Annotated in this window: 76 protein-coding genes and 9 pseudogenes (1 of these 85 only partly in view); 42 read left to right on the top strand and 43 right to left on the bottom strand. The window is 52.3% G+C overall.

Features of this window, described 5'->3' with window-relative positions; genetic code table 11:
• Positions 1-147: pseudogene (locus L9059_RS16550) on the top strand (group II intron reverse transcriptase/maturase); the annotation flags it as partial.
• A 450-nt stretch (positions 148-597) separates the two neighbouring features.
• On the opposite strand, the gene L9059_RS30670 reads toward L9059_RS16550, so the two are convergent.
• Together L9059_RS30670 and csrA are read right to left on the bottom strand one after the other, a co-directional pair.
• Positions 598-720, bottom strand: a complete 123-nt coding sequence (locus L9059_RS30670; protein ID WP_282615499.1) for a hypothetical protein — start codon at positions 718-720, stop codon at positions 598-600.
• A 396-nt stretch (positions 721-1116) separates the two neighbouring features.
• Positions 1117-1308: a carbon storage regulator CsrA gene (gene csrA, locus L9059_RS16545; protein ID WP_008028241.1), complete on the bottom strand. Its 192-nt coding sequence runs from the start codon at positions 1306-1308 to the stop codon at positions 1117-1119.
• A gap of 248 nt (positions 1309-1556) precedes the next feature.
• Between csrA and L9059_RS16540 the strand changes: the two genes are divergently transcribed.
• Positions 1557-1922, top strand: coding sequence for an SPOR domain-containing protein (locus L9059_RS16540; RefSeq protein ID WP_247292054.1), 366 nt, complete (start codon positions 1557-1559; stop codon positions 1920-1922).
• Positions 1923-1983: 61 nt separating this feature from the next.
• Here L9059_RS16540 and L9059_RS16535 read toward each other — a convergent pair.
• A pseudogene (locus L9059_RS16535) lies at positions 1984-2307 on the bottom strand (endonuclease); the annotation flags it as partial.
• A gap of 146 nt (positions 2308-2453) precedes the next feature.
• Positions 2454-2921 carry a transcriptional regulator gene (locus tag L9059_RS16530; RefSeq protein ID WP_247292053.1) on the bottom strand — a complete coding sequence of 156 codons (468 nt, stop codon included), beginning with the start codon at positions 2919-2921 and terminating at the stop codon, positions 2454-2456.
• Positions 2922-3123: 202 nt separating this feature from the next.
• On the opposite strand from L9059_RS16530, the gene L9059_RS16525 reads away from it, so the two are divergent.
• The 4 genes from L9059_RS16525 (at position 3124) to L9059_RS16510 (ending at position 5930) form a co-directional block, all read left to right on the top strand.
• Positions 3124-3531: a DUF6957 family protein gene (locus L9059_RS16525; protein ID WP_247292052.1), complete on the top strand. Its 408-nt coding sequence runs from the start codon at positions 3124-3126 to the stop codon at positions 3529-3531.
• A gap of 34 nt (positions 3532-3565) precedes the next feature.
• Positions 3566-4012: a hypothetical protein gene (locus tag L9059_RS16520; protein WP_247292051.1), complete on the top strand. Its 447-nt coding sequence runs from the start codon at positions 3566-3568 to the stop codon at positions 4010-4012.
• 29 nt (positions 4013-4041) lie between these two features.
• Complete coding sequence (locus L9059_RS16515; protein WP_247292050.1) at positions 4042-4422, top strand: hypothetical protein; 381 nt, start codon at positions 4042-4044, stop codon at positions 4420-4422.
• A gap of 965 nt (positions 4423-5387) precedes the next feature.
• Entirely contained in the window at positions 5388-5930 is a 543-nt protein-coding gene (locus tag L9059_RS16510; protein ID WP_247292049.1) for a hypothetical protein, read from the top strand.
• A 300-nt stretch (positions 5931-6230) separates the two neighbouring features.
• Here L9059_RS16510 and L9059_RS16505 read toward each other — a convergent pair whose 3' ends face one another.
• Positions 6231-6392, bottom strand: a complete 162-nt coding sequence (locus L9059_RS16505; RefSeq protein WP_247292048.1) for a type II toxin-antitoxin system CcdA family antitoxin — start codon at positions 6390-6392, stop codon at positions 6231-6233.
• 138 nt (positions 6393-6530) lie between these two features.
• On the opposite strand from L9059_RS16505, the gene L9059_RS16500 reads away from it, so the two are divergent.
• The 3 genes from L9059_RS16500 to umuC all read left to right on the top strand — a co-directional run bounded on the left by L9059_RS16500 (position 6531) and on the right by umuC (position 9070).
• Positions 6531-7091, top strand: coding sequence for a hypothetical protein (locus L9059_RS16500; protein ID WP_247292047.1), 561 nt, complete (start codon positions 6531-6533; stop codon positions 7089-7091).
• Positions 7092-7368: 277 nt separating this feature from the next.
• Positions 7369-7803 (top strand): LexA family protein, encoded by a 435-nt coding sequence (locus L9059_RS16495; protein ID WP_247292046.1) that lies wholly within the window; start codon positions 7369-7371, stop codon positions 7801-7803.
• Positions 7790-9070, top strand: coding sequence for a translesion error-prone DNA polymerase V subunit UmuC (umuC, locus tag L9059_RS16490; RefSeq protein ID WP_247292062.1), 1281 nt, complete (start codon positions 7790-7792; stop codon positions 9068-9070). Before L9059_RS16495 ends, umuC begins: the two co-directional genes overlap by 14 nt.
• Here the strand turns inward: umuC and L9059_RS16485 are convergent.
• A pseudogene (locus tag L9059_RS16485) lies at positions 9043-9192 on the bottom strand (transposase); the annotation flags it as partial. The gene umuC and the pseudogene L9059_RS16485 overlap by 28 nt on opposite strands.
• Before the next feature lie 286 nt (positions 9193-9478).
• Here L9059_RS16485 and L9059_RS16480 point away from each other — a divergent pair.
• Genes L9059_RS16480 through L9059_RS16470 form a run of 3 tightly spaced genes read left to right on the top strand, consistent with a single transcriptional unit; the run spans position 9479 to position 11470 of the window.
• A complete protein-coding gene (locus L9059_RS16480) occupies positions 9479-10060 on the top strand; it encodes a TetR/AcrR family transcriptional regulator (protein WP_247292045.1) in 582 nt (193 codons plus the stop codon).
• 21 nt (positions 10061-10081) lie between these two features.
• Positions 10082-10759 carry a glutathione S-transferase family protein gene (locus L9059_RS16475; protein ID WP_247292044.1) on the top strand — a complete coding sequence of 226 codons (678 nt, stop codon included), beginning with the start codon at positions 10082-10084 and terminating at the stop codon, positions 10757-10759.
• Between the two features lie 12 nt (positions 10760-10771).
• Positions 10772-11470, top strand: coding sequence for a glutathione S-transferase N-terminal domain-containing protein (locus tag L9059_RS16470; protein ID WP_247292043.1), 699 nt, complete (start codon positions 10772-10774; stop codon positions 11468-11470).
• Between the two features lie 57 nt (positions 11471-11527).
• On the opposite strand, the gene L9059_RS16465 is transcribed toward L9059_RS16470, so the two are convergent.
• The 5 genes from L9059_RS16465 to L9059_RS16445 form a co-directional block, all read right to left on the bottom strand.
• The gene (locus L9059_RS16465) at positions 11528-12274 is read right to left on the bottom strand and encodes a YkgJ family cysteine cluster protein (RefSeq protein WP_247292042.1); all 747 of its coding nucleotides are present in this window, start codon (positions 12272-12274) and stop codon (positions 11528-11530) included.
• Positions 12275-12425: 151 nt separating this feature from the next.
• Positions 12426-12899 (bottom strand): DoxX family protein, encoded by a 474-nt coding sequence (locus tag L9059_RS16460; protein WP_247292041.1) that lies wholly within the window; start codon positions 12897-12899, stop codon positions 12426-12428.
• 35 nt (positions 12900-12934) lie between these two features.
• The gene (locus L9059_RS16455) at positions 12935-13699 is read right to left on the bottom strand and encodes an HvfC/BufC N-terminal domain-containing protein (RefSeq protein WP_247292040.1); all 765 of its coding nucleotides are present in this window, start codon (positions 13697-13699) and stop codon (positions 12935-12937) included.
• Positions 13696-14550 carry an MNIO family bufferin maturase gene (bufB, locus tag L9059_RS16450; protein WP_247292039.1) on the bottom strand — a complete coding sequence of 285 codons (855 nt, stop codon included), beginning with the start codon at positions 14548-14550 and terminating at the stop codon, positions 13696-13698. Before bufB ends, L9059_RS16455 begins: the two co-directional genes overlap by 4 nt.
• A gap of 28 nt (positions 14551-14578) precedes the next feature.
• The gene (locus L9059_RS16445) at positions 14579-14869 is read right to left on the bottom strand and encodes a BufA1 family periplasmic bufferin-type metallophore (protein WP_208668277.1); all 291 of its coding nucleotides are present in this window, start codon (positions 14867-14869) and stop codon (positions 14579-14581) included.
• Between the two features lie 262 nt (positions 14870-15131).
• Here L9059_RS16445 and L9059_RS16440 point away from each other — a divergent pair, with 262 nt between their 5' ends.
• From L9059_RS16440 to L9059_RS16430, 3 genes are all read left to right on the top strand, one after another.
• Complete coding sequence (locus L9059_RS16440) at positions 15132-15704, top strand: sigma-70 family RNA polymerase sigma factor (RefSeq protein ID WP_247292038.1); 573 nt, start codon at positions 15132-15134, stop codon at positions 15702-15704.
• Positions 15701-16342 carry a DUF1109 domain-containing protein gene (locus tag L9059_RS16435; RefSeq protein ID WP_166589630.1) on the top strand — a complete coding sequence of 214 codons (642 nt, stop codon included), beginning with the start codon at positions 15701-15703 and terminating at the stop codon, positions 16340-16342. Before L9059_RS16440 ends, L9059_RS16435 begins: the two co-directional genes overlap by 4 nt.
• Positions 16343-16454: 112 nt before the next feature.
• Complete coding sequence (locus L9059_RS16430; protein WP_247292037.1) at positions 16455-16820, top strand: histone-like nucleoid-structuring protein, MvaT/MvaU family; 366 nt, start codon at positions 16455-16457, stop codon at positions 16818-16820.
• A gap of 375 nt (positions 16821-17195) precedes the next feature.
• On the opposite strand, the gene alr is transcribed toward L9059_RS16430, so the two are convergent.
• Complete coding sequence (gene alr, locus L9059_RS16425) at positions 17196-18425, bottom strand: alanine racemase (protein WP_247292036.1); 1230 nt, start codon at positions 18423-18425, stop codon at positions 17196-17198.
• Positions 18426-18642: 217 nt separating this feature from the next.
• Here alr and L9059_RS30665 point away from each other — a divergent pair.
• Positions 18643-18856, top strand: a pseudogene (locus L9059_RS30665) (histone-like nucleoid-structuring protein, MvaT/MvaU family); the annotation flags it as partial.
• A gap of 133 nt (positions 18857-18989) precedes the next feature.
• Here L9059_RS30665 and L9059_RS16415 read toward each other — a convergent pair.
• The 3 genes and pseudogenes from L9059_RS16415 to L9059_RS16410 all read right to left on the bottom strand — a co-directional run bounded on the left by L9059_RS16415 (position 18990) and on the right by L9059_RS16410 (position 21273).
• Positions 18990-20072 (bottom strand): methyl-accepting chemotaxis protein, encoded by a 1083-nt coding sequence (locus L9059_RS16415; RefSeq protein ID WP_428480278.1) that lies wholly within the window; start codon positions 20070-20072, stop codon positions 18990-18992.
• Between the two features lie 207 nt (positions 20073-20279).
• Positions 20280-20555, bottom strand: a pseudogene (locus tag L9059_RS31000) (PAS domain-containing protein); the annotation flags it as partial.
• A gap of 259 nt (positions 20556-20814) precedes the next feature.
• The gene (locus L9059_RS16410) at positions 20815-21273 is read right to left on the bottom strand and encodes a type II toxin-antitoxin system HicB family antitoxin (RefSeq protein WP_247292034.1); all 459 of its coding nucleotides are present in this window, start codon (positions 21271-21273) and stop codon (positions 20815-20817) included.
• Positions 21274-22370: 1097 nt separating this feature from the next.
• On the opposite strand from L9059_RS16410, the gene L9059_RS30740 reads away from it, so the two are divergent.
• From L9059_RS30740 to L9059_RS16395, 4 genes and pseudogenes are all read left to right on the top strand, one after another.
• Entirely contained in the window at positions 22371-23141 is a 771-nt protein-coding gene (locus L9059_RS30740; protein ID WP_345894377.1) for a PAS domain-containing protein, read from the top strand.
• Positions 23142-23690, top strand: a complete 549-nt coding sequence (locus L9059_RS30735; RefSeq protein ID WP_345894376.1) for a methyl-accepting chemotaxis protein — start codon at positions 23142-23144, stop codon at positions 23688-23690.
• A 50-nt stretch (positions 23691-23740) separates the two neighbouring features.
• Positions 23741-24175, top strand: a pseudogene (locus tag L9059_RS16400) (KUP/HAK/KT family potassium transporter); the annotation flags it as partial.
• Positions 24176-24354: 179 nt separating this feature from the next.
• On the top strand, positions 24355-25242 hold the full coding sequence (locus L9059_RS16395) for a CHAD domain-containing protein (protein WP_247292033.1): 888 nt from the start codon (positions 24355-24357) through the stop codon (positions 25240-25242).
• Positions 25243-25783: 541 nt separating this feature from the next.
• Here L9059_RS16395 and L9059_RS16390 read toward each other — a convergent pair.
• The 5 genes and pseudogenes from L9059_RS16390 to L9059_RS16370 all read right to left on the bottom strand — a co-directional run.
• The gene (locus L9059_RS16390) at positions 25784-28024 is read right to left on the bottom strand and encodes an ATP-binding protein (RefSeq protein WP_247292032.1); all 2241 of its coding nucleotides are present in this window, start codon (positions 28022-28024) and stop codon (positions 25784-25786) included.
• Positions 28021-28635 (bottom strand): biliverdin-producing heme oxygenase, encoded by a 615-nt coding sequence (locus tag L9059_RS16385; protein WP_247292031.1) that lies wholly within the window; start codon positions 28633-28635, stop codon positions 28021-28023. Before L9059_RS16385 ends, L9059_RS16390 begins: the two co-directional genes overlap by 4 nt.
• Before the next feature lie 564 nt (positions 28636-29199).
• On the bottom strand, positions 29200-30210 hold the full coding sequence (locus tag L9059_RS16380) for a zinc-dependent alcohol dehydrogenase family protein (RefSeq protein WP_247292030.1): 1011 nt from the start codon (positions 30208-30210) through the stop codon (positions 29200-29202).
• 55 nt (positions 30211-30265) lie between these two features.
• Positions 30266-30562, bottom strand: coding sequence for an ArsR/SmtB family transcription factor (locus L9059_RS16375; protein ID WP_247292029.1), 297 nt, complete (start codon positions 30560-30562; stop codon positions 30266-30268).
• 139 nt (positions 30563-30701) lie between these two features.
• A pseudogene (locus L9059_RS16370) lies at positions 30702-30886 on the bottom strand (transposase); the annotation flags it as partial.
• A gap of 229 nt (positions 30887-31115) precedes the next feature.
• Here L9059_RS16370 and L9059_RS16365 point away from each other — a divergent pair.
• Positions 31116-32108 (top strand): TerC family protein, encoded by a 993-nt coding sequence (locus L9059_RS16365; protein WP_247292028.1) that lies wholly within the window; start codon positions 31116-31118, stop codon positions 32106-32108.
• Positions 32109-32275: 167 nt separating this feature from the next.
• Here L9059_RS16365 and L9059_RS16360 read toward each other — a convergent pair whose 3' ends face one another.
• Positions 32276-32740 carry a cupin domain-containing protein gene (locus L9059_RS16360; protein ID WP_247292027.1) on the bottom strand — a complete coding sequence of 155 codons (465 nt, stop codon included), beginning with the start codon at positions 32738-32740 and terminating at the stop codon, positions 32276-32278.
• A 125-nt stretch (positions 32741-32865) separates the two neighbouring features.
• On the opposite strand from L9059_RS16360, the gene L9059_RS16355 reads away from it, so the two are divergent.
• Positions 32866-33657: an AraC family transcriptional regulator gene (locus tag L9059_RS16355; protein ID WP_247292026.1), complete on the top strand. Its 792-nt coding sequence runs from the start codon at positions 32866-32868 to the stop codon at positions 33655-33657.
• Between the two features lie 127 nt (positions 33658-33784).
• On the opposite strand, the gene L9059_RS16350 is transcribed toward L9059_RS16355, so the two are convergent.
• Positions 33785-34003, bottom strand: coding sequence for a P-loop NTPase family protein (locus tag L9059_RS16350; RefSeq protein WP_247292025.1), 219 nt, complete (start codon positions 34001-34003; stop codon positions 33785-33787).
• A 461-nt stretch (positions 34004-34464) separates the two neighbouring features.
• Between L9059_RS16350 and L9059_RS16345 the strand changes: the two genes are divergently transcribed.
• From L9059_RS16345 to L9059_RS16320, 6 genes are all read left to right on the top strand, one after another.
• Entirely contained in the window at positions 34465-35037 is a 573-nt protein-coding gene (locus L9059_RS16345) for a TetR/AcrR family transcriptional regulator (RefSeq protein ID WP_247292024.1), read from the top strand.
• Positions 35034-36014, top strand: coding sequence for an EamA family transporter (locus tag L9059_RS16340; protein ID WP_247292023.1), 981 nt, complete (start codon positions 35034-35036; stop codon positions 36012-36014). The genes L9059_RS16345 and L9059_RS16340 overlap by 4 nt, the downstream gene beginning before the upstream one ends.
• A gap of 301 nt (positions 36015-36315) precedes the next feature.
• On the top strand, positions 36316-37440 hold the full coding sequence (locus tag L9059_RS16335) for a response regulator (protein WP_247292022.1): 1125 nt from the start codon (positions 36316-36318) through the stop codon (positions 37438-37440).
• Positions 37441-37514: 74 nt separating this feature from the next.
• Positions 37515-39233: a two-component system response regulator gene (locus L9059_RS16330; RefSeq protein WP_247292021.1), complete on the top strand. Its 1719-nt coding sequence runs from the start codon at positions 37515-37517 to the stop codon at positions 39231-39233.
• Positions 39234-39294: 61 nt separating this feature from the next.
• On the top strand, positions 39295-43842 hold the full coding sequence (locus tag L9059_RS16325; RefSeq protein ID WP_428480277.1) for a PAS domain-containing hybrid sensor histidine kinase/response regulator: 4548 nt from the start codon (positions 39295-39297) through the stop codon (positions 43840-43842).
• Positions 43842-44771: a diguanylate cyclase domain-containing protein gene (locus L9059_RS16320; RefSeq protein WP_247292020.1), complete on the top strand. Its 930-nt coding sequence runs from the start codon at positions 43842-43844 to the stop codon at positions 44769-44771. The genes L9059_RS16325 and L9059_RS16320 overlap by 1 nt, the downstream gene beginning before the upstream one ends.
• 437 nt (positions 44772-45208) lie before the next feature.
• On the opposite strand, the gene L9059_RS16315 is transcribed toward L9059_RS16320, so the two are convergent.
• A complete protein-coding gene (locus tag L9059_RS16315; RefSeq protein ID WP_247292019.1) occupies positions 45209-46180 on the bottom strand; it encodes a sensor domain-containing diguanylate cyclase in 972 nt (323 codons plus the stop codon).
• Between the two features lie 1128 nt (positions 46181-47308).
• Here L9059_RS16315 and L9059_RS16305 point away from each other — a divergent pair.
• Positions 47309-48868 carry a GGDEF domain-containing protein gene (locus L9059_RS16305; RefSeq protein ID WP_247292060.1) on the top strand — a complete coding sequence of 520 codons (1560 nt, stop codon included), beginning with the start codon at positions 47309-47311 and terminating at the stop codon, positions 48866-48868.
• A gap of 29 nt (positions 48869-48897) precedes the next feature.
• Here the strand turns inward: L9059_RS16305 and L9059_RS16300 are convergent.
• Positions 48898-49265, bottom strand: a pseudogene (locus L9059_RS16300) (hypothetical protein).
• Positions 49266-49723: 458 nt separating this feature from the next.
• On the opposite strand from L9059_RS16300, the gene L9059_RS16295 reads away from it, so the two are divergent.
• From L9059_RS16295 to L9059_RS16285, 3 genes are all read left to right on the top strand, one after another.
• Entirely contained in the window at positions 49724-50059 is a 336-nt protein-coding gene (locus tag L9059_RS16295; protein ID WP_247292017.1) for a hypothetical protein, read from the top strand.
• A gap of 972 nt (positions 50060-51031) precedes the next feature.
• On the top strand, positions 51032-51844 hold the full coding sequence (locus L9059_RS16290) for an alpha/beta fold hydrolase (RefSeq protein WP_247292016.1): 813 nt from the start codon (positions 51032-51034) through the stop codon (positions 51842-51844).
• A complete protein-coding gene (locus L9059_RS16285) occupies positions 51844-53355 on the top strand; it encodes a sensor histidine kinase (RefSeq protein ID WP_247292015.1) in 1512 nt (503 codons plus the stop codon). The genes L9059_RS16290 and L9059_RS16285 overlap by 1 nt, the downstream gene beginning before the upstream one ends.
• A gap of 77 nt (positions 53356-53432) precedes the next feature.
• On the opposite strand, the gene L9059_RS16280 is transcribed toward L9059_RS16285, so the two are convergent.
• Entirely contained in the window at positions 53433-53681 is a 249-nt protein-coding gene (locus L9059_RS16280) for a DUF6555 family protein (RefSeq protein WP_247292014.1), read from the bottom strand.
• 301 nt (positions 53682-53982) lie between these two features.
• On the opposite strand from L9059_RS16280, the gene L9059_RS16275 reads away from it, so the two are divergent.
• On the top strand, positions 53983-54276 hold the full coding sequence (locus tag L9059_RS16275) for a DUF1652 domain-containing protein (RefSeq protein ID WP_428480276.1): 294 nt from the start codon (positions 53983-53985) through the stop codon (positions 54274-54276).
• A 348-nt stretch (positions 54277-54624) separates the two neighbouring features.
• Here the strand turns inward: L9059_RS16275 and L9059_RS16270 are convergent, their stop codons facing one another.
• Entirely contained in the window at positions 54625-55035 is a 411-nt protein-coding gene (locus L9059_RS16270) for a response regulator (protein ID WP_247292013.1), read from the bottom strand.
• A 1159-nt stretch (positions 55036-56194) separates the two neighbouring features.
• Here L9059_RS16270 and L9059_RS16265 point away from each other — a divergent pair.
• The gene (locus tag L9059_RS16265) at positions 56195-56767 is read left to right on the top strand and encodes a DUF6436 domain-containing protein (RefSeq protein ID WP_247292012.1); all 573 of its coding nucleotides are present in this window, start codon (positions 56195-56197) and stop codon (positions 56765-56767) included.
• A 154-nt stretch (positions 56768-56921) separates the two neighbouring features.
• Positions 56922-58421: a methyl-accepting chemotaxis protein gene (locus L9059_RS16260; protein ID WP_247292011.1), complete on the top strand. Its 1500-nt coding sequence runs from the start codon at positions 56922-56924 to the stop codon at positions 58419-58421.
• 656 nt (positions 58422-59077) lie between these two features.
• Here the strand turns inward: L9059_RS16260 and L9059_RS16255 are convergent.
• On the bottom strand, positions 59078-59950 hold the full coding sequence (locus L9059_RS16255) for a LysR family transcriptional regulator (protein ID WP_247292010.1): 873 nt from the start codon (positions 59948-59950) through the stop codon (positions 59078-59080).
• 104 nt (positions 59951-60054) lie between these two features.
• On the opposite strand from L9059_RS16255, the gene L9059_RS16250 reads away from it, so the two are divergent.
• Together L9059_RS16250 and L9059_RS16245 are read left to right on the top strand one after the other, a co-directional pair.
• Entirely contained in the window at positions 60055-61599 is a 1545-nt protein-coding gene (locus L9059_RS16250) for an NADH-quinone oxidoreductase subunit L (protein ID WP_247292009.1), read from the top strand.
• The gene (locus tag L9059_RS16245) at positions 61586-64042 is read left to right on the top strand and encodes a YbcC family protein (protein ID WP_247292008.1); all 2457 of its coding nucleotides are present in this window, start codon (positions 61586-61588) and stop codon (positions 64040-64042) included. The genes L9059_RS16250 and L9059_RS16245 overlap by 14 nt, the downstream gene beginning before the upstream one ends.
• Before the next feature lie 578 nt (positions 64043-64620).
• Here L9059_RS16245 and L9059_RS16240 read toward each other — a convergent pair.
• The 8 genes from L9059_RS16240 to L9059_RS16205 all read right to left on the bottom strand — a co-directional run bounded on the left by L9059_RS16240 (position 64621) and on the right by L9059_RS16205 (position 72762).
• Positions 64621-64863 (bottom strand): AbrB/MazE/SpoVT family DNA-binding domain-containing protein, encoded by a 243-nt coding sequence (locus tag L9059_RS16240; protein ID WP_247292007.1) that lies wholly within the window; start codon positions 64861-64863, stop codon positions 64621-64623.
• Between the two features lie 537 nt (positions 64864-65400).
• Positions 65401-66366, bottom strand: coding sequence for an endonuclease (locus tag L9059_RS16235; protein WP_247292006.1), 966 nt, complete (start codon positions 66364-66366; stop codon positions 65401-65403).
• A 208-nt stretch (positions 66367-66574) separates the two neighbouring features.
• Positions 66575-67396 (bottom strand): DUF6602 domain-containing protein, encoded by an 822-nt coding sequence (locus tag L9059_RS16230; protein WP_247292005.1) that lies wholly within the window; start codon positions 67394-67396, stop codon positions 66575-66577.
• 65 nt (positions 67397-67461) lie between these two features.
• Positions 67462-68826, bottom strand: coding sequence for a reverse transcriptase domain-containing protein (locus L9059_RS16225; RefSeq protein WP_247292004.1), 1365 nt, complete (start codon positions 68824-68826; stop codon positions 67462-67464).
• The gene (locus L9059_RS16220; RefSeq protein WP_345894375.1) at positions 68823-69389 is read right to left on the bottom strand and encodes an SLATT domain-containing protein; all 567 of its coding nucleotides are present in this window, start codon (positions 69387-69389) and stop codon (positions 68823-68825) included. Before L9059_RS16220 ends, L9059_RS16225 begins: the two co-directional genes overlap by 4 nt.
• Before the next feature lie 360 nt (positions 69390-69749).
• Positions 69750-70706, bottom strand: a complete 957-nt coding sequence (locus tag L9059_RS16215; protein WP_247292002.1) for a hypothetical protein — start codon at positions 70704-70706, stop codon at positions 69750-69752.
• Between the two features lie 218 nt (positions 70707-70924).
• On the bottom strand, positions 70925-72127 hold the full coding sequence (locus L9059_RS16210; RefSeq protein WP_247292001.1) for an XRE family transcriptional regulator: 1203 nt from the start codon (positions 72125-72127) through the stop codon (positions 70925-70927).
• On the bottom strand, positions 72124-72762 hold the full coding sequence (locus L9059_RS16205; RefSeq protein ID WP_247292000.1) for a hypothetical protein: 639 nt from the start codon (positions 72760-72762) through the stop codon (positions 72124-72126). Before L9059_RS16205 ends, L9059_RS16210 begins: the two co-directional genes overlap by 4 nt.
• A gap of 470 nt (positions 72763-73232) precedes the next feature.
• Here L9059_RS16205 and L9059_RS16200 point away from each other — a divergent pair, with 470 nt between their 5' ends.
• From L9059_RS16200 to L9059_RS16190, 3 genes are all read left to right on the top strand, one after another.
• Positions 73233-74774 carry an ATP-dependent nuclease gene (locus L9059_RS16200; protein ID WP_247291999.1) on the top strand — a complete coding sequence of 514 codons (1542 nt, stop codon included), beginning with the start codon at positions 73233-73235 and terminating at the stop codon, positions 74772-74774.
• A gap of 688 nt (positions 74775-75462) precedes the next feature.
• A complete protein-coding gene (locus tag L9059_RS16195; RefSeq protein ID WP_247291998.1) occupies positions 75463-75684 on the top strand; it encodes an antitoxin Xre/MbcA/ParS toxin-binding domain-containing protein in 222 nt (73 codons plus the stop codon).
• Between the two features lie 1036 nt (positions 75685-76720).
• Positions 76721-76966, top strand: coding sequence for an AbrB/MazE/SpoVT family DNA-binding domain-containing protein (locus L9059_RS16190; protein WP_247292058.1), 246 nt, complete (start codon positions 76721-76723; stop codon positions 76964-76966).
• Between the two features lie 36 nt (positions 76967-77002).
• On the opposite strand, the gene L9059_RS16185 is transcribed toward L9059_RS16190, so the two are convergent.
• On the bottom strand, positions 77003-77413 hold the full coding sequence (locus L9059_RS16185) for a hypothetical protein (RefSeq protein ID WP_247291997.1): 411 nt from the start codon (positions 77411-77413) through the stop codon (positions 77003-77005).
• A 392-nt stretch (positions 77414-77805) separates the two neighbouring features.
• Between L9059_RS16185 and L9059_RS16180 the strand changes: the two genes are divergently transcribed.
• Positions 77806-78351, top strand: a complete 546-nt coding sequence (locus L9059_RS16180; RefSeq protein WP_247291996.1) for a hypothetical protein — start codon at positions 77806-77808, stop codon at positions 78349-78351.
• A 98-nt stretch (positions 78352-78449) separates the two neighbouring features.
• Here L9059_RS16180 and L9059_RS16175 read toward each other — a convergent pair whose 3' ends face one another.
• The 6 genes from L9059_RS16175 to L9059_RS16150 form a co-directional block, all read right to left on the bottom strand.
• Positions 78450-78746: a DUF7693 family protein gene (locus L9059_RS16175; RefSeq protein WP_247291995.1), complete on the bottom strand. Its 297-nt coding sequence runs from the start codon at positions 78744-78746 to the stop codon at positions 78450-78452.
• A 17-nt stretch (positions 78747-78763) separates the two neighbouring features.
• Positions 78764-78976, bottom strand: coding sequence for a hypothetical protein (locus L9059_RS16170; protein WP_247291994.1), 213 nt, complete (start codon positions 78974-78976; stop codon positions 78764-78766).
• Between the two features lie 55 nt (positions 78977-79031).
• A complete protein-coding gene (locus tag L9059_RS16165) occupies positions 79032-79397 on the bottom strand; it encodes an MbcA/ParS/Xre antitoxin family protein (RefSeq protein WP_247291993.1) in 366 nt (121 codons plus the stop codon).
• 219 nt (positions 79398-79616) lie between these two features.
• Positions 79617-80306 (bottom strand): hypothetical protein, encoded by a 690-nt coding sequence (locus L9059_RS16160; protein WP_247291992.1) that lies wholly within the window; start codon positions 80304-80306, stop codon positions 79617-79619.
• A 45-nt stretch (positions 80307-80351) separates the two neighbouring features.
• On the bottom strand, positions 80352-80729 hold the full coding sequence (locus L9059_RS16155; RefSeq protein WP_247291991.1) for a DUF7693 family protein: 378 nt from the start codon (positions 80727-80729) through the stop codon (positions 80352-80354).
• 1 nt (position 80730) lies between these two features.
• On the bottom strand, positions 80731-81762 hold the full coding sequence (locus L9059_RS16150) for a tyrosine-type recombinase/integrase (protein ID WP_247291990.1): 1032 nt from the start codon (positions 81760-81762) through the stop codon (positions 80731-80733).
• Between the two features lie 758 nt (positions 81763-82520).
• Between L9059_RS16150 and L9059_RS16145 the strand changes: the two genes are divergently transcribed.
• Positions 82521-83768 (top strand): DUF4427 domain-containing protein, encoded by a 1248-nt coding sequence (locus tag L9059_RS16145; RefSeq protein WP_247291989.1) that lies wholly within the window; start codon positions 82521-82523, stop codon positions 83766-83768.
• 536 nt (positions 83769-84304) lie between these two features.
• Here L9059_RS16145 and L9059_RS16140 read toward each other — a convergent pair.
• Positions 84305-84696 (bottom strand): annotated as a pseudogene (locus L9059_RS16140) (endonuclease) (it continues 582 nt past the right edge of the window).

Raw genomic sequence — 84696 nt, 5'->3', positions numbered from 1 at the left:
GCCTGCAAATCAGCCTTCAATGGACGAGGTCCATGGTGGAATTCGGGAGCGTCACATATGAATCAGGCCCTACCGAAGAAGTTGTGGGATAGCCTCGGATTGGTCTCGATACTGGATACGATAAACCGGCTTAGCCGCATAACTTGAACCGCCGTATACGGAGCCGTACGTACGGTGGTGTGAGAGGACGGCGGATGTAAATCCGCCTCCTACTCGATCGTAAAGGAAACTGCTGCCTCAAGTACCTCTCGTTATTCCTCATTCCGCTCATGGCAGTCTGTGTCGCGACCCATACTGCAGGTATACCCGACATCGAGTCGCATGCGCACTCAGCGCCGACCGGCAACTACGCAGCTGGGTGTCCTATGGGTGGCAGGACGCTGACGCTCAATCGCCACGGCTTCGCACGGAACAACAATGCCTGCGCCAAATTCGCCAACTGGGTGGAGTGTTTGACTGGCAAACTCTGAATGATCTGTCGAAGATAACTCCGCAGAATTCCGATGTGGGCCAGGGGGGCGGAATCCCTTTAATGAAAAGAATTATTAATTTCTTGGGGGGGCAGTCATGCCGCCAGAAACGGACGGGCAACTGAAGCTAATTAAGGATCAGCGCTAGCCACTGATCCCACCAGAACACCATGGAGATCAATGCCAAGCCGCAGGCGCCTGCGAAAACAAGGCAAACCCAGTCTGAAACCACCATGCGCAGGATCATCATTTCCACTCCTCTTGGCGGGACGTAGGCTCAGACTAGTTGAACTTATGCACAATGGGGCTGTCTGAGCAGACCATTTCGCTATCCTAAAAGGTGGTGGCGACGAAAGGGGTGTCCCTCCACGACAGGGGTATCTCGATGCTCGCTCACTGATTGCTGGCGGCGGTCCATTGTTGGTGTATGCGCTGGGGCGGGCGGGCAAGAGGCGCTGGGCGCGCAAAGCTATTCCCACGAAACAGTCTGTGGAGGCAATGCAGGTATTGTTGAAGGTCGTGGCAGCCACAGGCATGGCGCGGGGTTGACCTTTGGTTAGCCAGGATTGGTTCAGGTGCGTTGCACTAGAATTCTAGCCAGCCGAGGCTCGTGGGGCGAACGGGCTGGCTACTGGATGCCGCAAGATCAGCTCTGTGGCTTGTCCGGTGCGGTCAAGCCAGCCTGAATGCGCTGGTAGATCTCTTCGCGATGAACAGCGACGTCCTTCGGGGCATTGATGCCAATCCTGACTTGCTGGCCGCTGACGCCGAGGATGGTGATCGTAATGTCATCACCAATATTTATGCTTTCACCGACTTTGCGGGTGAGTATCAGCATGGTCTTCTCCTTGATTGCTTTGTAGGGCACCTGATTCGAACAGTGCAGAGGTCGGTGGTACGTATAGATTAGTGTGAAGTCTCAGTTTGGGTGCCTCTTTCTGACGCGCAGAGGCTGCATTAATTCCCAAGGCGTAACTATACAGAGGCCGCACCTATCATTCTCGTTGTTTTATCTCGATTTTTCGGCCCTAAAGAACTATTCATGAATGCTAAAATGCCCGCTTTAAGCATTCAGAGGGACAACTTGTGCGCAAATGGGTCTGGGTAGTCGCGATACTGGCGTTGGCAGGGTGCGATCAGGGTAAGCGCGGCGACGTGCCACCGCCGCAGCCGACAGTCGCTACGACGCCCGTAACAGCTGCTTCGCCGCAGTGGGATCTGGAAGTGCGTGGCGAGATAACCCAGGCAGTCAGCGACCTGAGCGGCTGGCTGATCGAGCACAGTTTCGTTTCTAGCGTGGTCAAGGAAAACGGCAAGACCCGCATTCTGATGGGCCCTTATAATTCCGAGGCCGAGGCCAAGGCCAAGCAGGCCGAGGTGCAGGCAGCACTGGTGCGGGCGAAAAAACAGAATATCGAATTGTTGGTGATCGAGCGTCCGCTGAGCCAGTAAGGCACCACGTGAGAAAAAGGCCCTGGGTTTATAGCCCGGGGCCTTCTTTTTTCACTGGCACTTAGCTGCAGGCTTTGAGGTTCACGGGGCCGACGAACTCATTGCCGCGTCCCATCACGCACGCGACCGTTTGGTTGCGCTGACTTTCCCAGGCCTGGACCGGGTAGGTCTTGTTCCAGGCTTCGTAAAGCTGCCGATCCTGCTTTGACAGGCGCAACCCGTACTGTTTGCTCATATAGAAGTAAGTGCGCGCGATCATTCCGCGAATCGAGGGGCGCGGCATGACCTTCTTCGCCTTAAAGTCGACTTGGGTCAGGCACGAGCCATATTGCCCCGACTGCGCCGGCAGCCAGCCGAAACTGAAGTTGCTGCGGTCGCCATTCACTGCATTATTTACCCTGTATTTTTGTTGACAAAGAAAATAATTTAATAATTTCAATAATCTACCTTGATAAGCGACACATATCAACCTGTCAACGTTGACAAAAATTATGAAAAATCTTGTCGATAGTTCGACCAACGGTAATAGGGTTACGAATGCCAGTACCTATGGATGGTCGATTTTGCCAACCCAAGCCTCTCAGCAACTTCGGCCTGACTGAGTCCGGCATCCTTGAGGGCCTTAACAGAATCCGCACCCTGAGTGTTCCCAGGCTTTCCTCTAGGACGCTTCACCAATTCGTTGCCAACAAGCTGTCTACGTAAAAGCTCTACCCCGCCTTCTGCCTCGAATGCGTCCAGCTGATCCCGTGCCCGGGTAAGCGTGAGCGCATAGGGTTCCTCTTTATGTATGGCCAGGCAGATGGCAAGCAGGGCGACAGGATCAAACTGAAGCGCTTCGGATAGCTCAATCAGCTTCTCTAGCGTAATGCTGCTGTTGCCTTGTTCGAGTTTACCAATATTGGCTTTAACACTGACCTCAGCTAGGTCTCCGTAATCCAATCCTCTCGTAGTGCGGATTGCCCTTATCGCGCCTGCAACCTCTTTCTTAAGCGACATGATCCGTCCTAAAAAACGAGGATAGAGCCATACGCGGCCAGTTCCGATAAACCTCGTTTAGTGGTATTATCGGAACTGTCGAGGTTTTGGGTCGCTGGGACGAAGCGTTTCCGCATAGACAGCGTGCGGTTGGTTAGATGTTGGTCATCCCTGGCAGGGGTACGCGCGAACATATCAGATGTATTGACGGAGATTCAGTGGGATGAGCACAGACGAATACAAAGAAACAGCTGAACTACTTTACGGCTCAGGTGAGCCACGGACTGGGTCTGGGGAAAGCGATGAAGCTCTCATCGAACTGGTGAGGGCCCGTTTCCCACACAAGTCCTATTGCCTTGTCGAAGACTGGATAATCGCTCGAGTGGATGTGACTGAAGACGAATTGAAAAAAATCCATGCAGAAGGGCAACTGCCTATGGTGATTTTTGCGAACAACGTTATTTTTGACAGTCAGCGACGATTCGACGTCGGAGATTGGGTGCGCAGCACTTTCGCTACTTCCTTTCAGGACGGTTTTCTCTTTGAAACCCGAAATACCATTTACGTCCTGTGCGGCAATGGGCATGAAAAATCAGTCTGCCTTAAAACAATTCTTTCTTTTAAACTCTAGGTCGCTCCTGCGATAGCTCGAAGCGGGAGTAAAAATGTTTAGAACCTACGAAAGCGATATGGCAGGCGTACCTGGCATGTTTGGCAAAGGCCTCGCGCACTGGCACACCGTGTCGCGAGTGCTCCGAATGCACTGGTACTACGTCACTGTTCAACATGAGTTGGAAGGCCGACAGGTCGAGTACGAGTTGATGATCAACGATGAACATCAGCTGGAAGCGGTATTGAACTCCAAAGACCCTACAATGGTGGTGATCGGTGCTCAAGTAGTAATCCCGGCCTACATGAATGGGGGAGGGATACCGAGTATGGAACCACTTACCAGGGTGTCTGTGGGGGAAGATGAACTTGAGTGCGTCGTTTGCATTATCGAAGTGGAAGGCGGTGCCGTGTACCACGACTCGCATCGTAAAGATTTCAACCGAGCATTGGTTTCCAATTTGAGAGAGATTTTCCACTCAAGTCGCATTCGTCCAGTCTGAAGCTGACCACGGCCAAACGGAGCTTTCGTATGAGCGGTACCGAAATGACGTTTCACAGCAAGCGACTATCAAATTTCGATCTACTTCGAATTCATAAGGCGCAAGCGCAAGGTTTTGATCTTCCAGTGACGGCTTATCTGAATCATGTGGCCATCGTTGGTAAAAGTGCAGCGGGAGTCGTCTTCGGCCACGTAAGGAAAGGCCCATTGGGCCGCTTCGATGATGGTCACTACATGCGTACTTCTGACATCGTTTGCGCCCTGCGTGAAGGTCGATTTTGGGTTCTCAACACACTCAACTCGCGGTACGTCATCGCGACGTTTCAGCGTGACATCGGACGTCAAACTTTGCGCGACTTTCTGACGGTATCGAGCCAGGCAATCCATGAGCCACCCCATTCGATTCAGTGAGTTGCTCACTCGTGCCTCTCAGACCTGATTTCGCGTCGAGGAGGTTCCGTGGCAATCAAACTTATCAAAAAGCGCGAAGTCTTTGCATTGCATCGGTAGTTTTTGAGACCTACCACAGATTCGGGCCATTCTTGGTTGAGATGGACTTTGATCTCAATGAATTCATAACCACCCTCAAAAAGAAAATTGGGAAATCGCGGAGTTAATGCACGAAATTCCCCGGATGCTTCTTGCTCAGGGCATTATTTCAACGGTCAATTGTCGTAAAGTCCACTTAGGTGCTTTGGAGGAATGGCATATCAAACAGGAGGAACGACCACATCTAAAGCCTCTTCCGCGTTAGTCGAACAGGTAAGCCACTGGCAACATCGGACTTAATAAGGTACTGGCTCGATCCGAAGCACTTTGATTTTGCCTTGAGGACAAAGCAGACTTTCACCATCCTCTGCATAATTCTTCTTGGATTCGAAGGCTGCTTCGATTTCGCTGGAGCTGCTGCAATCTTGATAATCATGCGTGTCGGTGCTCACGTATTCATGACACACGCAACTCAATGCAGAGCCATTGGCCCATAAGCCGTCGGATATAGTCGTATCGATGCGAATGAAGCTTATAAGGAATTTCATGCGACGCCCTTAAAAATTTGTTCCTAAATATAGAAAAGTTGGCGTCGTGCACAAGGTCAATATTATCGATTGTTGGCCATTGGTCAAGATTGAATTGTGTTGTTCGTACTGCTTTCCACGACGGGCGGTATGCTCAGAAAATATTATTGATTGGAGCTAAAGTATTCTCAGTTTTGAGCCGTTTAACAAATAAACAAAAAAATAAACGTACTGAAAGGCTCAAAATATATGGCTGCCGTCATCACGCAAGAATCAACTCATGCACATGATTTTCTCCGAGCCCGAATAGCCTACGAGATCTCTAGTCTTGTAGGCGCCTTCAGGGACGGAGACCAGGTCATGCTCAAAATTGATGAGTACGCCTTCCACTTGAGCTCAACACAAGCCGATCTACTGGCTCAAGGCTTTCTAATGGCAGCTTTATGCACTGGTCTTGGACGTTTCGATATGCCTTGGCGTAATGGAAAGCTTCATGACGTGAGTGCGATACCAAAAAAGACTTCGCGTACGGGGATGAGGTTTACTGACGCCACACTTTACATCCCGGAAGCAGACCACAAATTTTTCGCGACGGGTTGGCTTTACGAGGGAACAGGTGAGGATGTGGATTATCCCGCCAACGTCGTTTTCTTAAAAACTAGGCTGGATGATGTTATCGGATTTGGAAAGGGAAATGACGAGTTTCTTTTGAATCCAAAGCACGTTGCTCAGCTCTGCTTGGAACTGGCAGATTCCGCGAATTTACTCGGCACGCGTGTCTGGAATATTTGGGACAAGCGCATCGAGTGGAGTGCCGGGAACGCAACATCGGATAAAGCCGCTTTTGAACTGGCGAATGAGGCACTATTTGATTACCTGAAATCTTACAAACCCATCGTTTAAAAGTTTGGTCGGCATAAGTATCGATTTCAATTCTGGAGTAACCTTGGCTGGGCATCAGCAAGGCTCTCCTCAAGATACTAATCGTGTCATGAGCGCATATTCAGCACGTAACGAGACCTCTACAGAAAGGCTTTATGGGTGTGAATGGGTGTGTAATTGGGTATGAAGGCGCTTACGCTCGTTTTAGATTAACTTTCCCCCGGCTTGGGTGAGGGCGTCTTAGCTTACAGACTCGCTGCTCTGGCCCTACTAAGTCTCGGCCACGGTCGTTTCTGGGGAGTTTCAAAACTCGCTTAGGCATCAGAAGCTCCGTACGTGATCGCTGAACACGCCGTGGGCTTCCACTTCTTCGTTGTAGGCATTTACGGCTTCGCTGTTCTCAGCCAGCCATTGCTCGCACTGTTGCTTCTTTAGGGCATCGGCCAGAGCCTGCTCCAATAGAGCTTTCTCTTGAGTGTGCATGGTATTGTCTCCCGGTCAATCGCGATTATAAGGGTAACCCTTCGCCCCCGCATCTGATGACTCATTAGTAGGCGTGAGTGGCTAAATGCTACTATCCGAGCTCTCTTTGGACTTACTACCATCACAAGGATTTCTCGAATGACATACCTTCGTCTGCTTTTGGCATCAGCCCTGATTGCTCTTTGCGCTGGCTGTGCATCACCCGCTCAAATTTCCGGAATGTCAGTATCTGTCGAACAAGCAAAGACAAGCACATATGACTCTCAGTTAAGAAATAACATCCGTCTATCCGAGGTGAATGGTGGAGATAAAACCAACCCTCTATGGACTTCTGAAATCGACAGCCCTGACTTCGGCGCTGCGCTCAAACAATCGCTCGCAAATGCTAATTTGCTTGGCGACGAATCGGCCACCTATGCCTTAAGTGCCAATTTGCTGCGCGTTGACCAGCCTATTTTCGGGCTGGATTTTGAGGTGACCAGCGAAGTGGAATACACGTTGATCGAGACGGCCACCAACAAGGTTGTTTTGCGTGAAATGATCCGAACCCCGTTTACTGCTGGCTTAGGCGACTCAGTTATAGGAATCAAGCGTCTGCGTTTGGCCAATGAGGGATCCGCTCGAGTAAACATCATCTCTATGCTTAAGCGTCTAAGTGACCTGAAAATCGAAGCCAAACAAATTTCGCTAAAAAACTGAGTATTTTCCGTAGCTGCGATCCTGTTCCGGCCACCACATTCAGTGCACGGTTTCCGTTCGGTCTGCCATTGATCGCCCCCTAGCAGTCAATCGTTCTGAGCGCGTGATTCGATTGAGACAGTGTAGAAGTCATGATTCAGCCTTCATGGCTTCTAGATCAACCTTAAGATTTCCCTTCAGAGAATCCATCGGTCGCAATTTTCCTCCCCCAAGATTGACCGCAGGCACGCTTCAACGTTAACTGTATGCATATACAGTTTCGATTAAGGCATGCATCATGAGTGTCACCATCCTCGGCCCTTTGACAGCAGGGGGAGTCCAGCTACCGTTTTACTCGTTCAAAGTCCCGGCAGGCTTCCCATCGCCGGCTGCCGATCACCTCGAGCAACACATCTCCATCGACGAGCTTCTGGACATTCGAGCACCGCATATCTACCTGGTGCGCATCGAAGGACGCAGCATGGAAGGTGCTGGGATATTCGATGGTGATATGGCTGTGGTTGATCGCTCGATCACCGCTGAGCACGGACACATCGTGATTGCGGCGGTGAACTGCGAGCCCGTATGCAAACGACTGTGCAAGCGTGGCCCCAGCATCATCTTGATGTCAGAGAACGTAGGTTACCCGCCGCGATACATCCTCGAAGGCGATGAGCTAATCATCTGGGGCGTGGTGACGTTCAGTGTGCGCGCTCATGATCCGAAAGCCTGATCCTGTCTTCGCGTTGATCGACTGCAACAGCTTTTACGCAAGCTGCGAGCGAGTGTTCCGACCTGACCTTGCGAAGACTCCCATCGTGGTTTTGTCGAACAACGATGGCTGTGTGATCGCCCGCAGCGCGGAGAGTAAGCCGTACGTAAAAATGGGTGAGCCGTACTTCCAGATCAAGCACAAGCTCAAGCAACACGGCATCGTCGCGTTCTCATCGAACTACGCGCTCTACGGCGATCTGAGCCAGCGCGTGATGAGTGTGATCGAGTCGCTGGTACCCGCCGTCGAGGTCTACAGCATCGATGAAGCCTTCGCAGATTTGGCGGGTGTACCGGGAGATCTCGAAGCGCTCGGGCGACGGATACGTGCGCAGGTTTATCGCAGCACAGGCATCCCTGTCGGCGTAGGCATCGCCGGCACGAAAACCCTCAGCAAGCTCGCCAATCACGCGGCGAAAAAGTGGCAAGCGCAGAGTGGTGGTGTCGTCGACCTTCGTGACCAAACCAAGCGCGATTGGGTACTTAAGAAATGCTCGGTCTCGGACGTATGGGGCGTTGGACGAAAGATGACCCTTCACTTGGAAGGTATGGGTATTAAGTCAGCTTGGGATCTCTCCAAAACCGACCCTTGGACACTACGAAAAAAATTCAGTGTGGTCATCGAAAAGACCGCACGGGAGTTAGCCGGCACACCGTGCCTTGAGCTCGATGAACCTGATCCACCCAAGCAAGAGATCTGTTGCAGTCGGATGTTCGGCAAGCGTCTGTCCGAGGTAGCGCCGATCAAAGAGGCGGTCGCCACCTACATGATGCGGGCTACGGAGAAACTCCGGGCTCAGCAGTCTCTGTGCAAAAAAATCAGGGTTAGCATTCGCACGGGTATGTTCAATCCCGAGGAAGCGAAGTACGCCAATGGTGTGTTGGTGGAATTGCCGTACCCAATGGACGACATTCGCTTGATGACGAAGGCGGCGGTGGAGGCTGTTGATCGAGTGTTCCGGCCAGGGTTCAAGTACAGCAAAGCAGAGGTGCTCTTGCTCAGCCTTTGCCAGAAAGGCGAGTACACCGATGACCTTTTCTCGATCTCTCAGCCAATCGCTACTGAGAAGGTCATGAGCGTGCTGGATTCCATCAATGAGCGATGGGGTAGGGGAACACTTCGCTTGGCGAGTGTGCCAACCAATCCAGATTGGGGCATGCGCAGGGAGATGATGAGTCAGAGCTTCACGACGCGAGTTGACCAGCTATGGACGGTGTACTGCAGGTAATTACGGGACACGCCAAGACGGGCCGCTACATCAGCGACAGGCAACTTCTTTTCGGTCACATGATTGACCGCTTGGATTTTGAATTCTTCGGGGTGACGAGGGTACTCATGGCACCTCCTAATTGGCCACAGCTTAAGGCAAAGAGGTGTCTGCGAAACCCGGGGCGATTCAGAGTGAGTTTTCCTTGAGTTACTGAATTGAGACCCTCATCCGTCAACCAGTAGCCTCGCAACGGAAGCTCTGAAGCTTGCGGGGTAGGGCTCAACCCATTGGTTACAGCACAAACCCGAAAAATACGGAATCGAAAATTCGTTTTGTGTCGATCGATACAAAACATGTGTTATGGTCGGTAACAAACCCGCAGAGCGTATTCAGTCAATGGCCCGCCCTCGTACATTCGATGAGTCAATGGTTCTAACCGCCGCAGTCGAGGCATTCTGGACGCATGGATATGAGGGGACTTCTACCCGCGATCTCGTCAAGGCCACAGGCCTAAACCAGCCAAGCCTGTACAACGCCTTTGGCGATAAACGCAGTCTTTATCGTCGTTCCCTTGATCACTATCTGGAATGCAGCGTGCGTGAGCGAATTCAGCGTCTTGAAGGCTTGCCTCATTCTGGAATGGCCATTACCAGGTTTTTTTCAGAACTGGTAGATCGCACGCTGAACGATCCCCTTCATCGCGGATGCCTGCTGGTGAATTCGGCCATCGAGGCGAGAGCAGATGACGCAGACTTGCGTCAGGCAGTGGTAGATGAGCTCCAGACAATTCGAAGTTTTTTTGAAGGCCGGCTGGTTGCCTTCACCACGCAACGCGACGTTGCTGGAGAAGTCAATGCAACGGCGGGCGCCAATCACCTCCTTAGCGTATTGCTAGGCGTTCGAGTGTTGGCGCGAATTAATCCTGATCCTGCGTGTGTCACAGACGCTATTGGTATTGCACTCAAAAGTCTTGGGCTTCCGCCCCTGGCACTTTGCGACATTCACTGACCGCCACTACACGGAGTCAACATGATCAAGTTCTACTATCACCCGTCACCCAACCCCGCGAAAGTCGCTCTTTTCCTGGAGGAAGCTGGTCTTGAGTACGAGCTCATCCCTGTCGATACCCGCAAGGGAGAGCAGCACGATCCGGCGTTTCTCAAGATCAACCCAAACGCCAAGACACCGGCTTTGGTTGACGGCGACACCGTAGTGTTCGACAGCAACGCCATACTGCTTTACCTGGCGGAAAAGAGCGGAAAATTCCTACCCGCTGACAATCTGAAAGTCCGTGGCGAAATGTATTCCTGGCTCATGTTCGTCGCGACTGGCATCGGCCCGTACTCTGGTCAGGCAGTGCATTTCAAACACTTCGCCCCCGACCCCAAAGATTACGCCGTTACCCGTTACACCTTTGAAGCCTGGCGTCACTGGACGATCATCAACGACCGCCTGGCAAACATGCCTTACATGTTAGGAAATGAGTACACGCTGGTGGATATGGCGGTGTGGGGCTGGGCGCGAGCAGTACCTTTCATCCTGGGTGACGAAGCTTGGGGGAAACTTCCAAACGTCAAACGGCTCCTTGATGAAATCAATGCGCGACCGGCAGCCCAGCGAGCTGAAGCACTGAAGGCCCAACACAGTTACAAGACCGAAATGGATGCTGACGCCCGTAAAGCGATGTTCCCTCAGATTATTCAGTAGAGGTGCAAGATCATGATCGACCTGCATTACTGGACTACCCCTAACGGGCACAAAATTTCCATATTCCTTGAAGAGTCGGGCCTGCCTTATCGGATCGTGCCGGTGAACATTGGGAAAGGGGAGCAATTCACGCCTTCATTTTTAAAAATTTCTCCCAATAATCGTATTCCAGCCATTGTCGATCATGAGCCACTGGACGGTGGTCAGCCGTTGTCAGTCTTCGAGTCGGGCGCCATTTTGTTGTACCTGGCAGATAAAACTCATCAGTTCATTCCTGGCGATCTACGAGGGCGCAACGAAACCTTGCAGTGGTTGTTCTGGCAAATGGGTGGGTTGGGGCCGATGGCGGGGCAGAATCATCACTTCGTACAATACGCTCCGGTGCCAATTCCCTATGCGCAGGAGCGCTACGTCAAGGAAACCGCCCGATTGTATGGCGTGTTGAATAAACACTTGGCGGATGGCCGTGACTACATCGCTGGCGACTACAGCATTGCCGACATGGCCAGTTATCCATGGATTGTGCCCCACGTCCGGCAGCAGCAAGAGCTTGCCGACTTCCCTCATTTGGCTCGCTGGTTTGAGCGAGTAGGTGATCGACCTGCGACAAAGCGTGCATATGCGATGGCGGAACGAATCAACACCGCTCCGGTCGTCGACGAGGAAACACGCAAGCTGCTATTCAATCAGGACGCGAGCACGGTTCGATAAGCGATCGTTGGTGAAGAGCAATCCATCATACATTTATGGTCGGTCTGTGAAGGCAGTTCATAAAGTATGGAAGATGTAATCGGTGGAATCGTTGGCAGCCATTGCTAGATTCGCCATGGCCAATCGTTCATTGAGTGATGGATCATCGACCCGTACTAGCCACTCATAATCTGGATGATCCTCTGAGTTACCTATGGCGCTGTCTATCGCCTCTAGCAAATTTGTCCGAGGCGGAAAATACACGGCCAGCGCATTGTCTTTCCAGCTCGCCACATTTAATCCCAGATGCGCACAAATGGCGACTTTGCTTGTGGCGTCGGAGTTGTCTGCCAGTCGAGACTGATGGATGAGCGCTTCTAGCGCTGGATTGGCTCGTCCATCGGTACATAGAATATCGTTGCTCTCCCACGCTTCTGGCGGGCACACCTTGTTGTCTTGGCGTAACGGGATAAATGGGTTGATTTCCATTGGATAAATTCGACAAACCAACGGGCGCTCGTCGTAGATACCGCACAGATTATCCGCTCTGAGGTTGGGAGATTGCTCGAGGGCTTTGCCAGCAAATACGGCGATGACGTTTATCCGTGCATCGCCACAACGAACGCTTACCGACCGACCTTTGGCGTGGGCGAATTCCTCTGATGAACGAGGCCAGTTCGATTCATCGAAGGCTTCGACAATCACTGCGACTTCATCCCCCCGAGTCAGCCACTGTTGTGCCTCAGCTAACGTCAACGGTATCAGTCTGCCTTTGCAGCAAATACCGCAGCCTACACAGGAAAATCGGACGGCATTACTTTGCATGTGAATTACCTGGAAGTTGCAGCCCTACGGAAGGCGGGCGTTGTACTGGCGTGATTTGTGGCGCACGGAGAACGAAGCGTTTAGCGGTACACGGGTTGCCGAAAACCATGAACAAGGTTGCTTTCTGAAACCATGCTCAATGGTGAAGGTTTCATCGGATGCCCAGCCGCCGATCAAGTGAAAGTGATCCAGCCCCGCGCGCGACTATGAGCAGCAGTAGGCCTGCCCAAGAGAGGTGAGTTGGCCAGGCATCGGGGTACACAAACACTTCGATTACAAAGGTCATGCCCAGCAATGCCAATGCTGATAGACGGGTAAACAGACCCAGCACCAGAAGCACAGGAAACAGATGCTCGCTGTACGTCGAGAGGTGCGCCGCCAGTTCTGGAGAGATCAACGGCAATGCGTACTCCGTACGGAAAAGCTCGTATGTGCTCGGAGTGATTGTCATAAAGTCCGAGACTTTGGTGCGTCCGGACATGAAGAAAATGGCGGCAATAGCAATGCGCGCCACCAGAAACAAAAACGAATCGCCGATGAGTGTGCTCAGCCGGTTCGCGACGAGATTCCAGAGTCCGCGCAGGGAGTGGTCAGCGGCGGGTGAGCGGGTTTGGAGAGTGTCCATGTCGTGCTCCTTTAATGATGTCAGTAACCGGTTTTTCAGGAGGAAAGACCCAAGTCCATAGAAACGAATGCATCTGCACTCACCAGGCGGATAATGAGATTCTCCAGATTCAGGTCTGGTTCGGCTTCAATGGCTTTATCTGCCGCGAGATCGAGGGGCAGGTGCGCCGTACAGGCGTCGAGAAAGGCACAATCAGCAGCACTGGCGGGTTGCCAATGCACGCGACCGGCTTTACGTGTCAGCAGCGCGCCTTCGCTTTGCCATTCGAGTTCCTCTGGCATTTCCAGTTGTTCGCGATTGACACGCCATATCGTGTAGGCCGGGCAGTCAGGTAACCAGAGCCAACCGGCTGCGGCCCTTGGTGCCAGCCACAGATTGCCAAGTTCTGTCTCGGTAAACTGCGACAAGTCGCTCAGCTCCAGACCCGGTTCATCAATGGCGCAATGAACGTTTGTCCAGAGCAAATCCAGCCGGGCGACACCGCCTAAGTAAGGCATTTCTCGCGCAGGCTCAAATTCGTCGAGAAAGCGGGGGAAGTCGGTGCCGTAGTGCAGCAACCGGGCATCAGTTGGCGGCGAAAGGCGTGCGTATATCGCCACCGCACTTCTGAGCCAGTCAGTGCCCACCAGGCGCTCAACAGTTGGAAAGTTGGCGAGCAGCGCATCAGTCGAACCCTTGAGTACTGTATTGCGATACACCGTAAAACCAGGCTGAGTGGTAAGTGAGTCCATGAGGGATGATTCGATGCCATACAACGCATCCACGAATGCATCCTGAAAACTCGCAAGGGATGGTTTCATATCGCCACCTGCAATCGCTGGTTTTGCCCAAGGTTCAACACGGTCTGTGCCCGGTTGCGTTCGGCCAGTAAAACGTCGAAGTCAGGGATATGATCATCACGTTCAATCAGTGTAGGGCGCAGGCCGATCCTCTCGATCAGACGCCGATACAAAGACCAGACGTCCTCGGCGATAGGGGCATCGTGGGTATCAATCAGTAACGTGGAGTTGCCAGGATCTTCGGCGAATCCTGCTAGATGAATCTCCATGATCGCTTTCGCCGGAAACGCATCCAGATAGGTAGCCGCATCGAACCCCAGGTTATGGGCGCTGATGTGCACGTTATTCACATCCAGCAGCAAACCGCAGCCCGTTCGCCGACTCAGCTCGGTGAGAAAGTCGAGCTCGCTGTAGTCATGTCCATCGAAGTGCAAATAGTGGGTCGGATTTTCGATCGCAATGCGACGTCCGAGGATATCTTGTGTGCGTTGAATATTGCCTGCGATGCGCTGCAAGGCTTCTCCGGTACGGGGAAAGGGCAGTAGGTCAGGATGGTACTTTCCGCGCCAGGTTGACCACGCCAGATGCTCGGAGATTAAGGCCGGTTGAACGCGATCCGCGAGCATTTTCAGACGTTTCAAATGCTCTTCGTCCGGCGGGCAATCGGCGGCCAGTGATAGCGATACACCATGCAACGACAGTGGGTGTCGCTCACCAATGGCTTCCAGCCATGCCAAACGGGGGCCACCGCCAACCATGTAGTTTTCCGGATGAACTTCGAACCAGAGACCCTCGACGGTACACTCGAGGGCGTCCTCATAATGGTTCGGTTTGAGACCGAGTCCGGCCCCCATCTGGAATGGCTTATTCATGATTGGCGTGTGCCCCATCGTGACGGAATTACATAGGTGTGAGGGTGCCGGTGCCTTTTGGCGTCTTGATGCTGGTGCAAGTACCCGCTGGAACGTTTTTCCAGGCGTTAGGCTGGTAGTCCATTTTGGCAGTGCCTGCACAGGTGGTGCCGGCGCCGGCTTTGCAATCGTTGTGACCAGCCATGGCAACGCCGTAACATTTTTCCATGGCACCTGCTTTATCCATGGAACCGGCTGCGGTTGGGGTCTCTGCGGCAATGGCGCCAGCGGCGAAGGAAGAAAAGGCAACGGCGAGGGCGGCAAGTTTCAGATTGTTCATGGCTGTTACTCCGGGATCATGGGGATGGGTCGTCGTATCAGTGCAGGATGCTCTGTACTTGCGATCCGATAAGTAGTTCGCTGGCTTCTCCTTTCCGGTTACAGCCACCACAAAATATTTTTCAAAAACTTTTCATAAGCCGCAAACAAGGTTGATTGTTGCCTTATGTCCTTGAGCGCAAGCATCATCCGTTGCCTGTCGTCAGGGCTGGCGTTGTATAGGTACAAAAAAATTTTTACTCTTCGTGTAACCAGGGCGGACGATGGAACGAACTACATGTAACGACGCGTTGCGCAGCCGAGAGATGCAGCTTCAGGCTCTGTTCCTCGCAGGCCTTGAGGGCGACGAGCGGGCTTATCGCTCGTTCCTGTCGGTGTTAAGTGGTCATGTACGCGGCTTTTTGCGCGCCCGGCTGCAACGCCAGCCCAGTGAAATCGAGGACTTGCTGCAAGAGGTGCTGCTGGCCGTGCATAACGGTCGCCATACGTATCAGACGGATCAACCCCTGACGGCGTGGGTTTTTGCCATCACCCGCTACAAACTCACAGATTTTTTCCGAGGACAGTCGCGCCATGAGGTCTTCAACGACACCCTCGACGATGCGGCGGAACTGTTTGCCGAGCCTCACCTTGAACCGGCGCAGGCCAGTCGCGACCTGGGCAAGTTACTTGAGCAATTACCTGAGCGTCAGCGTCTGCCGATCATGCACGTGAAGCTTGAGGGATTGTCCGTCACAGAAACTGCGCAAATGACAGGATTGTCGGAGTCAGCCGTTAAGATCGGCGTCCATCGCGGGCTTAAAGCGCTGGCACTGAAGATTAGAGGTGCACTATGAAAACTGATGATTTTATTGGCATGCTCGCCTCCGGGATCACCCCGGTAGACCGGCATGCGCTTGCCAAACGCTTCAGTGTTGCGGTGCTGGCAGGGCTTGTAGTTGCCACCTTGCTGGTGACGATCATATTGGGTGTCCGTCCAGACCTGGCCACAGTTGCAACTACCCCTATCTTCTGGGCGAAGATCGCCTTCCCGCTGAGTCTGATGATCGGCGCTCTGAGCGTGGTGACGCGACTGGCAAGACCTGGAGTAACTCCGGGCACCGGAAGCCTCCTGATCGGTGCAGCGGTGGCAGCGGTGTGGGCCGGTACCCTCTATGTCCTCATGACTGCAGTTCCCGATACGCGCGTCGCGATCATTCTGGGCAAGACTTGGCGGGTATGCGCGATGAACATCACCTTGCTCTCGATTCCTGGGTTTATTGCTGTTTTCTGGGCCCTACGCGGGATGGCCCCGACGCGACTGTCACTGACGGGTGCCTGTGGTGGATTATTGGCGAGTGCGATGGCTACGATTGCCTATTGCCTGCATTGCCCTGAAATGGAGGCTCCATTTTGGGGGGCCTGGTATTTGCTGGGTATGTTAGTTCCGACTGCCTTAGGCGCATTACTAGGGCCGCGATGGCTTCGCTGGTAGCAATAATGGTTGATAATGCCTCGGTGGCTCTTCATGTATTTTCGCTCCAAGCGCAAAAGATGTGTTAGCCGAGCGTTTTTTCCGTACATACAAATCACATATGAGATTCACCATGTCCAAGCTCGCAGAATTTCGCCAACTGGAAAAGCACCTTGCCGAACAGCTCCAGGCTCTCGAAGCGCTGAAAGGCGACGCTGGCCTGAAGAAAGAAATCGAATTTGAAACCAAGTTGCGCGCTCTGCTTGCCGAGTACGGCTACAGCCTGCCGAACGTGATCAACCTGCTTGATCCGAAGTCTGGTCGTCGCGCACCAGCAGCCGAGTCCAAGACCAGCACTCGTAAACCACGCCAAGTGAAAATCTACAAAAATCCTCACACCGGCGAAGTCGTTGAAACCAAAGGCGGCAACCACAAGACGCTGAAGGAATGGAAAGCTGAGCACGGCTCCGCGACGGTCGAGTCCTGGCTGACCAAGTGAGTTTGGTTTGAGTACAAAAGGGCTCGAAATGGTCATTTTTATTGGTGCGCCAGGCATCGCGCGTTGCGCGTAAGCGCAACCAGCTCGGCTGTGGTTTCTACGTTGGTGGCTTTGAGGCGAAAGTCCTTTAGCCAGTCATGGAGGCACCTAACTGGTGAGCCTGTTGTGTTGTTTGGATCTGCAGCGACGCGGGAACCTCGGGTCGACGGGTAATTTGAAAGGTCAAATCGACTTAAACATTCGCGATCTCGATTACCTTCCAACAAGAGAGGGCGAGCTCTCTCCTGTCGATCCCTATCATACATTGGAGCTTGTCGGCGCTCGGCAAGGCTGCGCCCAAATGAGCGCGCCCTGTGATTTACGATAATGGTGGGATTACTTCTCGACCAGTATTTTCGGGTTGGCACTGCCCCAGACGGTATAGAGGTCGGCCAGTAGCGCACCGTTGATCTCTTCGACTTCAGCCTGGCTGACTTCGATTGCGCCTTGCTTGCCAAACAGCACCACTTCATCACCCGCCTTGACGTCGGGTGCATCCGTGACATCGACCATCACAGTGTTCATCGAAACCTTGCCCACCACCGGCACACGATGACCATTGATCAACACCACGCCTTTATTGGTGAACACGCGGCGATAGCCATCGGAGTAACCGACCGTGATATTGGCCAGTTTCGAATCACGTGTCAGGGTGAACGTGCGGTCGTAACCCACTGTGTTTCCAGCGGGATAGCTATTGACCGAGGCCACATGCGACTTGAACTGCATCACGCGTTGATACTCAGTGCGCGTGATGACGGTATCGCCAAACAACGCGCCGCCCGTGCGCACCATATCCAGCCGCGATTCGGGTACTTCCAGGGTGGCGAAGGAGTTAGCAGTGTGCAGTGTGATCTTGCTGCGTTCGAGCTGCGCGACGTCCATCAGCCAGGCGGCTTGCTCATTGAAGGTAGCCAGCCCTTTACGCACATCGTCCTTATCTTCCACGGCAAAGTGGGTCATGATCGCAACAACTTCGATGTTTGGCAGTTTGGTGATTGCCAGCGCGTCTTGCTTACCTTGCTCGGTAGCCATTTCTAGGCCGTTACGGCTCATGCCGCTCGAGTTAAGGCCGATATGCACCTGCAGTTTGCGACCGTGTTTATGTGCAAGATCGGCCGCTTGGCGGGCGAAATCGAGGTTACCAACCAGTTCCTCTACGTTGTACTGCAGAGCATTTTCCAGCTCCCCCAGGGAGGCGGTGCGAACACGGATTAACTGGCCTTTAAAGCCGCTTTCGCGAACCACTCGCGCCTCTTCGTTACTGGCAACCGCCACACACGGTACACCCAGCGCGATCACCGAAGGCATCACCAACCCGATGCCATGACCATAAGCGTCGGCCTTCAGTACCGCACAGAGTTTCGACTTGCCGGCCAGCTCGGCTAGCAGGGAGTGGATATTGTGCTCTAACGCGGTCTTGTTGATTTCAATCCAGGCATTGCTGATTTGCGCAGTCAGCTCGGAGTTGCCGTTTGTGAGCGACAGCGGCGGCGCTGCCTGGGCCTGGCTCTGCAGAAATATCAGGCCTAGGGACAACGCTAAAACAGTATGGGTAAAGGGCATCTGAAACTCTCCATGTCATCGGTTTTTTTGTTGTTCGAGTGCGATTATTGGAAAGCTATGTAAGTTAACGTTGTATGCCGAGTTCGAAGATGTAAAAACATGTAAGGAATTTGTTCGCGCTCAACTTGGCCCTAAGCGTTTGCATCAGAAAGATGTATTGCCCGGGCGTTTACACGAAGCTTGGTTATGCCACAGGCACTGTGGTTGCTGTCGATGGCTACCGAACGTAATCAACTTGCTTGATCCTAAGGCTGGCCGTCGCGCACCAGCAGCCGAGTCCAAGACCGGCAATCGTAAACCACGCCAGCTTAAGGTTTACAAAAAATCCAGAATCTGGAGAAGCTGTAGAAACTAAGGGTGGCAACCATAAGCTTCTGAAGGAGTGGAACGCGAAACACGTTTCAGCCACCTTCGAGCCCTGGCTGATCTAGTGAGTTGGGGTTGAGTAAAAAGGGCCTGAGAGGGCCCTTAATTAGTTGGCGAGGAAGAGGGCACAACGAGAAGGCAGCGCGTTTACTTTGGCGGCTCAGGCAATGACAACGCCTGTGGTTCAGCGCGTTGAGATTATCTATTGAAGCGCTCGACTAACGAATACTGAGTTGCAGCCGTATTGGTCAACTCCTTGCTTAGTTCTGCTGAGTGATGAGCTTGCTCAGATGTCTGATCCGCCAGGTGGGCAATGGTGGTGATGTTACGGCTGATTTCCTCGGCGACGGCGGTTTGCTCTTCAGTGGCGGCCGCAATCTGCGTTGTCATATCAGTGATGTTGGCTACGGCTTCACTGATTCCCACCAATGCCCTGTCTGCTTCAAGTACCCACGCCACGCCTTCTTCGGCTTGACGATGACCGCTTTCCATTGTCTGTACGGCATTGCTAGACGAAGTCTGAAGCTTGGTGATTAGGTCATGGATCTGCTTGGTGGACTCAGACGTGCGTTGTGCCAACTGACGTACCTCGTCGGCCACCACAGCGAAGCCTCGACCCATATCGCCAGCGCGCGCGGCCTCGATCGCGGCATTAAGTGCCAGTAAGTTGGTTTGATCGGCAATACCTTTGATTACGTCTACCACTGTTCCGATTTCGTTGCTGTCCTTGGCCAACTGCGCGACGGTCTCCCCAGTTTCACCCACCACTGCAGAGAGGAGCTGGATCGCTTCGCGAGTATCTCGGGCAATGTCGCGTCCGCGTCCGGTCAGCAGGTTAGCCTCCTGGGTGGCGTCAGCTGTTCGCTGGACATGGCTCGCGACTTCTTGTGTGGTTGCTGCCATCTGGTTGACTGCAGCGGAAACTTGCTCGGTCTCGACGCGCTGGCGATCAAGTCCACGTGAACTGTCGGAGGCCAGTATGTCGGATCTCCCGGCTAGCCCACTGAGTTGCTCTGCGGTGTCTTGCAGGCGTGTAAGACAGGTCTTTAGACGCGCAGCTTGGCTCACAAAGGCTGTTTCCAGACGCGCTTGAGCCCCGTGCTGATCACTGTACATCTGTGCAATAAGTTGATCAGAAGTAGAGGGCTCAGCCATCTGCAACAGGCGCATTGTTCCTTGCTTTTGCCAACGAGAGGTCATCAGTCCGAGCGGAACGGATATGCCTATTGTGGCGACAATAGCTACGGATGCGTTGAGAAGTAGGCCGCTCAAAGTTCCCACTAGACCCATGACAAGGTACGGCAGGTAGTCCAGTAGGGCAGGCAGCCACTTGTCTCGAGTGGGAATGGCAGATTTTCCCTGGCTGATGCGCCTGTAGAGGGATTCTGCGCGTCGGATCTGCTCAGCGGTCGGTTTGACTCTGACCGATTCAAAGCCAACCACTTGGCTGCCTTCAAAAATTGGCGTTACGTACGCGTTCACCCAGTAGTGATCGCCATTCCTAGAACGGTTTTTGACGATCCCCATCCATGGGTTGCCTTGCTTAAGAGCGCTCCACATATGGGCAAAGACTGCGGATGGGACGTCAGGATGGCGGACGATGTTTTGAGGGGCACCAATCAGATCGTTTCGGCCGAAACCGCTGATCTCGACGAAGGCGTCATTGCAATAAGTAATCACTCCTCGAGCATCGGTTGTTGAGATGAGTTTCTGTTGAGGTGCTAACGCAATTTCGCGCTGCGTGACTGGTTGATTGTTTCTCATTCCTACTGCTCCTGGTGTCCTATTAAAATGCCATCGGCAGATACTAGAAAAAGGTTAGTAGGTATTGTAGAAAAACCTTTAATAACAATGCGTTGTGTTGAGTTTCGGGGGGGTGGGAACCTAGAGTATTTTGAGCTACACAAGCGAATTGTCATGTTCTACGTCCCGAATGGCATTACGCGCTCCAAGTTACTTAAAGGGTCGATCAGATCAGTGATGATTCGGTGCCTGATAGAAAGCACCCGCGTTTAGGTTGCCTTCAACGATGCCTCGGGAATCCCATGCGCTCGGCACAGTACGGCTGCACGGTTACCGAGAGGCGCAAGTCAAAAGCTTTCAAAGCCGCTTCTAATTGTTCAATTTTTGATGTGTGTAAAAAGTCCACTAGACGATCACCCTGTGCCTGGTGCACCCCGAGCAACCGGCACAAGTCGGCCTTGCGCATATCTCGCTGCATCATGGCGTTCCATAGCGCGATTTTCGCCACGGTTACCGCTGGCAAGCGGACTACGTGCCCACCAGCCTCCGGCGCAGATGCTACTGGTATGACTCGTCGCTGATCGACATAAATGGATAGGGTTGTCTCGATCGCGTTCAGGGCTTCGCTGATTGCGCTCTTCCGATCTTCGCCATAGCTGTTCAGCTCTGGAAGGTCGCGGCAGAAAATGGCAAGTCCCGGAGCACTGTCTTCCTCGAAGCGAATTGCATAGTCGTACATGGTCACTCCTCGGAGGTCATCGCGATTAATTTCACTCGCGCGCTGCGCCGGTAGGCGTCCTTCAGGTACCAAAGTGGTCTTGTGCTGCTTCTGCCATGCGGCGCATATCGGCTGAGTTAGTGACATCTCCCGTAAAGACTTCAAAGGTACCGCCTTCTTCACGGATGATCGCGCGAGTGCGCTCCGCTGACGCTACATCTCGATCGACCTCCAGTACTGGAGCTCGTTGACGTCATTGAGCGAATTCTCCGCTCCGCCCCCTGCAGTATTCCAGCCTCTACCGGTCGGGCATTTCAGCTTGGTCGAGCTGTTGGGGGTAGGAGGCAGGCCGGATTTCGTCTAGATCTTCCCAGGGACGGTATCTGGCTATTGCTAAAGGGCATTTCGGATTGTGAGGGAAATCGCGCCCTCTATCGGTCTCAGGCTGCATCGCGCTGCATAACCTGCAGGCTACAACTCCCCGTGAGAGGCGCCACTGCCTGTGCCAACTGAGAAGCCTCTCTGAAGGTGTCATGGTGATCGCATGTTATAAAAAAGTTGTACAATCATAAAACTTTGTATAGCTTTCTGCGAGCCCTCTCAGGGGCACAAGAAGTGTTTTTGCTTGACCGGAAATAACGTGAAACACAAAGGGTTTTCGTCTTTATCTGTATCTAGAGAGCGGGGATCTTGACTACAGCTATCTGCTCGAAACGGTCTGCTCCAGGATGAGATGCGCTGTAATCTCTGACCCTCTGGTTTTGCGGCAATGGGGTTCTGCGGATGGGGGTGGCGGATGTGACGTCCATGCACTTAATGGTGATTACGGCCATCACCGTTTGCGTTCTGATGAGGTGTCGCCTTGGCGTTTCGCTACCTCACCGAGGCGGCAAATTAGGCATGTTTACTCATGCGAACTGCTGATTTAGAGATCGGAAGGAATCTAGGAAACTCGGGGGCGTAAACGTGGTGAAGCCGGGGGCTCTAGGAGGCTAGATGGTGCGTGTGTTCACAGTCCCGCCGTACCGTCTGATCTAAGCATCAGTTAAACATTCGAGATGGGAAGTAAGACGTCTCCTCACTCGTTCGCGACCATAACTTCACTCTCAGGCAAACCGATGTTTAACAAAGCAATCAAGAAAAATCTGGCCGAGGCGGTACAAAAGCTTGAGGCCGCAGAGGCTAGAATCGAGGCCGTTGACCGCTCCACGGCCACGATTGAATTCAAACCCGATGGCACCATCGTAGGTGCCAACGAGAATCTTCTGGCCACCATGGGATATAGGTTGGAGGAGATCGTCGGACAGCACCATCGTATCTTTTGCTTTCCTGAGTATCAGGGCAGTGCGGACTATCATAGGTTCTGGCAGCGCTTGGCGGGGGGCGAGTACATACGTGAACGTTTCCTAAGACGTAACAAGCAAGGCGAGGAGGTTTGGCTGGAAGCGACCTACAACCCTATCCGGGGTTCCGATGGTCGTATAGAAGGCGTTCTCAAACTTGCCACTGACATCACCATTCAAGTAGTCCGTGAGCAGGAACAGAGCAGCATGGTTCAGGCCATCAGTCGTTCGATGGCTGCAATCACCTTCAACTTGAAAGGGGAAGTGCTCGAAGCAAATGAAAACTTTGAACAGGCTATGGGCTATCGCCTGGATGAGATTCGCGGAAAGCACCACCGTATGTTCTGCACGCGGGGTGAAGCAGACTCTCCTGAGTACCGTGACTTCTGGGAGCGACTGAACCGGGGGGAGTTCTTTTCTGGCCGTTTCCAACGGCTCAATCGCCACGGTGTTAGCGTCTGGCTGAGCGCAACCTACAACCCGGTATTCGACGCCAGTGGCCGACTCTACAAGGTAGTCAAATTTGCACGGGATATTACATCTTAGGTGCGCCAGCAGCAGGCCGAATCGGATGCAGCTAAGCTCGCCTACGATATATCCCAGCAGACGGACAGAAGCGCTCGCCATGGCGCTGAGGTCATCAGTGAAACGGTCGAGGTGGTGCAAGGCATAGCAGCCGAGCTATCAAGAGCTGCTGATGGCATCACTGCCGTCAATCAACAGTCTGAGATGATCCGCAGCATCGTACAGACCATCCGGGGTATCGCCGAGCAGACTAACCTTCTGGCGCTGAATGCTGCTATCGAAGCTGCAAGAGCGGGTGAGCAGGGGCGAGGTTTTGCCGTAGTCGCCGATGAAGTACGAAACCTCGCGGCGCGCACTGCCCAGGCCACCATGGAGATCGTCGACGTGGTCAAGCGCAACCATGAACTAGCTCAGGACGCAGTCGACAGCATGCAGGCTAGTCGTCACAAGGTCGATCAAGGCGTCAGCTTGGTCAATCAAGCCGGTCAGGTGATAGACGAAATTCAGAGCGGTGCACGACAGGTAGTAGAGGCGGTGCGTCAGTTTACCGAAGCGCTGAAAGATCTCTGATGTGTTTGAAGCATTGATGTGATGATCTGTAAATGTACTCCCCCCTGGTGCTTTTCCTGACAGACAGGGCGGATGCCGTTCCCCATGCACTCTTGCACAACTCGCTGCATAAGCAGGTGCTTCAAGAGCAAGTGTTGCGCTTACCGTAGTGTTCGAACACAGCCCTCGGGTGACCGCTGATCGAAGGTTTGAGGCAGAAGCCTATGGCGAAGGTTTCTTCCGGCTGGGTCTCCGTTTCGGGTTCATGGAGGAGCCCGACGTACCCATGGCCCTAATCCTGTGTCACTTGAATGAGCTGGATTTCACTCCGATGCGCACGACCTATTTCCTCAGCCGGGAGACGGTTATTCCAAAGAAGCGAATTGGTATGTCGCGCTGGCGGTAGGCGCTGTTCGCGTTTCTGCTGAAGAATGCCAGTAGCAATATTAAGTATTTCAAATTGCCTCTGAACAGAGTGTTGACTGGGAACGCAGGTGGAGATTTAAGAACGAGCAAGACCTTGCCTCTGCGGCCTTTTTCCTCTCAAGTACCATGGCTAGCGTTTGGGCAGAGCTTCTTGTTTCAAGCGGTCGCCGAGTACGCGTAGAAGTTCTTAAGTTGGGTCAATGCTTGGTGATCTGCGCCTCTGCTAAGCTCGTGGTTTAACTATTCAATGGATGACCGAATGTCTTTCGTAGACAAATTCGTTGCCGAGATACTGGGGCTGCAGGTTGCCCTCTATCACTCGCGTGCACGGTTGGAGGCTCGAACGGATAGCGAGGCTTTGCATGACCTCAGAATAGCTGTGAGGCGCATCCGGAGCCTACTTCGACCAATGCGCACTATGAGGGAGGTCTCGGCGCTGAACAATGCGGCGGCTGAAGTAGGACGGTTAACGACGCCTGCTCGCGATCTGGAGGTGATGATTCAGGAATTGAAGGAAAGGGGCTTCCTCGTCGTGGCGCACCTCAGAACAGCGCGCTTGGCCTCTGACTACTCCAAAATTCTAAAAAGCTCGGCTCTCCAGAACTTGTTCATCCAGTTGGATGAGTGGCCCTCAAATTTTCGTTTGGCTGAGATCAACGGCGGTTTAAAGCATGCCCAGCCTCAAATTGAAAAAGCACTAAAAAAGCAGATTGACCGATTGCATGCGGCGGTAGATGACGCCGGATTTGATCGGCATGAGTTGAGAATCCTGGTCAAGCGGACTCGCTATCTGACGGAGGCTTTTCCGAAATTGTCACCGCTTTCGGGTGAAGCAGCGAGTTCTCTCAAAGCCCTGCAGTCGGCTTTGGGGGGGTGGCATGACCATTATCAGTGGTGCCAAAAAGCGTTGATCGAATCCGACCTACTCCCGCTGGAAAAGGTTTGGCAGCGCTGCGCAGCGACAGCACTCGAAAAAGCGGAGACTCAACTGAAAGACTTGGCAACACGGCTGCCAAAATCCTCGGGCAAAAAAAGCCGGCTAAAGTGGCAGCAAGAGAATAAGCGCGAGTTGAGTCGCCTGAGTATTACTCTTTCAGAAAGTTACAAAATCCATGACTGGTCTTTCCTTCAAAGCAGGTGCCTTTGAGAAAACAGTTCAGCCAGGGGCAGTTTATGCTGATAGGTAAAGGGTGGACTGCATTTACGCGAACTTTCCGACTTTTTATGAACGCTTCGGCTTCGGCATAGCTGCGAAATAAATTCACAATCCAACCTTTTGGGGCGTGTTTGCTTCTTACATTCTGAGTAGCATCATGAGAATGATTTCCAAAGTCAGTTCAGGCAAATCACAAACTAGGGCAAAAAAGCTTGTGCCCTTTTGAGAACCTAGTATCGATACAGTGAATTGAGTGAGAGGTTTCTGTCAGTGCCTCAATTCCCCCTCTGACGGACTCGACTGGGTAATTTCAGAGGCTTGCCCACCCGTTTGCATTCAACCTGACTAATCTACTCCAACCAGCACACTGCATGGCCATGACCGGTTGAATCCACAACACAAAGCGGCCCTTTGAGCACTGTCGCTCAGATGTCACCGTTTTTGACCAGAAGCAGCCAGACATCAATTGCTCCAACCATCAAAAAAGCCAACTGTCGCTGCTAAATGAGTAATTAGCCCGGCAGTTGAAGAGCTATTCTGTAAACAACGGCACCGTAAATCGGAACTCTGACCCTCTACCTGGCTCGCTTTCAGCACAAATTGTTCCCCCATGGGCTTCAACAATACCCTGGGTGATGTACAAACCAAGGCCAGTGCCGGTCGGATTGCCCTCTTTTACTGTCCAGTACCGGTCGAAAATATGCGGCAGGTTTTCTTTGGGAATGCCCTCGCCACTATCACTCACGGTGAAGACAATCTCATCGCCGACCGACTTAGCATTCACGCGCACCTTGCCTAATCGCGGGGTGAACTTGATCGCGTTGCCGACCAAATTCGACAGCACCTGAAACAGCCGCTCCGGATCGGCGTGGATGCGTAGATCGGGATCGGTGTCGAAGGAAATACTGATGTCTTTGTCCAGCGCTAGCGGTGTGAGCAGCGACTGTGCCTCTTCGAACATCTGTCCAACGTCGAGCTTCTGCGGCGTGATGACGTAGCGACCAGCGTCGATTTTTGAAGTGTCGAGCAAGTCTTCGAGTAGCGTGTTCATGCGCCCGGCAGCCTGTTGCATAGTGTCTATGGCTGTGGAGATTCGACGGGAAGTATGCGGGCCGTCGGAACTGAAGGCCTTTTGCATCATGCCGCAGAGCATCGAGATCACCGTCATTGGATTGCGCAGGTCGTGGGAAACTACCGCCACCAGCTCATCGCGGGCTTGCACAGCTTTCTGTTCGCGGCGCACTTGCCGAGCCAGATCGTTTTCCAGCGCCGAACGGCGCAGATCGTTGGCGGCGAACAGATCACCGTGGCTCCATTTGGTGGAAATCCCAGCCATCTCGACTTTCCAGATTTCAAACGAGGTACGCGGGCGCAAACGCAGGCCGGCTTCCGAGTTTTCTAGATCCAGCGGCTTGCGCGGATCGCCGCTCCAATTGATGTTCTCCTTTACCTCTGGACGGAACCAGAACACCCCGTTGTCCACCGGTTTCGGCAAGCTAATGGCAAGCACGCCGCTGGCTACTTGCTGATATTGCTGTGCCGGCGGGTAGACATCGCTCAGATGATGGCTGGCAAATACCGCCTCGCCACTATCCAGCAGCCACTTGTGTAAAGCGCGAATTTCATCCGGCTCCGGACAGTTGCCGTAACGGTGCAATTGTTTGTCTTCAATGATCGCGATGCCGCCGGCATTGGTCAGCGCCATCAGGGTCTGCGGCTGGTTTGCCAGGCCGTCGAACACATTCTGTGGCGAGTCGATCATCGCTTGGTTGAGCAGCACCAATGCCTCTACTTTCTCTTCACGCTGGCGGCTGATCCCCAAGGCTTCCATAGCGCTGATTTGGAGCGACAATACCTGGCCTATGGTTTGGCACGCCGCTCGCAACTCATGTGGCACATGCAGTGGCTGGCGATTGCCGCAACTGATCAAGCCCCAGAGTTTGTCGCCCTTGAGCAGGGAAATGCTCATCGACGACAGCACTCCCATGTTCTTCATGTACTGGCAATGGATCGGCGACACGCTGCGCAGGGTGGCGAAACTCAGATCCAGCGGCGTGTTCGTGTCCGTACGCAACTTTGGCACAAGTGGCACCGGCTGATAGTCGGCATTGGGGATGATCCGCAGCCAATTAGTGCGATACAGCTCGCGTGCTTGTTCGGGAATGTCCGACGCCGGGAAAAACAAGCCATTAAACAATTCCATCGACGGGGCCGACGATTCGGCGATGACCTGACCGTGGCCTTCTTCCTCAAAACGGTAAATCAGCACCCGGTCGTAGCCAGTTATGGCCTGGATTTCCTTGACGCTGATGTCGTACAGCGCCTGCAAGGTGGTGGCCGCTTGCAGGCGCTGAAGCATGCGCCCCAGATGAGTCTGGTTACCCGCAACGTTTTGCGTTTGGAAATTCTCGACGTTGATTTCCAGCTCCAAGATCAGAACACCCTGATGGCGATGCAGCAAACCCACGAACGCGATGTTATTGAGTCGGAAGTGCAGCGGCGGTGCGTCGGACAGCGCTTGTTGCAGTAAGGCTTCGCGCACTTGTGCCGCTTCAACGTCGCCGATCAGGCTCTCGAGTGGCTGACCAATCAGGCCTTGCGGCGCCCTGGCCAGTAGGGTTTCGACGTTGGTGCTGACCTGGATGATTCCCAATGCAGGCTCGCTCAGGGTTAGCAGCAAACCGTGGGGCTGGATCGCACCGGGAAAACGAATCGGCTCGTCGGCGCAGTTGACCAGCAGTTCTTCAAACCCGTCCATGTCTTGCGGGATCATGCCAGTACCTCCCGGATTTCGAGCCAGTGCTCGAAACAACTGAATGTAGTTTGTGCCGACGCGACGACGACGGCGCGCTCCTCGGCGCTCATCGAGCGATTGCTCAAGTATTGGATGAAGTCACGCAAACGGCGCCCGGTGGCGGCGCCGTAGATATCGAGGAAGGCTGCGCCGTTATTGGCTTCCAGGCCTAGCCGTGAAGAGATTTCCCGACGCAGAATCTGCCCGCCGAGCGTCGCGCCTTCGATCACATATAGGACGCCTAGGCAGGTCGAGCTGGTGGTGATGAGCGGCAGTTGATCGCACTGGGGCATGCTTGCCAGCGCTGCGGCGGACACACCCAGGGCTCGCAGGTCGGCACGCAAGGTCTGTGCTTTGAGACGGGGGGCCAGATCAAAGTCAGCCGGGATCGAATGGCTGTTCTGCAAGGCGATTTCCAGCGGTAGATAGAAGCCGTAATAGGCCTGCATCAGCTTTACAAAAGCCGGCTTATCGAGGGTGTCGGAGAAAAAGGGAAGGCGTTTTTCCAATGCGATGTGCAGTTCGGCAGTGCCGGCTCTCAGATCTTGAAGCACCGGTGGCACATAAACTTCACGGGCCTTTGCTTGCATGTAGATCGCTCTTGGTGGGGCCACATGGGGCCAGGCTTGGAGTGGGGCGCATATGTCATTTTACCATTCCAGCGTCATAACCCAAGACGACCCTCCGTCCACATTTGAGCCAACTCTCCAAAAAAAATTCTAACGGCCATTTGTAAGTACCGAATATCAGCTATTGGCGTGGCCGATAGCAGTCATTCGGGGCATGAGGACGTTCGAGTCACTTTACGGGTGGGGCAGTATGAAAGAGATGTGAGCGATTGGCATTGCGCCAGAGAAAGGGGGAGGTGTACCGATTTTTGTACCAACGCCCATGTAAAGCAAGTCAAAAGCGGGTACTCCTGAGTAGGTAAGTGCCCGGATTATTGACTATTAGTACTTTGCCTTACCCCTTAAGAATCGCGGTGTAATTCTGCGCGGAATTACGCCAGAACTGCCTATCGTTTAGAGCTGCAATCGACCCATTGGTGCCGGTGCCACAGTCAGCAATGGGCCAATCAATCTCGTCCGCTGCGTCGGCAGGCATGTCAGCATATCTTTGAGAGAGGCACATGGATCATGCCCATTCATGTGGGCTTAGATATCCAGGCAAATTTTGCCGAAATGCTGGTTGGTTTCCTGATACTTGAACGCTTCGACAATCTCGCTCAAAGGGAAATGACGATCAATAATCGGGCGCATACCATTAGCATTGATGGCTCGGATCATGTCTTGTTGCTGGCTACGGCTGCCCACCAATACACCCTGCAGACGCACTTGCTTGATCAGTGCCGGTACAAAATTCATTGCACCGCTTACGCCACTCAATATCCCGATGACTGAGATGTGACCAGCAACCCGAATTGCAATCATCGATTGCTCAAGCGTCGCAGGGCCGCCGACTTCGATGATGTGGTCAACACCACGGCCACCCGTTAGAGCGCGTGCAGTTTCGCCCCAGTTAAGGTCTTTGCGGTAATTGATTACATGATCAGCGCCTAGAGCTTTCAGACGTTCAAGCTTTTCGTCGCTTGAAGAGGTAGCAATGACGGTAGCACCGGCCATTTTAGCGAACTGTAGGGCGAAAATTGAAACGCCACCAGTGCCTTGGACGAGCACGGTGTCGCCCGGCTTGAGGGAGTCATCGGCCATCAGGGCGCGCCATGCAGTAAGGCCGGCGGTGGTAAGTGTCGACGCTTCAGCATGGCTGTAGCCAGTAGGCGCTAGGGTGAACGATGTGGCTTTGGCCGTCACGTGCTCACGAGCGTAGCCGTCAATGCCATCACCTGGCACGCTAACAAAGCCTTCAACCAGGGGCGCACCGTTGATCCACTCCGGGAAGAAGGTGCTGACTACCGAGTCACCCACCTTGAATTCAGTGACATCTGGGCCGATAGCAATGACTTCACCGGCACCATCGGCCATGGGGATGCGTTTTTCGCTAGGGCCCCACATACCGCTGACCACCGCGAAGTCGTGGTAGTTGAGCGAGTTGGCGTGGAGGCGTACGGTGATTTCGCCACGCGCTGCGGCTCGCACTTCGCTGCTGCCAACCACAACGTTTTCATAGCCGCCACCGGGTTGGACGAAGATAGTTTTGCTACTCATAGGGGTTTCCTCATGTTTTCTAATTACGCGAAATAACGAAATGAAAATTTAAAAATTACAATTCGATGATCAGCCTAGCCGCAAATTCATCAATCGCCTGCTCATTGCGCCGGTAGTAAGTCCACTTTCCGATGCGGGTGGTTAGCACGAAGCCTGCGCGCTGCAAGATAGCTAAGTGTGCAGACGCGGTAGAAGGTGAAAGCCCGGCCTTGTGCTGCAAATGGGTTACGCACACTCCTATCGCAGGATCGCCATGATCCTGAGGTGGGAAATTACTGATTGGGTCTTTGAGCCACTCCATCATTTGCATGCGAGTGTCATTGGCCAGGGCTTTTAGCTGTTCGAGTATCATGGTCGGCAATGCTACGCTTTTTTACGAAATGTTCAATAAGTAATCTATTGGCCTTCGCAAGGTTTTTAGATCAAAAAACGTATCCCGTTGAATCCACCCTGCGTTTATAGATGCATTGAATGGCTTCTTGGACTACCCGCTCGGCGTGTTGATCATCGTCTTGCTGTTGTTCTTCTAGAGGTTTGCTGTAGCTCTTTATCCAGGTATAGAGGCTATGCGTCGACAGGCCAAGACGCGCCACCACATCAGCGAAAGGCATCTTTTTTCAGTCACTTGATTGACCGCATGGATTTTGAGTTCTTCGGGGTAACGCGGGTTGCTCATGGCACCTCCTGATTGGCCTCAGTTTAAGGCAAAGAGGTATCTACGAACCCCGTGTGCGATTCATACCGATGCGGCCTACCAGCTTGAAACACCTTGCAAACGTTGCGTGATTGAGAAACGACACGCGTCTCTCTAGATTTTAAATCGCAATGCCGGGCCCCTCTGACAGCTAACCGCTGCCATGTCGGAGTTGCAGTTTGTATAACTTCGACACTTAGAGGAGGGGCTCATGACTGCCCTAGAACCGTTCTTCTTGGCCGAGTTCCTCGGCACAGCCACTTGGTTGTGGCTGGTTTTTATAAGCATCGTGATGGGCCTGTTGGTCTTCGATCTTGGGGGGCTACACCGTGAGCAGCGAGAAATCGGCGTTCGTGAAAGTCTGCTGCTTTCTGCTGGCTATATCACGGCTGGCTTGCTGTTCGGCCTCTGGGTCTGGCAGGTCAAGGGCGGTGATGCCGGCATGGATTTCTATACCGGCTTTCTGATCGAGAAATCGTTATCGATGGACAACGTGTTCCTGATGGCGATGATCTTCAGCTTTCTCTCAATCCCGCGTAGGTATCAGCACGAGGTGCTGTTCTGGGGCATTCTGGGTGTCATCGTGCTGCGCGCGATCATGATCGGCCTAGGTGCTGCGCTTATCGCCGAGTTCAGCTGGATTCTCTATGTGTTCGGCATCTTCCTGCTTCTCACCGGAGTGAAGATGCTGTTCAGCAAGGTAGATGCCCACCCTAATCTTAGCGATAACCTGCTGGTGAAGTTCCTGCGCAAACACATGCGGGTGACCGAACAACTGCATGAAGGGCGCTTCTTTGTGCGTCAGTATGATGCTAGCGGCAAGTCCGTGGTCTGGGCGACGCCGTTGTTCTTGGCTTTGGTGCTGATCGAGTGTGCCGACCTGGTGTTCGCCTTGGACAGCGTGCCAGCGATCTTCGCCATCACCCAAGACCCCTTCATCGTCTATACCTCGAACATCTTCGCCATCCTTGGCCTGCGTGCGTTGTATTTTGCCCTGGCGGCGATGATTCACCGCTTCGCCTACCTCAAGTACGCGCTGGCACTGGTGCTGGTGTTTATCGGTGGCAAAATCTTCCTGGTCGGTATCATCGGTAAGATTCCGGCGGTCATTTCCCTGAGCGTGACACTGGGGCTGCTGCTGGGCGGAGTGCTGCTGTCGCTGTGGAAAACCCGCGACCAGGCCTCTGCTGGCTCGCATGAGTAAATCTAAAAAGTTGGCGGCCAGTCGGCTGCCTCCTAGCGAATGGGCGACATGAGATATGGGGACAGCAATCCACGGCTCTGCCAAGCTCGCGTCAATACCGTTCCAATGAGATGAGCGAACTCAGGAGTTTGCTCCGACCGATGGCACAGCCATAAGGTATCTCCCTTTTATAGATAGCTGAGACCGTATCGTTGCTGGAGCTGGAGCAATTCTTCCCGACTAGGCTTTTCGGGAGCGAGACGACGTATCAATTCACCGGCTTCCCTGAAAAAACCTTCTGCTCCTCCAGGAGTAAAGGTGGTGAGAAATCGACAATTGCTATCACCGTCGTTTTTAAAATACTGCTGTACGCCGCGCGGAGCCACGACGTAGCTGCCTGGCCCGGCTAAGTGAAAATCCTCGCCAATCTGCATGGTTAGCTGTCCTTCAAGGATGAAGTTGTTTTCATCCTCGCCCGTGTGGATATGGCGCGGTACTACACCTCCAGGCGGGAGTACGGTCTCCATAAGCGAATACAATCCTCCTGTTTCGTTAGCAAACACCTTGATGTTCATGAGAGCGCCTGTAGGGTGCAAAACATGATGGCCTTCATCAGGACTGATCATGCGTGCTCTGATCGGATTACTACTCATACCTTTCTCCAGTAGCTTTTGGGCGGGTCGATGGGTAAGCCATCTCAAACTTATGGAGGATTTTATCGGCACCCGTCGTGGTAGAATTCGTGTATTAAGTCAACTTATCTGCAAAAAGCGTCAAAATGGCTAAGAATCCACTTCCACCTTCCGGCGCGTCAGGAAAAATCGTAACTGCGATCAGCTTTACGGCTTTGAGTGAGGAACTCTCGGGATCAAAGACTCATCTTCATGAGCAGGGGCAACTGGTCTTGTCTATGCTTGGGGTTGTCGCGTGCGAGGTTGCCGATAACCACTGGATAGTGCCACCTTATTGCGCTCTCTGGATTCCTGCTGGCGTTCCCCACCAAAGCCGCGCCTCTGCCAACGCTCGCGGGTATTTCCTTTTCATCACACCATCAGCATCCACTCTTCCAGACGAGTGCTGTACGTTCAGTATCAGTGCCATGCTGCGCGAAATGATTATTGAGCTATGCGAAGGTCGCTGCGACCGCAGTATTCGCAGTAAAGATCTAATCACCCAATTGCTGCTTGAAGAGTTGAGCGCTATGCCAAAGGTGAGTACACATTTCCCAATGCCAGCTGATTTGAGGTTGCGGCGCATAGCTGAATCATTGATCAACGCTCCTGATAACAGAAAAACGTTAGAGCAATGGGCAAGTTTTGGCGGGATGAGCGAGCGCACATTTTCACGTCAGCTGTTCAAGGACACCGGCATGTCTTTTGGTAAATGGCGTCGACAGCTTCATCTGATGGTCGCGCTGAAACTGCTGGCTGAGGGGAAGAGCGTCCAACAGGTAGCTGGAGACCTTGGGTATGAGGCCGTAACGAGCTTTATCAGGATGTTCAAGCTGGCGCTCGGCACCACGCCGGCAAAATATGTTTCATTACCCGATTTGGGGCGCAAGAGGAAATAGGCTGAAGATCGCTCTCTGCACGCTGCTACTTGTCTTCATCGAGATTCGTTGCGCTTAGCGGGGCGCTAACGTTCACGAAGGGACATTAATAGCTAAAACGCTCTGCAAGCTTATAGCCGACAAACCATCATATAATCGACGGCGTGTGGTTCAGCTCGTCGACCATATCCATCACTTGCCGTGCCCGATCTGTAGCGGACTTGTCCTCATCAAGCTTTAAGACAGCAGATGTAAGCATAGACAGCCATTCCTGATGCGTTGCCCAGCTCCGTCCTGGGACTTCTTCATCATCATGCTGGGCTGCCCAGGCCAGAAATTCCGGTTTAGCTTGACCGAATCGTTTCATTTCTCGACGTTTAGTCTCTCTAACCTGAGTTCAACAGGAAGATAAAGGGACACCGCAAGATCAAATCCATTATCAAGCGGTTGACCCCAGTGCATTACTGAGCCGGCAACCACGGCACGTCCATGAAAGCGCATTTATTTTAGCAAGCGCTCTCCTTTCTGGGTTTTGTCTGCCAGATTTTGATATGACGGATCACTCGACAACCACAAAAAATCATCTGCTTCCAGGTGAGTTATGTTCAGTTCCTTTGCTGATGCATCCGCTAAGGTCGTGGTGCCGCTAAGCACGCGGATGGGGTCTCTCTCTCTTAGCTAGCGGAACAAAATTTCTGGTTGGACTTACTGCTGAGTCGGCATGGTACGGTCAGTGTCGTAACTTCCATGATTCCGGTCGTATTTGGATGCGACCAAGTCTTACTGGTCGGTATAGTCAACTCCGTTACCACGCCGGAGTGCCTTCAATTGGACAATACCCGTGAGCGCTTGATTGATTCGGCACTGAAGCTGTTTCTGTCACAAGGTATATACGTTACTGGGGTGATGACCATCGCCGCGATGGCGGGTGTTACCAAGATGACGCTCTACAGCCATTTCCCCTCTAAGGATGCGCTGATAGTGGCTTGCCTTGAGGAGCGTGACCGGCGCTGGCGTGAAGAGGTGGCACGCACCTTGGCGGGGCATCCTGACCCGGTCAGTGGCATACTCGCTTTTTTCGATCTGTATCAACGCTTTCTTTTGCGAGATAGCGAACGCGGGTGCCTGTTCGTCAACAGTGCGGCTGAATTCCCCCAGTTTAGCCACCCTGTGCATTTGGCAGTGAGCAGGCATAAGCAAGGGATACGCGAAAATCTCGCTGCCTTGGCCATGAGCGCCGGTGTTAGAGATCCTGACGTAGTTGCTGAGGGGGTGTTCATCTTGCTGGAGGGCAGTTTTGTCAGCGGTGCCATGGGACAGGAAGTTCGGGTATTCGACACTGCCCGGCAAATAGCTGATTGCTGGATCCGGAAGCAGTGTCAGCAGGAGCAGAGCGTATGACCCTAGGCTTATTAGCTGCCATTGCAGCCACTTTTGCCTGGTCGCTGCTCTACATCTTTCCGGGGTTGGTCGGCGATTACAGCCTTTTTGATCTGGCTGTGGTCAGCTATGGCTTTGCCGGTATAGGTAGCCTTCTAGTGCTATTTTTTTTCCGTAACGAAGTGCGGCAATTGCCACTGAGCGACTGGGCCTGCGCCGCACTGTTGGGTTTCTTGGGATACATCGGTTATTTCTTTCTGATTACCACTGCGGTCTTGGCAGCTGGGCCGGTGATACCTCCGGTGATGATGGGGTCGGTACCGATCGTGCTCGCGATTGCCGGCAACATGCGAAGCTCCAGTGTGCCATGGCGCGCCATTGCCGGGCCGCTGGTGGTGGCGGCCTTGGGCATAAGTTTGGTCAATCTGAGCGTGTTTGATTTTAGCAGCGAGACGGTGGTACTCCCGACAACTTCAATATTGTTTGGGCTGCTCGCAGCGTTGCTGGCAATCGGATTTTGGATTGGTTTTGGCCTATTAAATGAAAGTGCTTTGGCTCGACGTCCAAGCATGTCCCCCATGTTGTGGTCAGCCATGCTGATTTTCATGTGCAGCGTCGAAATGCTGGCCTTTATCCCAGTTGGGCTGTACTTGAAACTGTCCCACTTCGCCAGCCATCCGAGCGGGTTGGCAGGTACTCAGGCGCTAATGGTATGTGGGTTAATTCAGGGGTTAGGGGCTACGCTTGCAGGTGCCTGGGCATGGTCAATCGCAACTCGGCGTCTACCACTAGCTCTAAGCGGGCAATTGATCGCCAGCGGAACCATTTATGCAACTACGATGGGCCTGCTCCTCAACCAACGCTGGCCCTCTCCTATGGAAGCGGTTGGGACGGGGTTGCTATTCGTAGGGGTGGTGTGGGCTATTCACGCCTTTTATCGCAGACAAACGCGCCTCGAGACGCGTGGTGGGGGGGAGCGCGTTATTGGAGGGGAGTAGGGCAGCGAGCAGCAGGACGTATCACTCAGCAATTCCGCCATGGCGGCGTTCATGCACTAACCCCCGGCAGCCTAATTACTTGTGAGCTGTTTGCTTGCTTGTATAGTTCGCGGGTCAGGAATAAATTCGATTCTTCAAGGATCCGATCCAGCTATAGGCCAAAGGGAAATTGCCGTGACCTACTCGAAATCGCTCTGTACAACCTCACCCTTTGATCTCAACTACGCCCATGTTGCTGTTGGCTTATAGTCAGCCACTAAGACGTTGCGATGTTGAGTATCAATCCATTGAGGACTACCGAATGCGCGTGATGATCCTGGATGACGATCCCTGGATATCCGATCTTTTAAAACAGCTCGTGTTGAGCATCCGCCCGCTTGCTCAGGTCGATTGCTTTATCGATGTCGCTAGCGCTTTAGAGGCTTGGCAGCCAAGTACCTATCAGTTGGTGATGGCTGACTGGAATTTACCGGGTGCACCCGGCGTGAACTTGTTGCAGACAATACGCGAAAAAGATCAAAGCACGCCGCTGATCATGATCACTGGGCGCGCTGATCGAGACAGTGTTCTGGCGGTAAAGTCGCTGAGGATCAGTGCCTTTTTTACCAAGCCATTCCAGGTTGCGCGTGTCGTACAACGTTTGGACGCGCTCCTTCCGCTTGATGAGCCCTCCCATGCAATTACTGTCAACGCTGAAGACCTGATCAGCTATCTCAGTGGTTTGTCTGCGGATGAGTTGGATTTGCCTTTACTCGCCTCGGTAAAAAACAAACTTCAGCTCGGCTATGGCGGGGCGCCGATGGATTTACGAGCACTCGCCAACGATTGGCAGTATGACCCGGCACTATGCGCCCACTTGATCGCCGCCGCCAACGGTGCAAATTATCTCGGGCTCGGTCAGCCGTGCACGAATCTGAAGGGTGCTCTGACACGGTTAGGAGGTCTTACCAGCGTGAATCTGGCGATTAGTCAGGCACTGCGACAGGCCAATACTCAACCTGACGGCATGCTGATGACCTTCAGCCAGGCTCATTTGGCTGATGCCGAGCGTTTAGCTGAGAGGGTTATTCTCCTAGCTCAGCAATGTGGTCTTGATCCCGCTCCGCTGCAAAGTGCCGCCTTGTTGCACCGCATGGGCGAATTTTGCGTGCTATACCATAGTCAGGAATGGGAAAATCAGGGCAACAGCCTGACTGAAGAAACACTGGTAGACGCTCTTCGTATTTTTGCAGCGCCATTTGCCGCTCGCATTAAAGCGAGTTGGGGACTGCCGATGATGTTACGGAAGCTTATAGGTGCCATTTTTGTCTTGCCTTCCATGCAGGTCTGCCGAGAACAGGTGTTGATGCGTCTAGCTGCAGCCATGAACAACGGCGAACCTGAAGCAGCCATAGAGAGGCTTAGACGCTTAGCGGGTATCGCTTGAAGCTTGAAAGACGGTTACTCCGATTCTAGCGGTGCTAGATAGCGTGTTAACTGAGTTCTACTAGAGGAAATGAAGTGCCCAATAGGTCGTTTAGTAACAAACCAGTCCTACTCATAGTCGAAGATCAGGTTAGTGACCTGAAACTTCTGAGTGCAGCGGTGCAAGATTTAGCCGAAGTCTTTTTTGCTAAAGCTGGTCGGGAGGCACTTGACATCGCCCGACAGTGCAGGCCGGATGTTGTGCTGCTCGACATAGAGATGCCGGGCCTGAGCGGCTTTGAGGTTTGCCGTATGCTGAAGGCTGACCCAGAACTTCTCCACGCGGCGGTCATTTTCGTAAGTGCTCACACAAAAACAAGTAATGAACTTCTTGCCCTTGAGTGTGGAGGAGTGGATTTCATTAAGAAACCACTAAACGTACCTGTTACAAGAGCCCGAATTAAAGCTCATATTGCTTTGCGAAACGAGGCAAAGAGGCTTGCAAATCACGATGCATTAACCGGGTTGCCCAACAGAATATTGCTGCAGGATCGAACCGAGCAGGCGCTTAAAAAGGCTCGACGCAGCAATGGACGTGTGGCAATGCTTCTGCTTGATTTGGATAATTTCAAAGTAATTAATGATTCCATGGGTCATTCAATCGGTGACCTAGTATTGCAGGAGGTTGCATCTCGACTATCTCACTCCCTGCCTTTACAGGGTACTGTAAGTAGGCAGGGAGGAGATGAGTTTATATTTCTCCTACCAGATGTGCTTGGTTTCGATGCTATAGGCGATTTTGCTGGAAGGGTGCTCGCGACCATATCAACCCCATTTTTTATTCAAGGGAATCGATACAATATTTTTGCGAGTATAGGCATTAGTATCTTTCCGGAAGATAGTGGTGATATAGAGTCGCTTTATCGTTGCGCTGATGCAGCCATGTATCAGGCAAAAGTTTTAGGGCGCAATCGTTATTATTTTTTTTCTGATAGTATCGAAACTAGCATGCGAGCAAGGCACTTGCTAGATCATGGTATGCGAAGCGCTTTAGAGGATGGGGTTTTTAATGTTTATTATCAAGCGAAAGTAGATGCGAAGAATAATAAAGTTGTCGGGTTGGAGGCGTTGGTTCGATGGTGTAACAACGACGGCGTGTTCATCTCTCCTTCCGAATTTATTCCGTTGGCAGAAGAGACCGGATTAATAGTCTCGATTGGACGATATGTCCTGCTGCAAGCGTGTAAAGATGCGAAAATGCTGCATGACTTAGGTTATGAAATTCCTGTTAGTGTAAACATTTCAGTGGTGCAGTTTCGTGATGAGCATTTCCTAGGTATGGTAGAAAGCGCTCTGAAAGAAACGCGGCTGGAAGGGCGATTTCTGGAGATGGAGATTACTGAGGGAGTTCTTGCTCGAGATATCGATAATGCTCGCGAAAAACTTATGAATTTGAAGTTTCTAGGTGTGGGTGTTTCTATTGATGATTTCGGTACTGGTTATTCTAGTCTGGCATACCTCAAGCGATTTCCAATTGATGTTCTGAAAATAGATAAAAGTTTTGTTCGTGATATGTTGGTCGATAAGTGCGATTCGGCAATAATTGACGCTATTATAAAGCTAGCTGAAGCGCTAGAGCTAAAATTGGTGGCCGAGGGTGTAGAGACTAAGGAACAGTCTGATGCCCTTCTGAAAAAAGGTTGCCAAGTTATGCAAGGTTATCTGTATTGCCACCCGATCCCAATTACTCAAATGTGTTCATTTTTGGCTTCTAGAGTCGAGTTTGATGCTGTGAGTATTGAAAATTTGCCGTAGCTCGTTCCTCAGAACTATTGGAATTCTGTGTTAGAGCCTCGAAACCATTAATCACTGGATGTTGCGGGTGAAAAAAAATACGTCGTTGGCTTGGAATTGGGGCGCAGCCATCACTTTCGTGATGGGGCTGCTAGCAAGCACTTTAGGAGCTTGGTTCCTTGAGCGTGTCAATGCAGAGCGTGCTCAAGAGGCGATCATAGCGGCTACTGAGCAAGCCGCCGATCTTGTTTTGACTCGTCTCAACCTCTACCAGTACGGGTTGAGAGCCGCTCGCGGTGCCGTTGTGACTGCCGGGGAGTATGGCATTACGCGCGATTTGTTTGATAGATATCACAAAACTCGCGATCTATCTTTGGAGTTTCCCGGAGCAAGAGCTCTAGGGTTTATCCGACGTGTACAGGAACGCGATGAAAGTGCGTTTATAAAGTATGCTCAAGCTGATGGTGCAGCGAATTTTTCCATCCGTCAATTCGCACCCCATCCGGGTGAGCGTTACGTTATCCAGTATGTCGAACCTTTTGAAGGAAACCAGGCCGCAATTGGGCTGGATATTGCTTCGGAAGTAGCGCGGCGAGAAGCTGCTCAATCCTCTATACAGAGCGGGATGGCTAGAATCACTGGGCCCATCACACTGGTACAAAAAGATACTAAGCCACAGCAATCCTTTTTGTTGTTAATGCCCATCTTTCGCGGTGGTATAACGCCCGCAACTCCTTTGGCGCGAGACGAAGCAGCCTTTGGATGGAGCTATGTTGTTTTACAGACTGAGCAGGTGCTTCAAGACCTGCGAATAGAAAATGAGTCAGTGCATCTTCAACTGAGAGATATCACCACGCCCGATCAATCTAAGCTTTTTTATGAAAGTACAATCGACTCGGGTGATCATGAAATATTATTAACCCATTCGTTGGAGCGCGTCGTTTATGGGCGGCGGTGGGAAATAAAACTCGGGGCGAATCAGCTATTCATACAGAACCTTCATCAAGTTTCTCCGAAGGCTGTCCTGTTCACAGGTGGGCTCCTCACTTTTCTGCTGGCGGCCCTAGCGGGTGTTGTGAATGTCAGTCGTCAGCGTCGTCGGCAGGTCATCGCAGAGCAAGCTAGGCTAGCGGCTATCGTCGAGAGCTCGGCTGACGGAATCATCGGAAAAAAACTTGATGGGGTTGTTACCACCTGGAACAAGGGCGCGGAACAGATTTTTGGTTATACAGCTGAGGAGGCAGTAGGACAGTTACTTAAAGATTTGATTGTTCCGGAGGAGCTCGCTTCTGAAGAGGTTCTAATTCTTGAGCGAGTCCGGGGCGGAGAGCGTATAACAGGTTTTGATACTATTCGGCGGCACAAAGATGGTCGGTTAATCGATATTTCTGCTAGCATTTCCCCGATTTATGGTGATGCAGGACAAGTCATTGGAATATCTAAAACCTTAAGGGATATCTCGTCAAAAAAAGCTGCAGAAGCAATAATTCTAAAGCTTAATTCAAATCTAGAAGAACAGGTTTCAGAACGCACTTCCGAGTTGCGACATCTTAATTTGTTGCTGGGTACTGTACTGCGCTCGGCTACCAAAGTCTCGATCATTGCAACGGATCGCGATGGCGTTATTCGTGTTTTCAATGAGGGGGCTGAGCATCTGCTAGGCTATAGTGCCGAAGAGTTAATTGGTAAATGCACCCCAGCACTTTTCCACGATCCTGCGGAGGTCGCTGTCCGTGGCAGTGAACTAAGCCAAGAGCACGCTCAATTAATCGAAGGGTTTCGTGTTTTTGTACATAAACCTGAGAGTGAAGGTGCGGAAACTCGGGAGTGGACTTACATACGTAAGGATGCAACAAGATTTCCGGTCTCTCTGGTCGTCACCTCAATGCGTGATGACGAAGGGAAAACGACTGGATACCTCGGTATCGCGGTAGACATTACTGAGCGTAAAACTGCGGAAAAACAGTTGGCTGCTAGCCTCGAGACCACGCAAAGACAACGCGCTGAGTTGTTGGCAGTACATGATCAGTTACTGATGGCGGCTAAAGTTGCGGAGCTGGGCATCTGGTCTTGGACGTTGGCGGATAATTCCTTGCAGTGGAATGATAAGATGTACGAGTTTTACGGCCAGCCTGTCGCATTGCGTGATAATGGGCTTACTTATAACAATTGGTACTCCAGTGTTCACCCGGAGGATGTCGTAGATACAGCTGCCAAGCTGAACGCAGCGATAAATGGCGTAGGTGTGTATGACCCAGTTTTTCGCGTTATACGCCCTGATGGTAAGACTCGTTTCATTCAAGCAGGTGCTCACATCGAGCGCAGTGAAAATGGCAAAGCATTGCGTGTGACCGGTATCAATAGGGATATCACTTCCCAGCGCGAACTGGAGACCAACCTGCAATACGCGAAAGAACAGGCAGATATGGCCAGTGCGGCCAAGTCAGCCTTCCTAGCCAATATGAGTCATGAAATACGCACCCCCATGAACGCAGTATTGGGTATGTTGCAGTTGGTTCAGCAGACTGATCTGAGTAGTCGTCAACTCGATTATGTGACAAAGGCTCAGACGGCGGCGAAGTCACTTTTGGGTTTGCTCAACGATATCCTTGATTACTCGAAGATTGAAGCTGGAAAGCTGCAACTGGATTTGCACGTTTTTGAGCTTGAACCGCTTATGCGTGATCTCGCCGTTGTGCTAGCAGGGAATCAGGGTGAAAAAGAGGTCGAGGTTATTTTCGACTTAGACACTTGTCTGCCCAGCGCCTTGTTGGGGGATAGCTTGAGGCTGCAACAGGTATTAATCAACCTAGCCGGCAATGCTCTTAAGTTCACTCTAGCAGGGCAGGTTGTCATCAGCGTTAAGCAACGCATGCGCACTGAAAACACGGTTTGCTTGCGGATCTCTGTTTCTGACACCGGAATTGGTATAAGTTCGGAACAGCTTAATCGTATTTTTGAGGGTTTTACTCAGGCTGAGGCATCAACTTCCCGGCGCTTTGGTGGTACCGGTTTGGGGCTGGTTATCTGCAGGCGGTTGGTCAGTTTGATGGGCGGTGAACTTCAAGTGGAGAGCCAACTGGGTGTAGGAAGCCGGTTCTGGTTCGATCTCACCCTTGACGTGGCACAAAGTTCGCCTCTGCGATCCACCTGTCCTGGAGTGGATGTACCTACTCGACTCTTGCTGGTGGATGACAACGTAGTAGCGGGCGAACTGTTGTTGCGAACCGTTCATGCGCTTGGGTGGAAGGCAGATCTTGTGAATGGAGGCGCCCAAGCAGTGGATTGGGTGAAGAGCGCTCAAGTGCAAGGCGAACCTTACGACGTAGTGCTCATGGACTGGCGGATGTCCGATATGGATGGACTGAGTGCAGCGCAATTGATCCATCAGCAGGATAATGATGTGCGACCGCCGATGATCATAATGATCACTGCGTATGGTCGCGAAATTTTGGCCGACGTCCATCAACAGGGAGATGCCCCTTTTGTTGGTTTTCTTACCAAGCCTGTTACACCCAAGCAATTAGCAGACGCGGTGCAGAGAGCGTTCGACGATGGAAGTGCTCTCTATTCGCCTCCTTCCAAGTCGATAGATTTAAGGCCGAAGCGTTTGGCCGGACTGCGACTATTGGTGGTTGAAGACAATGCCATTAATCGGCAAGTTGCAGATGAACTGCTGACGAGCGAAGGTGCACAGGTGACGTTGGCTGACGGTGGATTAGAAGGTGTCAGCAAGGTGGAATGTGAGCAGGTGCTGTTCGACGCTGTGTTGATGGATATTCAAATGCCCGATATCGATGGTTTGGAAGCGACACGTCGAATTCGCTCCAATCCACGCTTTACAGAGTTGCCGATTGTGGCGATGACAGCCAATGCTTCTAGTGCTGACCGCGAGGCGTGCCTAGCTGCTGGGATGGATGAGCACGTCGGTAAACCTATAGATTTGGAACAGCTCATCGGTACGCTACTTTCACAAACGGGACGCAAATCTTCTCATGAGCCTTTGGCGTTCGGAAAATCTAATGGTAATAATGCTATTGAGTCTCGTACTTCGATCCTAGCCCGCTTTGGCGGTGATGAGGGTTTGATCAGAAATGTGCTACTTAGTTTTGGCCCGGAGTTGGAGAAGCAACTGAGTCGCCTTGAAGAATGCGTTAGCCGTCGAGATGCATCGGGAGCTATTTTCATTCTGCATACTATTAATGGTAGCAGCGGAACGATGGGTGCAAAAGCATTATCCTCACTGTCCGCAGGCATAGAGCATAAACTTAAATATGGAAGTAAAAGCGCGGTAGACGATGTATTTTCTAAGACGATTTGGGTTGGTGAGTTGCATGCATTGCTGGATCAATTCTTGGAAAGAATGAATGCCGTGTTTGGTTGTGCCGTTCAAGCAGAGATTGTTGTCGGGGTGGAAGTAATGACGCCTGGGCAGTGGCGGGCGTTTCTGGGAGAAATTTTGTTACTACTTGAAACCGGCAACCTTGAGGCTATACAGTTAACGGATGCACTCGTGTCGAAAACTCCTGAGCTTCTACGTGCTCGCTTCGACGAGTTGGTTATGTTGGTGCATGCTTTGGATTTCGCCGCAGCTCTACGGCTTGGTCGCGAACTTATGGAAACTTTGTAATGGAAAAAAATACAGAAAATTGGCTGCCGGATTTTTGTAGTCGTCCCAAAATTCTTGTTGTCGATGACCAGCCAGCAAACATTCGCGTACTTCATGAATTGTTTCGCCACGATTGCGATATTTTTATGGCTACTAACGGTGAACAGGCAATAACTGTATGCCAAAGTCAACTTCCGGATTTGGTGCTCCTAGACGTCGTCATGGAGGGCGTTGATGGTCATGAAGTGTGTCGCAGGCTCAAATCTGATCTCGCGACTCAAGGTATACCCATAATCTTTATCACGGCGCAGCACCATGAGTCCGAAGAGGTATTTGGGCTGGAGCTTGGCGCGGTAGACTTTATTAGCAAACCTATAAATCCTATCATAGTGAAGGCTCGTGTTCGAACGCATCTAGTTCTGAAATTACAGAATGATCAGCTCCGCTCTATGGCTTTGATAGATGGACTTACAGGAGTTGCTAATCGGCGAAAATTTGACGAGAAAATAATAGCCGACTGGCGCCAGTGTTTACGAGATAAAAATTCACTGTCACTTATATTCATCGATGTTGACTATTTCAAACGTTACAATGATAAGTACGGTCATCAGGCGGGAGACGAGTGCCTGAAATCTATTGCGCTTACTTTAGCTAAATGCGTCCGGCGCCCTTATGATCTAGTTGCTCGGTACGGTGGTGAAGAGTTTGCATGCATTCTGCCTAGTACAGGGATTTCTGGCGCGATTGAGATTGCAGAGAGAATGAAGCAATGTGTTCGAGAATTAAACATAGAGCATTCCGAATCTGACTTAGGTCAGGTGGTTACTATTTCGCTGGGTGTCGCAACAGTTATACCTAGTGTCGACTTTAAACTTCAAGACTTGTTAGGGTCGGCAGATAAGCAACTTTATAAATCGAAACAAGCAGGGAGGAATTGTGTGTCTTTCTAGGTATATCAGCATGAGTTTTATTTATAACATCAGGAGTTCGTTGGAGTCAGTTTTACTGTAAAGTTTTCGCTGGCGTTACTCTACACTGGCAGCCCGCATGTCATCGGCTTTAGATTAAATAACGGGGTTTGCTAGTGGAATGCTGCTGTATGGGGCGATGGGGTGTTTCGACGACGTATTTCAAATTTTCCGCCGACATCATTGATTGGTTCGCCCGCTAAAGGGTCAAAGTAGTCGAGACTTGGTGAATAGGAGTTATTTTGAAATGCTACGGCAGCATTTAGCCCCCTGCGAAATCAAACACTCGTCACTGCACGCCATGGACACTCCACAGTTCAATTCCTAGTCCTAGCTTTAATTAATAGTCTCAGGTTGTTCTGACTTTTTCAGACGCTTCTCCTCGTACATTTGTACGTCAGCGAGGGTCAAAGCCGAGGCTATGTCGTTCCTGGCGTTAGCCATGCCATCCCCAATGAGGCTCTAACACCCGACTGATGTAGCGCCTGCGTGACCCTTTCACGAAGCGCTTCGCCACCAGCTTTATCGCAGTTGACGCCTATGATTGCGAACTCATCCCCACCGAGTCTTGCGACGATATCATCTGTTCGAGAAGCTTGAGTAAGCGTATCGGCTGCACACCTTATCAGCTCATCACCTGCTGCGTGCCCGTTGCTATCATTTACAAGCTTTAGATCGTCCAGATCAATCACTACCACTGCTGATGACTTTCCGTAACGGCGATTCCGGCCATCCTCAGATGCGACTAACTGCTCCCAGCCTGCGCGATTGTAAAGCCCCGTCAGTGCATCGCTTAGCGCCTGCGCCTCGAATCGCTCGGCTCTGCTTGACTCGTTATCAGCTTTTAACTCCATCTGCAAAATCTTGCTGAGCATCATGCCAATCATTTCCATGAGCTCTTGATCTTCTTGGATGTTCACGGGTTGAGGCTTCGGATCAACGGCGCATAACGTGCCGAACAGGGAACCATCGGACAAAAGGAGCGGGACGCCGATGTAGGCGCGGATTGGTAATTTTTTGCTAATTGGCGCCGAAGAGTAAGCAGCTACCAATTCTGAGTCTGGTGCAATGCGAGGGCCGTTGCCCTTTACCATTTCACTACAAAACGAATCACTCCAGCTAAAGAGCTGTCCAGGATGGACGTCATAGCTTTGGTCTTCACAATGCAATACCGTCCAGTCGTCATTTTCGGTGCGAGTTATCATCCACAAATCGAATCCTAGCCGGCGCCGTAAAAATGCTAGAGCCTCACGAGCCGCATCCTCAAAATCACTCATGTTCTGCTCCGACGTAAAAATCTCTAAAGGGCGGCGTAAAGGAAACATCGCAGCACCGCTGCCCGAGCCTGCATTTGCATGTTTCAAATGCGCTCGGCGAGCGAGCGATGCCATCTCACGTTCTTACGCTGATCTTAGCAAAAAAGGCATAGGCGGCTCCCGCCCTCTTTTTCTTCAATTTTGATGAATGTCGACGACTACGCTGATCGCCGCTAAAACTGCCTAGAGGAAAACTGCGTGGAATAAGCGAATATCAACTCCGGTTTTGTAGCGCACTAGGTGCACTGCCAAGCTAGCGAGCGTGCATGCCATAGACACCAGAAAGACGCCTCATTTGAAGCGGAAGGAGGCGAGTGCCGTCGCTATGGCGATCAGAGAAAAGGGCCAGTCTAGATCCTCGCTGCCCCCCCCTCGGCCAAGGGTAGCCTTCTGGCCACGTCACCTACCTGAACGGTAATGGGCCGGCGAACACACTTTCCGAACTCCAGGTTTAAGCGCATTGGTGTCCAACTCTTCGGGTCATATCACATTTTAGGTGGACACCATTGCCCTAAACTACGACGTCAGGGTGGCGTGCTTGCCGCATGCTTACGTTGTAAACCAGGGTGATGCGTTGGTAACTGGCCAAAACTCCGGCCTGGAGCAGCAGAAAACCCCAGTAGCGGGAATTGAAGGGGTATGCGTTTTCTGTGGAGGTTCTTGTCAGCTTTTGCGCATCACGTCCAGCGTTCCGGCTCGTCATCGGAAACTCACGAAGATCACTTGCTGTAGTGGCTCATAGCCGCTAATAGTAATGGGGAGCTTCAAGAGGATTTGAAAATGAATTCCAGATTTGTTGTGGTTCCTGCAGTTCCTATCGAAACGGGGTCTGTGCGCAACGGAACACGCTTCTACTGTGAAACCGTAAGTGCGGGCTTCAACATTTACGACAATGCTGAGAAATTGCGTTCAAAGGTTACCTATCAGACGCGGGCAGAAGCTGATGGTGAATGCCAGCGTCTCAACCTAGAGTGGGTAGAACCCGTCCTCACACTACAGAGATGCAGGCCACGTCAACGAAGTTGATTCACGCTTCCGAATAGAGTCCAAAGAAATCCATGTGACGGCCCTCGGGTCGGCAAAACTGAGTTCTGATTGCTGGTTCTCCCTCCAGCTCCGAACTCCAATTTTACTCCTACGTGAGCTGACTCTTGAAAGTAGGACAAGGCGTATGCACGCTCTGCGCATTGGGAAATCAGAATGATGTTGACTCAGCGGCGCAGGTCTTTGGTTGGGTTTATTTTTTTTGCTGTGAGCCTGGTTATTTTTTCGGCTTGGCTTCTGCTGAAGTTCGAGACTCAACGCAGAGAGCAACGCTTCTCGGAATACGTGCAAAATATTTCCGGAGTCGTCAGCGATCAGCTTCATACCAACGAAGCTGTGCTTGCAGGGTTTTCAGCATTTCTCCAAGCCGTCGATCAGAGCGACACGGATGCTGCCGCCCGTTACGCGGCAGCCGTCCTATCAGCTTATCCACATATCTACATGCTTGAGGCCGCCCGGGCCGTTCCTTTGGCCGAGCAGGACGCCTTTGAAGATCTATTGCGGCGAACATGGAGGCCAGACTTTGAGCTGAAAGACTTTCCGAGCCTCACTCAGCAGGCTAGCCAATCTCAGGCATTTCTCAATGAGACGTGGCCGGTGTTGTTTATGTACCCGCTACTCCCGGAATCCAGCTCAATCTATGGCGTAAGGCTGGAAACCGTAGCCTACCTCTCCTATGCACTGGCACGAACCCACAGCAGCCAGAAGCCCGTTGTGTCCCCTGTGTTCGCGATGTACGAAGGTGGTAATGCTTACATACTGATGCAGTCGATCAGTCGGCCAGAGCAGGTCAGACTGAACACTCGTCCCAATTTTTTTGGCAGCACGATGGTGACTTTACTGTTGGTCAAAACGAACTCGCTACTCGATGCCGTGACCAACGCGAACGTAGACCCCTTGGTTCACATAAGAGCCATCCTGAAGACCATTGCTGGGTCTGAAAGTGAAGTGTTTTCCACGGATACCGAGCAAGCAAGTTTTCTGGATCGCCTGCTGTTGCCGCGCCAAGTCAGTCGAGTCGAGATCAGTAATACTTCGCAACCGATCACACTGATGTTTGAGCGTCAGTTGCGTGTAGAGGATGTTTTGACGGCGGAAACATTGATTATCCTCGTGGTTCTGGCAGGTGCACTCGTACTGATGCCGCTTGTTTTAATTCGGCATTTCCAGGCGATTGAAAGGGCAGAGGTCGAACACGAGCGCTCGGCCTATCTCGCAACCCATGACGTGCTTACTCAATTGCCAAATCGCTACTTATTCTCCGAACGTTTTGATCAGGTTTATGCCGAATGGCAAGTGAAGGGTATTCCCTTTGCGGTGCTATTAATCGACCTGGATTACTTCAAGGAAATTAACGACAAGTACGGCCATGAGGTCGGCGACCAGATTCTTCGAGTGGTTGCAGACCGCATGCTTGCGGCTACCCGTTCGTGTGACACCGTCGCACGCTATGGCGGCGATGAATTCGTGGCCTTGATCACAGATCTCAGGAGTCCAGAAGGTGCAGAAATGAAGGCCACGAGGATGCTAGAAACTATCGCGCAGCCGGTCGTCACGACCATAGGCGAGGTACCACTCTCGTGCAGCATCGGAGTTTCGATCTGTCCTCTCCATGGGCAGAGCTTGGACACGTTGCTAAAAGAAGCGGATCAGGCCATGTATGGCGTTAAGCAACTGGGGCGGATGGGGATTGCAATGACTAAGAAGCGTGCGATATGAGCTCGCTCTCATGAAATATCTTCGCGTTCTTACCCTGGTGCGAACATGCTGGCGATGATACGGGCATCCAAGAGAGCGTGATGTGGAAGCGGTACCCCATCGTTTATAACCCTCAGAGTGGTAGCATCAACAGGGTGATTTCGGACATTTCTGGGCCATTTCCCATCGTCATACGCCAGTTCACAGAAAAGCTCCCAGTCGTACTGTGGGGCGTCTGTGACAATCTCCAGGGCTTCGTCGAACGACGTGAGAAACTCGAACAGCGCTGACCTTGCGCCAATGATGGGTAGTGCATAGCTTCCACCCCAGAGCTGCGGAATGACGGTCTTGACGACGAAGTCGCGGCAATCTCTGCCGCCGAGAGCTGGGTAAATTCGCAATCAAGAAAGAGCCGCATGCCGTTAGGACTCCGTAATGACTAGGGATCGTCTGGATATGTCGTAGGAAGCTCTGCTATGGGAGACGGCCCTTGAGTATTTTGGAAGACGGGCTGCTCCAAATGGTAGTAGAGATGTGAGGTAGCGCAGCCCCTCCGTCTAGACCAGTCGTTGAAAACTTGTCCACCGACAGGCTGAGTCAGAAGCCTGCAAATGCTGAAAATCGACCAAGAGCGATTGGGCGATTTTCAGATCGAAGGCCCGTTCATGAAACGGTTAAGCTGTACGCACGTCATGCAAGTGATTTAGCTGATGGGCTTATCACACAACTTCCGAAGGAAAGGCTTTCGCGAGCTTTGAGGGGTTCTCGGATCGAAATCGAACTGGGGATGTGACGCCTAGCAGTCCCCCATGACACCGGTAAGTAACAATCCTAGTAAAATTTGTCGAGCTAAGTGCCGCTCCTTTGAGATGTCCTATGAACTCTGAGTTAACTGAAGAAGAAATGCGTCGTGCCCTGTTCGGTACCGATGAGCCCGAAGTGCGGGTTTCTGCCGCTCCGGTGCAGGAGCCTGCGCCCGAGGTTGTCCTTACCAAGCCTGCTGTAGCACCCACCGTCAAGAAAGTAATTACGAAAGCGTTTACGCCTAGGCTTAGGGTCACGCTCCGGGTTGGCAATGAATATGAGGGGAAGATGCATGAGTTGATTCACGAGGCCGACACGTTGAGCTCGTTGCTTGCGGAGCAAGAGGCCGTGAAAGCTGCCAGGAAGAAGTACAAGTATGTGGAATTAGTCTCAGTCAAATCTATGTAGACGCACCAGCTTCCTCGGTTAGCGGTTGATCACACATCCATCAGGATCATCGAGTATGGTGCCTGCAGCTAGCGGCTGTGAACCGAGTCGCTTGGCGACGGCGGGTGTTTTGGCGCCACAAGGCTTTCACCCTTCCGGGCGCGCATATCCATCGGCTCTGTAGCGAGCCAGATGGAATCGTTGCAGAAGGTATCGAAGAAAAGTCGCACAGGCGGCAGCATGTTCAGTGGGCCAATTAACTTTGACGGTGCAGCGCGGTTGCTGTATTCCAACGCAGATATTCGATGCTGCATGATGGGAATTTGTCCCGGCCAGCAGCAAGGCTGTCGGAATAAATGCAGGTGGCAGCGCCGGACTGTTCTGCGCATGCAGCCGAATCCATTTGTGGACTAGGTTTGCGTTGAGGCTCTGGCTGAGAGTGATGCTGGCAACCGAAGCGCCGGGTTGGGCACACTCTTGAATGACCTGGGCCTTGAAAGACTTGGAATTAGAAAGGCGTGTTGGCTGCATGAAATACCCGCTTAAAAGGCTAGAGCGGCGCCCTTTTAAATTGAAGTGCACACCATGTCTTGGCATTGCGAAGCTGGGTAGATAACTTGGCCGGACGCATACACTCAACAAGCCACGCTTCATTGCGGCCGCAGCGCTGAATTCTTACTACTGCTTGCAATGGAATGGAGCACACGGATGGTTTGAGACGTTGCAAATCTTCTAAAAGTAAGCATTTGATTTACCAGGTGGAATTTATCGTAAGCACATTGGTCTGACTTTTACTTACGTTTCCGCTCACCCACTCAAATCTCGAAACATAGCAATCGATGCGAGAACGCAGGGTGGAGAGATTGCCGATTGGTTTCGCTCGTTATCGGTTAATTTGCCGCAGCCGAGCTGAGCGCCGACCGCCAGTGGATGACCTACACTGCTAGACTCGCTCCAACCGGATTCCATGTGTGATCAGCGCAGGAGGCTTAAATGTCTGTCCTAATTCGCAACAATGTACGCGTCCAAGGTTCAGGCCCTGCCACTCTAGTTTTTGCGCACGGTTTTGGGTGTGATCAGAATATGTGGAGATTGGTCGAGCCGGCATTTCGCGAAAGCTTTCAGACGATTCTTTTTGACGTTGTAGGTTGTGGGAAGTCAGACCTCTCAGCCTACGAGGTTGTGAGGTACTCATCACTGAAAGGGTACGCGCAGGACATCGTGGAAATTATTGAGGAGTTTGCGGACGGCCCGGTCATATTTGTTGGGCATTCTGTCAGTGCTATGGCTGGAGTAATCGCTGCAAACATGCGTCCTGACCTTGTCGGGGCTCACGTCATGGTTGGGCCTTCACCGTCGTATTTCAACGATGGGGAGTATTTTGGAGGGTTCAGCCGGGAGGACATCAACTCGCTTCTGGAGACTTTGGAAAGCAACTACCTTGGTTGGTCGAGTTCCATGGCTCCCGCCATCATGGGCGCGCCTGGACAACCACACCTTGGCGTCGAGTTGACTAATAGTTTCTGCCAGACAGATCCAGACATTGCAAAGCGATTCGCGAGGGTGACATTCCTTTCGGACAATCGTAATGATGTCGCCAAGCTGCAGGCGCCAGCACTGATTATTCAGTCGTCCGAGGACATCATCGCGCCTGTAGAGGTTGGTCAATACCTCCATAAGGTGATCCCAAATAATCGACTTGAGGTGATTGAAAACGTGGGTCACTGTCCGCACCTCAGTGCACCTGATCTCTGCATCAATGCGATCCAAAGCTTTATTGAAAGGCGTTCAGAGTCGAATTGCTGATGCAAGCTGATGCCGACTCGCTTCCTGGCGCTGACTCACTTTATGAGCACGCTCCCTGTGCGCTGATCATCACGAGCAAGGCTGGCGTAATCCTCCGGGCGAATACCACTTTTTGCGAATGGTTGGGCTACCCGAAAGACCAGCTAATTGGCCATCGTAAACTGCAAGAATTGCTTACCATCGGAGGACGAATTTTTCATCAAACTCATTGGATTCCTTTATTGGAGATGCAGGGTTCCATTTCCGAGGTGAAGCTCGAGTTCGCAACGTCTGACGGAAAAAAAGTGCCGATGATTCTCAACGTGATAAGGAGAGAGCACTCGGGTGGCACCTTCGACGAGGTTTCGGCATTTGTGGTAATCGAGAGACACCGATTTGAGCAAGAAGTATTGATTTCAAAGAGGCAGGCAGAGGATTCACTCGAAGCACACTTAGCGCTCCAGCGCGATCTTTCGGTGGCCGATGCCAGGTTGCGGATTGCGTTAGAGTCTGCCCATATGCATGTCTGGGATGTCGACCCTGTGACACGCGAGCGCCGGTACGACGATAGCGTCGCGCGCCTGCTTGGTTACCCATCAAGCCAGTTTGTTTCCGCAGCCGCTTACTCAAGCTTCCTTGAGCCCCAAGACCAGCAGAGGGAAGCCGAACTTTTTTCGGCGGCTCTCGAGTCGGTAGCTAAGGAGTATCGCTGTATTTACCGATTGAACGGAATTGACGGCGTTCAGCGTACTGTGCTCTCGACTGGTCGCGGCGCATTCGATCCCGATCACAAGCTTGTGCAGTTTGTTGGCATCCTTCATGACATTACCGACGTAAAACGTGAGCAAGCTACGGCTGAAGACCGCGCCCTTTTTTCCGAGCAAATGATTGGGATCGTAAGTCACGATCTGCGTAATCCTCTCTCGGTGATATCAATGGTCACGGAAATGCTTGATCGCCCTGGACTGACGTCGAAGCAGCAAATATTTGTTCGTCACGCTCAGGAAGCGGCGCAAAGAGCGCGCAGGCTCATCAACGATTTGTTGGATTTCACGCAAGCGCGAATAGGGCGTGGTATCGGAACTACGAAAGCGACCACCGATCTGCATATGCTCATTGCAGGAACTGTCGAGCAACTCAGAATCGTTTATCCCAAACGAGAGCTTGTCCATTCAACACATGGCAATGGCTTATGTATCGCGGACGGCGATAGGATTGCGCAATTGGCAGGTAACCTAATTTCTAACGCAGTCACTTACGGCGCGGAAGATCGTCCCGTGACAGTTACATCCTCCATTACGGCGCTGGGCTTCGAGTTGATGGTGCACAACTGGGGTAAACCGATTCCTCCAGACTTCCTTGCCACTGTCTTCAGTCCAATGACTCGCGGTGTCAACCTCCCGCAAGACACCCGTAGCGTAGGTCTAGGGCTTTTCATCGTCAGCGAAATCGTGAAGGCACACGGCGGCACGGTTTCAGTTACCTCCAAAATTGATGTAGGGACAACATTCAAAGCTACTTTTCCGTTGTGAAGGGGGTAAGTCAGAGAACTCCGAGATCAAATCTCAGCGGTCACAGTCACCCGCTATTTGCGCCGTCTGGGCGATGTTCAAGTCTCTGTCCAATCAAGAGCAGCCGTTTCGCGCCATTTCACTTCTGTCACTCCGTATCGCTCGGCTTGAGGTTTCGAAACGACCTTCAACGGAGGTCTACCAGGTTTAGGGATGGGCGCTAGGCCGGCGTCGCAGCTTGCCCAATGCCAGGCATCCACATTGCGCATTGTTTTGGCGCGAATTACGAATGACTTTGGCTTCCCGTGCAGCTTGTACTCGATGACAAAAATATCTGTTTGGCTCATGAATTCCTCCTTACGCTCATAGGCAAAAGAGTGGTGCTCTCAGAAGAAATTCCAACGTTTTTCACTTTTTCTTTGAGCGCGTTTTTTAGCCTGGGTTTTCCGCGTCCGAAATCGCCTCGTTTTTTGGAGTACGCCCCGAACAGCCGCGAAATAGAAGAGTCAGAGCGATGCCCACTTTTTTCAAGAATGCGTTTGTAGTGCACACAAGCAGGTGCAACGTTTCAGCGGAGTGAGCCTGAAATGCCTTGTCGAATAATGCTCCTCTGAATCTTTGACTACTTCCACATTTGGACAACAATCAATGAACACAGCCCATAGGACGACCATGATGATTTCCGCTCTTGAGCTCCGACATATCATTGAGTGCGGTTTCCTGCCTCTGTCCTGCTCTTGCACCCTGAACGTGGATGGTTCGCTGATGATCAAGGTCACCGAACCCTCTTCAGGTAGCGTTGAGCTCTTGGTCACGGGTGTGTCGACGGCCCCACTTACTTCGAGTCGTGCGATTGCCAATCTGATAGGCGAGCTTCGCAGTGAGATGACTGCGCGCAAAGCTAGTTTCAAATCGAGCGAGTGCAGAGCCCCGGGGCATTGAGCGGATGCGGGAGGGTTAGCCTAACAGGCTACCTTTGATGTCAAACTGATATCGGCTCATGCTAGGGCTTCATTCTTCAGCGAGCCGGTCTCGTGTTCTCCGGTAGAACCCAGCAGCTTGAGCAAGCACTTACATCGGCCATCGCATCAGCCGCAGAGATGGGTGTTAGCTGTGATGCTTTATGCGCAGAAGTGGTCGGTGGCTTGATGGCAGATCGTTACCCGCAGTGGTCACTCACGCAGCATAAACACGGCGCCGCTGATGAGGTAGAGGAAGCATTGACCACGCTTTTGCTGAGGGACGTGATTAAGCCTAGCCCAGCCTACCTGGCATCTCCGATGCCGTTGATCAGCCTTTGCGGATCGGAATGCCAGGCTGTAACAGAGTCGCGATAGCTAAAACGAAATCATCCAACGACCATGGCTTGTGCAGATAAATGCTAGATGCTGGGACAGCTTCAAGATCTATCAGATATCCAGAGGTTAGGATTGCCCCAATGGAAGGCCATCGACTCCTTACCATTTCGATAAATTCGATGCCTTGGATTTGGCCAGGTAGGCCGTGGTCTGCGATCACTAGACGACACTGCTCATGAGTCTGAAGCAGAAAGGTCAGTGCATCATCTGCTGTGCCGAATGAGATCGCCTTTCCTCCTACTTCCGATACGATTTCCTCCATCAGCGCTCGCAGAGTTGGATCGTCTTCTATGACAATGACCGAACCCTCGATTGGCCGAAAACCTTCCCATTTGACGATCACTCAAAGAATCCTTAGCCGGGCATAGGAGGCCAGCGTTTGATGAGTCAGTGTTTCAGTATATTCGCGTCTCAGCATTCTGTGGTTTTTAGTGCACTGCGTTTGATGATACCGCGATGAATTGTCTGATATGTATTGGGAAGACTCAGCGCTTTCAGTGCTCTGGCCCATAGGAAAGAGAAAGATCGCCCGGACTGGGGACGCTACCTAGTTTTGGACACGCTCATACTGGCTTTGCAGAGTCAGATCTTCGGCGTCACCAAAGCCAGGGGTTGGCTCAAAAGGCGGCGATTGGAAAGTGGAATAGCGGGAAGGGCACTGGAATGAAAGCAGGTTGCAGCGCCATGGTTTTGTTCGTGTGTACCCTAATCCATTTATGGACGAGGTTCGCGTTAAGGCTGTGCTTCTGCGCGATGCTCGCAATCGATGCCCCGGGCTGGGCGCACTCTTGTAACCGTCCGGGCAACACACCTTCCTGATGCCATCGCTTTTGGCGTGGGGGCGGGAGGGTGAGTTGGCCGGTTTGTGATTATCTGCCCGCCACGTGGCTTTCTTCACAAGCAAAAAGCCGGCTCTGTGCGAGCCGGTAAGCGTTAGTTATTCGTTTTAAGCTGCGGGCTTGAGCACTACCTTCGTCCAGCCATTATCACGTGCGTCGAAATGCTTATATGCATCCGGCCCCTCAGCGAGCTTGAGGCGATGAGAGATGTAGTACACCGCAAGCTTCTGATCAAGCTGTCCAAGACGAGCGTCGTAGGTTTGCTTGCCATGCTGCGTGGTTTGATCAAACCAACAAAACGATTCGGCAAGCAAAACTGATGGAGTTTCTAGACCCGGTTCTAGGGGAGGCGAACTACTGCAGTCATGCAGTCGCCAAGAAGGTCTTCAATCACGCCGATTTAGCCATCAGGATCCAATCCCGTGCCCAGCGAGCTTGGCGGCTCACGCCCCGCAATCGCTCATCGGGTTAGTCGTTAACATAGATTTATTGATCAATTGAGTTCAATATCGGCCGCAATACACCGAAGTAATCATCCCCTCTCCACGCTCAGCAAGCATGCGAGCTTTAGGCTTGTCTTCGTGACCTGTGTGGCGCAGTGATGAGTCTCCAGCTGTCGAGTCAGCTTTGATATTTTATGCTTATGAAGAGCAAATACTGCCAATGACTCGCCTGAACCGCAAAAAACTGCAGGCCAGCCTGCTGATCACGTTATGGGCAGTTGCCATGGTAGTCGCTTACTGGTGGTACGAAGCCCGATACCTGCGCAGTTTCATTGCGCAAAATGTGCTGTTTGACGGTGAGCAACTACGCTTGCCTGATGAACTGGCTGGCCCAGGCCCGATTCGACTGGTGCATTTCTGGGATCCCTCCTGCCCGTGCAGTGTCGCTAGCCAGCAGCACTTGATCGCGCTGATCGAGCGCTATAGCCAACAAGGTGTGAGTTTTTATGTAGTGCAAGCGCCCGGTAGCCAAGGCCATTTACCTGAAGCGATGGCAATCCTGCAAACCATAGCAACTTTGAGCGGGAGCGATAAAATCCCCTCAAGCCCTGCAGTGGCGATCTGGGATCGTTCAGGCAAGCTATCCTATTTCGGCCCCTATAGCGAAGGCGCCTCCTGCACCTCCAGTAACAGCTTTATCGAGCCTATCCTCGACGCCCTGAGTTCTGGTCGAACGGTCAACGCAAGCAACATGCTGGCCGTAAGCTGTTTCTGCGACTGGCCGCAAGACTGACGGCGCAAGCTTGCACAGCATTATCGAATTATGCTCATTTCTGAATTGAGCTTGCCGATACAGTCATTCTGAGGTGTTATCGCAATCCTAACGTTTTCAACAAAATGAATTACCGCACTCTCCATAAATGTAATCAACTCTTGAGCGTCTCGCCATGCCTGCTAACCTTCCGCTCCTTCAGCAGCACTACAAAAAAGCAGACCGCATCATGCTGGGTGTGCTGTGGCTGATGTTGATCTACTCACTCGGCCTCGCGTTTTGGCATGGCACGTGGGGGCAAGCTTTGCTGGTTGGTGGTAGTACAGCTGTGGTGATGAGTGTTCTTAATCAACTCATCAGCGGTCAACGCTTGCTGCGTTGCGTTATGGGCGCGGCGTTTATGGTGATGGCAGCCCTGCACATCAACCAGTCCCGTGGCATGTTGGAAATGCACTTCAGCATCTTCGTGCTACTGGCCTTCTTAGTGTATTACCGCGACTGGCTGCCGATCGTTGTCGCCGCGTTGGTGATTGCCATGCATCACTTAAGTTTTTTTGCCTTGCAAGCTCAAGGTGTTGATGTAGTTGTACTCACGAGTGCCAGCTGGCCGATTATTTTCCTTCATGCGCTATACGTCATCGCAGAAAGCGCAATTTTGATCTATTTAGCGGTGCAAGCCCACGCGGAAGCGGTTGAAAGCGCGGCGCTGATGCAAGCTGCTAAGAAACTCACTGAGAAAGCTGATGAAATTGACCTCAGCTACCGCAGTGTTGCCCAAGGAAAAGTAAGCCAAGGCTTCAACCACTTCCTCAGTACCCTTGACGAGTTGGTCGGGGAAGTGATAAGAGATACTCAAAGTCTTAAAAATATGGGTGACAGCCTGCAGCAGGCCACCGGTCACCTGAGCGCCGGCGCAGAACACCAGCAAGGCGAAATTATCTACATGAGCTCAGCTATGCTGCAGATGAGTACCGCTATTGATGAAGTGGCTGAACATGCCGATGGCGCAGCGAAGGCAGCACAAAACGCCAATCAGCAGGCTGCCGAGGGTAGCCGTTCGGTCAACCATGTGCGTAGCAATATCGGCAAACTAGCTCTACAAATCGGCGTGACTGAAATCGAGATTTTGGCGTTGGCCGAAAAATCCCAGCAAATCGGCAAGGTGCTGGAAGTTATCCGCTCGATTGCGGATCAAACCAACCTGCTGGCCCTAAACGCTGCTATTGAAGCAGCACGCGCTGGCGAGCATGGTCGTGGTTTTGCTGTCGTGGCTGACGAGGTGCGTAATCTAGCGCAGAAAACTGCATTGTCCACCGCTGAAATAGAACAAATCATCAGCGACCTACAACAAGGTAGCCGCCAAGCGGCGGTTGCCATGCAGGAAAGCCAAGACAGCGTTCGCACCTGCGTAAAAGACAGTCAGACCACTGCCGAAATACTCGGCGCAGTAGCAAAAGACATCAGCGCAATTACTCGAATGAACGAGCTAATTGCCGCCGCTACCCACGAGCAAGCCTCTACCAGTGCGGAAGTCAGTCAGCATCTGCATAGCGTGCAGCTAGTGGCCCAAAAAGCCCTCGGCGACGCGACCAAGCTTAATAAAGATGGCCAGCGCCTCAACCAACTAGCCGAACGGTTGAGCAATTTGAGTGGTCGCTTCCGTATCAGCCGCTAGTGCGACAAGGGTAATCGTGTCCGGTTAACAATAGTCGGACATTGCCCCGGATTGGGACTGGGACTTTCTCTGTTAGCTCGCGTATGTGGATCACCAATGGCCAAGTCATGTGGCTAAAGGCCTACCAACCTGATCCACTTGTTAAGTCATTTTGAGGCCGCCGGAATTGGTAAAATAACAGTCCCCGAGCTTTCTCATCACGCCTTGCTCGATGCCCGGCTTTTAGCTGAGCGATATCATCACTTGGCAGCAATCTACAAGCAGGTTGGGAAACGGGGGGTATTTCCCTTGGCTCGAACTGGGCGCCGCAACCTGCCGAGTTGATGGTACACACCGGTGGCCGCTCGGCCCAAACTTCGTCGTCGTGTCAAAATTCCAGTTAGGTTGTTCAGGCTCTCGAGCAAATAGGAAAATGTGCGATGAACCAATACTACGAGGCGCTGGTGTTTAGTGCGTAGCGGGCATTATTTCAGTCGCAAGGCACGATCTCATCTATAGGAGCCCGCAGAATTGAGAAAAAATCGTACGCTGAGCTCTGAATCTCAGGCTGGGGAGTAGCGGAACAGGCAATGCACTTAAGCCAACTCCCTGTTTCTGAATTAGATCATGAGTGCGCCAATACTGTAAGTTCACCATGCACAGCGTTTCTTTCAAACTTAATGAATTTTTAATAACTCGTTGAGGATACTTAAACTGAAATGCCGCTGCTGGGTGACGGCGAAAAATTGTTCAACAATCTCCGGTATTTCCAAATATAGCTGTAGAGCACCACTGCGTAGTTCATCCTGCACTACTACCGCTGGCAGTAGTGCTACGTCGCCGGAGTCGCGAGCAAGCAGGCGCAGCATGGCCATGTCGTCCACCTCTGCACAGATGGTCGCGCGTACTTCGTGGCTATCGCAGTACAACTCAAATTGACTGCGAATGTCGCTGCTGCGGCCGGGCAAAATCAGGCGGACATGCTGAAGGTCACGGCGCAGGTCAAAAGGCGGCTGCCCGTCCCGGGGCGGGCCAACCAGGCAGACAGATTGGCGATCCAATAGTTGGCAACGCCACGAGCGATGCGCATCCGAGCTTACCGGTGTGTTGGTGAGGACTACATCAAGCTTGTGTAACACCAGCCGCTCCAACAGCTCTCCCAAACTGCCCGACTCTAGGGTGATGTGAACATCGTTTCTACCGAGGAATGGCCGCAGTAGGTTCTCTTGAAAATTTCGGGAAAGGGTAGCAACGGCGCCAATGCGTAGCTGCTGATTGGCCTGTTGGCCCCCCTGCAGTGTCATCTGTAGCTCGTTGCCTAGCGCAAAAATACTTTCGGCGTAATCCAGAACCAAGCGACCTGCTTCAGTGAGCAGAAGGCTGCGACCTGAGCGGATGAATAGTGCATAGCCGAGCTGATCTTCCAAGGCGCGAATCTGTGTCGACAGTGCCGACTGGGCGACATGCAGTGATTGAGCTGCTCGGGTCAGGTTGCCTTCTTTGGCAACGGCCCAGAAGTAATGCAGATGATGAAAGTTCAGGCGACGCATGATTCGTTCTTTTTTTTATATCGATACGTTCCATTCAATCTATTTTCAATAAAAAAGCAACTGGATAAGACTAAATCTGCCGATCACCCTCGCGAGTTTCTTTGATGCCATTCTTGCTTCCCCAACTGAGTACCATGCTGCCCTGGATCTACGCGCTAGCCCTGTTACCAGTGGCATTCGGTAAGGCGACGGTCGGTCGTCTCTGGTGGTCAGCACGATTGGCCGGATATGCGGGCTTTGCGCTGGTGTTAACAGCTTTGTTGCAAGCAGCGCTGGACGGGCCTGAAAATGACCGTCTGGGCTTGGCCATGGCCACACTGATTAGCCTACTGGCGCTGGTCATCATCGACTTCTCATCGCGCTACCTGGAAGGTGAACAAGGGCAGCGCCGATACCTAATGTCGCTGCTCAGCACCTTGGCTGCAGTCGCATTCGTGGTCACATGCGATGATCTTTATGTGCTCGTCGGTGCGTGGATCATCTCCAGCCTAAGCCTGCACTTGCTGCTCACCTTCTATCATGACCGCCCAATGGCCCAAGTGGTGGCCCATAAAAAGTTTCTTGCCAGCCGTCTGGCGGACATCTGCTTACTCATAGCTGCTGTATTGCTGGTGCAGGCAGCCGACGACAGTAACATCGCGATGATCCTCCAACATGTCGCAGCGCGCCTGCAGCTAAGCGGTTCTCTGAGCTGGGATCTACAGTTGGCGGTAGTGCTGCTGATCCTGACAGTTATTCTCAAATCTGCACAACTGCCGGTACACGGCTGGCTAATACAGGTGATGGAGGCACCGACACCAGTCTCGGCTTTGTTACATGCGGGTCTTGTAAATCTTGGGGGCTTTGTGCTGCTGCGTTTCGCACCCTTACTGAATGCCGCACCGGTGGCTCAGACGTTACTGGTGGTAATAGGTGGGCTGACGGCTTTGCTTGCAAGTCTCGTGATGATGACACGTATCAGCATTAAGGTTCGTTTGGCTTGGTCAACCTGTGCACAAATGGGTTTCATGCTGCTGGAGTGCGGTCTGGGTCTATACGAGTTGGCGTTTGTACACCTTATAGCTCACTCGCTTTATAAGGCTTATGCCTTCCTCAGCGCCGGTGAAACGGTCGCGCAGGTGAGGCGTCAGGCACTGTATGAGCGGCGTCCGCCAGCGACGCTCTCGCAGATACTTCTGGCACTGTCCATTGCAGCATTATGGGTCGCTTTGCTGCATGTAGTGTGGAGCCAACTGCTACCGACGCATGAGATCCCCCTAATGGCACTTGCTGTCCTCGCTATCGGCCTGGCTCCGTGGTGTATGCGCCTTAGCGGCATTCTGCATAATTTGGGCACGCTCACAGTGTTGCTCGGAATTTACCTGGTGTGGCATGTGTCCGCCGGATATGTACTTGGTGCGAGCCCTTCCCCAAGTGCCCTCCAACAGAATCTGGCATTGATAGCGATACTGATGTTCCTCATCCTCTACTTGATTCAAGCATTGATCTTGGCAAGGCCCCAAGGAGCGCTGGCGCGGCGACTATATCCTTTGGCTTTCGCCGGATTCTTTCTAGATGAACACTTTACCCGCCTGACTTTCCGCCTTTGGCCAGTACGCAGTCAGCAGCGGCCCATACATGCGAAGGAGACAGCCTATGACCGTGCTTGAACACTCTGCACCCATTGATTTAGATGCTCTCCACGACATCGCCTTGCAGGCTTGCGAACGTATAGCCCCAGCTTGGCCGTTGGATCGCATGATCGCGGTTAGTCCGCTCTGGGAGCGCCGCGATCAACCCTGGGCGAAGGTGACCGAGGAGCTCTGGCGACGCGCAGGGAGCCGCATGACCCTTTCACCAGCGGACTATCGCCTTGCTTGGCAAGAAAAACTTATAGCCGAACGCCACCTCTACTTGTCCCTGTCCGAAGCCTCTCTTAACTGGACGCCGACGCAACTACTACAGTTCCTGGATGAGCCGCTTGATAGTTTCCAAGGTATGCCGCTATTAGAGGATATGGCAAACACAGACATTACGTCAGCAGGTTGGCCCGCACTGATAACACATCAGATTAGCCAGTGCTGCGCCTCTTGGTTCGATGAGGATCAGGCCGATTGGTGTGCGACTAAACAGGCGGGGCTCTATCAGGCTTGGCGTGAGTCAATGTTGCAAGATCGCGGCTTAAGTGTACTTAGCGCTTGCCGATCGCTAGGTGAACGGATTGGTGAACTACCACATCACCCGAAGGATGCCATTGCGGCAGCGGTGCAACGTTTGGGCATTGCTAAAGATGAGTTGGAGGAGTGGTTCGATTGCCTGTTGCTGCGTAGCCTCGGCTGGGCTTCTTGGTGCGCCTACCGGCGCTGGCAAGCACGCCTACAAGGTAGCGATGATCCGATTCTGCTTGAACTGCTGGCAATTCGTGCAGCTTGGGAGTGGTTGGTGGACGACCGCAGGCGCGATGCCGAGAGTTGCTGGAGTGACTGGCGCAAGTCTTGGCAGGTAGGGCGAAAAAAGGCTCCGACCGCAGCTTGGCAGGCACTACAGCTTTGGCAGCGGGCGGAAGAACTGGCTTGGCAGGAGCAGCTGCAGAGTATGATGCGAAAACCCCCAGCGTCCGTGACCGATAGCACCGCGCTTGCGCGCGTTTACTTCTGTATAGACGTGCGATCCGAGGTGGTGAGAAGAGCACTAGAACAGGCTTGCCCGCAAGTGCAGACCGGTGGATTCGCCGGTTTTTTCGGCATGCCTATTGCCTATATGCCCCTAGGTACAAATGCCTCGCGTCCACAACTACCCGGATTGCTTGCTGCGCAACTAACGGTTACTGACAGCAGCGGCGATGCCGTCTGTGACCGCGCCTTGGCCAGCAAGCGCAAAATGCGTTTGGAACGCGCCGGTCGGTGGCAGCTGTTCCAGCGTTTGCCTGCATCAACATTTACTTTGATTGAAACGCTGGGATTAGGCTACGCGGGCGCGCTACTTGGGCGCGCCTGTGGATTGCTGTCCCGCCCATCCGCGCCAGATCATAGTGCTTTACGACCGCATGAGTGGCAGCAGCTGAAGCCAACGATACCGGAGCTTCCCCTAGGACAGCGTGCCAAATTTGCTGCGAGCATCTTGCGTGCAATGAGCCTGACTCGCGACTTCCCGCCTATGATCCTACTGCTTGGACATGGTAGCCAGAGTGCCAATAACCCTCAGGCAGCCGGGCTAGATTGTGGTGCGTGCTGTGGCCAAAGCGGCGAGATCAACGCCAGACTGGTGGCGGACATGCTCAACGATGCAGGAGTGCGCAGCGCTCTCCGCGAACAGGGTATCGACATGCCTGTGGCTTGCCGAGTGCTGGCAGGGCTGCACAACACCACTACCGACGAAATGCAGGTTTTTGCGAGCGAGTCGCTTCCGGATACATTGAGACCAACTTGGCTGACGTTGCGCCAGGCCCTCGATGATGCCAGCGTACTTGCCCGACGCGAGCGCGCCGCGCGTTTGGGATTGGCACACCTGTGCGGGCATCCGGCTAAGCTACTAGCAGCCCTTCGCAGACGCGCAGTCGACTGGGCTCAGACCCGTCCGGAATGGGGGTTAGCCGGTAATTCTGCCTTTATTGCTGCCCCACGATCACGAACGAGGGGACTGAATTTGCAGGGCCGGTCATTCCTGCACGATTATGACTGGCGACAGGATGAAGAGGGGCAGGTGCTGGAGCTGATCATGACGGCCCCCATGGTGGTTGCGCACTGGATCAACATGCAGTACCTGACCTCCACCACCGACAATCTGCGCTTCGGAAGCGGCAACAAGGTTTTGCACAACGTCGTAGGTGGATGCATTGGAGTGTTTGAAGGGAATGGCGGCGATCTGCGTGTTGGTCTGGCGAGGCAATCATTGCATGACGGCGAGCGCTGGATACATCGTCCATTGCGTCTGAGTGTAGTAATCGAGGCGCCCCAGAAAATGATCGATAAAGTTCTGGCTGAGCATGCAGTGGTTAGAAATCTCGTGTTGCACGGATGGCTCTACCTACTGCGTACTGACAGTGCATGCACTCATATGATGGAGCGGCGTACTGCCGAGGGCTGGCAACTTTTGGAGCAGGATTTTATATAAAGTGAGGCAATGTAGCTGCAGCTTTTGCACAGAGATGATCAGCTTATTTTTACCTTGCGTAACCTACTGTGCTGAGTGGCTTTACCTAGGCACTCATAGGTATGTAGCGCGCTTCCGAAAATGTCGTGGCCATTCGTCCAGCACGTCGTATGGCTTCGGCAGTTGAGCGTTTGAGAGTTACAAACTAGGCTCGACCAATTCTGATGGTTCAAACCCCGTAGCGCTTGTTCCCGCCTGATCTGATGCAGTACCTGCCACCTCTCAGGTCAATGCATATACTGCCTGAAGAACAAGTACAGGAAGAGCCATATTCAGGGGCAGGTCTACGAGCAGGTTGCGGTGCAGTCCGCACTGGTTTCGGCTGAGATGCAATTTAACAATTAGATCCGCTGCAAAGGATTTTAGACGAAAGCCGCTTAGCTGGTTGACCATCAATGCTTAGCCGACTTGTTAGGCTTTGGAGATAAAGCTACTACGGCTATTGCTTCTTCGGGCTTAAGCCCGGCTCGATCCCAAGTCTTCACATACCTTGGTCGAGTCACTCCACACTTGGCCCACCACGACGCATTGCAGCTGCCTCATTTCTCCGGGGCGTTACCAAGCCGTGCGCCATCCCAGGTTTCAGTAAGCTCGTCTATCCGATCTGCGATTTGAGGCTTTTTTGATTGGACAAGGCAGCGCGTGTTGCCTACAAATTCCTCTATTAGATACACAGCGTCGCCGACATCCAGCTCGAGCTCTTGCAGCGCTTCGTCTGGAATTCGAATCGCACCGTCACCATCCCATTCTTCGATGACGATTTTCATCGGTAGCTTTTTCACATTTGGTCTCCGTTGCTATGAGCCGGTAAGCCGTTCTCGCCTGTAAATTCTCCCTGGTACGTTTACAGATCCGGATAATCATCAAGCATAAGGCTAGGAGCGCCTCCGTCCTCCTGCTCGCGCTTCGGCGCATGTACCACTCCAGCTTCGGCGTCAGCTCGCATCTGCTCGAGCTCTTTGTGAAAATGCCTTGTCCTGAACCGTGGGCTTGCTCGTGTAAGGCTTTCGCTCTGGTTCAGGTTTGGCTGCATAGGTCGTTACCGCATCTGGGTCGTGCTGGAGTTTTTCTTGCACTTGCGACTCGAGCAGCGCACGGAGCGCGTCTTTGTCGGGACGGTTAAGCAATTTTCTACTCCTCGTTCACAGCCAGCGATTGGCTTATTGGATGGTGAAAGATGTGGCGTCCAAGCCTTAGCTGGAACGGCCTGCGGTGAATGACTTTATCAAGTATGAAAATCGCAAAAACAGGACGCATGTATGAGTCTAATGTTAGGTGCCGGCCTCGGTTTCGCAAGGCCGGGTCTCAACGAAAAACAACTATTTGCAGTTGCCTGCTTTGCGATATCCCGCCGCTTGAGCCTCAGATTCTGAGGTGAAGGAGATCTGATTTTTCTCGGACACCTGACCATAACTAGGGCACCCCACTGAGAGGTGATACACATGGCTCTTCCGGTTACCGATGATCACACCTATCCCGGTCGCGCTCGCGAGGGTTGGCTGGGATGCGACTCGCGGAGAATTAACAGGAATCGCACTAACTACCCCATCACCAACTGCCTTGTACCCTTGTGACCATCGACGCTCACCAGTTACGAATGGATTGGAGTGCCCCATGATTGCTGCAATGCGTCGATCTCGCTCTTTCTCCCAAGACGAAACCGGGTACTGCTTGTCCCAGGCCATCAGTAGCTGTTGCTGCTGACGAGACATGCTTAGCTTGTATCTGTCGAACATGTAAAAGGTTGTCCTGGCGACCAGCCCTTTAACCTCGTCACGCGGTTCCGCAGCACGTTGATCGAAATCAACTCGCGTCTTGCACTGGCCATACTGCGGCGAGACCCCGGAGGCCATACCATAGTTGAAATTGCTACGGTCGCCATTTACCTCACCAACAGATGGGTAGAGGTTGAAAAGGTCTGCCTCCATCGCGCGGAATACCGGATCATCGTCCACGCAATGCTCGCGACCACCTTTTTGCCAGCATTGCCGTTGGTTGCCGAATGTCCAGGCTGGAACTATGTGCTCCCACTCAGTACGTTCTGATCGAGTCTCTTGCTTCCTCGCCTTAAGGCCACATGACTCAGCATCGATACGACCACCCGATTTGCCAACCCACGTCCATTTGCAGCCGCAATACAGCTCGCCCATGGCACTGTTCGCCTGGTCGAGGTAGATCTTTTGCTTGGCGATTACCTTGGCTTCGGAAAAGGTCGATGGAGGGCTTGAGAAGGCGGGAGTGATTACCGAGAGAAATAGCGCTACTACAGAAAGCAGTTTTTTCATTGGAAAGCTTAAGCAGTTTAGAAGGGGTGAAGTATACGCACGACTCCTTGTCTACCGAAGGAGAACCACCGGATGCGAAGGTGCATCGGATTAGACCCAACGATACGTGATCATCATCCTGCACAATGTGGCATGTCTTGGTCAGGCAGCGTATACCTTGCATGGTGCCAGCAGCCTTTGACCCTCGTCTATCCGCTGGAGGCGGGTGTCAGTCTTTGCGATTGAACAGGTTGTCGAGGAACGTGGTGCTCAGTGCTCCCGTCCAATCGATCGGCAGGAGTTCAACCCAGCTCAATGCCTGAAGAAGGATCACCAGACCCAAGCCGTATGCATTTCCGGGGGCAGATTCCACGCACAGCGGCGCCCCGAACTTAGTGTCGTAAAAGAGCGATGATTGGATACCGTCCGCCCCCATGTACACAGTAGGAGTCGCGATGTGGTCATTACCCAGAATCATCAAATCAGGGGCGAGCTCTCCCTGAACGTTGTGAACAGAAATGTCCCGTAGGTATTTGCGTGCAAAGACTGCACAGAAGGGCTGGTTCTTGAGTGGAGGGTAAGTACGGGGCCAGTCCCTGACCCTTCCGTTGTAGATCGGCCCATCCACTTGATACTCAGGGTTGGTGCGACCTCGACGTGTGAGCAGCAATTTCTTTACCGCTTCGGCTTGGCTGACCGCCTTCGCCAATACTGCGGATTCCGAGATTGAGTGCTTGCATTCTATGTAAGCGTACACGGCGTCAACCGGGATTTGTTCTTTCACAGGAAACTGGCGGCTCATACCGGAGCGCAGGGTTGGGCTAGACATCTTGTCGTAGATGATAAGGTCATCCCCGGCCTTTTCGCCATTTTCAGCCACGACAAAACCCCGGCACACGCCGTATTTGGCAGGGAGAATATCTTCCAGCAAAGCGCAAATGGCGACCTCGAATTCGTCCCCAAGGTCAAAATTGTAGATCGCCTCGATGTCCTGCAAGCGCGCTTCGACCTTCCTTGCCAACCTCTCGATGTACCCACCGTATGAACTCATTGATCCTCCTCCAGTTGCTTGATGTCTGTCTGAATTCATGGCGCCAGTACGCAGCGACTGAGCGGTCAGGAGGTTTGAGCGATATCCTCTTCTAGCTCCCGCACAGCCTTGCTGGCTTTGATTTCAAATCGACGCTCCACCTCTGCGTCACTCAGCTTCAGCGCATCGTCGCCAAGCCACATGGCAAGTTTCTCGCGCTTCTGGCTGATAGTGAGAGCATCCAGGTTCGGTATGTATCCGTTATTGGCTTTCATGCCCCTCTGCAGCTCGTAGAAGGTCTTGATCAGAGACTTCGGATTGATCTCACCGGTTGGGCAAAAGCGGTCTGTGAGCTTCCTGACTGTGTGATTGATGGCACGAAGCTGGGAAGTCGTGGTGATCTGGCAGAAGTAGGCCGCCCAGCCGAGGCGCTTACCTTTGAATATGCAGCCAGTAATCCTCAGGTTTAGCTTCCACTGGCAGTAGGCCAAGGCGCGCGCCTTATCAGCAGGACGTCGGGCTGTCGCCAGTTTGTGCCGGTATGCCGTGAAGATCTTGGCGATCGATGACTCGAATCTGAGAATGCTCTCGTGGCGAATGAGCACCTGGCCTCCCTCTATCTGGTAACCCAGAAAACTGAAGGGGTCGGTTAAGCTCTCTACCTTGGACTTCGATCCCGGTTCAAAGTCATGCGGATTGAGCTTCAATGCCTTCAATTCCGCGATGAGCTCATTAGCCGTAGAGCGCGCTACTCCTGTCGGCCCCAAGATCAGGATGTCGTCTACGTAACGCTTGTACCAAATCCCCGTCCGAGACTCGAAGAGGGTATCAATGCCTTGCAGCGCAATCTCCGCGAGCACATTAGAAATCGCGAGGCCTTGGGGAACGCCGACTGTAGGACGATCGGCTCCTTTACTTCCCCTGGATTCAGGCACCGTGGGCGTTGTGAGCGCGTCGGTAATCAGCTGTCTGAACTCGGGTTTCTGAATTTTTTTTCGCGTGGCGGCGGCGACCAATTCGTGAGGAATGGATGGGTAGAAGCTTTTAAGATCAATTTTGGCGTATTCGGCATACACACCGGAATTGAGCGCAGTCTTAAGGGAATCGATGACGGTCTGGGGGAGGGTGAGTTTCGCCTTGGGAAAAACGTCAGATAGGCAATTGCACAACGCACGTAGGACGATTCTGTCTCTGGCGGTCGGAATGGATATCTGCCGAGGTGGGGACGAGGCACCTTTGAGGATCAGTTTTTCCTTATAGGCCGTGAAACGATACTCCCCCCGGTGAACCTTCTCGACGATGTGATCAAGCTCAGCTGTCAAGTGTTTATCGAGGTTAGCCGGGCGCACTCGGTCGAGGCCGATGGCCCCGGAGTTTTTGATCCTGTCGGTGTAGATTTCCTGGAGACGCTTTCGTGTAAAGATTTTTTTGAAGCTTTTCGCCGCGCTCATGGCTGGTTCCAAAAAGCATAGAGGCCTGCCAACACGGGAAGAACATAAAGCAGCGTCGTGATCAGAAATCGCATAGTGAGCCAGAGGGCGGCAGAAAAATACTCAAAGCCTGTGAGAGGGCGAGTGGTGGGGCCATTCGCAAAAACACGTGCGATTCGATCATCGATTTCCCGATGATTTTCCGATTCAGCCAGCAGTTGGTCATATCTGCTGATCTGTTCGGGCGTTGGCGCAGGGGGTGGGGAGGTGGGCGAGCCTTCGGGCAGTCCCCGATGGAGCTTCTGCAGCTCCAGATAGTTGGTGCGCATCAGCATTGCGCGGCCCCGAAAGTCGCGGTTCGCAACCGCAAGCGAAATGCCCAACAGGGCAACCGAAAGGATCGTCGCCATGACATCGGTATCTGGGCCAAGGATCGTGCTGTGTCTGATGGTCAGCACCCCCAACGCCGTGCTGAGGATCGCGTACCATACCAGCAAGAGCTGCGAGTGAAAGTCCAGCCACTCCAGGCGCTTATGAGCCTGAATACGTGCCTTGTAAGTGAACCAGACGCTATCCTTTTTCACGCACATCTCTCCATAGAAATTGGTGAAGAGGCGGGGGGATTTGAGTACCGTTGAACATCCCGTAGGGATCAGTGGGCCGAAACCCAACAGCCGAAGCTGTTAATTATCAGAACCGCCCTCGCTCGCACGAGAGGAAATACCCACCCCTTCACCGCTGATTCTACAGTGCCATGATGAAGCGTGGAAGCTACCTAACCACTCGACCGTTCCCTTCCGCTGGCCTTGGAAGATTTGCGTTCCCCCCGAGGCTTCACTACGTCCGTCCCGCGCAGCATTGGGCTTGAGTGCCTTGCCAGCTATTGTCCGGTGAACTCACCTAGACCCTACGGTTAGACGAGGGCTCAGTCCGGTCGGCCTCGCTTACTTCGAATGATCCCAAAACGCGTGATTCATGTTGTTTTCGATGTCCCGGATCTTCTTCACGAGCTCCTTGGCTGCATCCTTATCCATCAGTTTCTTACTTGCCATGCGCTGGATCTCGTTGACTTGCTCCCTGCGCTCCTCAAAGCGCTTTCGATTCAACTTGAGCCCTTCGATCATCAGCCGTGAGGCGACCTTCATGAGTTGGGGATACTTCATGCAGAGTTCGATCGCCGGTCTAACCTGCTCGGTGACATCGTCCCATTCTGAGTGATTATCGGCCAAGGCATCAAACCGTCCTGGGCTCAGAACACTGTCGTTGGGGATTCCAATCCCTGTGATGCCCGTCTGCAAAAAAACCTTGCGTGCGAGCTCGGAGCAATTGGCTGCCGCCTTCATCGGCTTTTTAGACAGGCGGATCTTGTAGGGTTGAGCGAGGTAAAACGCGCAGGCACGGTAGACAGCATCGGTATGCTCAGTAGCTAGCTTTTTACAACGGATCACTCTCCAATCTGGTTTCACATCGGTCAGGACTTCGGAGATCAACCGATTAGTCACACCGGCGCCTGGCATAGCATCAATGCAAACATAGTCCGCATGAACAAGCGCAACATGGCTTGAGCGAGCGTGCTCGTAAGCATATTTTTGCCCCTTCGTGATGACTTTTGCGCCAAACGTAGCACCCGTACACAGGATAATGTCCCCCGCACGCAGGAGATTGTCGACGCTGGCTACCTCTTGGAGGAAAGAGTTGTCTTCACCTCGGATCATGGCGCGATAGATGTGCATATGCTCGGCAGGTATGCCTTCGATGCGGGCGGTGAAGTCAATCTGCGCATCGGTCTGCGCTCGAATTTGCGCGAGGAGCTGCTCACTTTTTTCTTCTGACGACATGGTCGCAAAAATATTCGCGGCAGCGGCGTGCCGAGCATTCTGTTGCATTTTATCTAGATCCATCTTGAAACCTATGCCGTCGTTGTTCCTAATATCTTCATCAGCCTAACCCTGACGGAGTCTGGAGTGCTGGAACCGGTTTGTTGCAATGCACACGGATGACGTAACCCCGACGTCTCTCGGCCGCAGGCTGCTTGGTTAACAGATGTAATAACCTGGGCAAGATTCAATCAATGGCGCGAGCGCCCAACATTGGGCGTTCGCCTGGCAGCGGATTTGAATCATTTACCCCGATTGAAGGCGAGCACTACAGCACTGTCGTCAGACTTAACAAGCGAATCGCCGCTAACCATGGACTTCAGCTTGGCCAGATGGAAAACCGAAGCTTTCCCCGACAGATAACGCTCCGGCAAGCCCGCAAGCTTTTCGACATCGTTTGCAGCCAAACCTATATAGCTAGATACCGACTCAATCGGCATAACCCCAGAAGAAGACAGCAGCTCGATAGTGCGCTTAAGAAGGCGAGGTTGTTCAGGGGCGCGCGCATCATCACCGGGTTCGGATTTAGCTCCCCACCTGGCTGACCTGCGTTTGAACAGAACCAGCTTCACGTCAGCATCGATGATTTTGAGCGCCTCGAGGCGCATGATCATGGCCGCAACGGAGACGCCCCAGCGCTGCTTGAGTAACAGAAGGCTATCAAGTGTGACCGGAGTCCTCACATCGGCTGCAAACGTTTCTGCTGGCAATAGGAAAGCGCCGGCGAACCTGTGAGCCTGTGCCTCCATCAACTTGTAGCGCTCAGGATCGGTTGAGCGGTCTATGCCTTTGTGAAGGATGAGGTGGCCGAGCTCGTGCGCTAGGTCAAATCGACTGCGAAAGCCATTACCTTTGTCGGCTGACAGAAGTATCAGTGGCCGTTGAAGTTCGTAGCTCCATGCAGAAAGGCCTTCGATCGGCGCGATGCCCGTTTCCTCCCGCACTACGATAATGCCGGCACCCTCTACAGCCAGTGCCAAATCAGGAATTGCACGACGACCAAGACTCCAGAGATCTCTGCATTCACTCGCAGCCTCCTCGATGTCGGAATTGGCAATTTGTTGAGGATCGGTGAACGACCTGACCGGAAGATTTACGTCTGGAAAGTCCACGAATTCGTTCATCGCCAGAACGATGTCCTGCGCCCATTCTAGCCGGGCTTCCAGCATCGCCCTCGCAGAAACGTGCGCAGACGCATTACTTCGGAAAAGAGGCAACGAACCCTTCTTAGGAAGAGGACGAGTGAACCATTCAGGACTGACATTGATGACCTTGGAGAGGCTATCTAGCGCCTCCGCTTCGGGTGCCTGCTGCCCAGACTTCCACTTGCTGATCGTGGCCGGCGATACGCCGACCATGGCAGCAAGCTGTACTTGCGAAAGCGCGCGGGCAGCCAATGCTTGAATCAATCGACCTGGCTGGAAATCAGTAATGCCCCGGCTCATGTTTCTTCCTGTCCTCCGAGCTCGATGAAGCCCGTCTTGAGTTTTACTGTTGCGTTGTCGGCCTGTTTCGGAGCCGCATCATAGCGATCCAGGAACTGGCTCAAAGGTTCCCGAAACAGCCACCCGTCCATTTTCGGATTGGGCACTGCGATGTAGATCTGCAGTGGCTTTTCGGGATAGTGATGCAGTGAACCACTGAAGCGTGCGACGAAGAAAAACGCCCCCGAGGTCACATCCTGTGGCCCAAAAAGTGACGGCTGCACCAATTGGTTCATGGCTTCATTCGCTTCAGCCAGCTCACGTCGGATGGTGCTACGAGTGGGGCGATTCCAGTTCGTTGTACTCATGTTCAAGCGCGCAAATTTGAACATCCCTGCCGCGCCCACGATCACGCGGTTGCCTTGGGAGGAAATCAGCTCAGCGTTAGATGCTTCCAGCAAATCACTGAAGCGCTCGTTCATCTGGATGTGCCGCATGTACCCCAGCGCAGTTTTCCGCTGCTTTTTACTGACCTCTTTCGTCAACCCAAAGGCTTGTAGCGCACCTGCGGCGAAGGCGTCTTCGACACCCATCACAAGGTCACGCGAAACGTTGGCGATTAGCAAAGCTGCGATAGCATCTGGGTTTGGGGTCATTTAGTCGTGCTCAGGTTTCAGTTGGCGAGATTATATACCTAAAAAATTTCGTGTGAGTCGGTATTTTAGGATTTTTGATGCTGTTAGGCGCCTCCATTATCGATTTTGCGCCTACCGCTTGCACAAAGTCGTAGACGAATCGTGCCTGTCATTTAGGATTAGGTGACATGGAGATGGACGCCTTTGTGGGCATAAGGAAAGCGTCCCGCCCCCATTAGCGCCAGGGTCGGCCGTCCTAACCGGAATGTTTTTCTTCTCCCGTACCAGTCGTGCGACGTCCTTTACACTGGTGTCGCTGGTCGACCTTTTTTGTTCGACCAGGCATCTCGGGCTAAGAGGCGACTAGCACCATGCACGCGTAGTTTCAGGTAAAGCAATCTGCTGGCTCGATAGTCTCCGAATTTTGTGATACGTATAGCAAATAGCCACATAGCCTCGCAGCCATTGCTAAGTCAATATTTGGAGAGCAGATGAAGTACAGGGAAAGTAATCTAGATAAGAAATTACGAAAGTGGTTTTGTAAGGATAATACCAAGGCGCTACTTCGAAGCATTCAAATCTCAACGGGGGGCATTCGCGGGCTGACGTCATTCAAGGTAAATCTCGACTATCCGATTACCGCGTTTGCCGGAGTTAATGGATCCGGAAAGTCAACTATGCTGGCGCTAGCTGCCTGCGCTTACCACAATAAATCGAACGGTTTCAAACTTCCGAAGCGCACTAGAAGTTATTACACATTTTCCGATTTTTTCGTGCAGCATTCAGAAGAGATTGCTCCTCCCGGAGTAGAAATTTGGTATACCTTCGCTCATGACAATTGGAAAGGCAGACCTGAAGGAATTGGAACCCAAGTACGAAAAAAGAAGGCCGGCGGTAAGTGGAACGACTACGATACTAGGATTAACCGGACGGTGGTTTTTTTGGGTATTGAACGTATTGTTCCTCATGCTGAACGAAGTCAGTCACGATCTTACTCCCGCGCCTTCAAAGACTTGAGGGTTCATGGTTGGGAGCAAAAGGTTAAGGATGCGGTCGGTTATGTCCTTGGAAAGCGATACGATGATTACCGGCAATTAGAGTACAGGAAGTACGGCCTCCCAATAGTTAAGGTCGGTGGTGTGATTTACTCTGGCTTTAACATGGGTGCAGGTGAAAATGCGTTATTTGATATATTCTCCACAATTTATGCTTCCGGCGAAGGCGCCTTATTAGTTCTCGACGAAATTGAGCTTGGCCTCCACGCAAAGGCTCAAAGACTATTCATTGAGCGTCTAAAAGATGTTTGCATGAGCACGGGCACCCAAGTTATATGCACGACTCATTCAAAGCAAATCTTTCAGTGTCTACCTGACGACGCTAGGTTTTTTATTGAGAAGAACGGAGGAAAGACGAAGATCACTCCCGGTGTTTCAGCGGAATTTGCGTTCTCGAAAATGGGAGCGATTGGTGAGAAAGAACTCGAAATATTTGTTGAAGACCCAGTCGCCAAGGTAATGATCGAAACAGTATTGGATGGAAATACCCGCAGCAGAGTCAATGTCACTCGTATCGGCTCCGCCGCTGCAGTGGCTCGCCAGTTAGCAGCCAACTATTTAAAAAATGAGCACGCAAACATATTGGCTGTATACGACGCTGATCAGAGAAAGCTCCAAGCTAAAAACATAGAGCATGCCAAAAACATGGCGGAGCGAAAGGATGATGAAATCACCAATTGGTTACTTGCACGAACAAGCTACCTACCAGGTGACACATGGCCTGAAGCCTGGCTTTTGCAAAAATGCGGCGAAATACCTCAAGAGCTCGGTGTTGAGCTAGGTGTTGATTCTAGGCGCGCATCTGCAATTGTCGAATATGCATTGCAAGCAGGTAAACATGAGGAATTCGCCGAAGTCGGTGAGCAAGTTAACCTAGAGCCAGAGCGATGCCTCATATTGGTGTGCGGTATTGTATATAAAAACTTCTCTGAGGAATTCGATGACTTAAAAAATACGATTTCACTCATGCTACCTTGAGATGCTGAACTCAGGATTCGCCAGGTTTGGTCTTGGCGAACGCATTAGAGGCAGGGTATGAAATGCAGGTGATAAGCGCACCCCAGGCGAGGCGGCATTTCAGTAGGCTTTTGCAGCTCCTGCAGGAAGGCCGCTCGTTCGTGATAGCTAGAGCAGGCCGGTTTGCAAGCTTGTACTATCGCAACCGGTGGGGCCTCCTCAGGATTGAGCCGCTCATATCAATGTAGGGCTCATCGGGCGTGCCGGCCTGGTGCAATTTACAGTTGCCTGCATGCCATCTCCTTGCATTGAGATGGGGTAAGCCTTCGAGTCGGGTTGGGAGCGCAGCAACCCCTACGTCTCGCTCAAGCTGCCTTGCATCATAGTCACCCCACGATGCCCAAGCAGCGTTTGGATATCGCGCAATAAACGCCCCTAGCTCCAAGCCGACTCCACATAGGTTATCGCATGTACCTAAGCGGCGTTTACAAGGGAGTATCCTCGCAGGTCAATCGGTCGCCGGCGCATTCTCTTTTGCTTTCTGCATCCCAGGCTCATCCACCTCCTGAACGCCAGAGAAGAAGATGGTTGTTTCGGACGTAGGGCGAGGATAACTGATGTATGTCAGATGTTCCTTCCCGTCGAATTGCTCTACCAGATAGCGACCCTGGTTCAGATGCCGTGTGCGGATATCTCCCACGCTATTTGAGTGTCGCCCACGACGTTGGCGCGCAGGGCAAAAGCAGGCCGCTTGAAAACAGCTAAAAGCGATCGTCTGGTGGCATTGATAGCTGTGTTTCAGCAGGCCCGTTCCCTATTCGAAAACGATGCCACCGCTGCCGCAAAATGGATGAGCTCGCCGGTGCAAGGTTTAGGGTTGAAGTGGCCTCTAGACATGTTGAGGACGAGGGTAGAAATAAACGCTGTTTGAGTGAGCTGATGGGTAGGCTCGAAAGGGGAGTACTGGTGTGAGGCGATCCGATATCGTTTTCCAGGTTTAAGTCAATCCGGAAAAAGGTCGCTGAGCACGATGCAATGCTGTCCTGCCATCGCTCCTTCGAGCCAACGGCTCGGCTCAGTACGCGACATAAATCGCAAATGGTCATCGCACGAATCGTTTAAGTGACTGCCGATTCGCTATTACTTTTTCTCGAATCTCGTCGGGATCGATCGACATACCGCCGTCTGGTGTCACGCGCAGAGATTTCAGATTGTTGAGGGCAGCTATGAACGCCCGATCTCTGGCTTGCTCTTGGCCAGATCTGTTGTCTCGACAAACAAGTCCTATCAATCGACCGAACCACTTCATGCCGCACTCCTGATTTCGTGTTCAATGGCAGCATTTTCAGCGATGTGCAGGAGATATTAAATGAGTGAGCGAGTAGCAGCCAGATATTGGACGACCTACTCCAGTCCCGTTCGGCATGCGATGAGATCACGTGGTCGACCACTCAGACCTCGATTATTGCTGCTTAGCCAAACCTTTGCATTTTGCTGGTTTCCTGCGACGGCGAGCAGTGACTGGTACAACTCAACAAGAGGTAAGGCTCGGCCCCACGCTTCAGTCCCAGGTTGAAGCAGTTCATGTCCATGGCGTAGACGCAGCACAGTGGAAACTGGTCGCCCAACACAGCTGAAAGCTCAGTATCATCAAGCGACAGCCCTTCGCCAGCCCGGATAAAAGCTTTGCCTAGTACGGCGTTTTCAGCGCTCGATGTGACTGATTTCATGCTCCACCATATGAGCTGTAACGTAATTTTGTGCTCTGTAACTCTGCTTACGTTACAGCGCACAAAACTACTTTACAGACCTCAGAAAGCGAGAGGGGGGCGCAGGCAAGCGGAGCGCGCAGGCGTGCGGATGTAAGCCCGTAGGGCCAAGACCGGCGCATCGCGCCAGGGCTTGGTTCACGACAGCCATCCCCAAAGGGGCATGCTCCAAAAATGAATCGTCCGAAAGGTATTCAAATGACTACTGCAACCGTGTCTTCAAAAGGTCAAATCACTATCCCTGCGCAAATACGTGCATCCCTCGGATTGCGACCTGGCGATAGAGTCGAATTCATTGAATTTGAGCCGGGCCAATTCGCCATTCGAGCGGTCACGCACTCTGTTAAGAGCCTCAAGGGCATGACCCGTAAACCAGAAACCGCTGTGAGCATTGAAGATATGAATGCGGCAATTGCTGTTCACGGAGCCGGCATTCGAAAATAGACAGCCATGTAGAAGAGTGCATTGAGCTTCAATCCCTCAAAAACCGTCACTGCGAGCGACCGACAAAAAGTGCTCACAGGATTTGAGCGCGGCCTTGTAAGAGTCCTCATTTGTCCGATCGTCTACCGATGGATAATCACTGGGTTTTGTAGCCCTGAGCCGGGTGAGCTCAACATGGAGTTCTTCTGCTTGGCGCTCACCACGCGAGATGAGTGCTTCGCATACCGTCACGAACGAATGTTCATTTCCATGTTCGTGATACCAATCGGCTAACTCCTGATAAATCTGACGGTGGCGGACATCAAAACCTCCCCAACAGTCGTCTCTGCGAAGGCGAAACCTTCCAGGTTCATATAACCCCAGCACCAGATCTCCTAGTCGGTATGCGGTGCCGTACTTTTCATTCAGCAAAATATCGCGGTACTTCACATATGGTGACTGTTCCATAGACGGAGTCTCGTCTGAGGTGATTAGGAAATGCTGCGGTGATTTGATTATCGTTTCTCTATAAAAGAGGGCAAGCAATCTGACGAAGTGGATTTGGCAGCAGCAGTTGGCGTAGTGTCTCTTATACGGGACATTAAGACTGTTTTTTGCAGTTAAAGTCCATTTTTTGGGACATTACGAGGGTCATTAAAGATTTAAAGATCCGAAGAGGAACCTTTTTTGGTTCCGAGTGCTGAGGCGTCTTGACCGCTCCTATCTTCGATAGAATTACAGGGAGTCTAAGCAGTGATACACGCGATAATCGAACGCCATGAAGAAAATTTGTTCCAGACGTTAAAGTTTTGGCTTTAAGCAACCGTTGTTATTAGAAACAACCTAGCGTGGTGAAAATTGTGACCGAAACTAAAATGCAACCAGGTTTCTTTTTCGCGGAGCGTAAATTTACCAGTTGGCACGAGCGTGCTCATGACAAGTTATATCCATGTCAGGTATCCAGGCAGGAGAAAGGCTATGTCAGTTTAAGGTTTGGCGACATATCGTACAGGTTCACACACTCCATTGCTGAAGATATCGCGCGTTGTATTTTCGATGCCGAGCTCGTCACCGTGGGAAATCTGAAAGGATATATACCAAAGCCAGCCACACGGGAAAGCGCATTCGATCAATGGTATAAAAAAAATATGGATGGGATGTGGAGTTATTTGGGTGAGGGGGGATTCAGCGTTCATAGGTCAGAAGGTGAACTCAGTTTTATGGAGTTCCTGACGGATGACGCTGATACACCTGTAAATGTAGGTATTTACACAGCAGCTGACAATGGAATGATGCTCGTGTTGGAAACCGCATGCTATTTGTTCAGCATGCCTGATGCAGTTTGGCTGTCCAACGCGCTGATGGAAGCAGTAGGAGAAGAGCCGCTCGAGTTCCAAGAAACGTAGGCCATGCGATGATGATCAATCGGCCGGTCAACCACGCGTGAAAACGGCGGCTCAAGCTCGCGACTCAGCAGGGTGGTCGAGTCGTTGGAAAAATTTGGTCAGATCTGGCGAAGCATTTCTTCAAGCTGACAGTGCTCGTCGTGAGATAAAAGTCCCACTGTGTCAAACGTGTCTTTAGCATTGAAGTCATACCTCCTCCCATCCGGGGAGAGGCAGCTGTCGCAGTAATCCAGGTCACCGCAATCTATAAAAAGCGTGACCATCCAGCCCTCAACATCGACGGTCATAAGACCGTAGTAAATTCCGTTCCAGTGTTCATTGGTGACTCTTTGCATTGGGCGTGACGCCATAGCGAAATCGCGCAGTACCTGGTAGACCTCTTGAGCTGTGAGCATCTACTCAGCCTCGTGGTTTAAGGGCGTCTAACGAAGTGCTTTAGCGCATGACGACTTGCGATCACACGGTCGCGGATCTCTTCTGGATCAATCGACATACCACCATCAGGGGTCACACGTAGAGTTTTCAGGCCGTTAAGCGTGTCGATGAATTCTCGTTCTCTGGCTTGCTCGCGACCTGATCTGTTGTCTCGACAAACGAGTCCTATCAATCGACCGAACCACTTCATGCGGCACTCCTAAGTTCGTGTTCCATGGCAGCATTTCAGCGATGTGCAGGAGATGTTAAATGAGTGAGCGAGTAGCAGCCAAATACTGAACTACTTGCTCCAGTCCCGCTTGGCATGCGATGAGATCACGCGGTCGACCACTCAGACCGCGATTCTGGCTGGTTAGCCAAATTTTTGCCTTTTGCTCGGTTCCTACGAGCGTGAGCAATGACTGATACAACTCAACTAGAAGCAAGGCCCGGCCCCAAGCCTCAGTAAAAGGTTGAAGCAGTTCATGTCCGTGACGTAGATGCAGGACAGTGGATACCTGCTCGCCCAAAACAGCTGATAGTTCAGAGTCATCAAGCCCCAAGCCTTCGCCAGCCCGAATAAATGCTTTGCCAAGTACTGCGTTTGCAGTGCTCGATGTGACTGATTTCATGCTCCACCATTTGAGCTGTAACGTAGTTTTGTGCTTTGTAACACTGCATACGTTACAGCGCACAAAACTACGTTACAGCCCCCAGAAAGCGAGGCCCAGGCAAGCGGAGCGCGCAGGCGTGCGGATGGAAGCCCGCAAGGGCCAAGACCAGCGCCTTGCGCGTAGGCTTGGTTTAAGACAGCCATCCCCGACCAGGGGCACGCCCGAAGCCATGGCCTCTCACCAGCCCGCATAATGAGTAACCATGTGGCCCCAGGCCGAGAGCGCCGGCCCATTTCTGCGAAGGATATCCATCGCCTCTGCGGCAGCAATTTTCGTCGGACAGCCCCCAGTCAGATAAACCTTGTCTTTGCCCTGGTGGTACAAATGCATGATCGTTAAAACCATGACCTGTTGCAGCGGAGACATTGCGCGATAGTTTTTGCGCATTGCTTTCAATTCTTCGGGGATGGGCTCTTCTCCGCCAGCCCAATCGAAGCCGCGAGGCCGTAAGTTGTAATGCCTGCCTGGGCTTCCATAGGCGCGTGCGACATGTTCAAAACAGCCCTCGAGCGAGTAAGCCTCTACGATGTTCCACACTGCTTGCCCAAAGATATTCCCGCGCACTGATGCACTGGGGAGCGTTGGGATGGAAGCCCCGCAGACCATCGACAGCGCCGTAAGCTCAGCACCGTCCATGCAGGGCACTTTGTCCACCATGTCGACCAGCGCCCAGCCAGGGAAACGGCCAGCAGCAAACGTGGCGTTAACTGCTGCGAAGGCAGCTAGGGCTACTGGTTCTCGCGAATGATGGATGTAGGCTTGATTGGCAGTATGAACATTCGTGAATGCCCATACACCTTTAGAGGGATGGTGGACGCCAATCTCAGTCAGAAGGTCTTTGGCTTGGTCAACGTAGTTGTTGTTCATGACGTGCTCCTAGCCTCGCAATGTGGTCGAACAATTACAAATTTTTCAAATATGACGAAGCAGTCCTTTTAGCTGTCGATGCTCCTCCGGGGATAAAAGCCCGACCGGATCAAACGCCTCTTTTGAGCTGAACTCATACTTCCTACCGTCAGGGGAAACGCAGTTGTCGCAGTAATCCAGATCACCGCAGTCAATGAAGAATGTGATCTGCCAGCCGTCGACCTCTATGGTCATCAATCCGCAGTAGATTTCATTCCAGCTTTCCTGGGTGATTCGCCTCATCGAGAGTGAAGCCACGGAGGCATCGCGAAGTATCTGGTAAACCTCTTGAGCTTTGAGCTTTGAGCATTTGTGCAACCTGGTAGGGGGAGACCCAAGCGACCAAGCTTCGTACTTACGAAGCTTGGTCAGCCAATGGAACACTCTATTCCTTCGGTTTCTTCTGTCCGATTAAGTAAGGAGGTATCCCATGGTGCGAGAGATGACTTTTCACTTGCGACAGGGATAGCCCGCAGGCCTCAAAGGCAATAGCGGCAACGGACTGTCGTATTTTATGCGCCGACATTTGCGCATCGTTACCTAAGGCTTCATGCAAGTAGGATACGATGATTTTGTTCATTTCATCCGCCCTCATGGGGAGCGTCGCATTTGAAGCTGAAGGAAATAGATAGTCATTTTCAGAGAGCCCAGCATTACGAATGTACCGGGCAATCGAGGCGCCACTGCTTGGTGGTAAACCGACATTGAATTCCCTCTCGGGGGCTTTGCTGCTGTACAAGCGAATAAGGGTGTGCGAATTGTAGGATGAAATATCATGCGCTTTAGTAGCCCTTACCTCGTGTGGACGTATCCCTTGCAACAAAATTGCAAACAAGCTCTGATCCCGAAAGCTCCCTCGGCGGAGAACTACCTCCCATAAAGATTTCAGTCCATCCAAACTGATTAATTCCAGGGGTCGGCTTGTATGGTTACGATTCGTATCCACACTATTCGGCTGATCTACATGCTCAGTTCTGCGCCGATGAGTAACAGGTGACTGGGCCCGTCGGTGGCCTTCAGAAGGTTTGAGGAGTTCTTCACCCGAGAGAGGCAATGTCTCACCTTGCCCTACGTGCTGATAAACGCTGAGCTCCTGTAGCGGTAAAAGTGTAACCAAATGGGCGACATCATTTTCGTCGATATCGGTAATTTCTCTCGACCGGCAAAAGACAAAAATGGATGTGCTGATCCCGTCTCTAACTTCCGACTGAGTCGGCACGGGCGCGAGACGATCAAATTTATCTGATGATTGCCGCAGGTCGTGGAGGTCACGGTAGCCAAAGCCACGTGACAAGATCTCTTGAGCTGAAGAAAGCATCAAAGGAATAACGCTTGGCCAACTCCGCTGGAGTTTTTTCGCAATACGTTTGAAGCCGCATTTATCGCAAAAATCGACAGTATAGATGGGGATACGCATGACATTCTCCAATACGTCAGAGTGTCGGCTGCCCCTGACAATTGTCGAAGTGCATGCGAAACAGAAATGAACAACCTGAGGCAAACCGCCTTAGCGAGCCGACCGCGCGATCCAGGAAACCGTACATTCAAAGTAGCACGTCCATGTAATCTGTCTAGAAATTCGGGTGTACTAAACCCTCCATTCGTCCTGTGAGCGCATAAGAATGCGACTTTCTTGTGGTGGTTATCGACGACAACGCGTGGACTTTTTGATGAGTTTCTCGGGGGTAATGCCCAGTATCCATTGGTTTGTAACGTAGTTTCAAAACCGGTGTTACATCGCGTCAAAGTACGTTACAGCTCATGTTGAGCATGTCCGATAGGCGGTTATGCCTCAGCCTTGCCGGGAGGACTCAAAGCTCCATGGCTTTTGCTATAGACCTCCTCGTACAACTGGTTTCCGTTTTCTGCGTGCACTACAAGCTCTTCACGCGCTAATCCTTCCGGGCGATAACATGGCGGGCGTAGATGAGTTTGTTATTAGTTGTTGTCGATTTAGCTAGAAGTATGCCTTCTGTTTTGTACTATTAAATTAATGCGCTGGTGTTTGTTTATAATATGTCAATATTCTGTTCTTGATTTATATGTATATAAGTTTGTTATTTTTTTTGTCCAGAAAACTTGCAAGGGGCATAAGGTTGGTCTATTTTTTTATGGAGGATGAATAGCCCTAAGTCTAAATTCTTTTAACTGCCTGAAACAGGCGTGGAGAAAGCCATGCCAGAAGAAAACAGCAGAAGTTTTTCTCGAGTCGCTCATTACTTCCGAAATGTCGATTTATCTTCCGACTCGAGTCCGGACTTTATTCCCGAAGGTTTTTGGTCAGGCTGCTGCGTCGAAGCACCATATTGGCCCGCTCTGATTCTCCTACGAGAGGCGATACGCTCTCACCATATCTGGGCAACCTTTGGCATCAGGAATGGACGTGAAACAATCAATGGTACCCAACCTGCTGTGTGCTTCTCAGGTTTCAATGTGGCTGACCTGATCGCCGTTCGGGATGGATTATCAGCAGCCGACGAACACGCTACTCAGTATGCCATCACCTTCCACACTCGCTCAGCAGAGCTAGCGGGCGCGGAGCAGGTGGTTCGAGGGGGCAATTTACGAGCCTTCATACAGAAGGAAAGCGGTTTAGGGTTCGTGCCGGAAGCTGACGTGGTTAGCAAGGAGTTCCGGTACATCGACGTTCAACTAGATCTCTTCAGAGAGCAGACCTCCCAGCCGGAGTGGCGATGGCCCTATACCGGAGATTATCGCCGTGCAGTTACCAAAATCGAAGAGGAAGGGTATGAGGCAAACCCGATCCCTGGGTTGGATTTTGCTCAGGGGCGTTGGGGAGGGATTGGGGTGGTCGTATCCACTGAAGCGGACGCTCTCCGGCTCCAGTACGACATGCTATCTCTGATTGACCAAGGACTTGTCCCTCAGAGCCATTTCGATCACCTTCTAATCTGTGACCGGTTGCCAGCGAGCTTGAACGGGCTGTCTGAATCTAAGATCAATAAAGCGGCGAGAGCGGCATGTTTTGACTTCAGGTCGTGCATGTCCATTTCAGACGAAGCTGCAGCAGCTGCCTTGGAAGACTTTACTCGTCAACTTTCAACTCTCGAGATATCGACCTCTAAACGCCAAATTCATGAGCTGGGTGGTTGCTGGGTGTCTTTCCAAGACAACACTCACCCCTATGTGAGGGCGTTACTGAAAACTGGCCGGGTGGTAGTCAATAAGAAAGGGCGATACCTCGGGAATTTAAATGAGCTGGATCCGCGCCGAGATCTGAGAGAGCGCCAGGAAATGGTTAAGATTCTGTGCCAACAGTTAAAGGAGGAGCACGGTGTTGCCTGCTGCTATTACAGCGTGCGTAACTCCTGGCGGCCAGATGGATCGCCTTTCTATTGCGGCAAGCCTTGGAGCGGGTTGCATCGAATCACTGACGAGCCAGATGAAGAGGATGAGGATTGAAAAAACCGCTGTGACTACGAGATCCCGGAGCGGTTTGCTCCACAGAGTTCGACCGTATTCTTTGTCATAACTTCATCGACAGCGAGATATCAGTGCTGATTGAGAGCACTGAATTTGCTCGCAAGCGGAGCGCGTAGACGTGAGGATGGTAGCCCGCCGGGCCAGGACAACGGCGAGTATCGCCGCGCCTGGTTCGCGACAGCCTTCCCGCCCGGGCATGCAAAGTACCGCCGAGGTACGATCAGAATTCCTTGGTCGAATAGTTGGTGAGCCTACACATACTCCGCCCCTCGAGCTGAGCTGAACGGGCGTCGCTAGTTCCGAAGTAATGAACTAGCCGATATCTACGTGAAGTGCGTGAGACTTCAATTCATCGCCGTTCAATATCTTGTCAGCGCAGTTATGAAGATCAGGTATGAATTCAGGCAGGCTATTGCGAATAGAAGTAGTCTCTTGGCTTACTCACCCGGGGGAAGTGGCATCGGTAGCAGTTAGTCCGTGATTCACTTTTGCCGAACCTAACAGCTACCGATACGTCATTTGCAGTTCCCTGCTTTTTGATATCCCGCCGACAAGGCTTCAGACTCCGAGGCAAAGGAGACCTGATTTTTTGGCGAAACATTGTCGTAGCTAGGGCAGCCGATTGGTAAGTGGTACAGATGGCTATTTTGGTTGCCGATGATCAACCCGTGGGCGTTCGAACTTCCGACTTGGCGCCTTGCGTCTAACCGCGAGACCTTCTGGGGAAGCGCGCTTACGACGCCATCACCTACCGGCTTATATCCAAGCGCCCAATTTCGCTGACCGGTCACGAAAGGATTGGAATGGCCCATGACAGCTGTGATGCGTTTGTCACGCTCCAGCTCCCAAGCCGTCGCTGGAAACTGCTTGTCCCATGCCATAAGCAATTGTTGCTGCTGACGTGACA

The organism is Pseudomonas violetae (assembly GCF_023072615.1).
GTDB lineage: Bacteria > Pseudomonadota > Gammaproteobacteria > Pseudomonadales > Pseudomonadaceae > Aquipseudomonas > Aquipseudomonas violetae.
The sequence above is the reverse complement of the archived record's forward strand: the minus strand, read 5'-3'. Positions and strand labels throughout refer to the sequence as shown.

What these genes read in the sequence shown, in the direction of transcription:
- L9059_RS30670 (WP_282615499.1), bottom strand. Translation starts at nt 720, where the DNA reads ATGATGATCCTGCGCATGGTGGTTTCAGACTGGGTTTGCCTTGTTTTC.
- csrA (WP_008028241.1), bottom strand. Translation starts at nt 1,308, where the DNA reads ATGCTGATACTCACCCGCAAAGTCGGTGAAAGCATAAATATTGGTGAT.
- L9059_RS16530 (WP_247292053.1), bottom strand. Translation starts at nt 2,921, where the DNA reads ATGTCGCTTAAGAAAGAGGTTGCAGGCGCGATAAGGGCAATCCGCACT.
- L9059_RS16525 (WP_247292052.1), top strand. Translation starts at nt 3,124, where the DNA reads ATGAGCACAGACGAATACAAAGAAACAGCTGAACTACTTTACGGCTCA.
- L9059_RS16520 (WP_247292051.1), top strand. Translation starts at nt 3,566, where the DNA reads ATGTTTAGAACCTACGAAAGCGATATGGCAGGCGTACCTGGCATGTTT.
- L9059_RS16515 (WP_247292050.1), top strand. Translation starts at nt 4,042, where the DNA reads ATGAGCGGTACCGAAATGACGTTTCACAGCAAGCGACTATCAAATTTC.
- L9059_RS16510 (WP_247292049.1), top strand. Translation starts at nt 5,388, where the DNA reads ATGCTCAAAATTGATGAGTACGCCTTCCACTTGAGCTCAACACAAGCC.
- L9059_RS16505 (WP_247292048.1), bottom strand. Translation starts at nt 6,392, where the DNA reads ATGCACACTCAAGAGAAAGCTCTATTGGAGCAGGCTCTGGCCGATGCC.
- L9059_RS16500 (WP_247292047.1), top strand. Translation starts at nt 6,531, where the DNA reads ATGACATACCTTCGTCTGCTTTTGGCATCAGCCCTGATTGCTCTTTGC.
- L9059_RS16495 (WP_247292046.1), top strand. Translation starts at nt 7,369, where the DNA reads ATGAGTGTCACCATCCTCGGCCCTTTGACAGCAGGGGGAGTCCAGCTA.
- L9059_RS16480 (WP_247292045.1), top strand. Translation starts at nt 9,479, where the DNA reads ATGGTTCTAACCGCCGCAGTCGAGGCATTCTGGACGCATGGATATGAG.
- L9059_RS16475 (WP_247292044.1), top strand. Translation starts at nt 10,082, where the DNA reads ATGATCAAGTTCTACTATCACCCGTCACCCAACCCCGCGAAAGTCGCT.
- L9059_RS16470 (WP_247292043.1), top strand. Translation starts at nt 10,772, where the DNA reads ATGATCGACCTGCATTACTGGACTACCCCTAACGGGCACAAAATTTCC.
- L9059_RS16465 (WP_247292042.1), bottom strand. Translation starts at nt 12,274, where the DNA reads ATGCAAAGTAATGCCGTCCGATTTTCCTGTGTAGGCTGCGGTATTTGC.
- L9059_RS16460 (WP_247292041.1), bottom strand. Translation starts at nt 12,899, where the DNA reads ATGGACACTCTCCAAACCCGCTCACCCGCCGCTGACCACTCCCTGCGC.
- L9059_RS16455 (WP_247292040.1), bottom strand. Translation starts at nt 13,699, where the DNA reads ATGAAACCATCCCTTGCGAGTTTTCAGGATGCATTCGTGGATGCGTTG.
- bufB (WP_247292039.1), bottom strand. Translation starts at nt 14,550, where the DNA reads ATGAATAAGCCATTCCAGATGGGGGCCGGACTCGGTCTCAAACCGAAC.
- L9059_RS16445 (WP_208668277.1), bottom strand. Translation starts at nt 14,869, where the DNA reads ATGAACAATCTGAAACTTGCCGCCCTCGCCGTTGCCTTTTCTTCCTTC.
- L9059_RS16440 (WP_247292038.1), top strand. Translation starts at nt 15,132, where the DNA reads ATGGAACGAACTACATGTAACGACGCGTTGCGCAGCCGAGAGATGCAG.
- L9059_RS16435 (WP_166589630.1), top strand. Translation starts at nt 15,701, where the DNA reads ATGAAAACTGATGATTTTATTGGCATGCTCGCCTCCGGGATCACCCCG.
- L9059_RS16430 (WP_247292037.1), top strand. Translation starts at nt 16,455, where the DNA reads ATGTCCAAGCTCGCAGAATTTCGCCAACTGGAAAAGCACCTTGCCGAA.
- alr (WP_247292036.1), bottom strand. Translation starts at nt 18,425, where the DNA reads ATGCCCTTTACCCATACTGTTTTAGCGTTGTCCCTAGGCCTGATATTT.
- L9059_RS16410 (WP_247292034.1), bottom strand. Translation starts at nt 21,273, where the DNA reads ATGTACGACTATGCAATTCGCTTCGAGGAAGACAGTGCTCCGGGACTT.
- L9059_RS30740 (WP_345894377.1), top strand. Translation starts at nt 22,371, where the DNA reads ATGTTTAACAAAGCAATCAAGAAAAATCTGGCCGAGGCGGTACAAAAG.
- L9059_RS16395 (WP_247292033.1), top strand. Translation starts at nt 24,355, where the DNA reads ATGTCTTTCGTAGACAAATTCGTTGCCGAGATACTGGGGCTGCAGGTT.
- L9059_RS16390 (WP_247292032.1), bottom strand. Translation starts at nt 28,024, where the DNA reads ATGATCCCGCAAGACATGGACGGGTTTGAAGAACTGCTGGTCAACTGC.
- L9059_RS16385 (WP_247292031.1), bottom strand. Translation starts at nt 28,635, where the DNA reads ATGCAAGCAAAGGCCCGTGAAGTTTATGTGCCACCGGTGCTTCAAGAT.
- L9059_RS16380 (WP_247292030.1), bottom strand. Translation starts at nt 30,210, where the DNA reads ATGAGTAGCAAAACTATCTTCGTCCAACCCGGTGGCGGCTATGAAAAC.
- L9059_RS16375 (WP_247292029.1), bottom strand. Translation starts at nt 30,562, where the DNA reads ATGATACTCGAACAGCTAAAAGCCCTGGCCAATGACACTCGCATGCAA.
- L9059_RS16365 (WP_247292028.1), top strand. Translation starts at nt 31,116, where the DNA reads ATGACTGCCCTAGAACCGTTCTTCTTGGCCGAGTTCCTCGGCACAGCC.
- L9059_RS16360 (WP_247292027.1), bottom strand. Translation starts at nt 32,740, where the DNA reads ATGAGTAGTAATCCGATCAGAGCACGCATGATCAGTCCTGATGAAGGC.
- L9059_RS16355 (WP_247292026.1), top strand. Translation starts at nt 32,866, where the DNA reads ATGGCTAAGAATCCACTTCCACCTTCCGGCGCGTCAGGAAAAATCGTA.
- L9059_RS16350 (WP_247292025.1), bottom strand. Translation starts at nt 34,003, where the DNA reads ATGAAACGATTCGGTCAAGCTAAACCGGAATTTCTGGCCTGGGCAGCC.
- L9059_RS16340 (WP_247292023.1), top strand. Translation starts at nt 35,034, where the DNA reads ATGACCCTAGGCTTATTAGCTGCCATTGCAGCCACTTTTGCCTGGTCG.
- L9059_RS16335 (WP_247292022.1), top strand. Translation starts at nt 36,316, where the DNA reads ATGCGCGTGATGATCCTGGATGACGATCCCTGGATATCCGATCTTTTA.
- L9059_RS16320 (WP_247292020.1), top strand. Translation starts at nt 43,842, where the DNA reads ATGGAAAAAAATACAGAAAATTGGCTGCCGGATTTTTGTAGTCGTCCC.
- L9059_RS16315 (WP_247292019.1), bottom strand. Translation starts at nt 46,180, where the DNA reads ATGGCATCGCTCGCTCGCCGAGCGCATTTGAAACATGCAAATGCAGGC.
- L9059_RS16305 (WP_247292060.1), top strand. Translation starts at nt 47,309, where the DNA reads ATGTTGACTCAGCGGCGCAGGTCTTTGGTTGGGTTTATTTTTTTTGCT.
- L9059_RS16295 (WP_247292017.1), top strand. Translation starts at nt 49,724, where the DNA reads ATGAACTCTGAGTTAACTGAAGAAGAAATGCGTCGTGCCCTGTTCGGT.
- L9059_RS16290 (WP_247292016.1), top strand. Translation starts at nt 51,032, where the DNA reads ATGTCTGTCCTAATTCGCAACAATGTACGCGTCCAAGGTTCAGGCCCT.
- L9059_RS16285 (WP_247292015.1), top strand. Translation starts at nt 51,844, where the DNA reads ATGCAAGCTGATGCCGACTCGCTTCCTGGCGCTGACTCACTTTATGAG.
- L9059_RS16280 (WP_247292014.1), bottom strand. Translation starts at nt 53,681, where the DNA reads ATGAGCCAAACAGATATTTTTGTCATCGAGTACAAGCTGCACGGGAAG.
- L9059_RS16275 (WP_428480276.1), top strand. Translation starts at nt 53,983, where the DNA reads ATGAACACAGCCCATAGGACGACCATGATGATTTCCGCTCTTGAGCTC.
- L9059_RS16265 (WP_247292012.1), top strand. Translation starts at nt 56,195, where the DNA reads ATGACTCGCCTGAACCGCAAAAAACTGCAGGCCAGCCTGCTGATCACG.
- L9059_RS16260 (WP_247292011.1), top strand. Translation starts at nt 56,922, where the DNA reads ATGCCTGCTAACCTTCCGCTCCTTCAGCAGCACTACAAAAAAGCAGAC.
- L9059_RS16255 (WP_247292010.1), bottom strand. Translation starts at nt 59,950, where the DNA reads ATGCGTCGCCTGAACTTTCATCATCTGCATTACTTCTGGGCCGTTGCC.
- L9059_RS16250 (WP_247292009.1), top strand. Translation starts at nt 60,055, where the DNA reads ATGCCATTCTTGCTTCCCCAACTGAGTACCATGCTGCCCTGGATCTAC.
- L9059_RS16245 (WP_247292008.1), top strand. Translation starts at nt 61,586, where the DNA reads ATGACCGTGCTTGAACACTCTGCACCCATTGATTTAGATGCTCTCCAC.
- L9059_RS16235 (WP_247292006.1), bottom strand. Translation starts at nt 66,366, where the DNA reads ATGAAAAAACTGCTTTCTGTAGTAGCGCTATTTCTCTCGGTAATCACT.
- L9059_RS16230 (WP_247292005.1), bottom strand. Translation starts at nt 67,396, where the DNA reads ATGAGTTCATACGGTGGGTACATCGAGAGGTTGGCAAGGAAGGTCGAA.
- L9059_RS16225 (WP_247292004.1), bottom strand. Translation starts at nt 68,826, where the DNA reads ATGAGCGCGGCGAAAAGCTTCAAAAAAATCTTTACACGAAAGCGTCTC.
- L9059_RS16215 (WP_247292002.1), bottom strand. Translation starts at nt 70,706, where the DNA reads ATGGATCTAGATAAAATGCAACAGAATGCTCGGCACGCCGCTGCCGCG.
- L9059_RS16210 (WP_247292001.1), bottom strand. Translation starts at nt 72,127, where the DNA reads ATGAGCCGGGGCATTACTGATTTCCAGCCAGGTCGATTGATTCAAGCA.
- L9059_RS16205 (WP_247292000.1), bottom strand. Translation starts at nt 72,762, where the DNA reads ATGACCCCAAACCCAGATGCTATCGCAGCTTTGCTAATCGCCAACGTT.
- L9059_RS16200 (WP_247291999.1), top strand. Translation starts at nt 73,233, where the DNA reads ATGAAGTACAGGGAAAGTAATCTAGATAAGAAATTACGAAAGTGGTTT.
- L9059_RS16190 (WP_247292058.1), top strand. Translation starts at nt 76,721, where the DNA reads ATGACTACTGCAACCGTGTCTTCAAAAGGTCAAATCACTATCCCTGCG.
- L9059_RS16185 (WP_247291997.1), bottom strand. Translation starts at nt 77,413, where the DNA reads ATGGAACAGTCACCATATGTGAAGTACCGCGATATTTTGCTGAATGAA.
- L9059_RS16175 (WP_247291995.1), bottom strand. Translation starts at nt 78,746, where the DNA reads ATGCTCACAGCTCAAGAGGTCTACCAGGTACTGCGCGATTTCGCTATG.
- L9059_RS16170 (WP_247291994.1), bottom strand. Translation starts at nt 78,976, where the DNA reads ATGAAGTGGTTCGGTCGATTGATAGGACTCGTTTGTCGAGACAACAGA.
- L9059_RS16165 (WP_247291993.1), bottom strand. Translation starts at nt 79,397, where the DNA reads ATGAAATCAGTCACATCGAGCACTGCAAACGCAGTACTTGGCAAAGCA.
- L9059_RS16160 (WP_247291992.1), bottom strand. Translation starts at nt 80,306, where the DNA reads ATGAACAACAACTACGTTGACCAAGCCAAAGACCTTCTGACTGAGATT.
- L9059_RS16150 (WP_247291990.1), bottom strand. Translation starts at nt 81,762, where the DNA reads ATGCGTATCCCCATCTATACTGTCGATTTTTGCGATAAATGCGGCTTC.
- L9059_RS16145 (WP_247291989.1), top strand. Translation starts at nt 82,521, where the DNA reads ATGCCAGAAGAAAACAGCAGAAGTTTTTCTCGAGTCGCTCATTACTTC.